The sequence below is a fragment of the Vibrio sp. 10N.222.55.C7 genome (assembly GCF_041473335.1).
Taxonomy (GTDB): Bacteria; Pseudomonadota; Gammaproteobacteria; order Enterobacterales; family Vibrionaceae; genus Vibrio; species Vibrio crassostreae_C.
The window spans coordinates 7,535-104,009 of record NZ_JBFRSC010000029.1 but is presented as its reverse complement, the minus strand read 5'-3'; the positions used below and the strand labels follow the sequence as shown (position 1 = coordinate 104,009).

Here is a 96,475-nt window from a genome sequence, read left to right as displayed (position 1 = left end):
CCGCGATGAACCTTTTTTTTATTTATTTTTTTGTTTCGCTAAATAAACTTGAGAACAGGTAAATATGTCCTTAATTATTAGAAGGGTCCGTTAGACAGGAGGGACGACATGTATCGTTATGTCAGTTCACCGCAAGCGTCGAAGTACATAGTGCCACCGCCTCAACATCGAGAGTTGTCGAGTGTGGATGTGCCTGAGTCTGAATTAGAGATGCGAGAAATATTGAATAATTGGTTTGCTGATGGTTTAGCGCCCATTATTGAAAGTGACGATGACTACATCTCTGCGAGCGATCACGTTCGATTTGAAAAGCTTAGCCGCACCGTTGGGATGTTGTTGAGAAACAAAGATTATTATTTTGCGGCTAAACGGATTTTATCAGTGTGGGAACAAGATTGTCTTGAAACCACTTATATCAATTATCTCATTTTGCGCAGTGAGCGAGTCACTTCTTTAAGGTAAGTTAATGGTGTGGCATTTGTCATTTTTCATTAGGCATTAGGCATTAGGCATTAGGCATTAGGGATTAGCGACTTAGGGTTCGTGTGCTTACGATCTTTTTATTTTTCTAACGAATCAGCAAACAAAAAGGGCAAGCTTGGAGGCTCACCCTAAAGGTCTTTGTTTTGGCTTAACGTTATTTTCAACTAATTCTCAACTGGGTTACGACTTACACCCAACCATCAAATTTGAGTCGTTTTTGAATTCTTTCGACCGCTTCTTTCTGCATTTGTCTAACACGTTCATTAGAAACATTCACATCCAACATTTGTCCGACCTCAGACAGCGTTTTCACCTTGTTATCAAAGAAACCAAAACGGTGGATGAGCACCTTTTGTAATTTTGGAGGAAGTGTATAGATGATTTGTTCTAGAGCTTGGGTAAAGGATTGATCCTCACAATCTTGTTGAGGGTCTGGGATATATTCACTTTCGCATTGATCAAGCACCATAGGCGCATGGCTAGTTCCAACCGTTGTCGTCACGTCAATAAACCCGCTTAACGCCACCAGTTGATCGACGCGTTCGGCCTTTACACCTGAACTGTCTGATAGCTCAGAAATTGAAACCTCTTTACTCATTTTTTTGCTTGCATCGAGCTTTTTTGAGGCGAGGCTGTTTATTTCTTTACACACGTGGGCTGGCAATCGAACGGTTCGACCCGTGTTCATGAGTGCGGCTTCAATGTTTTCGCGGATCCACCAAACAGCATAGGTTGAAAAACGATAGCCTGGTTCTGGATCGTATTTGTCGATGGCCTTAATCAAGCCAATGTTGCCTTCCTCGATCAGGTCGAGCAGGGTGAAATTATTGCCTTTACGTTTTAGGTAACTCTTTGCGATTTTCACAACAAGGCGCAGGTTTGATTCGATCATGACATCACGCGCTTTTTTATCACCCGCGCGATTCAATTTTGCGTAATACACCTCATCTTCACGCGACAGCAGATCAATGCCAACAATATCTTTCAGATAATGAGCATAAGGGTCTGCACTGGTAGAAAATGATTCGGTAATGGGTGTTTCATCCGTGAGCCCCTGAAACGCAGCAAAACTATCGTTGTTCATTTCCTTGTCCTTATCTAGCCGACTGAACGTTTTAGTTTTTTTATTATGCCACCAAGTGATTAACGCTTGGTTTCATTAGAGTGTAGATAACAATTTCTTCTTTACCAATAAATAAAATGCAATTTCGTATGTTTATGTCACAAAAAGATCTACAAATATTTAACTATTTTGCATCTCATCAAGTGTGTTGGTTTTTCGTTTAAAACATTAAGACGGATAGTTTATAAAGCATGTGTTATACATCGGTTTATCTAGATAAATGACGTGAATTTATAGGTGTGGGTTAGAACTATAATTGAGAGGAGAAATGATGAGAAAAATGTTAAGAGTCGAGGTTCAATGTTTCCAAGCACCTCAACTCTTTTAGCTGTGTCGGCTGTTAAGTATCGCCATGCACGTTTTAATTCTATCGACTAATAAGTGCTAAGAACCTCATCGATTTGCTGATTAATGATCTTCATTTCGCTGTAGATAACCGAAAGATCATCATCTTGCGGCGCAAGCTTATTGAGTGTGTTTTGTTCTACTCTTTCCAATGCAACTGTGGCCGTTTCTTCACCAAAGCTGGCTAAAATGCCTTTTAAGGTGTGCACGGTAAAATGAAGCTTGCCCCAATCTTGTTGTTGAACCAACTCTTCGATCTCTTGTAGCGAATTGCCATGGTCTTCTTGATATGTAGACAAAACGGCGTAAATGACGTCTCTGTCATTGTCTAAATAGGCGTTTAAAGCATCAAAGTCTAGCATGTGGACTCCTGTCGGCTGAATGTTGAAAATGGGCTAGGCGGCTTAGTGGAAAAACCATACCTTGATGAATCACTAATCCATTGATTCCATTTTGGAGGAAGTTCTAACTGTAAGATTTCTTCTAGATAGTCGTCGCTAAGTTTCTCATCTATATGAGCTTTATTGACGGCGTATATATAGTCAAGTTTGGCGGCAACTGAATATGGGTAACTGTGAATGTAGTCCTTTATTTCTTGGATCGAACCCAAATTTTCAATGTTTATACACGTTGAAGGGTCGACATTTTTGGACTCAAGTTGGTGATTTATGGCTTCTCCACGAGATTTGAGACATTCCACTGTTAAATGATAAAGAGAGTACTCACCAAAGTGGGCGAGCATGGGTAATAACTGAGTGAGCAAATAAGTCGGTTGGCTGTGGAAATTGTTCGCTAACAGTGTCGAAGCTCTAATCACTTTTTTGTGGGCAATCTGAGGGCTATTTTCGATGAGCAATATGCTGCTCTGAAATAGGGCAAGGCTGGCCAAAACTTGCTGCTGTTGTTTTACCGGAAGTTTCAGGTTTACCAACTCGGTGAATTGGTTGGCGTGCTCAAGCAAAATACGTTTGTACTTTAGTTGCGTCTCGCGCTGATACGTTGCTTTTAAGGAATTAAAGTGCGCACCAATGGAATGGATGACATCAATGTCAGCAGCTGAAATGTGGGTTGCATACATCTCACCTAACTTTATGATCATATGTGTGTTATCTGCGTTCTCAGCTAAGTCGATGGCCCTGATTGCACGATGGCTGATGCTGGGAGTCATCTCAAATGCACGAATCGCTAATTTAAGAGCAGGCAGCAGCATTTTATGTTTTTCATAGATACAGCTTAAGCAGTCAATCACGCTCAATGAGAGTGGCTGTGCTATTAGAAAATTGTGGAGCTTATCTATGGCTAAATTTGGCTTGCCTAAGCTGTCGAGAATCAGCGCCTCAGCCACCAATTTGGTTGGGTGCATGTTGGTTTTGGAGTTGTTAATGACGCTAGAGAGTAACTGCCATTTCTTACCTGCAATTAAATGTTCAATCAATGTCGCTTCGAACTGAACGCTAGTACCATTAGGGGAGATCGCCAAAGCTTGAGCTAATCTCTCTTGACTGGCAATGGGATACAAATCATTCAGTTGGGTGAGTTTCTTTGAAACGGACACGGCACTTTGGATCTTTTTACCCAACGTTTGAGTATTAATCGGTTTAGAAACGAAGTGGTGTGCTTCACCTGAAAGGGCGGTTAATACTGTTTCCTGACGCATATCCCCAGAGAGCAAGATTGTCGCCACAGTATGATCGATGAGGCGGTTTCGATACAGAATGCCCAACAGCTCAAAGCCAGTAAAAGACTGTTCTAAGTGGTAGTCAATGAGGAGTACATGAAAAGAGTGTGTCTCGACCGCTTTAATGGCTTTTCGATAGTCGGTCGCAATAAAAATACAGTCGCGCGAAACTCCCAAACTAGCCAGTTGCTGCTTAATAAGTATTGTTGCGCTTTTAGAGTCGTCGACGATCAAAATTCGAAGGTCTGTTGGTAAGGTCAAATCCATTTTCCTTAATACCAAATGTTATGTTTAATTTAGGTGTCAAGTTGCACATTGTCAAGGTGCCTATATCACATACAAACACTCAATAAACTATTGGTAATTAAAGAGTATTAGATAACATTTATGAAAGCCTTCAAACGCAGGTGACTTTTACCTGATTTTAGTGGGGTTATACGTGTTTAGAAATAAAAAAGAGGCAAGCCGATAAGCTCACCTCTCTGTTTTATTGTTCGATTTTTTATTCGAAATGTTGTTCTTTGCTTGAAGTTTTATTTACCGAAACTCTAGCGTTAATCACGCATGTTTAGAATCAATACTGCCGCTAGAGCCAAGAACGCCGTCATCATTAAGAACACATCGTTGTAAGCCATGATGGCTGCGTCACGTTGCATTGTGCCGAGCAAACTTGCTTGTGCTTGTTGCATCGCAGTTGCGGCATCACTTCCTGACTGAATGAAAAACGCTTGTTGTTGCTGAAGCGTCTGCCAACCAAGTTGACTCACTGAAGGTAGCGACTCCTTGATGTGTGCTAAGTGCTCACGGGTTTTGTTATCCAATAGCGTAGCGATAATCGCGATGCTGAAAGCGCCCCCTAAGTTCCGCATTACGTTGGTTAACGTTGATGCGTCTGGCGTGTCCATTTTGCTGATGTTCTTCATGGCAACCAAAGACAGCGGAACCATGATGAACGGACTACCAATAGCACGCAGAACCATAGATAAAATCAGCTTTTGCCCGCCAAAATCGATTGTCATGTGTGTATTTACGTAACAACTAAAACCGAACATCGCGAAGCCAAAGGTAACCAAGTACTTAGGCTTAATGATCTGTGTTAGCTTTGGCACAATTGGGAATATCAGAAGCTGTGGGAAACCCATCCACATTAGCACTTCACCAATTTCCATCGCGTTATATTGCTGAATTTGAGTGAGATACATCGGTAGAACATAGATAGAGCCGAGCAATGCCATTCCTAGAATCAAATAGGCGATACAAGACATCGCAAATTGCCCATCCCGCAATAGCCGCAGGTTAACCAATGGCTTCTTGTGTTGGAGTTCGTTTATCACGAAGTAAACCAAACTCACCGCCGACACGATACTCAAGCCAATAATAAAGCTCGAACTGAACCACTCTTCACGGTTACCTTCTTCTAACACCACTTCCAAACAACCTAGCCCTAATGCCATGGTGGCGATACCAAACCAATCGGCTTTTTTCAGCGTGCCAAGGTCGAGCTTTTCATCGTCCAAGCCATATCGGATCATGGTGATCACAAGCAAAGCTGGCGGAATATTGATGTAGAAAATATAGTGCCACGAGAAGTTCTCCGTCAGCCAGCCACCAAAGGTAGGGCCAATCGATGGAGCAAAGGTCGCGGTTACACCAAACAGTGCCATACCCACAGCACGCTTGTTGACCGGCAATAACTGAATCACCAGCGAGAAAGCAAGCGGGATTAGAGCACCACCACTGAAGCCTTGCATCGCGCGGAACACGATCATCGAGGTCATGTTCCAAGAGAACGAACACAACAAAGATGAAATGGTGAAAATGGCTGTCGTCCACGTGATATAACGGCGTTTACCGAGCGCTTTAGAAAGCCAACCACTGAGTGGGATAGCGATCATCTCTGCGACTAGGTAAGACGTAGAGATCCACGAGCTTTCATCCAAGGTGGCTGATAGCGCACCTTGAATATCTTTGAGAGACGAGTTGGTGATCTGAATATCCAAGATCGCCATAAACGCGCCAATCAAGCCGCCAAATAGGGCGATCCAATGGCGTCTCGAAACCTCGTCATCATCATTTGTTTGGGTGACAACACCAGCGTTACTCATGGTCTAGCCTCGTTTATCGATGGTCGCTACCACAGACAAACCAGGAAGCAGTCGACCTTTCAACTCTTGCTGATCTGGAATAGTAATTTTAACCGGTACACGTTGAACGATTTTAGTGAAGTTACCGGTCGCGTTTTCTGGTGGTAGGAGCGCAAATTTAGCGCCAGTCGCAGGGGAGAAACTGTCTACCACACCTTCAAGAGGCTGCCCCGGGAACGCATCCAGCTCTACTTCAACCGTCTGACCTTTGTGAATACCACTTAGCTGTGTCTCTTTGAAGTTGGCTTCAATCCACACTTGGTTGTTTGGTACCAAGCTCATCAGTGGTGCGCCTGCTTGAATCAGCAAGCCTTCACGTACGCTGCGCTTACCAATCACGCCATCTGCTGGCGCGTAAATTTTGGTGTAATCAAGGTTAAGCTGTGCTTGATCTCTCTGGGCTTGAGCTTCGGTCACGGATGCATTTGCTTGCTCAATCTCACTAGCGATAACGGTTAATTGGTCATTGGTTGCAACGAGGTTTGCTTTTGCTTCTTCTAAATCTGCCTGAGTTACTTTTTGTTGTGCAACCATGCTATCGACTTCATCTTGAGACGCGTAGTTACGCTTTAGTAAGCTACGAGAACGTACCACTTGTTGAATCGCGCGTTCGTATTCAGCTTGTGCAGAATCAACGCGGCTTTCTGCTTGATTGATCTTGCTACGTTGTAACGTTTGTTGTGCCACTAGATTTTTGACGTCTGATTGCACGACGCTTAAATGGGCGTTTGCTTGAGCGAGTGCTGACTGGTAATCACGGTCATCGATTTGAACCAGCAAATCACCTTCTTTAACCGATTGGTTATCACTCACATAAGACTTAACAATATAGCCAGAGACCTTAGGGCTAATATTCGTGATGTCGCCTTGTAGGTAGGCATTGTCGGTAGATTCAAAGTACTGGCCATAGCCGTACCAGTATCCAGCACCGGCTAAACCCAATGACAGCATGATCGCAGTAGCAATAAGCGGAGCTTTTTTACGTTTTTTTGTGCTTACTGTTTGCGAAGCGTTGTTGTTCTCTGTCATTTTTTCTTTCTCATTTTGTTTTTATTTAGATGTAACGAATTGTAAATAAATTCGATTGATTGATAAGATAGGAAAAAAGGAAAACACTGTTGCAAAAATCTAACTAATGGCGCTTTGGGAGAAGTACGATGGACTTAAATGCTGTGACTGTTTTTACACAAGTTGTTGATTGTGGGAGTTTCACGCACGCAGCTGAAGCATTGAACATGACCAAGTCGACCGTCAGCCGAAAGCTAGACGAGCTGGAACAGCATCTAGGTGTGAGGTTGATCACTCGTTCGACACGAAGTTTAGTCTTAACGCCAGAGGGTGAGCGCTTTTATCAGTCGAGCATGCAGATGCAAGAGGTCATGAACCAAGCTGAGCTAGAGGTTTCAGCCAATCAGGATTTGATCCGAGGGCAGTTGAATGTTGTGTTGCCTGTCGAATTGGGGCATCAAGTATTAGCCAAATACATCCACAGCTTCCTAAAAGAGCACCCAAACGTGACTTTGAACTTAGAACTGTCGAATCGAGAAGTCGACATCATTGCGGAGGGTATCGATCTTTACGCACAAATTGGTGAGCTAGTGGACTCGAGCTTGGTTTCTCGCTACCTCACAACATCAAAGCGTGTATTGGCAGCCAGCCCTGAGTATTTAGAGCAGTTCGATGACGTCTCTTCACCCGATGATCTTGAACCGCCATTCAGAATGATTGAGGTGGTGAACAAGGCCGCGCGTCTACCCAAGTGGCATTTACAATTAGAAGGCGGTGAGTCGATTTTGATCGATCTGCCGTGTCAGTTACGGGTGAATACCATCACGGCATGCCTAACAGCTTGTGTAGATGGGCTCGGCTTGGCGGTGCTTCCTGAATTCATTTGTCGGGAACACTTTAAGACAGGTAAGCTGATTCGTCTGTTACCTGAATATGAGATGCCAGAAGTTTCAGTAAGCCTAGTGTATGCAGACAGGCAGTTGATGCCGAAACGTAAAAAGGTCTTTATCGACTATCTACTGACTGCCTTTCAAAATAGGAAGCAAAAGTAACGGGGAAAACCTTAGCGGTTAAGTGCTTAGGCTTCCTATTATTCGTTATTGTCTAAACCGTATCGAAGCTAACTATGATCGGGCTGCCAGTCGACGACTTGCCCATTCGCCAATATAGCTTTGACCGATAGGGCAGCAATATCGACACCGTTGTAACGAAATGCCTTGTTAGAAAAGTTAGCAATGATCTTACTCCCGTCACTGAACAAGGTTTGTTGAACCTTGCCGCTATTGTCTAACCACAAGAAGTCGACTAATTGTTTATCCCATAGCTTCTCATGTATTGGCTCAAATCCATCTTGATAGTGCTTCAAAGCTTTAAGCCTTGGGCTTGAGCTCGATAACGCTTCATCTCGTGTTAAGTGAACCATGGCTGGCGTGTTGTAAAGCATGGCAGTCAAATCACGATGGGCTTTCACATTGGTGAATTTCAAGCTGTCTGAATGCCAGTGGTGGGTGTTAATCACTTCGTCATGAAATACGGTTTGGTATAGTGGAATTCGGTATTGAGGCTAAAACAGCAATGACTTGTAGGGGTCTTTGACCTTAGCGGACTTGAAGAAAAAGTCAGGTTTATGGTCTGGATACCAACGACCCAAGTAATAAGGTGACTTGCGGTTTTCTTTCATCTCTTTGTCTGACCAACCAAAGCCGACCGTTTCTAAGCCGTGTGCAAAAGCGATGCCTTTTGTCGTCAGGCTATTGCCATCTTCAGAACCAAGCACTAAATCTGGTTGTTCGCTTAACCACTGCATTCGGTTATTGAAGGCAGAAAGCGTATCCGACTCACTGCTATTATCGCTGTAGTCCTCACGCGCCATCGCAGTTGCATCAACATCTAGGAACAGGCTATTGAAGTGACCAAAGCGCATGATATCTGCGGCGCGCTGTTTTACATAATCCAAATGGCAATTCGGGTTCAAGTAAAAGCCGTTTCCACGAAATCCTTTTTTCAAACTCCCATCCGCTAGTTCAATCGCACAACTTTGACGCATCGGCTCTGGTAATTGAGCGGTTAGCCAGTTGTCATTGAGTTTCGCAGGAATGGCTGTGTTGTAGGAATCGTAGGTGCCGACCAGATATCCGGACTGTTTTGCCAGAGCCACGGCGTTAGGTTGATAGAATGCTGGCATCCAATTGTCGAATCCGAGCCACAGTTTGTTTAAGCCTGCCTTATTTAGGTTGGTGAGCATGTCTGAAGACAACGCTTGTCCCCAAGTCTCTGACGAGTTTAGGTACAGGGAAGCGTGCTTTAGCAACCAGTTCTTCTTATCCTGTGCTGCTTTATATTGCGCTTTAATCGTGTTGTTTTCGAGTGTCGGATTACCAACAGGATATAACACCAGCAATGACTGGCTAATAGAGTCCAACAATAGTTGTTTGTGGTACTGACTGAACCAATCTTTCCCCTTGGAGAGTGACGATAGCTCTCTTTTCGCTTCCGCAGAAACATTGAGTTTAGAGCCCTCTAGATACCATGTTTTCAATCCCCACCAGTCACTCACATCTTGGATGCTTAATGGGTCTTTGCCAAATAGGTAAACGTGGCTCGCGCCGATCAACTTAGTCACATCTGGATTGCGCTTTTGCTTTGCTACAAGCGTTTCAGACTGGTCATTATTGATGCGCTGCCTTCATATCAATTTTGGTTTTTGTATTTGAGGAAGCATTAGAGGATGCATCTGAAAAGAGCAGTTGATTGTTGGTTGCATTAACCATTTGATAGCTAATGAAATGATTGTTTTGCTGTACTGTCCAAAAAGGCATCTTCAAGTCTTGAGTAGTGTTACTTCCAGAATGGTTACCGACGAGATAACTTGCCCAAAGCTTGTTGTCAGTAGGCACGCGCATACCTTCACTAAACGGAAGAAATAGTGTCTGAGTTTGTTGTTCGGCAAGATCAAACCACGCCAATTCGATGGGTTTGTTTCGTTTCACCTGTATATTTGAAGGTAAGCTGAACTGAAAAGTGAGCTGGTCTTGATTAAGCTCTGCCTTAACGTTTATTCCACTGGGTACTAAGGTCCAAGTGGCGATTTTTGCTGAGTCAGCTTTATCGGAAAAGCCAATGACCAGATTGGTCGCTTTCTGTGGTTGGCTATCAACGGTGAGAGCAGCACTGTTAACGCTTAAGCCGTTCCAATCGACCTCTAAAGTATTCGATGAGGTAGCGACGGTATTGTTGTTACTGGTGAGCGTTATTTGGCTCGCTTGTGCGTTGGATGAAAACAGACAAGCTGTTGTTAAAGCCACAATGGCAAAATTAGAAAGATTGAGTGGGTGACGTACGCTGAGCATATTTAGATTCCGTAAAGGGTAACTACGGTTATTACACCTAAGTAGCGCTAGTGCTTTGTCACCTATATGTCTCTATTTTCTGTTTGGCTTTAGTGGTTTTCCATTAGAAAGGCACGGCGACGCGCTGCACATATTGGACTTCAATAGCGCCTTGGTATTCAAACATTTCAACCGAAGCACTCAAGTGCTTGGCTTTGGTTCCAAGTGGACTTTCTGTGGGAACGGGTGCTTGCGCTGTTTTGATTGGCACTTTGTAACCCAGCAGGTTGTAGTTTTCATCAAACCATTGCCAACTCACGTTAGCGTCGGGGCAGTTGTCGATCACCTTTGGAGGCGAGAGCACGATATGTGGTTCGCTGAGTTTACTTTCGAGCGTCAGCCATCGATTACTGTTATTTAAAGCGACAATAATAGGGTAGTGATTTGAACCTATCTTTAGTTGATAAACACCAGATTCGGGTTTGATGAACATTTCATTGGTTTCAATCTCTTGATACTCATTATTGGAAGCGAGTTGTCCATCGAGAAGGACTTTACCTTTAGGCGATACCAAAGAAAGAGTTTGAGTTTCTGAGCCTTTGCTGAGTTGCTCGGCAGAGACTTTGATTTGATAACCGTGCGACGACAGGCCATAGCGTCGAATGAAGCTGACTTGGATGTGGTGTTTTGGCTCAGCACTTTGTTTGAGTAAGGTTCCACATTGAGTCTGGCTCAGGATCTCTTGTTTGACTGGCAGCCAAAGCTCACTATCGAGTGATTTGTGATCGAGTGCGATTTGCAGCTCTTGCCACGCAACTTGAGGTTGGTCATCAAGTAGAGATTGATAGGTGTGCTGCAATGGCGTGTCGGTAAACCATGCCGCATGACTTGCGAGCGGCAATGTGTAGATCAGTGCGGTTAACGAAGTAACTTTCATTATGATTCCCCGGCCAAGCGGTAATCAACGCCACGATGTGTTTCTATATTCAATGTTGGCAGCTTCTGGCGTAAGCGCAGTATGTGATTATCAATAGTTCGGGTACTAGGAAAAGCCTGATATCCCCAAATCTTATTGAGTAATTCATCTCGGTGAAACACACGACTTTGGTTCTGAACAAACAGTACCAATAGCTGAAACTCTTTAGGTTTTAGTGTTACAGGGCTTTCATCCAGATAAGCGATCCGTTCCGACAAGTTGATTTGGATATTTGCGTAAGTTAAGAGGCTCACACCTAACGGACGTAGCTGGGTAATGACTCGAGCGAGTAACTCGTCGTTCGAAAATGGTTTAGTCACATAGTCTTTGGCACCCGCCATTAAACCTTCAACACGTTGTTGAACTTCTACTTTAGCGGTCAACACAATCACAGGCAGCGCTTTGAGGAGCAACCAGTTTGGAAGGTGTTGCAAGCTGTCCCCATCTTCAAGCTGTCGATCCAGTATCACAAGATCGGCTCGAAACCATTTCTTACTGGCATTCTCTGAATCCTTCGCCCAAAGGCATTGGTAACCATTGGATTCAAAGAAGCTGACGAGGCCTTGTCCAAGCAGTTGGTCGTCTTCAATCAGCAGTAGGGTGTTCATAAGCAATTTCCAAAATACATCGGGTTGGGTTACGAAGAATAATGAGGCGGCCATTCGCTTGCTTCATCAAGTGCTCGACAATAGTCAGGCCAATGCCCATGTTATCCAGTTCGTGCGTTTCACTTGGCGTGACACCAGACATGAGCCGTTGTATCGGTGAAGGGAAGTGCCCCTCGTCTTGTACCTCAATCGTCAGCTTGTCACCGAGTTCGACCTTTACCAAAACCTCACCTTTACCATGTTGTTTGGCATTCTTGATTAGATTATCCAAGCAGATGGTTAGCCAGTAATAGGGAAGGTTCAGTTCAACTTCACGCGCTTCACATTGATAAGAAATATTGTGCTTTTCACAGACATGATCGAGCCACTCTTCTAATGAAGCGTTTTGCTTCAACAAAGGCTCTGACTGATCCGAACTTAGGTACACTTTGCTGTTTTCGGTGAGCTGAGAAAGCCTTTGATAGTCAGATATTAAACGCCAAACCGCACTTTGAGTTTCATCAGAAAAGTCATCGTAGCGATTTCTAAACATTTCGACGGTTAAGCCTAGGCTAGTAATAGGCGTGCGCAGTTCATGAGTAAGAAGCTGTAAAACGAACTGCCTCTCTTTTCGTTGTTTTGTTCTTAGGTATAAGACTCTAGCGAGCCCGGAAAGCAACGTTAGCAGCAATGTAAAGATCAACGTTTTCATGATCAGATTGTCATTGCTAGGCTCGTTTAAGCACACGTTACTGTAACGAAAAGTACAGGTTTCACCTGCCAAAGATACCTCTTGTTGCTCTGCGATAGGTTGCCAAACATCTAAGGGAATAGCTTTCCAGCCTTGTTCGCCACTTAACCAAAGCACATCATCTTGTTGCCAAGCGCGGTATCCATTGAGCAGTGCTTCTCTGCCTTGTGCACTTAGGCTTTCTAGTTTGTTATATAAAGGGTGCAGAGGGTTGGTAAGACTCAAAAATGGGCGTATCTGCTCGGTCACATCTGGGTAAGCGGCTAAATAACGACCAGCAAAGCTGCCACCGGCAGGGTGACGTTTGGAGTGTGCTGCAAACCAAATCGAATCCAATGTTTGTTGCTGACACAGAGCGAGCTCGAACTCGATGGCTTCATGTAATGAAGGGTTACTGCTTTCAATCGCTTGGCAGTGATCTTGTATTGACGCTAACGCTGCGATGTCGTCCCAACTGAATTGGTTGAAATCAGGATAGCGGCTATTTTCATGGAGCAGAACTTTCGGATACTGAGCCAACTCTTGTTGAGATACTAAGAGTGGGGATGATTGCCAGCTCAGTTGATACAGAGTTTGCCACTTATCTTGCAAACTTTGGGCATTGACTAGGGTTGGGAGCCAAAAGATCAAGCAAAGAGCTAATGTAAACCTGCGCATCCAATCATTCTCGTTAAAAGTCGTGGGGCGAGTCTAAAGAGTTTTGGGCGCGATTTGTAACCTGAATGTCAACAAGTGTTCTTTTAACAACAAATTGTCGAGTGGGTCATGCTTTTAAATAATAAAGTACAAATACAGTAAGTATCATTTATTTGAAATAAAATAGATAATTGTGTACTTACTGTCATTATTAGGCGAAGTGAGGGGACTATACTGGGCTCATACCTAATAAGAGGAACCATCATGAAACTCATCATCAAATCAGTATTGGCAATCAGTATTTTGGCTACAGGCTCTGCTCATGCGTTCGAATTAACCAGCAACGATATTCAAGAAGGTCACCCAATGGCAAAGACTTTTGAATACTCTAGTTGGGGTTGTGACGGCGATAATCAATCACCACAATTGATGTGGAAAGATGCACCAGCAGGTACCAAAAGCTTTGCTATCACAGCTTATGATCCAGATGCACCGACTGAAAGTGGCTTCTGGCATTGGGTTGCGTTTGATATCCCTGCAACTGTGAACGAGCTACCTCGCGGTGTCGACATCTCTAAAGTCGGTGGCAAAGAAGGTCGCATTGATTACGGTACAGTTGGCTACGGTGGCGTTTGTCCTCCAGAAAAAGATGGTATGCACCGTTACCAGTTCACGGTTTGGGCATTACCAACGGACAAACTTAACCTCGACGAAAATACGCCGTCGGCTGTGGTTGGATTCACGTTGAACAGCATGGCTTTAGACAAAGCTAAACTGACCGCAACTTATACACGTTAATAGCTTATGTACGTTAAAGCTTATACACGTACATAATAAGTAAACAAGGGGATGAGATGAATCATCAATATCAAGTGACGATCTTTCGTGCAGAGCAGTTACAAAAACTGCGTAATGTGAGGATTCTATCCCCTAGTATCATTCAGATTATTACAGGCAGTAAGCGCCTGTTTTGGAAAGATTCAGCGGCAGAGCTCTCACATTCTGAGCTGTTGTTTTGTGAGGCATCAGCTTCACTAAGTTTTGAGAACATGCCCCACAAAGGGCGCTTCTTGTCGCGAGTGTTCAGCTTTCAATTCCAACCTTCTCAGGCGATGCTTGATTTAAGTGAGGAACGGTCGAATGATCTGGGACTGCCTACAGTAAAAGTGGATCGAAACTTACAAGACTCACTCAATGCTCTGTTCTCTTTTGATACACAGAGCATGAGCAAAGAGACTCAACAGTTTTGGTTGCAGGGCTTGTACCAGCAATTAGCTGAAAAAGGGGTGTTGCATCTATTGTTTGTCAGTGCCAACGTCTCGTTTAGCCAAAAGCTCAGCCATTACCTTTCACATTCACCAGATGAGAAACATCCATTAGAGTCGGTGGCGGAGCGTTTTGCGATGAGCCGAGCCACGTTGATTCGGAAGCTCAAACTGGAAGGCATGCAATATCGAGAGGTACTGGCTGAAGTTCGCTTGAGTCACGCGCTTTATCTGATGCAAAACGGACAGCAGAATGTGGCGATGTTGGCTCAGTCTTGCGGTTACCAATCGGAAGGGCGTTTTAGTCAGCGCTTTAAAGGCAAATTTGGTTTGTCGCCAAGTGAATACATCAAAACCGTCGTCAGCCATAGAGTCGCGACGCCATAGTCATTATGTTTGGCTTAAACGCTCACTTTCTTATCTCGTGCTGCCAATGCCGCGAAAATCGTGCACGCAAAGGCAACAGATGCGATCAACAGAATCGGCACACTCCAAGAATCTGTCTGAGCATGAAGCTTACCCACCAGCGTTGGACCAGTGGCTGCCAACGCATAACCGATTCCCTGAGCCATACCCGACAATGATGCGGCTTGGCTGCTATTCGATGTACGCAAGCCAACAAAAGAGAGCGCGATAATAAATGTCGAGCAGTTGGCTAATCCAAACAGTCCCACCCAAAAGATCGCAAACTCAGGCAAATACAGAAGACCAATCAATCCAACAAATACACTCGATGCACATAGAGTGATGAGCCATTGTTGATTGTCACTTTTGGCTAAGAACGGCAGTAACAGCAGCCCCGGAACCATAGTCGAAAATTGCAGAAATCCATAAATGTAGCCCGCGTCGATTTCGCTGTAGCCAAGATCGTTCAATATCTGTGGCAACCAGCCAGCCAAAGAGTAGAAGGTAAATGAGTTAAGCCCAAGCGCTAACGTTACTTGCCACGCTACGCCGCTTTTAATCATCTGTTTCATCGGCAGAGGTTTGTCTTGTTGCTTGTTATTGCTGGCCGAAGATGAGCGTTTTCTGATTTTAGGCAACCAGATCATCAAAGCTAATATTGGAAATACCAAGTTCATTAACAGCGCTAATTGCCAACCCGTGATCGTAAATAAGGTTAGATTTGAAAACGGCACCATCAAACTTGAGCCTAACGTCGACCCGATGCCCATCGTAAAGATGTACAGAGAAGTCACAGTAGCGATGCGTGTCGGGAAGCTAACTTTCACTACTACAGGCAACAACACATTACCAATCGCGATACCAAGCCCGATCATCACCGTGCCGATATACAAGGTTGGGGTTAACCCAGCAGAGCGCAGTGTAATACCCGTAGTGATCAGAACTAAGCCTAATAACAGGCTAGGCTCTAGACCAATTCGTTGGGATATCTTGGTGACTAATGGTGAGAATAAGGCAAAAGTTAACAGTGGCAAAGCTGTTAAGAAGCCTGCAGCCGATGACGTAAGGTTGAGGCCTTCCATAACCTGAGAAAGCACAGGAGCCAAGCTCGTAAAAGGCCCACGAAGGTTAAGTGCTAGGAATAGAATCCCTAACATCACGAAAATGCTATTACGAAGAGAGGCGCTCATAGGTTGTTCTACTGTTTGCTTATGAGAAGACAGGCTAGCCTACAGATCATTGAATGATTACACAAATACCGTTTAAATAGGTTTACTAATGATTGAACCTGCGCAGTACGCGCTTAGCCCGAAAAGTCACCCATGACTGTATTAAATATCGACAAGCTCATCTCGGACTTCCCACTGCTTCAACAATTGATTGCATTGGAAGACGTGGTTTGGTTTAACCCAAATGTGACGACTCTGGAGCGCGGTTTGCTTTATGTGGGATTAGGCGAACAAGATATTCACGATGCGAGCATGAGGCTACAAAGGTTTGCTCCTTATCTAGCCAAGGCGTTTCCTGAAACTCAAGCGATCAATGGCATCATCGAGTCTGAGCTTATTGACATTCCATCTATGAAATCAGTATTGGAAGCGCATTATCAGCAGTCTATAAAAGGGCGTTTGATGATGAAGAAAGACAGCCATTTGCCAATTTCAGGTTCAATCAAAGCTCGCGGTGGTATTTATGAAGTACTAACGCATGCCGAGAAGCTTGCGATTGAAGCCGGGTTACTGTGTGAGAGCGATGACTATAGTAAGTTGCTCGAACCTGAATTCCGTGACTTCTTTCAACAATACAGCATTGCGGTAGGTTCAACGGGTAACCTAGGTATGTCGATCGGTATCATGAGTGCAAAATTGGGTTTTACGGTCTCTGTTCACATGTCGGCAGACGCGAGATCTTGGAAGAAAAGCAAACTTCGTGAGCATGGCGTCTACGTTGTTGCAAATATGAGCTGCTAAAAAGATAAGTCATGATAGAAGAGTGTTGTTTATAGCTTGTACACACTCTTTCTCACCTCTAAATCCCACCTTAATTCAAACAATAACTTGCACAGATCGTTATCCAAAACACACATTTTATAAATTAAGCTTCTTAGATGTTCTAACTATCAGTTAGGTTGAGTGGCATTCAACTTGATAGGGATTGAGCAATGCAGACGGACAAAGTGATACAGACAAGACACATAAACACACCAGAAAAATTACTCCAGCGTTTAGATGCGATTGGGGAGTCTTTGGAAGCATCGGGTAAGGCTCATGCTTTGCTGGGATTGGGCTCAGTAGGTATTGAAACAGAACGACTTGATCAGTATTCAGATGTCGATTTTTTCGCAATAGTGCAAACAGGGCACAAGCAGTATTTCTTAGACAGTTTGCATTGGCTATCTGATATTCACTCAATCGACTACGCAGTGAGAAATACCGTCGATGGCTATAAAGTTCTGTACGCTGACGGAATCTTTTGTGAGTTTGCAGTGTTTGAACCCCACGAGTTAGCGCACATTCCGTTTGCTGAAGGGCGTATTGTTTGGCAGCAACATGAATTTGATACACAGTGTTGTGTTTCACCAATAAAAGGGGAGACAGACACTAATTCCCAAGATTGGATCATTGGTGAGGCTCTAACCAATCTTTATGTGGGTATGTCTCGTTATAACCGAGGCGAAAAGCTGTCGGGCAGTCGGTTCGTTCAATCTTACGCACTTGATCGTTTGATCGATCTTGTGGATCAAACTGAACATTCTGAGCCTGAATTTGTCGATGAGTTTATGTCGGATAGAAGGCTAGAAGCACGCTTCCCTAAGTTTGCCCAATTGCTACCAACCTTTACCCAAGGCTACGAGCGCACCGCTGAATCGGCACTTGCCCAACTAGCATTCCTCAACACCCACTTCGCAGTCAACCAAGCCATGTGTGACCGAATCTCTGAACTGTGTTCCAGTAAAGATTAAGCTTATAGCGTGTGAATCCCCAAGCCTAACTGACACCACCTTTCAGATGATAAGCGGCGGGCAACCTAATTGAGCTCTCGAATTATTATTCTTAAGCACTAAACCCGTACGCTTTTGTTTACTCTTCAAGACCGTGACTGTTCGTGTTTACTCCGCTTATCACTGGATGTAGTCAGCCAAATAAAATACAATCGAACAATGTTTTATTAATTCGTGCTTTATCATTATGATGAGAAACTTACTCATATTCATCGTTAGCCTGTTCTTCTTAACAGCCTGTTCTTCAACGAGTAATCATCAGCTAGACGACGAGACATTGAGCAACGAAGACGCTATGTCGAAAAGTATAGAGGGAGAGAGTAATCTCGAGACTTCAAAGGATACAAACGCTGAGACCAGCGTTGATTCTTCCCATGATTCAATCGTTAATCATCAACCACTCACTAACCTTGATTCAAATAAAGACACGATAGCTCACGCCAATGCAGAGCCAGAATCAGTGGGACCTTCTCAACTAGCAGCGACAGAAACAACGGAAAGCGATGCTAAGAGTGGCGGTGAAAAAGGCATCGGAAGCTATTTTATTCGTCATAATAAACCGACTAAGACGGTGATTAAATCACTAGAGGGCGTGACAGATGCATTGAACGTCATGACGTTTGGGATATTTGCCACCGGTAACGGTTAAATCGTTAACTTAGAACCACAACCTAATAGATAGAATGAAACGTGAAGGCGAGCCAGATGGTTCGCCTTTTTTGATCTTCTAAATCTGGCCACCGTTGTTCCTAAGAATCATGCTCACTTATCTGAGCGCTGAGTCAGGCGACGGTTAACGAAAATAGGAAATTATTAGTTCTGGAAGGGAGTCGCCGAATTTACCCTGTTTGACTTGTTATATGCATCAAGGGTTCTAATACTCATCCCAAAGTAAGCAATGAAATCTAATCTTACAAAGACAAGCCTTATATTCACTTATGAGCATAGTAAGATGTTTGCTGTTAAGTCGGTTTGGGTTTAGTTATCAATATTCTAGGGAAGAAAAATGAAGAATAAGAGTGTGTTTTTAAGTGCTGCATTGGTGATGTTGTCAGCTCATGCAAATGCATCAGACGCGAACCATGAGTCTGTATCAGATGGTGTTATCGCAGAACAAAGAGCAAAGCTTTCTGAAAATACCCAAGGACAAGGTTTTGGACCGCAAGCTCCACGAGATTTGGGTTCATTAGAAGGTAAAAATACTAGGCTGTTCTCGGATGCCCCTGATTCAACAGCGATGAACTTATGTAATATTCACTTCCATAAAAATGCTGAGCATAAAGGTGGAGAGTTTACTCAATACGCTGGTAACGGTGATGGTAAGGGATTCCAGAGTGGCTTTAAATACACAGGCAAGCTGAGTTCTGCTGAGCTGAAACCATTTGAGGGCAAGGTTTGTCCGAGCGAGCATGGTTCTTTGCATTCGGGTGACACCATTGAAGTTCACTATGTTTATTCAACGGCGCAAGTTGAACCGGGTGAAACACTGGGTGCTTGTTTTAACGATGCGATTACCAACCCGCAACTGCGTGTAGAAACCCAAGTTTACGTATTAGTGAATGACGACAAAGCACCCGACTTTGAAGCGCTCGCTAAACATTCAAAAGTGAACGGCTTACACCAAGCACCAAACATCCCACAAGATACGGGCTCAGCGATCCAATACGCAGGCTCTACAACGGGTCCTGGTTATAATGAGCAAGGTTCACCTTTCCAAGTAACATGGAGCGTTAGACCACAAGTCGCGAAAGTAAATATCGCGACAGTAGGTAGCTGGTGTGAAGGCAATGACTTTAACGAAGATCACGCCCACGGTGTGAGAAATTTGGTGGTTAACCCTGAGTTGTTATCACCCATTCGTAACGACTAAACGATTCTGGCGAACAAAATGATTAAGGCGAGCCAATAGGTTCGCCTTTTTTATGCCCTAACGAAAAGTACTTAGGTTTAGGTTTAATTAAGTCTGGTGGGTAAATTACGTGCGACACTTATTCAATACATGAGTTGTGTAAATCGTATTTAGTAAAAAACGTTCTTTACCAGAATCGAAGCTCCATGATACGTTCATGATCAATTATGTTGGGTTATAGAAAAGGACGGTCCAATGTCATTAGAAAGTGCGATTACATTCTTTATTGCCATGTTTGTATTTGGTATTACTCCGGGGCCTGGCGTCTTTGCCATTTTAGCTCGTGCTATGGTTCAAGGATGGCGAAAGTGCGTCACGCTTTCGTTAGGTATGATATGCAGTGATCTTATTTACCTTGCGCTTGCCTGTTTCGGTCTAGCAACGATTGCCGAGAATTGGTCGATTGCGTTTGAGGTGATTCGCTATGTTGGTGCAGCTTATTTGATTTACTTGGGCTACAAGATGTTTAAGAGCCTGCCTGAAGTGCAAGGCTCTGCGGAACTTGCGGCCAAACAGAGACAGAAATCTGAACTCGCGAGTTTCGCGCAAGGCTTTTTGATTTCAGCATCGAACCCTAAAGTGATTCTGTTTTATATTTCGTTCTTGCCGACTTTTATTGATCTGACTGTTCTGCGCTCACAAGATATCGTATTAGTTTCTGCTTTAGCATCTGTTGCTCTGATGTCAGGCTTAATGCTTATCGCTGTGGGCGCGGGCAGAATGGCAGGTTTGTTAAAAACGCCACGCGCACATAAAAGGTTAAACCAAAGTGCTGGTGGAATAATGATTGCTGCTGGCTCATATTTGGCGATCAATCGATAAATACGAATCTTTAAACAAAAAGGCGAACCGATGGGTTCGCCTTTTTAGTTGGATATAAATGCCATCGTTTAAACAGAGACTTGTTTGTTAGTCACAATGGTGCAATTATTTAACGAGTGATATTACTCAGATGCATGTCTTATGATGACTATCGAACAACAGCTTTCTCGGCTGGATCTAAACTTATTGGTGTCGTTAAGTGTTTTAATCAAAGAGAGGAACGTAACGCGAGCTGCCAATACCTTGTATCTGTCTCAGCCTGCGATGAGTCGTACCTTAAGTCGCTTGCGAGAGTTGTTTGATGACCCACTGTTCTATCGAGAGTCTAATGGCTTAGTGCCCACGCAAAAAGCGTTAGAACTGCAAGCACCTTTAGAAGAGTTGCTATTGGCGATGCGAAGCCTAGTAACGAAATCTGCGTTTGATCCTGCTGAGTGTGTTCAAACCTTTGTTGTTTCTGTACCGCCATTAATGAGTCGGATGCTTTCTGTGCCCCTTGCTGAACGGTTCATGCACGATGCTCCAAACGCCAGTCTTATCGAATATCCGATTGCAAAAACGCCTACTAGCCAGCTGTTATCACGAGATGTGGATTTTACGATTCACATCGAAGCCCCGAGCAATCCAATCGAATTTCCATGCGTGAGTCTTGGGCAGATCTATCCAGTATTTTACGTTTCTGAACATCACCCTTTAGCCAAAGCTGAAAATGTCACACTTGAGCAGTGCCTTGAATCTCGCTTTGTCGATCTCACGCTCGATATTCGCTCGAATTACGGACTGCAACACCCTGTAGACTCTTTTTTAGCTAAGAATGGAATGCAAAGAGACATTGCTTTTAAAAGCGGACAGCTTCTTACGTTAGTGGAAGTGATGCAGAGTTCGAATACAATTTTGGTTGCGACCCACAAATTGACGGAACTAGAGGGAATAGGCGACAAGATAGTGCCGATATTCTCTCTAGATAATGTTCCCGAGTTAATGTTCGAGCTGTTTTTGATTGAGCATAAAAGAACTGTTACTAGCCCAGCCCATCAATGGTTCAAGAACTTAGTCGTGTCGGTGATTGAAGACGTTGTTTGTGAAAGTTGAGCCCAACGTCTGTGTTAACCCCGCGGCCTAAGTTAAGTTCACCGCTTAGTTCAGATTCCAATTAAACCTAAAAGGTGTTCTTCGGGTTTTGGGTGAGTCATTGATGGCTTTTAACAGTGTTTTTGCTTCTGCTAGCGAAACTGAGAGGGAAGCTGAAACCGAGCCTTCAGTATTTTTTGCGTAGCCAAGCTTCAATAACTTCTTCCATATGTCGTTTGATTCAGAATCTAGAGGCAGTTGAAGCGTGCCTTTCGACAAGGTTGTTCGCCCCGTAATTTCATAGATAGTTTGCACCGCTTTGCTGTACTGCTTTTCTTCAACGTGTCGACAGAATTGAATATTCAACTTTTTGGTATTCAATTGCTGGCGTGCGACAAAATAACGCTTTAAATCAATAAAATGCTTTCCGATTAGGCGAGCAATCGCAGCGAGGAATATTCCCGCAATGACCAAGTAATACCAATATTGGCTTAGCCAATTCGATAAGGTTTGAACCCCGTCGTTCGATCCTAAAGTGTTGCTTAGTGAGTCTAATAACTTTGCGTCACCGACTTGAAGCGTTTGCTGCTCTACAGTCAACGATTGCAGCTGTTTGGTCTTGGTGTTCCACCATGTCATGGTCTGTTTTGGTAAGACGATTTTCCCTTGTTCTTGAAGAATTAACGTTACCTGTTGTTTGAGTGTCGCGGTATTGCTTTTATTCAGGCGATTAAACACGTTTTCTTTGACTGCTGGTTTGCGATACAACTCAACGCCAGATATGTCCGGGATGCTGATCTCCGGTAGCAACATCATGTGTGAGTTTGCCACGCTCAATGTATACGTTGCAGTGACAGCGTGGCCAACTTCGAATTCGTCGGTTAACGGACGATCAGTTGATATTGAAAGCTCAGCATTTGGGCTAACAATCAACGCGTCTGCATCAATGTTGCTTACGGGCATTTTGGATGTAAAGTTAATGGGTTGCGATTGAATCACGCCCTCAACAACTGTTTCGCTGGTCAGCTCTACACTAACGGGAATCTTCAATTCAGGGACGGTAAACTCGCCAGCTTGCATTGGGTATAAGTAGTAACGTGCTTTTTGTGTAAACCACTTAATGCCTTCAATTGTGCGTGCTGAACGAGCAACTTTCTGCTCATCTTTCTTTACGACTGTGTTGGGTATATCTAAGTAAGGTAATACCAACTCTTCTTGAAAGGGGCGGGTACTCAATACTTCAACGTCGAGTGCGACTTGCTGTTTCACTGCGACATCTTGAGCTTTAATTTCAACATTCAGCTTCAACTCACCGTCACTGACGAGCTGGTCTAGATTAATAGCATTGGCAGGCATTGAAATTAAAAGCATCATCGCTGATAAGACAGCAAACCAATATTTCAGAAGGTCGAATGCTCGGACTGTCGATTTAGTTTTGTTCATTGCTGTATTCCTGCTGAAATTTTTGTCTTAGAAACTTAGATGGATTTTGTCTGACCTGTTTTAGCCAGACTTGGTCAGAGATCACCAGCTCCTTCTGACTCCCTTCTTTTGGTTCGTCGTCGACCAATTTCCTATCATCAATGACTTTTTCTGAATCTTGTTTTGTCGGTGGTGTGTTCTTGATCTTCTCTATCGCCGCTTCCACAACGGCTAGGTTGTTGGTCGCTTGTTCTAAATACTTTTCGTTGTTCAATAGTTTGTTGTAAAGCGCCGTGGCTTTATCAAATTGGGCTGTATGAGCGTAGCTGTTCGCGACGATAAATTTAGCGAAATCAGTCAGCGCTGCCGATTTGCCACCTTGTTTACTTACTTGTGTGCTTAATTGGTCAATCGCGCCAAGGAAATCACCAGATAAATAACGACTGTAGGCTTTCCATGTTGGATCATCGAACAGAGCGGCACTTTGCGCGTAGTTGCCTTGTTTGAACTCGACATAAGCGTGTTGATCGTTGGATAGCCAAAAATCAAAAAATGAGTGCTTATCGGCTATTCCCCAAATCAGATTTCCTGCAATAAGCACAAGCAACAAGTGCATTGGCTTAAGTTTGGATAACCAAGCTAAACGACTGGATTGGTTCGGAGTCGAAGAGGTTGGCTTCGTTAGATTACCGAACTTATGATTCACTACCTGTTTATTATTTACCACTGTAGCGTCCACCCTTTTCTAAACCACATCAATTGAATTGGCAGCAACAAGAACAGCAACCAATAGCCCGCGTCTAACCAAGGTAGGGCGTTATCGCTGACCGCAAACAGGTTGTTTTGAATGCCTTGATAAACCGCTTCTACATCGCTAGCGTCGTGAGTGAATGAAACCATGTTTCCATGACCTGCTTGCGCCAGTTGTGACAGTGAAGCGAGTTGAGTTTCTGTTAAACCTGCCGTGCCATTTCCGCCACTTTGTGGGTTTTCGCCCATCGCCCAAACGATCACTTGGTGTTGCTGTTGTTCAAACGCTTTAGTGAATTCTTCTATCGCTTGGTCATTGGTCTTGTCAGTCAGTATCAAAACCGTTGATGGTGCTTTTGCTTGTGAGATTAGCTCGAGTGTTGGCTTTAACACTGAAGCCGGTTTGCTCTCGTTATCTGGCAACAAGCTTCCATCCAATACATCGAGGAAGTATCGCGTTAACTCTTTGTCTTTGGTGACAGGCATAGCGACATGCGCACTGCCGCCGTATATGACTAAACCAGTTTTTGCGTCGCCGCGCAGTTCAACAAGCTGATTGATCTTCTGTTTAGCACGCTCTAATCGTGACGGCTGAATATCGGTTTTATTCATTGAATCAGAGACATCCAAGGCGATCACCAGCTCGGAATTGTCTTCAAAAAATGGTGAAGGTTGTTGCTGCCACGTTGGACCCGCCATAATGAGCGTGGCGAGAACCGCAAACACCAAAAACAATCGATTAGGAGAAACCATACGCGCTCGATTTTGGTTGAGAGACAGATGTTCCACCATGTTTTTAGACATCACAGGCTGCCACTGTGCGACCAAATCGTCTTGTTGAACGAGTGCGCGATAAAACAACACGAACGGGACCAGTGCTAACAACCATAATGGGCGTATGAAATGAAACTGGGTGATATCGCCACCAAACAATGTATTGAAATCAGTCATTGGTTAGCTCCTCTCTACGGCGAATAACGCGTTTTATTTCTTTTTTACGACGCAGATTTGCACCAAATACGATTAAGGCGGCGAGTAGGTTGCTCACCAGACATACGCCAAATGCATAGTGGTGCAAGCTGTGTTTCGGACGATGAGATAAAAGTTCGAACTCTTGCTGTTCTAGTTCGTCGATCGTTGCGTAAGCTTGTTCGAGTTGCTTTCGGTCCATGGCATGAAACATCTGCCCGCCAGTTGCGGCTGATACCTTCTCTAAAGTGGGAAGATCCATCTTGTAGCGACCTTTGGTACTCGGGTCACCAATTGCAATGGTGTAAATCTTCACGCCATATTTGGCGGCGATTTCCGCGGCTTTGACAGGAGGCATTTTCGAGCTGGTGTCATCACCATCGGTAAGCAGAATCATCACTCTTTGACGGCTCTGCTCTTGTTCGAATACGGCAATTGATAAGCCAATCGCATCACCAAAAGCGGTTTGAAATCCGGCATAGCCAAGTTCAACGTCTTCGAGCAGCGATTGCCATACGTTAATATCCTCAGTAAATGGCGCTTGAACATAAGCAGAGTCGGCAAACAAGATTAACCCTAAGCGGTCATGTTCTCGCTGGGCCGCGAACTCACGCAATACCTGCTTTGCAATCGTTAAACGGTCGTGTTTGTTGCCCTGTTTATCGGCAAAATCCTCTTCTGACATCGAACCTGACAGATCAAGTGCGACCATAATTTCACGAGCGGATTTCTTTTGTTCTATTGGTTCGCCCACCCACATCGGTTTAGCAATCGCGACGACTAAAGCGAGATAGCTGATAATGACTAATAGCCATTGCACTTTGCGACGGCTCATCTTGACCGCGGTTTCAGAGGGCTCTTGTGAAGACACGGCAATCAGGCGATCAAAAAAGGGCACTTGAATCGCGCTTTTTGACTCTTTGTAAACTGGCAATAACCAATACACGGCAAACGGTAAACAAAGTAATGTAAACGCTATCGGGTATTCAAATTCAATCATGTGACACCTCGTGATGTTTTATCCAAAGTGCAACGTTCTCCATGATGGCGTTTCGTTTTTCTCCCGTTAATGTCGCTGCTGAAGAGTAGGCGAGCTGAGCAAGTACGCCTGAGAGTTCTGATGTAGAGAACTCGGTTGAAAATTGACGCTTGGTGCAATGGTCGTCTAACCATTTTTCCCAATCTGTACCGGTTATAGGTGCGACCTCTGCGCGAGGAAAGGCGTACAATGCGGTTCTTCGTAGCAGTTGTGGTAGCTTTTGAAATGATGAAAACTCACCAGATTGAGCCTCTAAAGAGAGCTGCTCGAGTTCTACTAAAGCAGCGCGTCGGTATGTGTTTGCTAGGTACTTTTGAATAACTAAATAGACACGATATAAAGCGAAACAAAACAGCAACAAGAGTAGCCAGTACCAGCCTGGAGCATTCGGTAGCCACGAGATACTTTCTGGCAAAGAAGGCTCAGACAAAGATGTCATTAATGGATTCACATTTTCTGGCTGTAAAGGCTCAAGCCCAGTGTTAGTCGTCATAGTCTGCATTCTCAGTTATTTAACTCGCGCCGAGTGCTTTTCTAAGCTGAACATCGGTTGGATCGACGGTGTTGAAAGGCAATACAGGGATTCGATATTTCTTCGCCACTGCCGTGAAATTATCAATGGCTTGAACCACGTCTTTGGCAAATGCATCGCGTAACTGTGCTTCTTGGCCTGATACGGATAATTGCAATTGCCCGTCACTGAGCACCATCTTATTAAGCGTGGCTAAATCATGCTCAAGAGGGTCGGTAACATGACACAACACCACATCGTTGTGCTGACAGAGCGCCTTGATTTGCTCTTCGCTACGCTCGTTATAGCCGTAGCCATCGGTAATCAAGATCACTAACCCATCATGCTTAACCAACCTCTGCGCTTGATGAAACAATTTAGCGAAGGAATTGGATTGGGTGTCTTGAGCCTTTCCCGCTTTGAGCTGCTGATTCTTACTCGCAATCTCATTGAGTATTTTGAGTACGTGATTTGCGCTGCGTTGCGGTGAAATAGGCAGAGCAGTGCTGTCGTTGTAAATAATGGCGCCCACACGATCGGTACTGTCTATGACTTTCCAGGCAATCAAAGCTGCGATTTCTGCAGCAACTACAGATTTCATTCGACCTGTACTGCCAAAGAACATGCTCGTGCGCTGATCGACCATGACATAAACGTTACGCTCGCGCTCTTCAGAGAATATTTTGACGTGTGGCTTGCCCGTTCTATTCGTCACTTTCCAATCCATGGTGCGAATATCGTCACCAATCTGATAGTGACGCATCTCTTCAAAGTTCAATCCTCGCCCACGTAGCTTCGAAACATGGCGACCTGTTAACGCACTGTTGATTGGCTGATTAGGTAGAAAGTCAAAGCCATGCGCCTTGTATTTCAACAATCGCAATGCCTTTAGATCGGTATAGATATCGGGATCAAGTGTTGGTTTCGTCTCCATGGTGACCTCTCGCGTTACGCTACTGCAACTTGAGACAAAATCTCATCGATGACTCTGTCTGAACTGACGCCTTCAGCCAATGCATCGTACGATAGAATCAGGCGGTGGCGCAGAACCCCATGAACCACGTTACGAACATCATCAGGGTCGACAAAGTCCTTACCGTTTAGCCATGCCATCGCTCGTGAACACTTGTCTAACGCGATGGTTGCACGCGGGCTTGAACCAACACCAATCCATTGTGAAAGGGGTGACTCTGGGTACAACTCTGGTTGTCTTGTTGCCACCACTATCGCGACAATGTATTTAAGAACCGCGTCGCTACAATGTATGTCGCGCAGTTGATCGCGAGCATCAAAAATACACTGCGGATCAATGGGGGCGGGCTTCTCAGTGCTTGGTTTTTCCTCACTGCGAACCATCTTAATGATCTGCTCTTCGGCATCCGCATCTGGATAATCGAGATTTATTTTCATGATAAATCTGTCCATTTGCGCTTCTGGCAGCGGATAAGTACCTTCTTGTTCAACCGGGTTTTGTGTCGCTAAAACCATGAATAGATCAGGAAGTTGGTAAGTCTTACCAGCTACAGTGATTTGACGCTCTTCCATTGCTTCCAACAATGCAGCTTGTACCTTTGCTGGGGAGCGGTTGATTTCATCGGCCAGTAATAGATTGTTGAAAACGGGGCCCGGTTGGAAGGTAAGCGTCGGTTTGCCGTCTACATCTTGATACACCTCTGTGCCTGTTACGTCCGAAGGCAACAAATCTGGAGTGAATTGAACACGACCAAGGTCAACTTGTAGGGCAGAAGCTAATGATTTGATAGAACGAGTCTTTGCTGTTCCGGGTAATCCTTCAAGCAGAACATTACCATTTGTAAGTAGTGCAACCAGTAATGTGTCAACCATATGTTGTTGGCCAATTACAGAGGATTCCATCTGCTGCTTTAGTTGGTTTATAGAGTCTAAAGTTGGGTTCATTTGCTTACCTATTGACTAATTAATCAAGTGAGATTCAGGTCACCAGATGGCGAAAAGATAAATATTGTTAGTTAAAGCAATTATTTAAATCACCTTTGCTAAGGGTAGTCGAAAATAATTTCGACATACGCGATCAACATATCTTTGTTAACGACTCACCTTGGAAATACTGAATTGCATGGTCTATAAATAGGCTACTGTATTGTTTGTATTTTAATCAAGAATAAAGGTTGATAAGTAACATTACTTCGCTGCATATCTCTTATACGGCGATGTCATTTGTGAATTTATGCTGCCTTGATAACATTGTTCACAAGTTGAGCGGTTAACGAACTAACTGTTCGAACAAAAACAAATGGACTATGTATTGATTTAGCGTTATCGATTTTATTAGAGGTCAACAATGAAAAAATTAGCATTAGTAGTTTTAGGTTTAAGCGCAGTTTCTCTTTCTTCTTACGCAGCTGAAGAAGTTTCAACTCTGACAGAGTTCTTCAATGCCGATGGTGAAGTGACTACCGTCGACAATTACGCGGTGTACGAAACGTCACGCCAATATTTGAAAAACCAAGAGCTTGTTGGCGTTAATAAATTCCTACACAAACGCGAGCTAACGCCAACTGATAAACAGCCTGTGGTTCGAATGAACCGAGACACATACTACTCAATGGCTGTGATTAACGTTTCGCAAGGCGCGACGATTACGCTACCTGAGATTCCTGAAGGTAAATACATGTCGATGGAGGTGATTACAGAAGACCACCGCATTCAGCCAATGCAATACGGTTCTGGTACGTTTGATCTTTCTACACACAGTGGTGACCACGTTTATGTCATCGTTCGTACCGATGCGACGTTCACCAAAGATGAAGTTCATAAAATCCAAGATCAGATGAGCATAGATGCAAAAGCAGATGGCGAATTCATGGCAATGCAAGTGGATGAGAAATCATTCGATGAGGTAGAGAAAAACCTTAAGATGGAAATGCCAAAACTACTGAAACGCGATGGTGCTCAGGCGACGTTTGGTATGTTTACCAGCCCTGAAGATGCTTCAAAAGAGATGTTTACCAAAGAGAAGTACGCGGTGGGTGCGGCTATCGGTTGGGGTGGCGCGCAGTTAGATGACAATATCTACGAAGTCTCTGGCAACTTCCCGGCAGACACTTGTCATCAAGCAACCTTTGATGATCCTAAGAACCAAGCGTTTTGGTCGGTAACGGTATACAACAAGCAAGGTTTCATGTTTGGTGAAGTGGCGAACGTAAGCTCAAACACGGCTGAGAAAAATGCAGACGGTACTTACACTGTAAGCTTTGGTTGTGGCGATGATGCGGTGAACAACATCAAAACAGAGAACGATTCTGGTGTGTTTAACTTGGCTTTCCGCCATTACATTCCAAGCCAAAAAGTACGCGATGGATTCCGAGTGCTTCCTTATGTGAAAGTGATTAATTAAAACGATATAACTTAAACGGAATAGCTTAAAACGATATCGTAAAAAATCGATTCAAGAAGCGCGTTATTGCCACCGGCAGTAACGCGCTTTTTTATTTATTCGATAGCAGTGTCTCTGGCCTATTGCTGTGTATTCACACGTGTTTGTCTAAGCGACTTCATTAGTTGTTGATCGGATTTCCCAGTGTAAACTCCGCGATATATACGCCATATGTTATGTAAGTGTGACTAACATACGCTTCTCATATAATTTAGCTAAAGTTATCGAGATTTTGACAGATAAAGGATTAGTGGGAGCTCTAACACGAGACAGAACGTGCGAGCTTTGGTTTCAGTTATTGAAACCTTCAGAGAATTTTTAACAAACTTGCGTCGAGACAACCTAAATGAAGAAAACAATCCTATTTGCCGTTTTTATTATGTTTGGCATTGCAGTCGCTGCGAGTATGGCGTCAACCTATTTCATTTCAAGCGAAAAAATCGATGAAATAATATTGAACAAATCTCAAGTTCAAGCTGAATTCTTGGCTGGAAATGCTGGGTATATCTTAGAGAATTCGGATAATCCAGTTAAAGATTTACAAAAGCTGGTGGGTGAGCTGAAACAGCGATCTGATGTCACTTATGCCATTGTTATTGATAGTAACGTAAGTGCTATTGCTCACAGCGATAAAAATAAACTTAATAAGGTTTACGAAGATAGCTATACAGTTAAAGGTGCAACCCAAGGCGTACAACAGTATTCAAAATGGTACGCTGATGTTCAAAAAGTATGGGTGTTTGACATCATGGCACCTATCTACGTCAACGGTGAGCTGTACGGCACCTTTGATATCGGCATTCCTATCACAGAGGTTAGCCAAGCAACGAACGGTATTATTAGCTACCAGCTCGCTTCAATGGTTTTCATTTTTGTTGTTTGTCTCGTTGTTCTATCACTTCTTCTTAGCAAACTGATGCAACCTCTCTTGGTATTGAAAAATACATTGCATGATATTTCTGAAGGCGATGGTGATCTATCAGTACGCTTGCCAATCAAAGGGAATGACGAAGTTGCTCAAATCTCATCGGCTTTCAATGTGTTCGTTGGCAAGGTGCACGAGATAATTACGCAAACAGTGAATACGGGTGTCGAATTAAATAAGACCGCTATTGGGCTTCGTGAACAGTCGCAGCAAGCATTGCAAAGAGGGCAAGAACAGAACGAACAAACCATGTTGGTCGTGACGTCTATGAATGAAATGATTGCCACGGTTAATGAAATTGCATCTAGCGCAGCTGGTGCTGCAAGTGCGGCAAACATGGCAGCGAGTGAAACTCAAGAAGGTCATAAGACGATTGAGAAGACCACGACTTCAATTTCGAACCTTGAAGCCGAAATGAATAGTGCTTCTGACATCATTGTGAGCCTTGCTGATAATACTCAGTCGATCGGTACTATTCTTGACGTTATTCGAGGTATCTCTGAGCAAACGAACTTACTGGCACTTAATGCTGCAATTGAAGCTGCCCGTGCTGGTGAAGCAGGTCGAGGCTTTGCGGTTGTTGCTGACGAAGTTCGTAACCTTGCGACAAAAACAGCACAGTCGACCGATGAAATTGACACTATGATCAACCAACTTCAAACCGAAGCTAAGAATGCTGTTAGCTCGATGAGTAATAGCAAGAACTTAATTGAAGAGGGTACGACTGAAACTGAAATGGCTCGCCAAGCTTTGGAAAAAATTTCCACGCAAGTTTTGGCTATTCTTGATATTAATACGCAAGTCGCAACGGCAACGGAGCAGCAGTCAGCGGTAGCGAATGAAATTAATATGAACATGGATACGGTTAATAGCTCAGTCAAAAACGGTTTGAGCGCAAGTGAGAAATTAGAGCAATCAAGCCAGCAGTTGGCAGAGTTGTCACAAGTTCTCGATCGTTATGTCGGTTCATTTAAAATCTAGGTTTCCCAACATACCTCTTTAAGAGATGTGTTGAGCCTCCAGTTATTTAATAGCGCTTATGTCATACATGAGCGCTATTTTTTTGCGAGATGCCGATTCAGATACTCCGATAGAGCGCAATAGAAATGAAGAATGTACCTGCGACGTTATGTTATATAGTGACAATTTAGCTCATTCGAAACACCGCGATCAAATAAGACAGCGACAACAAGGCGCTAATTTTTGTCCTCCCATGCGTAAGGTCAAAAAATCGACTAAACAACAGCTCTGACGCGACACATAAGGTGTTCCGCATCTCATCACGATGTATAGTTATTGATAGTTCATTCAGTAATTGTATCTGTAGTTGTCAGTTGATGTGGGTGTTATGAAGAAAAACGGATTTACTTTAATGGAATTAATCATTGTGATCGTGATACTTGGAGTATTGGCCGTTACAGCAGCCCCGAGGTTCCTCAATATTCAAGAGTCAGCAAGAGAAGCGGTACTTGAAGGTGTTGCTGGTGCGATGGAAGGCGTTATCACGCAGGTGACTTCTAAAGCTATTATTGTTGGGCTTGATCCTAGTGCGGAAAATCCAGATGACCAAGGTGACTATGTTATCGATTTCGGTATCGGTCGCGTTGAAGTAGATTGGGGGACGCTTTGCCCTGAAAGTGAAGGCGACAAAGGTGACAAACTTGATATGATTGATTTTCTGACGCTATCTGAAGATGACGATTTAACATCAGCTGTTGGAAATCGACACACTGTCGTTGGATACACTCATTCATTTAGTGAAGCTGACCTTAACAGCAATAACATAACTGATGATGCCTTACCTTCGGGTTGTTATGTTATCTATGATTCTTTTGGTCGAACGAATGGGAGCGAATGTCCTGAGGGCGGCTGTGAATGTACCGTCCGCGTTGTAAATGATGATTGTTAAACCAAGCACATCATCTGGTTTATAGAAATTCAATAAAAAAGCGCGTTATTGCCGAGTAGCAATAACGCGCTTTTTTCTACTAGCTTATTGGCCTATCTTAGTTTGCCAATGGAGCACTTGCTGGTGGCAAGTCACGTTTCTTAATCACGTGTCGTAAGCGAATTAACATCAGCGTCGCTGAAACGCTCAAGCCCGTTAGGATACCAATCCAAAAGCCTTCTTCACCCATTGCTGGAACAATGTGGTCTGTTAAGCCCAACACCATACCTAATGGTAGTGCTAAGCCCCAGTATGAAGCGATAGCTAAGATCATCGGGATCTTAGTGTCTTTATAGCCACGCAGTGCGCCGTTAGCAGACGTTTGCAATGCATCGCTGAATTGGTACATCGCCGTAAAGGTCAACAATACTGCTGCTGTTGCGCTAATTGCAGGGTCGGTGGTGTAAAGCCTAATGATCCACTCAGGGAACAGCAAGAACATCGCAACCGAAAGCAACGATATCAACGCCGCAACCAAGATACCGACTTTGCTGCGTTCAATTGCGCCTAGTTCGTCTTTCTCGCCTAGTGCATGTCCAACACGAATCGTAATGCCAAATGAGATACTCATAGGAATCACGTAAGTCAGGCTCGAAATATTCAGAGCAATTTGTGCCGCTGCCACGTTCTCTGCACCAATACGACCAATCATCAGTGCGATTACCGCAAAGATACTGCCACACACCGCGATGTTCATCCCGATAGGTAAACCTAATCTTAGAAGGTGAAGCATCTCTTTTGCTTTTGGCTTCGCATCTGTAAAACTAATAATAGTTTTGTAGTGGTGATGGCCTTTAATGTAGGAATACAGCATTCCCGACATCAACCAATACACCAAGCTTGTTGCCCAGCCACAACCCACAGCACCCATTTCAGGGAAGCCAAACTTACCGTAAATAAGCACGTAGTTGACCGGAATGTTCACCAACAAACCAACCACAGAAATGATCATTGGTACTTTGGTATTGTTCATCCCTTCACAGAAGCCGTTCAAAGTGTAGAACAGGGCAATACCCGGCACACCAAAGGCGAGGGCAAACGCATAGTCACTGCCGATAGGGATGATCTCAGCGGCTACACCAATCCACTCTAAGATCGGTTTCGCACTCACCAAATAGGCTATGAGTAATACGCTCGCAATTAATGCCAACCAAACCATCTGAAAAAATTCAACAGAGATACTTTGAAAGTCACGTGCGCCGCGGTGGTAAGCGACAACCGGCGTTAACGCCATAATCACGCCACGCAGTAGCAGTAACACTGGGATCCAAAGGCTAGTGCCGAGTGCAATAGCGGCAAGATCGGCAGGGCTTACTTGGCCAGCCATTGTCGTATCGACAAATCCCATCGCTTGGGTAGCTATTTGAGTCAAAATGATTGGAATCGAAAGATGCATAAGCGCACCCGATTCACGAGTAAAAGGACGAAGTTTCGTTAGCATGGAAGTTCACAACACCAATATAAATACACGAATGATGGCAGGATGGCCGGTGTGCATTTTAGGATGTGCCCCGTTGGGCGGGCGACAATATAAACACCTTACCGTATAGGGTCAAGCATTGGATTTATAGAGTTCAAGTTGCTCTGATATATACCGCCACGTCTTAGCTTCAAATCTAGTGCTGGATAACTCTCCTATTGCCACAATGCCAGCAGAAACACAAATAACCCAATTCCAAGCGTGACTTTTAAAAGTAAGCCAAGAGGGGCTCCACCTTTTGGCGCTTTATTGCAACATCCCATAATCGTTTCCTAGTTATATTGAGCTCGTGAGTTGACCTTAAACCTTCCCCTTACAGTAAGGTCAATAAGTTTATAAAACTTAACCAAATTAACCTTTCTTATCGTGTTGGATTCGTTAAGATAAATCCAAAGTCTGCGATTAGAAGTGTGAGGATAATGTGTTGATAGAAAAGTGGTTAGAGATCGATGGTGATCAGCTTTATTGCTTGTCGACTGATATCAAAGAGTCTCAGGAAACACTGGTGTTGATTCATGGGTTGGGTGAGTCGCATTTATGTTTTGCCGATGTGTTTGACTGGCTACCGAATTACAACTTAGTCATGTTCGACCTGTGTGGTTATGGCTATTCTCCTGCTTCGAATATATCCCACTCAACAGAAACTCAAGCAAATCGAATATTGAAAGCACTCGACTTATTGAGCATCCATGGTTGCTTTCTACTTGGGCACTCTTGGGGAGGCGATACATCGACGTTGATTTGTGAATACGACACGAGAGGCATCGTGCGTGGTTTCATTAATGCTGAAGGCGGACTGCACGAAGAAAGCATCATCCTATCCCAGATTATTGCAGATACATATTCTGAACTAAGCACTGACGAGTTTGCGAACTGGGTGAAAGGAGAAGGTTTCTCAAAACGTTTTCCCATGGCTTGGGGACACGGAGCAGGTGTTAAGTATCTTTCGTCAGTTAGAAGATGTGAGCCAGAGGTTCTTGGTCAAACCGCCAGTGAAATCTACGGACAACATGCGACTCAAGATATCCGTGGCGTGGTTGGCTGGGGACAAATTTTCGAAAACTTATCCATACCTAAAGTATATTTTTGGGGTGCTGACAGCCTAGAGGGTTGTGAGCGTGCGAAAGAGTTTATTAGTACGTTAGACAACGTTTCATTTGAGGGCGCAAACCACTGGGTGCAAAACGATCCGGCCAAGTTCTATGCGGAAGTAGATAAGTTTATTACTGGCGTTACAAATAGAACCAAAACTTAGATATTCAACAACGATAATAGAAAGTCTATATGTGGATTGTTGGTTAGCTGGCGCGATCTTTACCTCTCAGCTTGAAATGATTGATTCTCCAAAAACAAAAAAGCGAACCAAGTGGTTCGCTTTTGTTTATCTAAAATCTACAAAATTAGTCTTCGTAGTTGTCGATGCTTGGGCAAGAACAAATTAGGTTACGGTCGCCGTATACGTTGTCTACACGGTTAACTGTTGGCCAGTACTTCGAGTTCTTGGTTGCTTTCGATGGGAAGCAAGCCAGTTCACGAGAGTAAGGGCGATCCCATTCTGCGCCTGAAAGGTCAACTTGTGTATGCGGTGCGTTCACTAGAGGGTTGTTGTCTAGTGGCCATTCACCCGCTTTCACTGCTGCCATTTCGTGACGGATTGCGATCATCGCTTCACAGAAACGGTCTAGCTCTTCTAAATCTTCAGACTCAGTTGGCTCAACCATTAGTGTGCCAGCTACAGGGAAAGACATAGTCGGCGCATGGAAACCGAAGTCCATTAGACGCTTAGCAATATCTTCTTCGCTGATGCCTGTGTCTTCTTTAAGTGGACGAATATCGATAATACATTCGTGCGCTACGCGGCCGTTAGTGCCACGGTAAAGAACAGGGTAGTGAGGACGTAGTTTTTCCATCACGTAGTTCGCGTTCAGAATCGCTACTTTCGTTGCGTCTGTTAGGCCAGGTTCGCCCATCATAGCGATGTAAGCCCAAGAGATAGGTAGGATTGAAGCACTACCTAGATCTGCAGCTGAAACCGCGTAGTCTGAACCTTGTACACCGTTTTCGATGTGACCTGGTAGGAAAGGTGCTAGGTGCGATTTAACACCGATTGGACCCATACCCGGACCGCCGCCACCGTGTGGGATACAGAATGTTTTGTGTAGGTTCAAGTGGGATACGTCTGAACCAATGAAGCCAGGCGAAGTTAAACCTACTTGAGCGTTCATGTTCGCGCCGTCTAGGTAAACCTGACCGCCCGCTGCGTGTACTTGTTCACACACTTCTTTCACTTGCTCTTCGTATACGCCGTGCGTAGAAGGGTAAGTGATCATGATGCTTGATAGGTTGTCTTTGTGCTTCTCGATTTTCGCTGCTAGGTCTGTCATGTCGATGTTGCCATCTTCATCACACTTAACAACCACTACCTTCATTGAAACCATTGATGCTGTTGCAGGGTTAGTACCGTGCGCCGAGCTTGGAATCAGACAAACGTTACGGTGACCTTCACCGCGGCTTGCGTGGTAGCGTTGAATCGCGATTAGACCTGCGTATTCGCCAGATGCTCCAGAGTTAGGCTGTAGTGAGAAATCGTCGTAACCGGTGATTTCACATAGCTTCTCTTTAAGATCTTTTGCTAGTGCTGTGTAACCCGCCGCTTGCTCTAGAGGTGCGAATGGGTGAATTGAACCAAACTCAGGCCATGTTACTGGAATCATCTCAGCAGCAGCGTTCAGCTTCATCGTACAGCTGCCCAGTGGGATCATGCCGTGCGTTAGTGAGAAGTCTTTGTTCTCAAGCTGTTTTAGGTAACGCATCATTTGCGTTTCGCTGTGGTGCGTGTTGAACACTGGGTGAGTTAGGAACTCTGATTCACGACGACAGTTTTCTGGAATTGCCGCAAACTCGTTTGATGCAATGTCAGAAGATAGTGCTTGAACGTCTTCTTTAACGTCGAAGATTGCGAACAGTGCGTTCACGTCGTCGATCGTTGTTGTTTCATCTAAGCTGATACCGATTTTTCCAACAAGTCGACGAAGGTTGATGTCTGCTGCTTGCGCTTTCGCGTACAGTGCATCTGTCTTCTCTTCAGAGTTGATTGTGATGGTATCGAAGAAGCTGTTGTTCGTTAGCTCGTAACCCGCTTTAGTCAGGCCAGCCGCTAGGATAGCTGTCATGTGGTGTGTACGACGGGCAATAGTACGTAGGCCTTCTGCACCGTGGTAAACCGCGTAGAAAGACGCCATGTTTGCTAGAAGTGCTTGAGCTGTACAGATGTTCGATGTCGCTTTCTCGCGGCGGATGTGTTGCTCACGAGTTTGCATTGCCATACGTAGTGCTTGGTTACCGTGAGTATCGATTGAAACACCGATTACACGACCTGGCATTGTACGCTTATGCTTTTCACGAGTACCCATGAATGCAGCGTGTGGACCGCCGTAACCCATAGGAACACCGAAACGTTGCGCTGAACCGATAACTACGTCTGCGCCCATTTCGCCAGCTGGCTTAAGTAGAGCAGAAGCAAGTAGGTCAGTTGCAACCGTTACAAGAGTTTTGTTTGCTTGAGCTTTCGCTATGATGTCTGTTAGGTCACGAACTTCGCCCGTTGTACCAGGGTATTGAACTAATGCACCAAATACGTCTTGCTCTGGAAGTGTTTCAAGAGCGCCAACCATTACTTCAAAACCGATGTACTCAGCACGAGTTTTAACAACTTCTAGTGTTTGAGGGTGAACATCGTCAGCAACGAAGAATACTTTGCTCTTGCTTTTACCAGCACGCTTACACAGTGTCATTGCTTCGCCAGCCGCTGTCGCTTCGTCAAGAAGAGACGCGTTCGCGATTTCCATACCTGTAAGGTCCATTACCATTTGTTGGTAATTTAGTAGAGCTTCAAGACGACCTTGAGAGATCTCTGGTTGGTATGGTGTGTAAGCTGTGTACCAGCCTGGGTTCTCTAAAACGTTACGTAGAATAACGTTTGGAGTGAATGTGTTGTAGTAGCCTTGGCCAATGAAAGTACGTTTCACTTGGTTTAGGTTAGCGATCTCTTTAAGAGAGGCCAGCATGTCCATTTCGCTTAGTGGCGCAGCAAGTGTCATTGGTTTTTCAAGACGGATTTGTGCAGGAACCGTTTCGTCGATCAGTGCGTCTAGGCTAGTCGCGTTGATCGCTTCAAGCATTTTTTGCTGGTCTGCTTTATTTGGGCCGTTATGACGAGCAACAAACTCGTTTTGAGTACCCAGGTCTTTCAGTAATTGGCTTTGAAGTAATTCAGTCATGATATGTTCTACTTTCTCTCTGGAGCCGTGAGCTAGCCCCTAAAATTAAGCTGCTCAAAAGAGCAGCTTTATCGTAATGAGGTTACCTATTAGTCTTCTTCGATAGAGCTTAGGTATTCTTCCGCATCTTTAAGGTTGTCTAGTTCAGACGCATCAGACATCTTCACTTTAACAATCCAGCCACCTTCATAAGGTTCTTCGTTGATTAGCTCTGGGCTATCTTCTAATTCTTCGTTGATTTCTACGATTTCGCCAGAGATTGGTGCGTAGATATCAGAAGCAGCTTTCACTGACTCAACTAGAGAGAAGCTTTCGCCAGCTTCGATTTCGTCGTCAGTGTCAGGCAGGTCAACAAACACAACGTCACCTAGCATCTCTTGAGCGTGCTCAGAAATACCGATAGTTACAGTACCGTCACCGTTGTCTTTTACCCACTCGTGGCTGTCTGCAAACTTTAGTGTATTGTCCATTGCTTATTCTCCAAAAATTTATGAGGTTTTAATTTAAATCTTAAAAACGGTCTAACGGTAAAGAGGGAAGCGCTTGCAAAGCTCTTTAACTTGCTTGCGAACACGTTGCTCAACTTCAGCGTTGCCTTCAGGGCTTTCAACTAAGCCATCAAGTACATCGCCGATCCATTCACCGATAAGTTTGAATTCTTCAGTGCCAAAACCACGACTGGTTCCAGCTGGCGTACCTAAACGAATGCCAGAGGTAATCATAGGCTTCTCTGAATCGAATGGTATACCATTTTTGTTACATGTGATCCCTGCACGCTCTAATGCCTCTTCAGTTACGTTACCTTTCAAGCCCTTAGGACGAAGGTCAACCAGCATTAGGTGCGTGTCTGTTCCGCCAGTCACAATGTCACAACCGCGAGTTTGCAACACTTCAGCAAGAACTTTTGCGTTGTCGATCACTGAATCAATATAAGTATTAAATTCTGGGCCAAGTGCTTCGCCAAACGCCACTGCTTTAGCCGCGATAACGTGCATGAGTGGGCCGCCTTGTAGGCCAGGGAACACTGCAGAGTTGATCTTTTTGTTGATGTCTTCGTGGTTCGTCAGAATCATACCGCCGCGTGGGCCACGAAGTGTTTTGTGCGTTGTTGTTGTAACAACGTGTGCGTGTGGTAGTGGGCTAGGGTGAGCACCTGTCGCGATAAGACCCGCGATGTGTGCCATATCTACCATAAGGATAGCGCCAACTTCGTCAGCGATTTCGCGGAATTTAGCGAAGTCGATAACGCGTGGGATAGCACTACCACCTGCAATAATCATTTTAGGTTGGCATTCGATAGCGAGAGCGCGTACCGCTTCGTAATCGATTTCAAGAGTGTCGCGGTCTACGCCGTATTGAACTGCGTTGAACCATTTGCCTGAAAGCGCAGGGCGTGCACCGTGCGTAAGGTGACCACCAGCGTCAAGAGACATACCTAGGATAGTGTCGCCAGGTTGAAGTAGGGCAAGTTTAACTGCGCCGTTCGCTTGAGCACCTGAGTGAGGTTGTACGTTCGCGTATTCACACTTGAATAGCTGTTTAGCACGTTCAATCGCAATAGCTTCTACTGTATCTACGTGCTCACAACCACCGTAGTAACGACGACCTGGGTAGCCTTCTGCGTATTTGTTGGTAAGGCAAGTGCCTTGAGCTTGCATTACTGCTTTAGAAACGATGTTCTCAGAAGCAATAAGTTCGATTTGTTCGTTTTGACGAGTGTTCTCTGCTTGGATTCCAGCAAATACTGCGTCGTCAGTCGCAGATAGGTTCGTAGAGAAAAAACTGTCTAAGCTATGGTTTTGATAAGCGTTCATTGTCGAGACCTTTCATTAAGCTAATGGTGATTGTTTTTATAGTCCATTAGGTCTTACGTTGATTTCTGCATCGGTATCGTTTGCGTTATATAGGTGTATAAATAGTGCGTTGCTTCTTATTTATACGACCATAGCGTCAAAGCGATCGTTGTAGGGTCAATGCAGCACGAATTGGTTCCCAAAAATTTCGGGTAAAAAACAGCTCTTACAAATGTTAAATCTATCACTTGCTGCAAGCTGAAGTAGCATCTCTTCATCTAACAAGTCGATAACATAGCTCCGATAAAATCAATTTTCAACAAAAATTTCCAATAGGAAACAGATTTTCTCGTTTTGCTACAGGGAGCACGCTTTATTTCCCTGTGTGCTCTTTAATCAACAAAGCGCTTCATGCAACAATGAAATCAATAGACAGGAAGTAAGAAATGAATGAGGGACCTATGTCAGAAGACATTTATGATGAGTACCCATCTTTAACGTTGGCGAAAGAGACGTTAGATCAGAATATCGAACCACTTAGGCTCGGCCAGCGTATTAAAGATATCCGCAGCAAGCTGGGCATTACGTTAGAAGAGGCGAGCCAACGTACTGGTTTGGCGCGCTCTACGCTGAGTAAAATCGAGAACGAACAAATCTCACCGACGTTCCAAGCGATGCAGAAATTGGCTATGGGTTTGCAAATTGATATGCCGCAACTCTTTGAGCCACCAAGAAAAAAGGTTGCCACAGGACGTCGTGACTTAACTAAAGCAGGTCAGGGTAAACCTCACCCAACTCCGACTTACGAGCATGAACTGCTCGCGACAGAACTTTCGAATAAGAAGATGATGCCGTTCAAGAGCCGAGTGAGAGCACGCACCTTTGAAGAGTATAACGATTGGGTTCGCCACGATGGTGAGGAGTTCTTGATGGTGATCTCTGGTGATGTGATGTTCTACTCAGAATTCTATGAGCCGGTACCCATGAGCGAAGGTGACAGCATGTATTACGACGCCAACATGGGGCATATGTTGATTTCTACTAGTACAGAAGATGCACTGATTTTGTGGGTGACTGCAAAATAAGTTAACAAAGTTAGAATTTCTTATAGTGAATGCAAACGTTTGCTTTTGTTTCTAACGTTTGCCAAAAGACGCGATGTTGGTGTGAAAAGCATCAATATCGCGTTTTTGTATGCGACTGAAAGTTGTTTTTAAATTGTTAAATATCACATTTTGAGCTGTTTTAATCTTGTTAAGGGTGTAAAACTGACTCAGGCTTGTTTACTATAGTGAACACGGTTTACTCATGTTGATTGAAGTTTACTGAAGTGAATTCTTAGAAAGTGAGTCGTATAGCTTTTATACAGAAGCCTCTATTTATATCGCTAGTAATAAAAGCCTATATAGAAGACATCACTTTTTACTATCTACTGTTTCTAACGTTAACCCATATCGTTAGAGGCGACTCTAAATAGAGATATAAGCGGCAGATTCGATTTGGAAAGCCTGCAACGCTTCATGGAGAATAAAATGACTCAAGAACACGCTAATCAAGACCTACTAAAAACACCACTGCATGCACTTCACGTTGAAGAGGGTGCGAAAATGGTCCCTTTCGCTGGCTACGATATGCCAGTTCAGTACCCACTAGGTGTAAAGAAAGAGCACTTACACACTCGTGACGCTGCCGGTCTTTTTGATGTTTCTCACATGGGGCAACTTCGTCTACATGGTGCAAATGCAGCTGCTGTCTTAGAATCTTTGGTTCCTGTAGATATTATTGACCTTCCTTCTGGTAAGCAGCGTTACGCGTTCTTTACTAACGAGCAGGGCGGCATCATGGATGACCTGATGGTTGCGAACCTTGGCGATCACCTATTTGTTGTTGTGAACGCAGCTTGTAAGACACAAGATATCGACCACCTAACGGCTCACCTTCCTGCAGACGTAGAAATGGAAGTGATTGATGACCGCGCTCTACTAGCACTTCAAGGCCCTAAAGCGTCTGAAGTACTGGCTCGTTTCCAACCTAGCGTTGCAGAAATGCTGTTCATGGATGTTCAAAAAGTGGATATCGATGGTGTGGAATGTATCGTAAGCCGCAGTGGTTACACAGGCGAAGATGGCTACGAAATCTCTGTACCGAATGATCATGCTGAAGCACTAGCGCGTAAGCTAACTTCAGAAGCTGAAGTAGAGTGGATTGGCCTTGGTGCACGTGACTCACTTCGTCTTGAGTGTGGTTTGTGTCTATACGGTCACGACCTAGATACAACAACAACGCCAGTAGAAGCTAGCCTTCTATGGGGTATTCAAAAAGTGCGTCGTACTGACGGTGAGCGTGCTGGCGGTTTCCCAGGTGCAGACATTATCCTTGAGCAAATCGCGACTAAAGACGTTCAACGCAAGCGTGTTGGTCTTGTTGGTCAAACTAAAGCACCAGTACGTGAAGGCGCTGAATTGTTTGACGCTGAAGGTAACAAGGTTGGCGTAGTAACAAGCGGCACGGCGGGCCCTAACGCAGGCAAGCCTGTATCAATGGCTTACGTACGCACTGATCTAGCGACTATTGGCACTGAAGTATTCGCTGAAGTTCGTGGTAAAAAACTACCAATGACAGTAGAAAAAATGCCATTCGTACCTCAACGTTACTACCGTGGCTAATCTCGTTTAAGAGAAACCGCAATACATAACAAAAGCCTATTGTTTGATTCCCTGTATAGAGAAGTCCGACGGTGGGCTTTTTTGTTTTTGAAAGCGTATGTTTTTGGAGGCGTATTAGGTTTAAGGGCTACCATTAATAACGGTTGCTTAGAATGCGTCTATAAAATGAGAGATGTGGCCATATCGTTACAAATACTTACTATACTGTTGGTTGTGACGTGTTATGGTGGCGATTCATCATTTTTGTAAATAAGTAGTAGGGGTTACAAGGAGTTATCTATGAATGTTAACCATACAATGAGTCCGGTTCGTAAAGCCGTTTTAGGGCTTTTAGCGCCATTGATTTACACATCAAGTGTTATGGCAACGGAAAACACGCTCGAAAGTACTCCTGATGTGGGTGTAACACCTTATATTGTGAATGGCAGTGACGCCACAGTAGCTGAGTTTCCTTCGATGGCGAGCTTATTCATTGATCGTATTGATTATGACGGTGTTTACTCTACAGGCCCTTACTGTGGTGCGACTATCTTAGATAATTACCATGTATTGACAGCGGCGCACTGTATTTACGGTGATGAAAGTGTACAACTGTTTACCGTGGTTGTACCTCAATTGGAAGATACTTCTCTATTCCCTGACGGTAGCATCCAGAAAGTACGAGTATCTGACGTTTTCTATCGCAGTGACTATTCAGACCTTGAATCAAATCTTTTACCGAATGACATTGCTATCTTGAAGTTAGAGTCATCTCTTGGCTTGAGTTCATCTGCTGAAACTCAAATCCCTGTTTTTGAGACATATCGGGACATCAATAATAGCTTTGTCGCAGTCGGTCACGGTAATACAAAGTCAGGCGAGGACAGCACCACTCTGTTACAAAGAGTAGACCTTACATACGTTGATACGATAAATTGCAAGGCTGTATTTGGTCCTTTAGTCACTGAAAAGCAGATTTGTTTCAATGGTAATGGACCGGATAATGACCTCTATGGTGGAACATGCCAAGGTGATTCCGGTGGGCCTGTATTTTGGAAAAATGGCGCGACTTACGAGCAGGTTGGTATAACTAGTTTTGGGCCTAGAGTTTGTGGGGCCGATATCGGAGTAACATCAGTATTTACAGAGATATTTGATTATAAAGATTGGATTACGGATGTAACTAACGGTGTAATCGATAGCACAGAAACTGTCCAGTTTACCGCGACAGAGGCAAAACGAGTTGCTGCTGCTGGTACAAGCTCATCTGGTTCAGGCGGCAGTGGAGGCAGTGTGTCTTTTGGCTTGCTAGGCGCGTTGATGTTGCTCGGTCGGTTTAGAAGAGCGATGTCTCGTTAGATACCCACGTCTTCATCTTAGTTAAACAAACGGCCAGTCATTCAACTATGACTGGCCGTTTTTGTTTTTTTGTTTAAGCCGTTCAGAGGTTGGCGCTACTCGTTGATATTAATAGATTAGGCACAGAATTCAGTAGACGCTTTTCTACTGTATATTTCGACAATCACATCCATCTCTTTTACTGCTTCGTTGATACTTTGAATACCGCCTTGTGCGACACCTTTTTCATTTTGGTTCAGAGCAGAAAAGGCCTGCTTCAATTCTTTCTCTTCCAACATACTTCCGTGCAGCAGCACTTCTTTGTAAGTCAGTAGCCTATGCTGCACTGCAATAATTTCGGAGCGGGCATTGTCCGTTTCTAATGCCTGCTTAATGCAAGGAAATGCCGATTTATAACGATTCGCAATTTCCAATATGACGTCTTTCTTATTCGCAATTTGCAATTTTTCTAATTTCCCAACACTTGAATACTCAAGTTACCTAGCCTGTACGTTCACAACTGATATCAGTGTGAAGGTTTATGAAACGTAACGGTTTTTATCAAGCGAATAATATGCCTTTGATGGCTTATGTAAACCATCACAAGTCAATATGGTCTGCTTCTTGCTGAATTTAGGACATAACTGTCTTTTGAGGATGAGCTTATGTCACAAGAACCCATAATATTGGCGCTGATTGAGCGTAGGAAACAAGCCAACTTGTCTCAAGAAAAGTTAGCCTCGAGTGCAGGAATGAGTTTAAAAACCTATCAAAGGATTGAACGCGGCGAGGCTGACATCAAGATGTCTCAGTATCGTTCAATCACCAGAACCTTAAAAGTGACGGATTTGGATGTGGTGCTTGATATTGTTGGTGCATCACAAACGACGGCAGAAGATGTAGCAGCAGTCAGTCGCCTGCTGACCAGCGAAGAACGCATGCTCTTAATTAAATTGATTTTGTCGGTCAAAAAGAAGCAGTAATCCTTCTTTTAAATAAACAGCGTAACGGATCTATTAGTTAGTTAAATTGACAGAGCTTTCTAGGGGAATGTGTTCTCTGAGCGCATGAAGCCATCAGCTCACTCTTCCACGCAGCTGTTTAGTGGTGCTTCTTTGTTTCTTGCTTTCTAAACGTCTTTTCTGAGAGCCACGTGTTGGCTTAGTCGCTCGTCTCACTTTTTGAACTTTTGTTGCTTCCAAGATCAGTTCTTTCAAACGCACTAAAGCGTCATCTCGGTTTTGTTCCTGCGTTCTATACTGCTGTGCCTTAATGATAATCACGCCATCTTTAGTGATGCGGCTATCTTTGTGTGCGAGAAGCTTTTCTTTATAGAAGTCAGGTAGGGTGGAGTGCTTAATATCAAAACGTAAATGTATCGCGCTCGATACTTTGTTGACGTTCTGACCGCCGGCTCCTTGTGCTCTGATCGCTGTTAACTGGAGTTCCCAGTCTTGAATCGAAACAGAATTAGATATTTGTAACATAAACATCCATTTTGAACGGTAATATGGCGCCATGATACTGAATATTGGTTATGGTATCAGTAACTTTATTAAAGAGTGGTAGTAGTGATGAAAATAGATTTAACGGCATATGAAGGATTAATCTTTGATATGGACGGTACGTTGATCGATACAATGCCTGCACATGTAAAGGCGTGGCAGCAAACGGCTGAAGAGTTCGGCTTTCATTTTGAAGCGTCTTGGCTACATAGCTTAGGTGGAATGCCGAGCTACAAGATAGCCGGTGAGGTGAACAGCAAATACGGTTTATCGCTCGACCCACAGGCGGTTTCTACGTTTAAGATGGCGTCGTTTGCGGCTATTGAAGACAAAGGAGACGTTATCCCTTGTACTCACTCTCTCCTATTAGAGCATTTGGGTAATAAGAAAATTGCAGTCGGAACGGGCAGTCAACGTAAAAGTGCCGAACAGTTACTAGATAAGACAGACATCTTGAGTAAGCTCGATATCCTAGTCACAGCAACAGACGTCAAGAATCACAAACCAAATCCGGATACTTTCTTGGATGCCTGTTTTGGTATGGGTTTGCAGCCAAAGCAGTGTGTTGTGTTTGAAGATACCAACCTAGGTAAGCAGGCTGCTCATGCTGCGAACATGGATTGTATTCTGGTGGTAGAAGGGAACAAACTAGAGTTCTATCCAGCACCAAGCTGATTGAAAGGATTGGGTTGTTAAACCGCTAAACTGATAGCCTAGCGGAACAAGATTGATTTTCTGTTAGGCGATTTCGCTCATTTCGCTGTCTAGAAATAAGCAAACACTGTTTCGACCTGCGGCTTTGGCTTCATAGAGTGCTAAATCAGCGCACTTGTAGTTGAGAGCAGGGTCGTTGGTCAGATTGGTGATTCCGCCACTGACCGTCACCACGTTATCGAGCTCAATACTGACTGCGATTCTCAATCTGTTAAGTACATACTCAGCTTCTTCTGTTGTGGTATGAGGCAGAATAACGCCAAACTCTTCGCCACCAATACGAGCCACAAAATCACTTTCTCGGCACTCTCGTTGTAATACTTGAGCAACGGTTTGAATGACGCGATCTCCATAATCGTGACCAAATCTGTCGTTGATGCGTTTGAAGTGATCTATGTCCAAAATCGCTAAACAAGACTGTTCGCGAGTAGGGTAACGATTAACACGAGAGCACTCATCTCGCAGCTCAAGATCGAATTTACGGCGGTTCCAACACCCAGCTAAGGCATCTTTTTCACTCAGGTTTCTCAGTTTGTTTTCTAGCTCTTTGTGTTTACTTATATCCACAAATGAAGCGACATAAAACTGAATCACGTCTTTCGAGTCTTTAATGGTTTGGATTCGCAATATTTCCGTGATCAAAGACCCGTCTTTACGACGATTAACCACTTCGCCTTCCCACATGCCTTTCTCTTTGATGATGCTCCACATCTTGATGTAGAACTCTTCGTTGTAGCGACCAGAGGCAAACATGGACGGTTGGCGGCCTTTTACGTCTTCTAACTCGTAGCCACTCACACGGGTGAACTCTTGGTTTACTTTGATGATTCGGTTGTTTCTGTCGGTAATCACCAAGGCAGACATGCCATTCATTGCGGCCTTAGCAAGTTGGCTCTCGATACTGTTCTTCTTGTGGTTGCTGTTCCACAATACGAAGCCAGCGGAGATCATCGAAATCAAGAAAGACAAGGTGATTATCTGAACGACGATCGCTTGTTTTTCTTGTCGGTATTGACTGCTGAACTGCTGATTTTCAATGTGAAGAACCATGTAAATAGGGCTTTCAAACTGTTTGATTTTAGGGCTGATGTCGGAATGAAAATACCAGTTCTCACCATCGAAATAGCTCGAAGATGTCTTGTCTTGAATCGCAGTCCAAAGCTCAGGGTATAACTTTGCGTAAGTCTGCTCTGAACGTGATTCAATTACATGTCCGAAAGATTCCGTAGGATCCGGCCCCATGATTATGTGTCCGGTTTTGTTGAGAATAATAGGAACAGCAGAAGATGCACCAATTTGATAGTGAAGGCGCTTATAAATCTCAAGCATGTTCAGGTTTGCGATGAAGTAACCAATAATGCCGTTGTTTTCAGCGACTGGCGTCATAATGCGTAGCGCTGGAATCAAAGGGCGAACGATCTCTCCGTTTTCGACTTCAAGATCAATACCGCGAGAGCTAATCTCACCAATCTTTAATTGCTGTAGTACCTCATAGTAATCACGCGAAGACTTGTTCTGCAGTTCACTATCTGGAACCACGATTGCTTGATTGTCTTTATAATTAACGCGAAACACTTCGTTGCCAGCTAGATCGAGGTAACGAAGCTGGGAATAGTATTTTTGGCCACGAGCTAACATCACCCAAAGATCTTGCAGGGTTTCTTTATGGATAATAGAAGGTTCTCGAATCGCTCGGAGTAGTGTTTGAGAGTCGGCGATTGAAGGAACAGAGTTAGAGATTTGCTCAACAATAACAGCGAGTTCATGAAAGCTGTATTCGATTTGATTTTGGCTAGACTGCTTAATATTTAGAGTGTGCTGAGCATCAATTCTGTCAAGTTCAGAATTGATGTAGAGGGCAGGGACTAGTCCTAGGGCAAAGATGGTACATAGAAATTGGCTGACTAGTTTTTTTATACTTGTATTCATCACTGTCCTCAAAGAATCAGCGCAATACTATATATTTTATAGGGTTTTTAATGTGATCTTGACCGAGAAGTTAAGACAAGATTCGCATATAACTACGATTTAAGTGCAACTTTTTGCAGTTAAGCTTGATTGTTGAGCAATCACTTCGTTAGTAAATGATTGCTCAATATAGAACACTGCTCCGAAACCTAAGCCAAATTAATCGCGATTAATTGCCGCTTATCTAACTAAGGACAGCTAGCTTAGGCCTACGATATTTCCATTACTATCAATATCTAACGACATGAACGCCGGTTTGTCAGGCAAGCCTGGCATGGTCATCACATTGCCGCACAACGCGTAAATAAAACCAGCACCAGCACACAATTTTAGTTCTCTAACGGGCACGTCAAATTGGATTGGTGCACCTTTTACGTGTGCTTCTGTCGAGATCGATAATGGTGTTTTTGCTAAACAAACCGATAGGTCGTTATAGCCATGCAGTTTGAATTCAGCCAGTTGTTTTTTAGCCAGTGGAGATAGCGAAATACTTGCCGCGCCATAACCAACTTCAGCAACTGCCATCAGCTTTTCTTCTAGGCTTTGCTCTGAGTGATACAAAGGCTTAAATTCACTCTGTTTTTGGCAAGCTTTGACTACAGCGTGAGCCAGTTGAGTCGCGCCTTCGCCACCTTGACCAAATGCTTCGCTTACTTCAACGTTAACGCTTGAGTCGAAGTCGGTGATCATCTGTTTCAAAGCATCGAGCTCTTGAGCTGAGTCTTGTGGGAATCGGTTAATCGCAACAACTGTAGGCACTTGGTATTGCTTAACGTTGTTTATGTGCCATTTTAGGTTCTCAAAGCCTGCAATTAGCGCGTCTTGGTCATCATTAAAAATTGAATCTGGTAATGGAGTGCCGGGTCTCAAATCGTATAAACCAGAGTTGGCCTTTAATCCACGTAATGTTGCAACAACCACAGCGCAATCGGGCTTTTTGTTCGACGCTTTTGCTTTTATGTTGCACGCTTTTTCAAAGCCCATATCTGAGCCGAAACCACCTTCGGTCACGACAAAGTCACTCAGTTTTAACGCTATCTTATCGGCAATAATTGAAGAGTTACCATGTGCGATGTTCGCGAAAGGCCCGGCGTGAATTAGGGTAGGAACGCCTTCAAGGGTTTGCATCAATGTTGGTTCAATAGAATCCTTCATGGTTACGGTCATTGCGCCTGCAACGTTGAAGTCATCTGCGGTCAACGGCAAGCCTTGTTTGTTGTAGGCAAGTACCACTCGTCCGATGCGCTTTCTCAAATCTTGAAGGTCATTGGCTAGAGCAAGAATGGCCATTAGCTCTGAAGCAGCTGAGATATCAAATCCATCTTCTCGCTCAAAGCCGTTAATTGTTTTGTCTGCTTCGTTCTTGCCAACCGTGATCATGCGTAGTGCGCGATCATTGTGGTCAAGTACACGTCGCCAAACGATTCTGCTTGGGTCAATATCCAAGGCTTTTAAGCCAGAACGCGCTTCAAACGCCTCTAAGCCTTCCCGTTGTTCATGATACAAACGTGCATCAATGGCGGCAGAGGCGAGGTTGTGAGCGGCCGTAACAGCATGAATATCGCCCGTCAGGTGCAGGTTTAATTGTTCCATAGGGGCAACTTGAGAGTAACCACCACCCGCAGCGCCACCTTTTACACCAAATACCGGACCCATTGAAGGCTGGCGAATGCAGGCCATTGCAGATTGGTTAATCTCTGCGAGGCCTTGTGCTAATCCGATAGTAGTGACGGTTTTGCCTTCACCAAGAGGTGTCGGTGTGATCGCCGTGACTACGACTAATTTACCATCTTGTTGGTTGGCGAGGCGTTCAAGTGACGTGAGAGACACTTTAGATTTGAATTGCCCTAATGGCTGATGTTCGTTGTGGTGCAGGCCAGCTTGCTTGGCAACCTCACTGATGTTTTTAAGGGGAGTAGAGCGACAAATATCAATATCAGACAGCATATTTGATCCTTATATCAGAACCGAAAGGCGGTACGTAAACGTTTGCGTGGCGATAGTACTGTATAAATTTGCCAAGTAAAGGCAAACCACACGAATTATGTGCTGGAAGATAACAGATCTAAAGAGTCATTGCGCGAGATCAAATCTTAAACGAGCAAAATATTCGATATGATTAACTTCACCTGCCGTTATATTGGTGTTGAATACAAAAAGGGCTGCATATAGCAGCCCTTCAAGGAATGGGTAATCTCACTTGGCGTTAACCTTTAAGAGGTAACTGCCTAATATGGTCGATTAACGATCCCAGTATGTTTCTTCTAAGCTATCTTCGCGTTCAGGTAATGCACGAGAAAGGCGAGGAGAGTGCTGAGTCAACACTTCGTAGCTTACACGGTTTGCGTACTTACAAATTTGAGACAGTGAAGAGTAAGTTAGACAAGTGTGCTCGTGTTTCTCTGAGTTTGGTACATTCACGTGGTGGTAGCTATTTGCTGCCATGTCGTGAAGTAGTGCTGAAAGTGCACCATCGCCAGCGCCATTGGTATTCTTAATCTCAAGTGGGCCACCTAGGTAAGGGCCAATGTGAGAGTACACTTTTACTGGGTCTTTACAGTCTTGCTTACGCATCGCTCGGCTGAATTCGTATTTATTGAACTCAGGGATGTTACCCGGTAATAATGGCAGTGTGGTTTCGCGTTTCGCTGGTTCGTCAGTGTAACCTGCCATGTATAGACCAATAGGACCTGCAGTACATAGAACTAGGTCAACCCACTCAAGTGCCTTGTTAGCAGCCAATAGAGGATCTTTTTCACCCGTTAGCGCTTCACCTTCATCTTCGTTCATCGCGACGATGGTTACGTTTTCTTTCAGGTATTCTTGCCACCATTCAGCGTTGCCTTCGATCACATACTTAGTACCAAGTGTTAGTACAACAGGCACATTGTGCGCTTTCGCGTATTCAATCGCTTTTTGTACCGCTTTTGGCATCGGATCTTCAGGTTTGCCACGCATTAGGTATGACGACACAACCAATGCAGAAGCTTTCTCGAAGACCTTTTCAGGAATGCTTTCTGGAAGAAGTTGGTTCATGTGGCCTTCGTTGATTGCAAACGTACGTTCGCCATCTTCAGAAATCAGCGTGTAACAACGACCAATTGGACCATCAACAGTTTGAAGGTGGTTTAGATTCATACGAGAAGAAGTGCGGCAAAGGTAACGATAACCAAAAGAGCCAACTTCGATCTTCTTAGACATTACGCCAAGCAGGACAGATTTGCTGTCTGCAAGTACGGAATAGTTGTGCAGTGTGTTGCCAATAGTATCGCCAGGGTATTGATGCGTGATCAAACCGCGCTCTACTAACTCTTCATACAGCGCATCTGCTTTACTTTCTTCCAATACCAGTGAGTGACCTTTACTCAGCTCGTATTTTTCTAGGAACTCGTTGTCAACACGGGCTTCGATATCAACAATCGTTTGGCCAACACCCACAATCGTTGCGCGGTGAAGCTTAGGCGTTTGTTGAATTTGGTTGACCAACGGATCACGTGCGTGAGTTGGAAAGTAGTGCTTAGATTTACGCTGTCCAGGAAACTTCATATGAAAAATACAGTGAAAAAATTTTGCCGCATGATATCACATTTTGTTTCTGTTTCTTTCATTTTTATTACATTTTGAATCACCTGCACAATGTCTGTACAGGTGATTCAACTAACTATATGTTTGAAACTACTCGGCTGGCTGTACTAACGTCGCTGGATCAACGTAAGCCTCTGTACCCCATAGTGGAACAGTTGAAAGGCTGTGTTTGAAGCTACCTTCTGTTTCTTTGGTGGTGTAAGACAAGTAAAGCAGCGACTGATTCTCTGCATCGTAGATACGACGAACCTTCATTGTTTTAAAGAAGATACTTTTCGATTGCTTGAATACCACTTCGCCAGACTTACTCTTGTCTATTTGAGCAATCATTTCTGGTGTAATTTCACCTGTTTGACGACAAGATATAGAGCTATCACTTGGATCAGAAAGGCTAAGGTTTGCTTCGATTGATGCGATATGACAGGTAACACCCGCGATCTTATCGTCATCTAATGAAGACATCTTGATATCCTTCATTGTGAAGAAACCCAGTGAGACGTCGCCAACCTCGTTGTCCGAACAGCCAGCTAACATTGTCACGATACCTGCTGCTATTAAGGCTTTTTTCATAAGAAGTCCTTTTTATTTATATAGTTCTGTTTACTATAAGGATATTGAAAGCTTGGATACGAGTGTAGAGCTTTTCGCTAAGTTCTTAAAGGATGTTGTTGGATAATGAAAAATATGAAGCATTTAAAGTACTTGTTGGCCTTGGTCATGCTCTGTATGCTCTCTGCTTGTAGCTCGGCACCTCAGCCGACCGTATGTCTTCCAAATAACTGCGATATTTGGGGATACTAACCGTAGGTACTAAAAGAATGAATAACGAAATACCTGAAATTGCACACAAGAAAAACCAATGGCTATTTAGTCAGCTCGATATTGCTTACCCCGCAAAAGAGAGCCTCCTCGGCCGTGAACTTTATCAAAGCAAACTTCCATCCAAGACATACCAACTCCTAGCACAAGATCAAACTCCTTCCCAAATTGATGAACTGCATAAAGTCGATTTCCATAAATTGACCGTGCTATTTTCACTCAACCAAGCAAGCGTTTACCAAGATGAAATCGAAAGGGCACACATGCTTGAGTTCTTGAGCCAAATTATGCTTTCTGACGATCATGTATTATATATTGGTACTCAAAACGGTGAAGTTGTGGCGAGCGCTATCGTCACAGAAGCGGATGGTTCCCTATTGATCTCGGATGTCGTTGCTGAAAATGGTCAAAGTATCAACAACTTTGCTAAGCAGTTACACGATTTTTGGGCACAAGATCATGCTTCTTGCGATAAAGTATGGATCGAGAACTAAAGATTCTTTGACAAAGCGTTAATCTAAGTACAATACCCCGTCTTATTTAAAGGGTATTGTATGTACAAGCTATTGATATCAATCGCTGTATTATGTGTTAGCGCTTATTCTTCACTCAGTTTTGCTAACGACTGGGATATTAAACGCATCCTAGTTTTACACTCATACGAACCTTCTTATCAATGGACTGCTGACTTCCAAAAAGGGATAGACAGTGCGTTCAGCCAGTCTCAAACCGAAGTTAAACTCTCAATAGAGTATTTGGATTCAAAGCGTGTCCACAGCCCAGAGTATTACGACTCTCTCGCGAACTACTTACGTGCGAAGTATGCAGGTTATAAATTTGATGGCGTAATTGCGACGGACGATAACGCAGCCAATTTTCTTGAATCTCTGCCTAATTTGATTGATCGCTCCACACCTGTCGTTGCAGCCGGCATCAATGATTTCAGCACCGACATGTACGCGGTGTCTGACAGAGCAACTGTGCTTTACGAGAACGATCAGATAGACGTTAATATTAAGCTGATCTCCAAATTAAGACCTAATCTAAAGAATCTCTATTTTGTAAATGATTACAGTGTCACGTCTGAATTGATTCATAAAGAAATGAACAAAATGATGGCTGAATTTTCAAATATCAATCTCGTAGAAATTCGCGACTTGTCGCTGGAGCATACGAGCCAATTTTTGGAAGGGATCTCTGCGGACGATGCGGTATTGCTCAGTCATTACAACACCGAGTTAAAGCAAGGGGTTTACCACACTTACCAAGAGATTGCGGATACGTTGTCAAAAGCGAGTGCTGCTCCGGTGTTTGCTTTATGGCAGTTCTATATTTCGGGTGATGTACTCGGTGGTTACGTTAATCACTCACAAAGCATGGGTGAACAGGCCGTCGATGCGTTGGATAAATACCTTCCACTTGGTTTTACTACACCGTTAACTCCCGGAGACAACAAACGTTTTGTATTCAATTACCCTGCAATGAAGAGATACGGGATTAGTGGAAACGCGTTACCTGACGAAGCGGTTTTCATTAACGAGCCTTCATCCTTTATTCGCAAAAACTTCCAGTTGTTATTGGGGCTGTCGATGGTGATTGCGGGTTTGAGCCTGATCATCTTGATGCAATTTGTCACTCTGCGCCAAAAGAAAGAGTTGGCCAATAAGAACAAACGAATCTTAAAGCTTCAGAAACAGACCTTGAATATCCAAAAGGATATGATTCATGTTCTCGGAGAGGCAATTGAAACCCGCTCTGGCGAAACTGGTAATCACGTTAAGCGTGTAGCCAAGTTGTCTGCACTGCTTGCTAAGTATCGTGGCTTGAGCCATCGCGAGGTCGAGATGATTGAGATCATCAGCCCAATGCACGATGTGGGTAAGATTTCAGTCCCTGAATCAATCTTGGATAAACCTGGGAAATTAACCGACCAAGAGTGGGAGGTGATGAAGCTTCATACTACGGCTGGCTATAACTTACTAAAGAGCGGAGCGGGTGATATTACCAACCTCGCGGCAATCATTGCTAACGAACATCACGAGCGTTGGGATGGTGCTGGATACCCGAATGGAAAAGTGGGTGATGAAATACACCTGTTTGCTCGTATCACTGCCGTAGCCGATGTGTTTGATGCGCTGCTTAGTGCACGTTGCTACAAAGAACCGTGGCCGTTAGATATGGTGGTCGATTTGTTTGAGCGAGAGTGTGGCTACCAGTTTGATCCTCAGCTAACTAAATTGCTACTGAAACACTTATCCGAGTTTGTCGCTATCCGAGATTCGTACCCCGATACTGGAACTGTAGAATATGCGTCTTCACCTTCGCTTGAAGCTAAGGTCTTAGAAGAGTCGGTTGTTAGCTAATTGTCGCTCTATCTGAGTAGCCTATAAGCCATTTTTTTTATCGATTCACCACGATCCGGCTAGGAAGTAGTGATTTATATTTTCTCCTGAAATTGAGTAGCTTATGTAAACCTCGCAGTATTTGGTTTCGTAGAATCTGGGTTAATTTAATGAAAACTGTTGCTTATGCTGAGCGATAAAGTGATCAACTCCATATTTCGCGAAGAGAAATAAGCCTGTATCTGCAAACTGTTACCTCAATCATCTCGCGCATTGAAAGAACACTATAGGATAAAACTTGGATTCAATCTGAGTGAGATACCTATGCGGTTAGAACAGACTAAATGTGTGATTTTCGATTGTGACGGAACACTTATCGATAGTGAAAAGCTGTGCTGCCAAGCTTTGGTGAACGTTTTCACTGGCTTTGGAGCGGAGCTAAACGTCAACGACTGCTATGCGCACTTTCAAGGCGGGAAGCTAGCCGACATCTTAATGGATACACAAGAACGTCTTGGGTTATCTATCTCGATTGATACACTTGAGCCGTTATATCGCAATGAATTACAAGCACTGTTCCAGCGTCATTTAAAACCGATGGATGGCGCTATCGAACTTATTGAATTCCTCAAACAACAAGACATCGAGTTTTGTATTGCTTCCAATGCACCGAAATCTAGGGTTGAATCTTCATTGGCGATGACAGGCATGCTAGACGACTTCAAAGGCAAAGTGTTCTCAGCTTTTGATGCTAACAGCTGGAAGCCAGAGCCTGATCTAATCATGTACACGGCCATGAACATGGGCTTTCTGCCAAATGAGTGCATCTACGTGGATGATACGTTGAAAGGGATTGAGGCTGGTGTTCGCGCGGGTATCCAATCGTTTCGATTACGCCCGAGTATTGATGAAGCAATCGTAGATCCCGAAGCCGACTCAGCAGAACTCGCGGCTCAGGATATCTACAGTTTAGAAGAAATTTCAGTTTGGATTAATGGCAAGCACTGCTCAAATGGTGGTATATCGAATTCTGCAGCTTTGGTGGGGTAGAGCTTAGTTGAAGGCTGACTACCTTACTAAATTGTTTGGTGTGGAAACCGCAAGATGCACAAGTAAACTTTTCTCCACTTTCTGAAAGCAGATACTCGTCGTGTTGGCATAAAGGGCATGTAATGTCGTCGGTGTTTGGTGTTTCTGTTTTATTCATTATGTGTCACCTGCAGCAAGGGGGTAAGCGAAAAAAGACCCGTTCAATTAGATTACTCCTAAGCTCGAATATTAGACAGTTCTGACACTTCTTAATCTCTCCTTTGCGACTTGCTTCATGGTAATTGATAATGTCATCGTTATTGACCATGGTTTTTGTAATGTTATTAAACAAAAGCCAAAAAGAAAGGACCCATTACGAGTCCTCATTAGTTTGTTTTCAATTCACGCCGCTAGTTCACCAGTTGATCCTTAAGTTCGGTAGCGTGCCAATGTCTGAGATAGAGAAACCGACGCTTCTGTTAGCCTAGATACGCCATTTGAAGAATTCTGAGCCACGTCTTTAATCACATCGGATTGGCTTCGAATATCGTTAAGCTCTGCTGCAATCGTATTGGCAACGTTACTTTGCTCATCGGCTGATGTTGCGATTTGGATACTCATGTCCATTAGTGCTTGAGCTGAATCTGCAATCGAGTTTACGTCGTGACCAATGTTTGAAATCAACTGGCTACTGGTTTGCGCTTGGTCAACCGTCTGTTCGGTGATCTTCGCGATATTTTGGCTCTCTTGCTGTAAGCGTTCAATCATCGCTTGGATTTCTACAGTAGCCGACTGAGTGCGGCTTGCCAGTGTTCTTACTTCATCAGCAACAACAGCGAAACCTCGGCCTTGCTCGCCCGCACGAGCGGCTTCAATCGCGGCATTTAAAGCAAGTAAGTTAGTTTGCTCTGAAATAGCATTGATCGTCGTGATGACCTCGTTAATTTGGCTCGTATTCACATTCAAGCTAGTAACAGAAGATGAGGTTTGCTCAATCAAAGAAGAAAGGGTGGTGATTTCCGAGATTGCCTGTTGAACCTTCGCATGGCTATCGTTGATTTGCTGCGCGTCTTGTTCTGTTTGTTCAGTTGAGCGTGCAGAGATGTTAGAGACTTCATTTGCCGAAGCTGTCATCTGATCCATTGCTGTCGCTACAGAGTCTAGAGAGGCATTTTGGCTCATGATTTGTGTTTCGCTGCGCTTCATCTCAGTTTCGAAAGAAGCCGATGTTTCGCTTAGCGTTGCTGCACTGTGGTTTACGTTGTTGACTAACTCACTAAGCGTGTCCATTGAACGGTCAAGCGCACAACCAATCGTGCCGAACTCATCACGGCCAGGGTGGAAGCCAAGGCGTGATGTTAAGTCACCATCACCAATCTTTTGAGTCGTTGAATAAAGAACCCAAAGTGCGCCGCCTAGGAAAGTCGCTACCCAGTAACAGAAAAGACCAAAAGGCACACACCACAAGAAGCTCAGTAATAAAGTGTACAGTGCTTGCTGCTTTTGATTCTGTATATCGTTAGTTGAAACGGTAAGTGAGTAGTAGTTGCCATCTTGTGCGAGTGCTGTGGCAGTCACAGAACCATTATTTGAAATAGTGGTTTGTTGAGCGCGAGTTTGCTGGCTAACAGAGCGAACAGATGCCGGGGAATCTGATGCTGATAAAATGCCTTGCAGTTGATACTCGACCTGCTGTTTTGCAGTTACGTCAATGTGTTCCATTTTGTTGACGTAGTTCAGTCCAGCTAGGCTTGCCAGAGCGGCAAAAAAGATTAAGAAAATGACCCAAAACTTGTCGTTGATCGACATCTTAATAAACAGTTTGTCTATCGTTCGAAATTGTACTTCTTTCATAAAAACTCCACGGTAAATCCTTTACCGTGGACTCTAAATAACCGACCTCAATAAAAATGTGACTTAAATCGACTAATTGTGAAAATTAATGATAGTGATATGTCATTTATGAGATCTGAATCAAGTAAATTAGTTCTGTATAGGTTTATTAGCCTAAAGAAGGCAGTAACCCTACTGAAATAAGAACTTGAATCGCAATGATAAATACGCCAACGCTACCTGCTAAAAACAACGCTTTGCTACCGCCTAACACTTGGTAACTGGCTTCTGAAGATTGTGGTTTGACAGAGAAATCAGTGTAACGAACCTTGTAGACCATCACTGTTGGTAACAGAATCGCGAGCACTGAAAGTGCAATGGCTGCGTAGCCTAAAGCCATGATGAAGCCTTGTGGGTAAAATAAGGCAAACCCCAGTGGCGGTAAGAAGGTGATAGCAGCTGTCTTAACACGTTTTGCGTTACCTAGTTTCTTGCTCAGTGAGTCGCCCATGAATTCAAATAAGCCCAAGCTCACACCAATAAAAGATGTCAGCAGTGCAAGGTCTGCAAACACACCGACGATCACGCTTAGGTTGGATTGATGAACCGTTTGCGATAGCGAGACTAATAGCGCGCCCAAGCTTGTGTCAGACAACAACTGCTCTTGGCTAATCACGCCCAAAGTAACACTTTGCCAGAAAACGTAGATAACCAGAGGCAGTGCCGAGCCAATAATCATTACCTTACGTAAAGAACGAACGTCACCATCTAGGTATCGAACAATTGATGGGATGCTGCCGTGGAAACCAAAAGAGGTAAACACAACCGGAATAGCCGCAACAATCAGGCCTTGCTGTAAAGGCATGCTCATTAAGTATTGAGAGGTAATGTTTGGCGCTAGGAAGCTGAGTACCAAAACCATCGCGATAAGCTTTAAGCCAAACAAAACGCGGTTAACTTTATCAACACTGTGCGTACCAATCGTAACAACGCCGGCAACTAATAGGGTAAATAGAAGCGTGGTGATTTGAGCATTAAGTTCGATACCCGCGATATCCGAAATTCGTTGGTTAAATTGCGCACCGCCGCCAGCTATGTATGCCGCACACAGAGCGTAGAAAAGAAACATCACCGCGAAGCTCGCAATCCACTTTCCTTTTGTCCCCAAAATGGTATGAGCTAACGTGTGTAGGGTAGCGTCAGATTCTGCGAATTGGTGAAGCTCTACCATTAATAGCGCAGTAAAAGCCATTAACGCCCATAAACCCAGCATCAAGAAAAGTGAAGTTGAAAAGCCAATACCTGCAGAAGCAAGTGGAAGAGCGAGCATGCCAGCACCAATGGTTGTGCCTGCAATGATCAAAGTACTACCAAAAACCTTTGATTTATTCATTGTATATAATTCTTTACGTTAGGGTGTGTTTTCATTGTAATTCTTCTAGCTTAAGCGCATAAACCCAAAGAATATCTCGATTTTGAAGTATTCTGATTGAGTTTAATTCCAAATGCAATTCTTATTGTAATTAAAAACATCCACTGTAAATTAATATTTACACAAAGGGGCGTGTCAGCATTCAATTGAGCAAAGCAAACGTTTGACCATGATCGGTTTCAAAATTTATAGAGTAATTTGTTGTACTTGGTGTAAGGTGGCAGTACATATGTCGTTCGCGTATACCCCTTTAGCGCAAAAAAGCGTTAATGATCGCGAGTAGCTTTAAGCTATGAATATGGAATGGGTAGAGTAGAGTGCGTTCATCAAAGTGACATAATATAAGTCCAAGATGGTGCACTAGTTAATCGGACATCATGTCCACATCAAGGAATAGAGGGGGCACAATGAGTGACCAATCTTATAATGACGAAAGTCTAGAGTTGTTAGATGCTATGGAAATTGGCATTGATTTGTCTGACTATGAGCAGACAGTGAAACAGTTAGCAGAAGAGCTTTTCAAGTCTTCGAACTAAGCTTTTAAGATCTTTAATTCAGTTTCAACTGAAACGTTTTAAAGCTAAAAGTTTTCTTAGCTAAAGCTTCTCAAAGCAAACAATTCTAAACTGAGCAAATCGTATTCGCTCACACGTCATACCAAAACTATCCTCATTAAAGTTCGCGAAGATAAACGAGTACGTTTACCATGTTACTTAGTTCTCGATACTTTAATGAGGTTCAATGAACTTTCTCGCACACCTTCACATCGCCAAGCACTGTAACAGCAACTTAGCAGGTAACCTGTTAGGTGATTTTGTTAAAGGCGACCCTAATAAACACTATTCTGATTCCCTTTCTGACGGTATTAGGCTTCATCGATTTGTTGATAGCTATACTGATCGTCATGATGTATCTCGTTCTGCAAAATCACTTTTCTCAGACCAAACACGACGCTTTGCGCCTATCGCACTCGATGTATTTTGGGATCACTGCTTAGCCAATCATTGGGATCAGTTTTCACAGCAGACATTAGAGCGTTTTTGTTTAGATAGCCATGAGCAGATCTTTGAACATCAAGAGCCACACTGGCCTGAAAATTTCGTTATGGTTCATCAGAAAATGGCTGAGCATAGATGGTTAGAGAGCTATCAAGACATGTCATCTATAGAGGTGGTGTTGCAGCGAATGGCGTTGAGAAGGCCTAAGCTCGGTATGCTCGAGGCATGTTACGATGACCTCGAACGTCACTATGATACGTTGCAGTGTCACTTTAATGAGCTTTATCCCAACGTTTTAGAGGAAGCTAAGCAGTTTAATGCTCTTCAAATGAAGAAAAATCAAAAGGAAAGGTAAACAGCGTAATGCAGGTTTGCTACAATCCGCGCCTATTTAATCTTTGAGCATCATACTATGTCTGAATCTACAAAATCTTTTAACCAACTAGGATTATCTGAGCATCTTCTTGCCACGTTGTCTGAGCTTAATTTTACGGCTCCTACCAGTGTTCAAGAACAAGCAATTCCATTGGTATTAGAAGGCAAAGATGTACTGGCTGGTGCTCAAACGGGTACAGGTAAAACGGCTGCGTTTGGTTTACCGATTATTCAAAGATTAATCGAGACAAAAGACAACGTTATTCCGAACCCTAAGCTCGTTCGTGCGCTTGTATTAGTGCCAACTCGTGAATTGGCACAACAGGTTTTCGATAACTTAACTAGCTACGCAAAGGGCACCGACATTAAAGTCGTGGTGGCTTACGGCGGCGTTAGCATGAAGGTGCAAACTGATAACTTACGCGGTGGCGCAGATATTCTTGTCGCGACGCCTGGTCGTCTTATTGATCACATGTTCACTAGAAACATCATGTTGAGCCAAACGGAAGTACTGGTACTGGATGAAGCTGACCGTATGTTAGATATGGGCTTCATGCCTGACATCAAGCGTATTCTTTCTCGCATGAACGAAGTGCGTCAAACTCTGTTCTTCTCTGCAACGTTTGATAACAAAATCAAAGCGATTGCACACCGTATGATGCAGAAGCCAAGTGAAATCCAAGTTACGCCAAAAAACAGCACCGCTGAAACCGTAACACAGATGGTTTACCCGGTAGATAAGTCGCGTAAAAGTGAGCTATTAGCGTATTTGATTGGTTCAAAAAACTGGCAACAAGTGTTGGTGTTCACAAAGACTAAGCAGGGCACTGATGCTCTCGTTAAAGAGCTTAAGTTAGACGGCATTAAAGCGGCATCAATCAATGGCGATAAGAGCCAAGGTGCGCGTCAAAAAGCCCTAGACGATTTCAAGTCAGGCAAAGTTCGTGCGTTGATCGCAACCGACGTGGCAGCTCGTGGTATTGATATTCAGCAGCTAGAACAAGTTGTGAACTATGACATGCCATTTAAAGCAGAAGATTATGTTCACCGCATCGGACGTACTGGCCGTGCGGGTAACAGCGGCTTAGCGATCTCTTTGATGAGTCAGGATGAAGCTTACCTATTGGGTGACATTGAGCGATTACTTGATACGCGCTTGCCTCAAGAGTGGCTAGAGGGCTTTGAACCAAGCCTTGAAAAAGATCTAGCGCCCGATCGTGGTGGTCGCAGCAAGAGCCGTTCATCAGAAAAACGTAAGATGAAAGCGAAGCTTAAGATTCACCAAAACCGCGGTAAAGCACGTCGTTAACAAGCTGGACAAAGCTCCAGTTTAAAGATCTATACATATAAAAATGCGCCGTTACAGTGACTTCTGTAACGGCGCGTTTTTGTATCTTATAAGCTCATCATGGGTATGAACCCGATTAAGCTTTATGTTCCTGGTTACACTTCCATTCACATGGCACTTCATAAATCAGCTCTTCAATCGAGGTTGGGTTTAGAACCCACTCTTCATCAATATTGAACTTGCTGACCATCTGCGTGTTGAAAAGCTGCCAATGCTTAAGTAGAGCATCTTCAGGAGAGGTGACCATATCGCCTTCATTCCAAGTGCTTTCCATAAAGGGAGTGAGGCATACCGCTCCGTGCGCATACATGATCATTTGCCACTTAATCTCATAAATGTTGATCAAGTTCTCTGGATTCGCATCGTTATATTGTTCAGCTAACATGTTGATTTCTTTTTCGACATCGCCAACATTGTCGATAAAGTAATCGACCAAGTTGTCTTTTTGGCGAACAGAGTCAGTGATAAGTTGCATCGGTTTTCGTGAGTGAATCATGTTGCTAAAAAGGCGCATACTAAATAAATAGATAGTAATGTTTGGTGCGACGCCTTTTGGTAACTCTTCCACTATCTTAGCAATATAAGACTGAAAATAGGCGTGTAAACAATCGCTTATCGCATGCCAGATTTTTTCTTTGCTGCCAAAGTGGTGGCGAATAAGGCTATGCGATACACCTGCTTTCTCACTGATGTTACGAAGCGAAACGCTATCATAACCATGCTCACAGAACATATCCGCAGCAACACCCATGATCAAAAATCTCGTCTCTTCAGCGTCTTTTGCGCTTCTTCTGCCTTGTTTCTTTTCAGTCATCTTCATTTCACACATTTACCTGATTACCACATTCTACACTGTTTTTACTCAAATAAAAAATACTGCACAGGTGGAAAGTAAAGCTTGTGGATTACGGAATTTTGAATATACTGCCCACCTGTGTAATAAATCATAATAATTAAATGGAGAGACATCATGCAGTTCAATTTGTCTATCAATGCCATATCGAGCAAGCGCATGGGAGCTGTTATTGCAGCACTATTGCTCGCAGGCTCTCTAACTGGATGTGACAAAGTTCAGTCAGAGGAAAATGTGCAGGTAATCAAGCCAGTCAAGCTGTTCGAAATCCCACAACAGACTGATATTGATCTCGATAGCTTCATTGCAAAGGTTGATGCAACCGACCGTGCGGCACTTTCTTTCCAAGTGGGTGGAGATATAGAAACCTTCGATGTTCGTATGGGACAAGAAGTGAAGAAAGGTCAGGTGTTAGCCGTATTAGACGCGACGGATTACCGTATTGCCGTTGACGCAGCCCAAGCTAAATTTGATCTGGCGAACAGCCAATACAAACAAGCTTCTGAGTTGTATGCGAAAAAACTGGTCAGTACCGATTACTACGACCAAGCCGTAAACACCTTTACTGCCGCTGAAGTTGAGTTGGACCAAGCAAAAACAAACCTTGGCTACACTACCTTAGTTGCTCCATTCGATGGCGTGGTATCGATGGTGTTTGGAAAGCAATATCAATTGATCGCAGAAAAGCAGCCTGTACTGAATATTTTGAATCACAGTGAAATGGATGTGACGTTTTCAATTCCAGTATCAAAGCTTGAAGACCGTTCTATTCAAGACCTAACGAGCTCAAACATGTGGGTTGTGATGGACAGCCACCGCGGCATTCGTATCCCGACTCGCTTTAAAGAAATCTCAACGCAACCAGATGAAGATACCAACAGCTACCAAGCGGTTGTGTCTATCGAAAAGCCAGAAGGCATCAATCTACTTTCTGGTATGACAGCGCAAGTTGAAGTTCAGAAAAGTAAATCTGACTACGGCATTGGTATTGTGGATTCAGCTTGGTTAAACAAAGACGTAGGCCATGGTGAACTATGGCGTTATAACCCTGACTCTCAACTGATTTCTAAAGTACAAGTCCTTCTTGATGAGCAAGGCAAGGTTATCGACGGATTGTCGTCTGGTGACCTTATCGTTGAAGCGGGTGTGGATGTGTTATCAGACGGACAACAAGTAAAAGCTTGGCTTCGTGAGGGCGGTATTTAATGAACCTTTCAAAATTATCAGTTGTTGTCGCGTCGGTTCTGTTACTTCAAGCCTGTAACAATGAAGCTGTACACCGTGAACAACCACCTTTGTTGGTTTCTACCTTTGAAGTTGGCGCACCGCTTACTAATCAGTTCAGAAGTTTTAATGGACAGGTGATGCCAGCTGAATTGACTCCCTTGGCATTTAAGCTAGCAGGCGAGATTCAACAAGTATTAGTAGAAGCGGGCGACAATGTCGAAAAAGGGCAGTTATTAGCCACCTTAGATAACGCAACGTACGTACAAGATCTGACTGATGCTCAATCTCAATTCAAACTGGCAAGCAAACAGTTGGCCCGTGGAACGGAGATGTTTGGCAGCGAAATGTTATCGCAATCAGAACACGACCAACTGACGGCTAACTATAAGCTCGCATCGGCGAATTTGGCGGCGGCGAAACGCAAGCTGAGTTACACAGAACTTTTAGCGCCGTTCTCAGGAACAGTTTCAACTGTCGATAAGCAACGATTCGAAAATACGACGCCTGGAGAAACACTACTGAGTGTGTACCAGAACGACAAGGTGTATGTGCGAATTCAAGTATCAGATTCGATCTTGGCGTCAATTAGCCCAGACATGCGTTCAAATAGCTATCGTCCTGAGGCGACCTTTGGCGGTCACATAGGCCAATATCCACTGACGTATCTAGAACACACCAGTGAACTGCACCCACAATCCCGTACCTACGAATTTTGGATGCAGATGCAGCAGCCTGAAAGTGAAATCCTGCCAGGCACGAGCGTTACGGTCAATGTAGATATGGCGAAAGCGGGCCTGAGCGATGTTCAAGGCTACCAATTACCAATGACAACGCTAGAAGCGGGCTCTGAAGCGAATCAGTTCTATGTGTGGAAAATGGAAGACGGACAAGCATTCAAAAGCGAAGTAGAAGTCGACAAGATCAGTGGTCAAGGCGCACTCATCGCTCATGGTGTTGAGCAAGGTGAGCTACTCGTAAATTCGAATTTAAGAAAACTCCGTGACGGAATCCAATTGTCAGGAAAAGCAGAATGAACATCGCAGAATATTCAATAAAGAACAAAGTAATCAGCTGGCTGTTTCTAGTCATTTTGGCCATTGGCGGTGTGACGTCTTTTGGTAATCTATCCCGTTTAGAAGACCCAGCTTTTACCATTAAAGATGCAATGATTATTTCAACTTACCCTGGCGCTACGTCAATGGAAGTTGAAGAAGAGCTGACTTACCCACTAGAAAAAGAGATAAGACAGCTTCCGTACATCGACAAGATTACCTCGACATCATCGAACGGTATGTCCCAAATTATGGTCAGTATGAAGATGGACTACGGTCCAGACGAGCTGCCTCAGATCTGGGATGAAATGCGCCGTAAGATCAACGATCTACAACCAACACTGCCAAGTGGTGTAAATTCCGTTCAGATCATCGATGATTTTGGTGATGTGTTTGGTGTGATGATCATGCTGACCGGTGATGGTTACGATTACGTTGAGCTCAAACAGTACGCAGATTACCTAACGCGTGAAATCGAACTGGTCGACGGTGTCGGTAAAGTTAGCATTGCAGGTGACCAACAAGAACAACTGTTTGTTGAGATGTCACTGGAACGCTTAGCCGCATTGAACCTAGATATGTCGACGGTTACGTCACTGCTAGCACAGCAAAACAGTGTGGTATCGGCAGGCGAGGTGATGCTGAATGGTCAAAGCCTTACGATCAAGCCAAACGGCACCTTAAGCACGGTTGAAGAACTAGAAAACCTGATCATTCATGGTCGCGATACAGGTAACCTAATTCGTCTAAAAGACGTTGCTGAAGTGACTCGTGGTATTCAAGAAAAACCGGGTAATGTATTAACGTACAACGGTAAACCTGCAATCAACTTGGGTATTGCGTTCTCTTCTGGTGTAAACGTGGTTGAGATTGGTAAAGCACTGGATGCGGAACTGGATCGCCTAGAAAGCATTAAGCCAGCGGGTGTAGAACTGAATTACTTCTACAACCAAGCGCAAGAAGTAGACAAATCTGTGGCTGACTTCTTAATCAGCCTAGTTGAAGCGGTAGCCATCGTTATCATTGTATTGTTGTTCGCAATGGGCTTACGCAGTGGTTTGATCATCGGTTTGGTTCTTCTATTGACGGTATTCGGTACCTTCATCCTGATGGATTACAACGATGTTGAACTGCACCGCATCTCTCTGGGGGCACTGATCATCGCGCTGGGTATGCTGGTGGATAATGCGATTGTTGTCGTTGAAGGTATTTTGGTGGGCTTGAAGAAAGGCAAAACCAAGCTTCAAGCAGCGAAAGACATCGTCAAGCAAACACAATGGCCACTATTGGGCGCGACCATTATCGCTATCACAGCGTTTGCACCGATTGGTTTGTCGAAGGATGCGACAGGCGAATTCATGGGTTCACTGTTTTGGGTACTGTGTTTCTCACTGTTTTTGAGTTGGGTAACTGCACTAACACTAACGCCATTCCTTGCCGAGATGTTGCTTAAAGAAGAAGACAAGGTTGATGAGAACGAAGACCCATACAAAGGCATCCTGTTTGTGGTATTCGGTGCGTGTCTGAAAGTAGCACTTCGATTTAGATGGCTTACTGTAGTTAGTATGGTCGCTCTATTAGCAGTTTCTGTCGTCGGTTTTGGTATGGTGAAGCAGCAGTTCTTCCCGCCGTCAAATACCCCAATGTTTTACGTAGACATGTGGATGCCAGAAGGCACCGATGTTCGTGAAACGATCAAGCAGACAGAAAAAGTTGAAAGCTACATTCGCCAGCAAGACGACGTGGAGTTTGTAACGACAACGGTTGGGCAGGGCATGCAACGTTTCGCACTGACTTACCAACCAGAGAAAAGCTACGAAGCGTACGCCCAGTTACAAGTAAGAACCACTGACCGCGACACTATGTTTAAGGCTCTAGCGGCGCTAGACAAAGACTTAGCGAACGAATTTGAGCAACCAACGTTCCAGTTCAAGTTGATTGAGTTTGGCCCGTCACCAGCTTCAAAAATCGAGGCTCGTATTAGTGGTGCCGACCCACAAATCTTGCGCAGTATTGCGGTTGAAGTGGAAGACATCTTGTTAGCCGATCCAGGCTCTCGAAATGTTCGTCACGACTGGCGTGAACGTACCAAAGAGCTCGTGCCATTGTTTAACGAATCAAAGGCGCGTCGTCTTGGTATTTCAAAGACGGATCTGTCCGAGACGTTACAGATGGCGTTTGGTGGCTACAACATCGGTTTACTGCGTGATGGTACTCATATGTTGCCTATTGTTGCGCGTTTACCGGAAGAAGAGCGTTTTGATTTCGAATCGCTAAACAATGTGAAGATTTGGAGCCCATCACTACAAACTTACATCCCAGTTGAGCAAGTGATTGATGGCGTAGAGCTTCAATGGTCTGAGCCACTGATTCAGCGTCGCGACAGAAAACGTACGCTAACAGTATTGGCTGACCACGATGTTCTTGGTGATGAAACGCCAGCGAGTCTGTTTGCTCGTGTGAAACCAAAGGTAGAAGCATTAGATTTACCAGAAGGCTACAGCATTAGCTGGGGTGGTGAGTACGAAAGCTCTAAAGATGCGCAAGAATCTCTGTTTGGCTCACTGCCAATGGGTTACTTGCTGATGTTTATCATCACGATGCTTCTGTTTAACTCGGTTCGTAAGCCGCTTGTGATTTGGTTTACGGTTCCACTCTCTATCATTGGTGTTTCAATTGGTCTGTTAGGTACCAATATGCCATTCAGCTTCACAGCGTTCCTTGGCTTATTGAGTCTAAGCGGCATGATTTTGAAGAACGGCATTGTACTGCTTGACCAGATCAACAGTGAGCTATCAACAGGTAAAGACCCATACCTAGCGGTTGTAGACAGCGCGATCAGTCGTGTACGACCGGTATCTATGGCAGCACTGACGACTATCTTGGGGATGATTCCCTTGGTATTCGATGCATTTTTCGGCTCAATGGCGATTACCATCATGGCAGGCTTAGGCTTTGCTACCGTACTAACGCTAATAGTAGTACCAGTGATGTTCGCTATTCTATATAGAATCAAACCGTCCACTGCGGGTTATTAGGGATTGATATAAAACAGATTCTTTTAAGCCAGCCCAGTCAATTTTGACTGGGCTTTTTTATGGGTGTGACTTGGCGATACAAGATCGTGCTAAGAGACTATAGCGTCAGCGAGCGTTGCGTTAAGAAAGAGATAGGTATCAAAAAGCCGCTAACCAATGGTAAAGCGGCTTCCTGTAGAATAGAGAATAGAGGGCACTTCTAGATTGCGAGGCGAATATCCAACTCAATCGGCTTTGGCATAGCTAAGTGATAACCTTGATACATATCGAAGCCTAAATTTTGCATCGCTGCGAGTTGTTGTTGGGTTTCTATCCCTTCGATTACTGTCTTCGCACCGATTTGGGTAGCAAGCTTTAGGGCCAATTCCATTTCACATGTGTCGCCTTGTTCAAAGTCCAACATAACCGAGCGGTCTATCTTGATGATATGAGGGTTAATGTGACGAACGCGCTGTTCGGTTGATGCTTGTGTACCAAAATCATCGACAGCGATTTGAAAGCCATTATCCGCAAGAGAAAGAGCGGCATCTTTCAAACGCTCTTCACTTTCTGCGTTCAACTCTACCAACTCCATCACTATCTGTTCGCATGAAAGGTTAAGCTCGTGAAGGCGTTTAGCTAACAAGCTATCGCTGACCTTTTCTGCAGCAAACAACTCACCAACGTTTGGAAGAACGTTCAAAAATAGATGTAAATGACGGATTGTCGATTGTGCGAAGTTACGGATATGAATCGCTCGACTCAACCTCTCTACATTGATTTTGTCTGTGCTTGAGGTTTCGTCGGAATGGAAGAAGTGATCAGGACGAACAATATCACCTTTGTTATTTGAAATGCGCACCAAAGCCTCAACACCTATTTGAGTCATAGAAGAGTCGAATATAGGTTGATAGACGCTTCTAAGCGTCAGGTCTTGGTATTTCGCAATAAACTGCATATCAGCATCTACGGATATACAGCTAATAAATTCACTTCTGTCTGATAAAATCATAGTCGCTAGTAAAGAGGGCTTATTCAATGGCGGACGTACATGTCGCGGCTGTCACAATATTGACAGGTGTAAGTAAATTGTCAATTAATAAAAACTCATTTGTAGAGTCAATATTTAAATAAATATAATTAACGAAAAAACAGCATGATAATTGATATTAGTCATTAAAATTACTTATTATTCACCATTAATAATGACTATTGTGAATTTAATCTCTGAGTAATCTATCTCATATCAACACCAATCAATATAAGCTTTCAACGTCAATACACCAGGTGAAAGTAAGGATAAAGCCTCAGGTTATGGGGGAATGTCAAAGTTACATTATTAACAAACAACTCTGTTTGCATATAAATGATATCTACTTCTCAAAATATGAACGATGAGCTGATAAGTTATTATTTTATCGAAGATAAATTTTGATTGATTATTGGGTAGGGCTTGAGTTGGGTTTTATAAAATATTGGGATGGAGGTCTAACTATTTACTTTCAAGACTGATTAAAAAAGTTGACCCGTATTCTTACTGCCATTGAAGTACTGCGTAAAGTTGCAGGTATTTACGAACCAGTTGTTGATTTCCTGACCGCTTTAAAGGGTGTCCAAATTTAATGAAGCAAGGGCTGATTTTAAAATTATTATTTAAGTCAGTAGCGAATTGAGAATCACTCTCTCTTAGCGTGATACCTTGTTGGCTATATTCCGTGATCTCGTCTGGGAGTTCACCCATCCACCAATGCAATAATTCACCACTGTTTTTACTTCGGCTAATCCAATGGTCGGAGACAATGATCAAAACGTCATTGGGTTGAATGGAAAATCCATACTCTTGTTGCCAATTATGGATGTCCAACATTAACTTTCTACGACAGGTTTTCCCGGCGCTCACCATATGATGACTGATCATCCAAACGGTACCAATTTCGGAAGATATTCGGAAGTGTCGAGGCGTTTCGCCAGAAGAAAGCATTTCAAGTGGGCTGATGTTGCTTGCATGATTAAAGCTAACGAAGGTGTGCTCCATTCGGCGAGCAAATGCCTTTCCTATATGGTGCTCACTGATCCCTTGATTGTGCACCGTAGGGTAATGGCGTTCACAGAGCTTTAGGCAATCGTCTTGAAATTGATTAACGCTTTTAATCACTAGATCTAATAACAATGAAGTCCCTTATACACAGCTACTATCTTATTGATGGGCAATAGTACGGTAATTGCGGTTCCGTTACCTATCGTCAAAGTGCGAGTTCTTGATCTCTCTATCAAAATTAACCATTGCTGAGTGATTTTATGGATAGCACTGGCGCTCTACAGGTCTGTATTCTAAATTATGAGGAATTCTAGCTAGTTACCTCGACTATAGTCTAGTCAGCAAATCACAATTGATCTACTTACTCTTTATTTGGAAACATTCATGACCATTCAATTAGATTCGAAACAAAAGTCTGAGCTTACTAATACGCTCCAAAAGTACCTGCAAGATGAACTTGATGTGGAGCTTGGTCAGTTCGACACGGAATTCTTGGTCGATTTCATAAGTAAAAAGTTTGGGGCGGTTTACTACAACAAAGGGATAGAAGACGCTCAAAAAGTCATGGAACGTAAAATGTTAGATATCTCAGATGAGCTTTACGAGATCGAACAAATCGTTGAAATCTAACGTTTAGCCCAAACTTGTTCAAATAATTTGAATAACTCGTTTAATTTGAAATGATGTTACCAATGTAAAGCTTGGTAAATAATATGTTACACAAACTTGGTGTAGGGTACGCTTTTCGAAACTACACTACTCGTTAACATTCGGAAGAGATGCATGGACAACAACGTTAGAAATTACAACCCTTTAGCAAGAGCGATGCATTGGATTTCAGCTCTCGCGGTATTTGGCTTATTTGGTGTAGGCCTGTGGATGGTTGATCTTTCATACTACAGCGAGTGGTACAAAACAGCGCCAGACTATCACCGCTCGGTAGGCATTCTTTTGGCTGCCGTTACTGTTATCCGCTTGGTCTGGAAACTAGTTACCGCGTCACCTAAAGTGGAAGGTAAAAGCTATGAAGTTGCAGCAGCGAAGATCGCTCACGGCTTCATGTACATCAACTTAGCGGTTTTGTTTATTTCAGGTTATTTGATTTCGACATCAGATGGCCGCGGGATAGAGGTATTCAATTGGTTCACTGTACCAAGTATGGGTGAACTGTTTGCAAACCAATCTGATCTCGCAGGTACGGTTCACTACTATGCTGCATGGGTACTGATCATTATGGCATCAGTGCACGCCTTAGCGGCGATAAAACACCACGTTATCGACAAAGACGATACGCTACGAAAAATGATAGGAGCTTCAAAATGAAAAAGTCAATTATCGCTACAGGATTAGCATTTGCTATGGCAATGCCTTTCGCTGCGAACGCCGCTGATTACGTGATTGATACAAAAGGTGCGCATGCTTCAGTTAACTTTAAAGTTAGCCACCTAGGTTATAGCTTTATCCAAGGCCGTTTTAACACATTCTCAGGTGATTTCTCATTTGATGAAAGCAACGTTGAAGCATCAAAAGTAAACGTAACTATTGATACAACAAGCCTTGATTCAAACCACGCAGAGCGTGACAAGCACATCCGTAGCTCTGACTTCATTGATGCAGGTAAATTCTCTGACGCTACTTTCAACAGCACAAAAGTGGTTGATAAAGGCAACGGCAAACTTGAAGTAATGGGTGACCTTAAGCTTCACGGCGTAACTAAGCCAATCGTTATCGAAGCTGAATTCATCGGTGCTGGTCAAGACCCTTGGGGCGGTGAGCGTGCTGGTTTCGTGGGTACAACTCGTCTAGAACTTGCTGACTTCAACATTCCAGTAATGGGCGCTTCAAGCTATGTAGACATGGAACTACACGTTGAAGGCGTAAAAAAGTAATCTAGCTTTCTAGCTCTCTGACAGGTATCAACATTATTTAGAAATATCAAAAGTTTGGTCGATACTAAATAGGTCAGCAGTTAGAAATAGAGAAAGGCGCAAAGTTTTCACTTTGCGCCTTTTTTATTGAGATAAATGGCAACGCGTTTAGGTCTGTTTTGTGTCAAACCGTTTAGTACGTTAAAAGCCACCATTTGCCTCTAGCCAGTCAACGTTGCCATGACTGAGTTATCTAATTGAACTACTAATCCCTAATAGTTCAACTTACGATTAGTTAAGCTGTTTCTAGTTCAGCTTGAGGAACCACGTTTAGTCGGTCACCGTAGATTGGACGCAGTGCTTGCATCACTTCAATGCGAGTCAACACACCCACCATCACGCCATTTTCTAACACTGGAAGCATATGTGGTTGGCTTACTTTCATCGCTTTTGCACGCTCTTCTAGAGAAAGAGATGTCAAGCGAGTTGCGAAGCCCATGCTTGTCGTCGGGTACAGTTGCTCTTTGTCGATGCATAGGAACTCAGCAACGTCTACTAGCTTGTCGTTTGCATCGATTGCCACAACGTCACGGCTCATTAGGTCTACGACTTTTTGGCCTTTAGTTGGGATGTAATCTTGGCACCAAAGGTCAACCATTACGTCATGAACAGAGAAGATACCCACTAGACGGCCTTCAACATCACAAACAGGAGCGCTAACAAGTTGCGCGTCTAAAAGTGTATCAATCGCGACTGATGTTGGCATTTCAACGCTCAATGTAATTGGTTGAGTGTTCATGATTTGCTTGATAGTAGTTGCTGTGTTCATAGTAATTTCCTTAACTGACGTAATTTCTGTTGTTTGTGTAATAGCGGTAATTTTTGCTGCTTTAAGTTGTGGGCGACGGTAGATACTCCAGTTGGCTAAGCCGACCAATACTGAACCACCTACGATGTTGCCGATTGTCACTGGTATTAAGTTTGCTGTGACAAATTGCATGACGTTTAAGTCTGCGTACTGCGCTGGTGTTGCACCGATTTGCATCCAGAAGCTTTCCGGGGCGAATGTTTGAATCGTGATGCCTAGAGGAACCATGAACATATTCGCCACACAGTGTTCAAAGCCTGAGCTTACGAACATTGCAACGGGTAACACGGTCATCATTGCTTTGGTCATTGCGTTAGCAGAGCTGAACGTTAACCAAATCGCTAAACACACCAACAAGTTACAAAGCACACCCAAAGCAAACGCTTGAACTGGGGTGTGGTGTAGCTTGTGTTGAGCAATGTTTAAAGCGTTTAAGCCCCATTGCCCGCCATCCAGTTGATACAAGCCTGCTGCGCTTACCAAAGCCAATAGGAACATGGCACCGATAAAGTTGCCGACATACACCTTGCCCCAGATAGACAGCATCTTCGTGAAGGTGATTTGCTTGTTAGCCCATGAGATGCTTGATAACACTGAGCTGGTAAATAGCTCACCACCGCAAATCACAATCAAGATCAAACCCATACTGAAGGCAAGACCGCCGGCTAAGCGACTCAGTCCCCATCCAGCATCAGCGCTGCCCGTGGTTACCGTGATGTAGAATAAAAAAGCAAGCCCGATGAATGCGCCAGCCATGATTGCCAAACTCAATGTCATGCTGCTGGTTTTATTTGCTTTACTTAATGCAAACTTCTCTGCTTCCGCCATCATTTCTGTTGGTGAGAACAGTTGATGATTTTCAGAAGTGCTGGTTGCCATATCCCCCCCTTGAACAATCCGTCATGTGTAATTCCTAGTGTTAATGACCTGGTTAATCCGTAATGGTTAATCAGTAATGTTTTGCAGGGCTCGTTGTGTCCTGCCATTCCAGATTAGGGCGTTGAGGGGTAGAGGTAAAATTGATAATTTTTAGAAACCACATCAAATTTATTGATATAGATTTGGTTACGCGTAGAATGAAATTGATTGCTCATTGGCTTTATAAAAAACGAGCATCAGGACACAAATAATTAAAAGCATTAAGGATGAATTTTGCGTTATTCATTAAAGCAACTCGCGGTATTTGATGCAGTAGCAGACTCCGGGAGCGTTAGTCAGGCAGCAGACAAATTGGCGTTGACTCAGTCAGCAACAAGTATGTCTCTTGCACAGTTGGAAAAAATGCTCGGCAGGCCTTTGTTTGAAAGGCAGGGCAAGCAAATGGCCCTGACTCATTGGGGCATGTGGTTAAGACCAAAAGCGAAGCGTTTACTGCAAGATGCGCAGCAAATTGAGATGGGTTTTTACGAGCAGCATTTGTTGAGTGGCGAACTCAAATTAGGTGCTAGCCAAACTCCAGCGGAACACCTCGTTCCGGATCTCATCAGTATTATTGATAACGACTTTCCTGAGATGCGAATCTCGCTTGGCGTGCAAAGTACCGACGCAGTCATTGATGGTGTATTAGATTATCAATATGACTTGGGTGTTATCGAAGGTCGTTGTGATGACAACCGAGTTCACCAAGAAGTGTGGTGTACGGACCATTTAACGGTGGTTGCATCGGCTCATCACCCGTTTGCGAAGCGTGAACGAGTAAGCTTGGCGCAATTAGAACAAGCAAAATGGGTATTACGTGAACATGGTTCGGGTACTCGCAAAGTTTTTGATAGCTCTATTCACCATTTAATTGGTGATCTTGATGTTTGGCGAGAGTATGAACACGTTCCTGTTTTAAGAAGTTTGGTTGCAAACGGCCCATATTTAACGTGTTTACCTTATCTCGATGTCGAACAGTTTGTTGAGTCTGGTCAACTGGTCACATTAAATGTCCCTGAGCTTGAAATGGAAAGAACCTTGTCCTTTATTTGGCGTGCAGATATGTCTGAGAACCCACTCGCTGAGTGCATTAAGCGTGAAGGTAAACGCATGATGAAAGGTAAACGGTCGGTTCTGTAACCTAGATTTGATAAAATACTAATAACCAAATATGTTGAATAAGCGATGTCGGTCTCTATATGGTGATAAATGCACATTCGCATACATTATTAATGTGATCATGATCGGCTAAATCAGAACTCTCTTCACATAATATACTCACTCGATTTTAAGTGAGGCTAAATCCGGTTGTAGAAACCCTACAGTTAGGCTTTAGAAATAGTATGAGTACATTAGTCGCGATTTCATTAACAACAGGTATCTTGTCAGGTCTATGGGGGTGGATTGCTATCTCTTTCGGTCTGTTGTCATGGGCAGGTTTCTTAGGTTGCACCAGTTACTTTGCTTCGCCAACGGGCGGTGTAAAAGGGCTAGCAAGCAGCTTATTAACCAATATGACAGGTGTATTCTGGGCGATGGTGATTATCGAAAGCTCAACCTTCGCAGGTCTAGAGATTTTAGGCTATATGATTACCGCTATCGTTGCTTTCTTTATGTGTATTCAAGCGAAACAAGCGTGGCTAGGTTATATCCCCGGCACCTTTATTGGTTGTTGTGCGACGTTTGCTGCAGGTGGCGATTGGCAACTTGTAGTGCCGTCTTTGCTGCTTGGTGGTGTATTCGGATACTTGATGAAAGCAACGGGGCTATGGCTTCACGAGAAATCGACTCAATCTTCGGAAGTTGTTGAACAACACGCTAAACAGGCAAAGGCTTAATTCGTTAACCTAACCTTAGTTAGTCACTGTGAACTCTTGCAAGATAACCCCCAATTAATTTGTATATCGATTTATACAGGCACACCGTTTGGTGTGCCTTTTTTGGTTGAGGCGACTAGCTAAATATTTCATCAGTAGAGCAACTGATAGCATCTATAAAACAAATTATGTTTAGGTATTTCCATTCGCCATGGTGATCACGCGTTTTAATGTCCACCTTAATAAAAGCGGAATGCATTCTTGTCCTTGATTCTCGCAATGAGAAACAATGGCGAGTGCAAGGTCGGGTTTTGCATGTTTCTTCAATACCTTGGCAACCACTTTCTTTGGAGGGATAGGGTGATCGTATGGAATCTTAACCATGTCACGGAAAAAGCTCTCAAATCCATTCATATATAGGTAATGCTCGATATCTTTATCTGGCAGTTCCGTGAGTCGATGTCTTTCCTGATCATTACCAAGCTTCGATAGCACCGTTGCTGCGTATTTTTTACCCGCCGCATCGCCGTCAGTTACCACATGCCAATCGATGCCAAACTCTTGCGCGACCTTAATCAGTGCCTTAAGTCCTGATTGGGCGAACTCAATAATCTGCACACCTTCTGCTGCTAGGTTATAGCCACATTGGTTGGCAAGTTCATTGAACAACCAAACCTCGGTTTCACCTTCTACTAATAGCCAACAGCGAGCAAATAGTGCCCCAGAGCGGTGGAAGCGGATATGAAAACCAATTCGTCGAAGTTCATCCTTACTGAAATGGTTCATGTTGAGTTGATTGGCGATGGTTTTGTCTGACTGACGAACCAAGCGACGAATCGATTGAAGTGGGACCGCCGCAAGTAGGTCGCCACTGTTGGTGGTCAGGATTTTCTGCATGGGCAATTTCTGCATCAAGCTCCAAGCCCTTGCCAAGTGTGTTGGGTGCAATCGACCTTCTGGATCTTCAAGGATCAACAGAGGGCGCGCACATCGCCTTAAGTCGTTTGGCCCTTTAGCTTGTAGATAAGCGTTAAGTAACCCCATGAATAATAAGCGAGTTTGTTTGTTCTTGGTCTCTTCGACGAGTTGATGAATGCTCTGATCATTGGTACCCGCAGAATAAAGCAATCCGTCTCGCTGTTTTCTAGGGTTACGACGAGAAGTACTTTTGAAAGAAAAATAGTGCTCAATCAAACTTTGCATCGACTCTAGGCTACTGCGCATTTCACCTTTATTAACATGTCCGGGTATCGCCATAAGACGGCGGCAGGTGTTGTCTATTCGTTTTTCTATTCTTGCTTGTCGACCATTACCGTTATTGGCGCCGTTTCCATTTGTTGTGCCATTGCTCGTGTGATGGTTCCCGTTCCCGTTTGAATTTGCATTAGTTGCGTGAACATTAGTCGGCAGGTGAGCATTGTGGTTAAGGGACTTGCCGTTGAAAGGACGATCAAAGTGCCTTGCATCACGCAAACGGATAACGGGATGTAAGGTCATTAATTCTTGAGCAAGCTTTTCTGAGTGATGGAGTTTGAGCGGATTACCGTCCAAACCAAGAAATGCATAGTGTGTTGTTGTCTCATACTGTTCTAACGTCGCGCTGATGCGATAGTAGATGCGAAATACGCCAAATTCATCTTGAACCCAAATAGGTTTGAGTTTGCGATAACGACCTGCGTTAAGTTCGCTCTTATCGTTAGCTTTTAAAGCGAGAACAATTTGAAGATGTTGAGACTGCGGGTGTGAAACAGAGTAATCGACATGAAAATCGGTCATTTCAAAGTGATATGGCACACCGTCTGAGGGCAGAATGACGGAAAGGGCATCCAATAATGAAGACTTACCCCAAGTATTTTCACCAATAAGCGTGGTTAGCTCGTCAAACGCGAGTGACATGCGCTTGATACCTCGAAAGCCAGAAATCTCGATTCTTTCTAGTTGCATAGGCTTACTCCTAACGGAAGGCTCTGCTAATTATTTGAAAGCTAACAGATATCTTTAATCATAATCGAAAAATCCAAATCCGGTATGCTCACCTGTCACAAAACCCGTTGTTTATTAATACGGTGCAAAATGAGATTTTTGATCTATCTCGAGTATTTTTTTGCAGTGCAGTTTCATAAAATTCACGATTCTGTCATGATTCTCGACCTAGTATGAAGGGACAAAGAGAGAAGAAAATATGACTAAAAAGAATAAGCCGACAAAAATAGTGTTGGCACACATCAACGACACCCACTCATACTTTGAACCAACCTCGTTACAGCTATCACTTAAAATGAACAACCACATCATTGAACCTTATGTCAGTGCTGGTGGCTTTGCTCGAATTTCAACACGCTTCAAACAAATAGAACAAGATGCCCAGCGTCAGAAGGTTGGAACCTTGTTCTTGCACGCTGGTGACTGCTTCCAAGGCACGTTGTACTTTTCCTTATTCAAGGGAAAAGCCAATGCCGATTTGTTGAATGCCCTTAATATAGATGCCATGACGCTCGGTAATCACGAGTTAGACATGGGTAATGAGCCCGTTGCGATTTTCGCGAAAAGAATCAAATTCCCGCTGTTGGCCGGTAACTGGAATCTATCGAATGAGGATATCAATAAAACTCATACGCTAGCGGACAACGACATTGTTAAGCCTTATCGGCCTGAAACACGAAGTGCTTCTTTTATAACGAAAGAGTTTGATGGCGAGAAGGTCGCAATATTCGGCTTAAGCATCGACAAGATGGCAGGCATCGCTAACCCAGATATCGATACACCGTTTGAAAATGCTTTGGAAACAGCAAAAGCGACCATTGAGCAAATCCATCAAGCAGGTATCAACAAGATTGTGTTACTTAGCCATCTTGGTTACGAAGCTGATTTAGAGTTAGCAGCCAACGTAACAGGTATTGGTGTCATCGTTGGTGGTCATAGTCATCGCTTACAAGGTGATTTCTCTGATATCGGCTTAGTTAAAGATGATGAATACGGTGTGAAAATTGGCGATACCTATGTTGTGCAATCGGGTTTCCACGCCATGAGCTTAGGACACTGCGAAATCGAGTTCGATTCTCAAGGCAAAGTGACGCACTTCAATGGTAAAAACGAACTGTTATTAGGCCGTCGACTCTTTATAGACGCGAAACTGAGTGAAGTAGGGCAAGACGATGCCCACGATATGGCGTGTGAGTTTTTAAACAATCACCCTAATATTGCAGTGTGTAAGAAAGATCCTGAGCTGCAGAGCATTCTGACGGATAAATACCAGCCGCGAGTTCGAAAGCTTCAGCAACAAGTGATTGCTCATGCAGACACTAAACTTCGCCATGTACGTATTCCAGATGCTAAAGGCCCGAGTCAACTAGCCCCCTTGGTTGCTCAATCATTTCACCATCTAATGAACAAGAAAGGGCATCAGGTTGACTTTGCCATTCACAACGCCGGTGGTGTAAGAAATTCACTGAACAGCGGCGATGTCTCTGTTGCCGATATTGCCGGAAAACTACTACCGTTTGCCGTACCTATTGGTGTGTATGAAGTAAAAGGTGAAACGATCGCTGGCATGCTTGAAGGTGCAATCAATAACGCGATTGATAATGGTGTCGTGGGCACAGGTTCAGGTAGCTTTCCTTATACACATAATTTGAGGTTTTGTTACCACAAAGAAGCGCCTATAGGACACAGGATTCACCATCTAGAAATTCACTCTGATGATTCAGGTTGGCAAGCTGTTTCTCGCAACCGTATTTACCGGGGCGCGTCGTCAGCCTATACAATGAAAGGCAAAGAGGGCTATAACGCTGTGTTGGATATGATCGGTGATGGCACGGTCACCACTGACTCTATGGCAGACTGCTTCATCGAGTTTCTGCAAGACCACCCAGAGTCGCTTCAACTCAATGAACCGTTGAATTGCATGGAGTGTTTTAGATAACTAAAGCTGATACTGATATTTAACACTATTACTTTGGGTTATTTATAAAATTGGCATTGTTTATGCTTTATCTCTGCAGGTCGCCTTCTTGTGGAGATATGCATGGATAAGAAAGATTGGTTAGATGCGGTAGCGGTTGTCGGTTGGGTATCAGTTTGGTCAGCGTTAGTGTATTTAATACCTGCCGCAGGGCTGTAAATTGCTCTTTTTGCAACTTCATTACGCAGTGCAATAGTGTGTTTGACTTGCGAATTTATTCTTAGAATCAATTCGCGTGTCTATTTGACAAAGTGGCATCAATCAGAAAGGAGCGTTTGCTCCTTTTTTGCTTTTTCCGTGCAAATTTATATAGACGAAACACAACCAGAGGATTATTATCCACGCGTTTGGGGAGTAGTTAGCGCAAGTTTACATATCGTCATCTCGTTAGGCCAAGAGTCTATCCGGTATGTAAAAGTGAAATCCCATATTTCACTTCAACGAGACCAACGCAATCACAGTCAAGATCCGTAATGGAGCTTGATATGCTTTGTTTGCGGAAGGTCTTTGTACAGTTCTTCCGCCCGGAGGAATAATGAACTCAACTCAATCTCTATTATCTACAAATAGTGAATCCTTTTTTTCATCGCCAATCATGACGACTTATGCGGGCTTTTTCCTGCTAACGGTTATTCTCGTCTCTATTGATATCTATCAGACTCGTGGCGGTAACGTTACTATCAAGAAAGCGGCAATCTGGAGTGTTTTCTGGTTTGTACTTGCGTTTTTGTTTGCTGGCTCGATTTACCTATTTTGGGACATTTATGCGCCGAACAGTGACTACACAGCGCAAAAAGCAACCGTGTCATTCATTACGGGTTACTTGTTAGAAAAATCCCTTAGCGTAGACAACTTGTTTGTTTTTGCGATGATCTTTGCTCAATACCAAGTTCCTGAGCATCTAAGACCTCGTGCGCTTCTTTGGGGCGTAATTGGTGCATTGGTGCTTCGTGCAATTATGATCGCACTAGGCGCACAGCTATTGGCGGAATATCACTGGGTGCTTTACGTGTTCGCTGCGTTCTTGATTGGTACAGGTATTAAGCTGGCATTAGACAAGGGCGAAGAGGAGAGTGTGAATACTCTGCCTGAAAAGCTACTTCGTAAAGTGATGCCGGTAACAGAGGACTTCCATGGCCCTGCATTAATGGTTAAACAGGGTGCTAAATGGGCATTCACTCCAATGATGTTGGTCATCGGTGCGATCGCAGTCATGGACGTGATGTTTGCATTAGACTCTATCCCTGCGATCTTTGCGGTAACACAAGAACCGTTCTTGGTACTTGCGGCTAACGTGTTTGCGTTACTTGGTCTTCGCTCGTTGTATTTTGTACTGCAAGGTATGATGGACAAGTTCATCTATTTGAAACCCGCGCTTTCATTCATCATGGTGTTCATTGGTGTGAAAATGCTTCTGGTTGATAGCGAGTGGGCTATCCCAACTTACTGGTCATTGGCGGTATTGGTTTCTACGATGACGATTGCGGTTATAGCGTCGGTTTATGCGAAGAAGCCAGGCATTGAACAAGTAAATTAAAAACAAATATAACTTATCGAAAAGTCGATAATGAACACGTGGCTGATGAAGTAGAAAATTTATTTATGTAAATTCCCTGTGACATTGGCCACTGTTGTTTGCTGGGTATTTGTACTAAATGCATGATTTAAACACTATATTGAATTTGTACTCACATAATCTGCATATCTATTTTGTGGTATTGTTAATGGTTTGTTTTATTAGAAAAACTAATCCCAAAATCTAATTTTAGTCATTTTTTAACCTGCAAAAGATCACCTATTATTCTTGTCATCAGAACGAAACACATTAATAAATTTATAGAGAGGCAATCATGGCTCAAGCAGTACAAATGAATACTATCGCTGTTCCTAACTCTATGGATAAGAAAACCTACTCGGTTAACTTCAAAGGATTGATTGCACACATTTTCGATATTCTTTTCGTAGACAACTCTCCACGTAGTTACTACGCAAGCGACCTATCTGGTCACATGCAACGCGATATCGGTATTAACCGTTAATCTCAGCGTTAACATGTAAATATAGAATTTTAAGAAAACGCCAGCCTCTAAAGCTGGCGTTTTTGTATCTGAAATAAACTCAATCTCTTCGTAAACTAAGCACCTGAAAGAAAAACCTAGGCATAACGGTCTGTATTTGAGCGCCATTCAATTCGCTTTGTACAAGGATCTCGGTATGTCACACGCCAAACGCAATTCATCATTGATTAAACTTTGTTTATTTGCCTTACCGATCGGCTTCTATTCCTCAGTGTCGCTTGCACAAACCTGGAGTAATGAAGGCCAGCCCGCACAGGTTATCGAGCTCTTCACCTCTGAAGGTTGTTCAAGTTGTCCACCTGCTGATCAGTACCTCAGTACTTTTGAAGACCATCCAAAACTTTGGACACAAGTTATTCCGCTTGCCTATCACGTCGATTATTGGGATTACTTAGGTTGGGGCGACAAGTTCGCGAGTAAGGCGTTTAGTCAGAAGCAACGCTTGTACAAAGCTTATGGAGTAACAAGTGGGGTTTACACACCCGGCTTTGTTGTCGATGGAAAAGAGTGGCGCGGTTACTTTAACTGGTTAGACAGAACGTTGCCTTCGCTCAAACAACAAAATAACCCCAAGCTAACGGTCAACTATAAAGGCGATACGTTCAGCGTAAGTTACGAAGGCAAAGGGGATTATGTTGCTCATATAGCTTTGCTGGCGATGAACGAAGTCACCAGCGTTAAGGCGGGCGAGAACAGGGGTAAGAAACTCGAACATGATTTTGTTGTGGTTTACGATGGTTATCAGCGTGGTGAGTCTGAATGGCAATTTAATATCAATTTTGAGCCACTTGTCGCTACACCAGACGCAGTCGCTGTTTGGTTAACCGAGCCGAATTCGTATGCACCGGAACAAACGGTAGCAGGTTGGCTGAACTAACTGCAACCCACGACAATTGTGTAGCTGGAATACTCTTAGACGAAGTTGGTACGGCGAGTATCGAGGTTCTCACATCGATAACTTCGCTTCTGACGGATATTAATCAGTGAAATAGAAGCGAAAGGGCGATTTAGTTACGTAATACTGCTGAAATACGTTAATATAGCGCGCTATTATTTTAGCTTTGAGTTCCTGCAATTAATGACTAACACCACTACACCAACCAACTTCTCTGATCTTGGCTTAATCTCTCCTTTGATGGCTCGTTTATCTGAGCTTGAATACCAACAGCCAACGCCTATCCAAGCGCAAGTTATTCCAAGTGTGTTAGCAGGACGCGATTTAATTGCAGGCGCAAATACCGGTTCAGGTAAAACCGCAGCATTTGCACTTTCACTGTTACAAAAGATTCATGAAGATGCCCCTCTGGACCGTCGTTCAGGCAAAGGTAACTTTGTTTCTGGCCTTATCTTGGTTCCTACTCGTGAACTTGCTAAGCAAGTGGCTGACAGCGTTAAATCTTACGCTGTGCATTTCAATGGCGCGATTAAAACGGTTTGTGTGTTTGGTGGTGTATCGGTAAACACTCAAATGCAGGCGCTACGTGGCGGCACTGATATATTGGTGGCAACACCGGGTCGTCTGCTTGACCTTATTTCGAGCAACGCTATCAAACTAGATAAAGTGAAAACGTTAGTGCTTGATGAAGCTGACCGAATGCTAAGCCTAGGTTTTACCGAAGAACTTGATGCAATCTTGAAGCTCTTGCCGAGCAAAAAACAAACCTTGTTGTTCTCTGCAACTTTCCCAGAGCAAGTTAAAACGCTGACTCACGAACTTCTAAGCGATCCAATTGAAGTTCAACTTCAAAGTGCCAATGCGAGCACACTGGTTCAACGTGTATTCGAAGTAGAAAAAGGTCGCAAGACAGCGTTACTCGCACACCTAATTCAACAACATGAATGGCGCCAAGCTCTGATCTTCGTTAATGCGAAGAACAGCTGTGAGCACCTAGCAGACAAGCTTTACAAGCGCGGTATCATCGCAGAAGTATTCCACGGCGATAAAGGGCAAGGTTCACGTACTCGTATCCTAGAAGATTTCAAATCTGGCGAGATTGACGTTCTGATCGCGACAGACATCGCGGCACGTGGTCTGGATATTGAGAAGCTTCCAGTGGTAATCAACTTTGACTTACCGCGTAGCCCGTCAGACTACATGCACCGTATCGGCCGAAGTGGTCGTGCAGGTGAAGTTGGTCTTGCGTTATCTCTGATCGATCACGAAGATTACCACCACTTCAAAATCATCGAGAAGAAGAACAAGATTCGTCTTGAGCGTGAGCAAATTGAAGGCTTTGAAGTGGATGAAGAAGCGACAGCTGAACTGATCGCAGCACTAAAACCTGTTGCGCCACCGGCCGGTACTGGCAAGAAGAAAAAGAAGAAGAAAGCTCCAAAAAACCAAGATGTGTGGCTGAACAACAACTGATCTTGAGTCAGCAAGCCATATAAATCAGCAAGCCATATAAATCAATAAGTAATAGACATTCAAAAGGTGCTTAATTGCGCCTTTTTTGTGTCTGTAGGGCTGGGATTTGAGTCGTTAATAAACGACTGTTGCGGTGTTAAACAACCCGATAATCCGTTCGAAGGATAGCGTCCTCCATAAGAGATTCAGCGATTTAACGCTTTGCTTATAACCTGTTCGGGTTTTGAGCAATTGGGTAACCGCGTGAAGACCTCGATTAAACAATTAGTGCTGGCCACTTCATTTTTCCTGTTTACCCAACACTCTTCTGGTGCTGCTGAATTTGAGGTTAAAGGGGTTAATAAAACTCTCACCGAAAATGTAGAATTATATTTAGAACCTTTAGCCGATGTTCCTGCATCACAGCTATCGAAAACGAAGCTATCTAAACGTATTCAAGATGCACTCAACCCTTATGGTTATTATCACCCACAGCTCGATATCGACCTCAATGATTCTGATAACGTGATCATTAACATCGATTCTGGTCCTGTCATGCGCATCGCAGAATCGATAGTAAAAATAACAGGTGAAGCTAGCCTAGATGCGGAGTTCATCAATATACTCAATCAAAGCAAGTTAGGCTCAGGTTTAACTTTGTCTCACCAAGAATATGACCAAACTAAGCGTGCGATTTTCTCTTTAGCAAAGCGGAAAGGTTATTTTGACGGCAGGTTTATCGAGTCAAAGATTGAAGTTATTCCTAGCGAGAACATCGCGAATATACACTTGTATTTTGCAAGTGGTCCACGCTACAAGTTCGGTTCTATAAGTATTCCTGATGATGGGGTTGACCCTACCCGTATCGAGAAAATACCCACCTTTAAAAAAGGTGATGACTTTGACACCATCAAGTTAGGTGAACTGCAATCTGATTTGTCAGACACTCAATGGTTTCGAAGTGTCATCGTACATGGTGACTTTGACAAACTTGATGACAACCTAGAAGTTCCAATTGAAATCATTGCCGAGCCAAGTTCTCGAAATATCGTGCAGGTCGGTGGCGGCTATTCTACAGATCTCGGTTTACGCGCCTCTCTCAGTTGGTCAAAGCCTTGGTATAACCGGAGAGGCCACAGCTTTGAAACACAGACATATTTGTCTGAACAGGAGCAATCACTTCAGTTGGGGTACAAAATCCCCACAGAGAAAGTCACAACGGATTACTTTGGTATTCAGTTTGAATCGAAACGAATTGATCATCGAGACACCAATAGCTTTACAAACGATCTTAAGTTCGAACGTTACTGGCAATTAGACAGTGATTGGCAAAGCACCATTTATGTCAAATACTTGCACGAACAGTACCGTCAGGCGTCTGAGGAAGAGCAATCGCAATTGCTGTTACCTGGCATCAGTTTTTCTCAGGTTGATCGTAAAAATGATCAGTTGGAGCTCAATCATCGACACATCTATTCTGTCGAGTATTCTGACCCTAGTCTGTTCTCTGACTCAAGGCTGTTGCGGTTGGAAGGAAACAGTGTCCTTTCATGGGATATTAGTGACAGGCAGAAGCTCCATTTCCGCTCCAACGTAGGCATCAACATTGCCAAATCATTATCTGATGTGCCGTCGTCACTGCGGTATTTTGCTGGTGGCGATGGAAACCTGCGAGGTTATGGTTACGAATCTATCTCCCCTAGAGACGAGAATGGTGAACTAACGGGGGCACGTTATATGTTAACTGCTGGGCTCGAATATCAGCATCAAGTCTATCGTTCAATTTGGTTGGGCGCATTTCTTGATGTGGGTGATGCATTTGATCAACAAGCGGATTGGAAGCGTGGGACGGGCGTGAGTTTGATTTGGAACTCACAGTTAATGCCAGTTAAGCTCGATTTTGCTTACGGCTTAGATGCGCCTGAAGGCGACGAATTTCGTATTCATTTTTCCTTTGGTACTCAATTCTGATTTTTGTACGCTGTTTATGCACTCGCGAGGATGCGAACCATCTAATAGGATTCAAGTAAATCGAAAGAGCGTAATAACCTTTGTGCTTTAGCAAACACAAAGGTAAAAACAATGAAAAAGCTACGATTCGGTGTATTTGGTAATATGGGCCCTGAAGCAGATGCTCTGTTCCAAAATATCGTCGCCAAGAAAGAAATTGAACACGGCGCACTTAAAGACTAAGACCACATGGCCATGATAGTGGTGAAAAACTCAGATATCCCCGATCGATCTGAAGTGATTAACGAAGGCGGTACCGATCCTGTGCCTGAACTGATTGAGTCAGCGTGCATTTTAGAACATGCCAATGTTCAGTTTGGCGTAATGACCTGTAACACCGCTCATTACTTTAGACCTGAGGTTCAAAAGCACACCAACGTTTATATCGTCGACATGCTTCAAACCACCGTTGATCAGATCAAAGAAGACAATCCGGAAGCAATTGTTGGTATTCTGTGTACCAATGGTACTTACAACTCGGGAATCTATGACCGTTACTTAACTGACGCCAATCTGGTGTTTGTTAAGCCAGATGCCTTTGAGCAAGAGCATAACGTACATAGCGCTATCTATGGTGAAGTGACGGGTGAGATGACCGAGTGTGGTCAAGCGATTCGTAAAACAAACGGTATTAAAGCCGGTCAGTTTGACCATAATGCAGCGCTGCTTTCGATTGCTGTACAAAGTATCGTTGATAAAGGGGTAAATACCGTGATTTTAGGGTGTACTGAACTTCCTCTTGTTAGAAAACAGCTTGCAAGTGCATTTCCAACTATCAAACTTATTGACCCAATGGAAGCTGTGGCTGAGCGTGTTGTAGATATCTATCGACTAGCAGAACAGTATGTCGAACGTGACCATCTTGATTACGACATTAGTGATGTTGAATCTATTTACACAACGTTAGATATGGTTAACTACGTAGCTAAGAGAGCGATGACTCGTCGTTTATAAACTGAGGTCTGCTTGCCTGAAACATAAATAAACCGCGAATCACGCGGTTTTTATGTTTTGAAGATTGATGAATTACAAAGAATTGCAGACAAATAAGGGCTTTATGATTCTGACACACTCACGGGCATTAGTATTAAAGCTCAAACTCGCCGTTTATTTTGCGGAACAACCAATCCGGCAACTTATTCCATGAACTGTAATCAGGGTTCTTAGTCTGTTTTTGTTCCCCTGAAACCCAAGTAGTCTCACCTGATTGGGCACGTGACACCTCCCAGAACAATTCCTCTTTCTGACGCGTTAAGTAGTGTGTCACTTGCTTCGCAAACTCTTCATTGTCAATCAACACACCAAACTCAACGTTCAGAAAGTCTGATCTTGGGTCAAAGTTAGAAGAACCAATGTAGGTAAAACGGTCATCTAAAATTACTGTCTTGTTGTGGTAGTCGGTATCAACATGAAAGTAGTGATCATCATTGATAGCTTGGCTTTTGTACTCATAGATACTTACGCCTTTGTCGAGTAAAGTCTCACGGTGTTTTTCGTAATACGCTGGTACAAAGCCTGAATCATTGGAAGCCGATGAGTTGGTCAGTAAAGTGACTTCGGCTTGGTTCTCTCTGAGCGCATCGACAAACACAAACTGATTATCGCTTGGCACCATATAAGGCGTAGAAATTATAGCCTTAGTTGGCGTCGCTACTTTTTGCTTCATTAAGTGCTCTGTACGTTGACGAAAGTAAGGCTTGTTGTCATTGAGCTTCTCCAGTGAATCAAATACTGGCGTGACAGAGGCTGAAATGAACTTCGGTTGGTTTAAGCTCTTTATCTGCCTTTCGACTTCAGACGTGATCAATGCTTGATTCTTTTCACCTTTGTTCAACGCTTTGGTGAACGCTTGGTATTGCTCTTTCTCTTTGATTTTAATGCGTTCTTGAATTGGCACTACATGCTCACTGTTCCACAACGCTTGGTAGTTTCGGTCGAAAGCAGCAATCACGTCGCCTTTAAACAGCACATCCATATCAAAGAAGTTGGCACTTTCGCTGTAGCCAAAGTAGTCATCACCGATGTTGCGCCCACCGAGGATCATCGATTGGTGATCAACGTTAAAGTATTTCTCATGCAGTCGATTATCTAACTGTTTTTGATGAGTAGAGAAGTTGAGCGCACGACCAATCCAGCCAGCTTTACGTGACTCAAAAGGGTTGAACAGTCGAATCTCAATATTGGCGTGTGAGTCCAACTCCGCAAGCCATTTGTCATTGAATACCAACAAGTCATCCAGTGTGAGGCGCACGGCCACATCGCGGTCAGCGGCGTGTTTCAGCTCGTTTAACAGCATCAGCCCTAGAGTGTCGTTTTCCCAAGAGAAGTAAGTCATATCAATCGAGTGTTTTGCTTGGCGAACCAGATCAATGCGGCGCGCAAAGGCTTCAGGTGCACTAGGGATCAAATAGATTTGAGCTTGATGTTCTGTGCTTTGCCAGTTAGCTTCGAAGTCGGGTTCAACATCGGGGTAAGGTTGGGCGCAGCCAGTAACTAAGATCGACAAAAATAGCACTATCAGCGCGTGAATACGTGTGAAGTACATTGTGATGTTCCGTAAAAATAGGGTATAGGTGACAATGGCCAGACAACTGGCCATTGTGGGAGTGATTGGTGACTAAGCGTTAGTTCTGGTTAGGAACTTCGTAATCAGGCATGTATTTTAAGGTTAGCCCAAGATCATTTAAGCCTTGAAGTCTACCGTTAGGCATACTGCCATCTTCAGATTCGTTGAATAGAGCATCCCAATCGTCTTCAATGGTTATTTGACCATCACCATCGACGAACAGTACGTTATCTTGTTGCTGGCTGTACTCATAGTCTGTAAACAGATTGTCGCTGAACCATAGGCGAGACATGTCGTTCATCAGAGCTTGGTCTTTTGAACTTAGGCTCACTTCTGAACCGTCTAGTTTATACGGTTTGTTGAAAATAAACGGCAGTTCTGAACCACCACAAGCACCGGAGATACAAGCAAACGTTTTTAGCAGGTCACCGATATCTAAATCGCCATCTTCACCTTGAGTATTGTATGTCCAAACGTTGAAGCTAGGCTTGAACGCAAAATGGTACATTGAAACTGGCGCGTATACGTCTGCATTTTCAGTTGAACGAATCGCTTGGTTACGTGCTGGCGCTTGGAATAGCATGTCATTCATCAGCATTTTGAACTCAGTCATGTTCTGTGTTGCACCACCCAGTTCATTTTCCAACTCAGGCTTGTAGTCTGCAAGTTCCAGTAATTCGTTGTTCATGTCAGAGTTACCTAGGCCAAAAAATAGCTTGGTCACGGCTTCATATGCGGTGGATGGTAGTAAATTCAGCACATCACCGAGTTCAATCTGCGCTTGAACTTCTTCAGAAGACATTGCTGACACCATATCGATAATGCGTTGCTTATTGCCATCAAGTTGCAGCCATACCGCGAGTTCTAAACCTTGATTGTTTTCGCTTAGCGATTCAAAAGTACCGTTGTCTACATCTTCCTTTAATAGCTCCAAAATGGTTGGAATTAGGAATGTCAGACTAGGCAGCATAGCCATCGTATCCGCGTCTTTTTCATTGTTACCAATGACTGTCGGTACAGAAAAATCTTCTGATATCGGTTGGCTGGTCAGGTGTAAACCTTGATTTGTACCATTGCTGTCAATATATGGTGCAAATGGCAATAAATTCGACATTGGAGTATTGTTATCATCATTTATGACCCCTAACACACTGCCTTCAACCCAATTTAGTACCTTGTTTACAGGTGAAAGTAAGGTGTTACGTTGCGCATCGAGAATCTTGTCTAGTGTTAAATTTTGTTGCTGCTCGATAGAGTCATCTGCACATACAGTTACAGGTGCTAAATATGGCTGATCATCAGCGATAGATTCTAAAGTATCTTGAATATCCTCTGGCAATATGTTTAAAGCCAGTATAGCTTTTAAAGCGACTTTCAAGCCATTCAGCTCAGGCTTCGTATCGGTTGTCTCTAATGCCTCGCATACAGCAACACTACTATTTTGTGCTGTTGCATTGCTTTTATATTCAAAACCGTATGGGTTACTCTGCATAATAGCGCGTTCAAAGTACTTTACGTCACCATCAGCATTAACTATCGAATCGACTACGTTATCTTGTTGAAGTATGCCAACCGACATCGCTCCTGAACCTTGGCCCATCAAAGTGACGTTTTCAGTGCTACCACCAAACTTATCAATATTCTTGTTAACCCACTGCATCGCACGCTTTTGGTCACCAATACCAAAGTTACCGCCCATTTCATGGTCAACCCACATTGAACCCAGTAGACCTAGACGATAGTTAAATGTCACGTAAATAAACGGGTTACCCTCGTCGGCGCCTTGCGCTACAACCGTATCACCTTGGATGAGCGGCTCTGCACCAGAACCGTATTCAAAATCACCACCGTGGATGAATACATAAACCGGTAGATCAGCATCAGCATCTACGCCTACTGGACGCCAGATGTTAAGGTTCAAACAGTCTTCAGATTGTATCTGTGAAACGGTCTTTAATTGAGGACAAGCATCACCAAACGCAGTCGCATCAATGTCACCCTCAAGATCAACAATGTCACTGTGCTCAAAACGCTCTGCGTCGGCAAACTTAATGCCTTTAAAAGACTCAACAGAAGCCAGTTTGTCGTCTTCGGTATTAGATGTAATCACCAGCTCTTCTTTGGTCGCAGTAATCATCACATCGCCGATTTGAGTGGTAAAGGTTTCTGCAGGTGCAGGTACGAGAGGTTCAGGTTTATCTGGCTTTGGAACCGTTGGTTCAACGTCTGTGTCACAGCCAGCAAGAGCGGCCGCAATAGCGAGTGCGATGAGAGAACGATATGCAATAGTCATAAAAAATGTGTCCACAATAGAATTCGGTAAAATAACGAACCGCGCATCGATACCGTCAAACCTGTAGATCCATAAGGTGATGGCTCCGTCTTTGGAGCATTTGACGTTGTGTTTCTTCGTGTGTTATCTACTGGATAACCAACGTTGGCGCGTTTTCATTTGTATGATGTCGACCTAATACAACGTAGGTTCACATCAGAAATTTGGTTAGATTTAGTCTAAAAGCGATAGCCAAGGTTCAATGTCACAGCCGAACGAGTTTCACCTTTGTTGTACAACACGGTCATGTTGTAATGCTTGCCAATCTGTTTGTTGACTCCGGTTAAAAATGCCCACTGGTTAATGTCGACACCAACGTCGTAATCAAACTCAATATCGTCTGTCTTTACAGTACCTTGCATACGTGAATCTAAACCTTGGTATTCAGCACCAACGAAGAATTGAGCGCGATAATCAACTAATTGGTAGCCCAACATTGGCTGAATCGTGACAATGCCGTCACCCCAATCATCCATCCCTTTCAGACGGGTTTGTGAATAGGTACCCGTCACTGAGGCAAAGAACTCTTTGTAACCAACAGATAATGTTGTACCCGCACCGCGTAAGTCATATTCGAGATGGAGTGGTACATTTAAACGCCCACTGTTACACAGTGCTGATACGCCCTCGCACAGTTTGTCGCCTAGACCAGGTAATTTGTTATTGAGTTTATCTTGTAGATATTCTCCCGCAGCGCCGGTGTAAGAGGCATCAACATTCGCATCAACGTTTACCTTTCCTACATATCCGAATACATTCCAGAACGGCAGAATATTCACATCACCACGTATTGAAAGACTTTCTGCTTTAACCGTTGCAACGCTATCTTCAGGGTCGAATAGGTCATTCAAGCGCACACCGCTAATGACGTAATCGGTCATAGGAAGGTTCATGTCTTGATTGCGATAAGCAACTGAAACACCGAATGGTAATGGCAAATCGATACCTTGACGACGCACCATGTCACCCATTAAAGGGAATACTCGATCTAACTTAACACTCGCTTCTTGCATACGAGGATCTGAAACTTCTTTTAGACGCTCTTCATGCAGGACATTAACGCCGTTGTCGTCTTCATAAATTGCGACGGGTTCAGTTACAGCGCTCATGGTCATCGGTTTCGTTTTAGACGTACCCTCGATGTTAGTTGTCTTACGTTCAATAACGACTTTACCAGAGTCTAACGTTTGGAAATCAATCACTTGGTAATAGGTATCGACTTTTGACTTACCAAGATTAAATGGCTTGTCGTTGGTGATTACCATGCGTTTTGGTGTGCCGCCTACAAGTTCAATATCAACATTCAAGAAACGGAAATAGGCGATGTCTTGTGGTAAGCCGTATTTCGAATAGTTGAAGCTAATGGTCACGTCGCCGTTGTCTTTTTCATTGACTTTCACTGACGATGGATCGAAGCTTTCTGCATAATTTCTTAGTCGATACTCAGTGCGCGTAAACTCTTCAATTTCATCGATCAGTTTTTCGTTTTCATCCAGCTCTTGCGGGTTGTATTTGATGCGCAGGTCGATGTTGCCTTTGCTGTCTGTGTTTTTTATCAGATAGACGCTTGAGTCACGAACCTCATCGCCAATTTGTATGGTTCGATGTGCGTGTTCAACTAGGTGTTCGCCCTGTACGAGCGAACTGATTGCTAGCTTTGGTAAATCATGACTGATGCCATATTTGTCAAATAGTGCTCGACCTTTTTCCATAACTTCGCTGTAAGTCTTGGTTTCTGCCGCAGACGCAAAATTGGGGGTGGTAAGTAATAGGGCGCTCGCTAACACAGAAAGAGTATGGGTCTTACAGGCGCTGGTGCGTATTTCAAAAAAACTCATGACGGTTTCCACGCTGAGTGGCCTCAAACCTTCGAGACTCAAACAGTCGATGTAATACTGAACGTCGTGTTCAGTTGTTATGTATTTATCCGTTAGGATTGCTAGTGTGAATGTCGCGACTAAAAATGCATTGCGTCAATCAATGAGAGGATTTTAAGAGGAGGTGGCAGATCGCGTTAATCGCTTTTGATGGACGCTATCCTCACTTAGTAATAATTATCGTTAATTAATTGATTTATAATGATTTTCAATAGAAAAAAAAACGGCCTGTGAAGTAAAAATACTTGGCAGACCGTTTTGTTGTGAGTTGTTAAGCGCATTTAGTTCTAAGCAGTTACCCTCACTCTAAATAGATCAGTAAACAACTTCGCTATCATCAGAATAATCAAAATGTTTACGAGCATCAAAAGTGGCGTTTCAATTCCATAAACAGGTGTGAGGTTGAGCGCACCAGATGTGAGAACAACTAATAAGTTAATACCCAATATTCGGTGTACCATGAGCTTAGGTGTCGCGAACACTTTCCATATCACCATAATGTTAAGGAAGTAGAATAGTCCCAGCTCCCATAGTTCTGTCATTAATGGCATCACAAAGATGTATTGCAACAGAACCACCGACCCTGTACCCAACACACCATAAAAAGCGTCCTTAATAACGCTTGGTGGCATGGTCGGCACCATAGAAGAGAATACACCGGCTAACATAGGAAATATGAAACCACCTGGAACTGGAAGATAAATCCAAACCAACAGCGATGTGATAAACATCGACACGCCTTGCAGCACTTTGCGCCCATCTTCATTCAAATGTTCAACAAACGTGCGATGTGCATGATGCCAAGACACGTCTTTATGATCACCTGTGACATTGAGTTCACCCTCAACAAGAGATTGTTCTGGTGTTAATACATCGAACGTCTTCAAGTTGTGAGTAAGAACTGCCCATTGGATATCTAAGTCTGATTCGCTGTTACTTTGTTTGAGTAATGTATCTTGGATATGTGCCATTTCATCGATACGCAAGCGCCATGTTTGGATGTTCTCTTTAAGGTGGTAGCTTCCGGTCAGTGGCAGATCTAAAAGTTGATACAGCTTATCAATATTCGCGGTGTTGCTTTCAAGTGCGGCAATGTCGATGTTGTCTGTTTTTTCCATCGCATCTAACAACGCTTGTTTACTGGTTTCGAAACGTTGTACAAAGTTGAGTTCAGTATTCACAGGCCACACGATGCGATACACAATAGAGAACACAACAACACCTAATAGTGTTTCTTGAAGTCTAAGTACAGCAAAGTGAAAGGTGGTTTGGTTATCAAACCCGCCCATACAAGCAACAATCGAACACACGGTAAATCCTATTGAAAAGATGTAGCCGTATTTCTCGTCACTAGACATGAAAATACAAGTGCCTAAGAACACGGTAAGAAATGTTAGAAACAAAAATCGATCTTGTGAAAACATCGCAATGAGGAAAAAGGCATAACCGGTCCCTAACAAGGTTCCCATTAACCGGTTATGGCCTTTGTTTATTGAATGGGCGAAGCTCTCGTTCAATGCCATCACTGCGACGGCTACCGCAGCCCAATACGGTTTTTCCCAACCAAACCACAACGCTAGGCAGATTGCGATAACGATAGAGAGTGCGACTTTAATCGCGTCTTTAGTCGATGCAGTGAACATAAGAATCACCTAGCTATTTTTGATTATTTTGATCGAGGCAGTCATACCAACACGCAGTTGTACGTCTTCTGGTATTTTGTCTAACTTCACTTTGATAGGGATGCGTTGAGCTAGGCGTATCCATTGGAAGTTTGGATTCACGTTTGGCAATAAATCATTACCTGTGCTGCCGTCTTGCTTCGCGATACCAAAACCAATACTTTTGATATGTCCTTCTAGCTGAACATTGTTGTGCATCATTAAGGTCACATAAGCAGTGTCCTGAGCATCGACACCGACTAAATCAGTCTCTTTGAAATAACCTTCAATCCAGAAGCTATCTTCATCAATTAGCGCAACCACAGGTGAATTCGCGACAACTTGAGAGCCAACACGTAGGTTCAGATTGGTGATATAGCCGTTAGTAGGCGCATATACCTTGGTGTACTCAAGGTTGAGATGTGCTTCTTCTACGTTCGCTTTTGCCAGTTCGACATTTGCGGCGCTGGTTTCTACCGCGTTGTTCAAGTTGTTTAGTGTCAGAACGGGCACGGCACCGGGCGTTCTTTTCTCTAAATTCAACGCGCGTTGCTCTTCGTTTTTGGCTTTGGCGAGTAGGGCAAATGCTTGTTTTTGAGTCGCAAGTGCTTTTCTGTAGGTCGCCTTGTAAATACTCGGATCGATCTCAAAAAGAAGATCGCCTTTTTTTACCTTCGAGTTGTCTTCGACATGCACTTCAATGACTTGACCCGTGACTCGAGGTGTAATCGAGACGATATAAGCGCTGACTTGTCCGTCTCTGGTCCATGGGTTACTTGAGTACGACTGGTAATAGCTATAAACCACAGTTCCCGCAGCAGCCAATAATAAAAGTGTGATGAGATAACGTTTGATCACAGTAAGTGCCTCAAAAAATGGTAATAAAATGGCCGATAGCGCCAGTAAAAATCACGATCAAGCTCAGTTCTGCTATTGCAGGAAAGGCGACGTACTTATGAAGGCCAAACCGTGTCGCGATTGACCCTGTTAGCATTGTCAGTATGTAAGCCAGTGCGATAACCAATAACAGCGGTGGGAAGTAGACTTCATCCCACACAAGCTCATGCGGCATGGTATTCATGGTTCTGTTCTCTATTTGTTTGATGAATGCAACGATAACGGAGTTCGATTTATTGTGATAATCACTTATAGAGGATCGTACCCATCAAAATCCAACTTTATTCGGTGATTATGCCAACTGCCTCTTTGTTGAGAGCCGTAAGCCAGTAAAACAACGGTAGGTAGGTTGTCGTTCTTGAAGTGGAAACACTTAATTGAAATTGATTTCGAAAATCATCTACTTTTTCCGGTTTAAGATAAATCTATTTAAACCAATCACTTAAGGTGTAAATTGCACTTCAAAAACTATGCGAACAGTTAAAGTGATGATTTGATCCATCAAATGGGATTACATAATAAAACCTTTTGTTCTTAATATTCGGTTCGAAGCAACGAGATGCTTTATTTATTTTGAATAATCCAACAAATATCATTATTAAGTTATTCGTTAGATTATTTACTCCTTATATTTAGTAACAAGAGTAAATTTGTCATGGACATTATTTCTAATCTGTTTGACATGGCACCATTTGTCGCACTATTTATTACACTCTCATTGGGTTATATGGTTGGTAAAATTACTATCGGCCGATTTGTTTTAGGCGGTGTGGCCGGAACATTATTAATGGGCGTAATTATTGGGCAATTTGGTGTTCAGATTGATCCCGGCGTAAAAAGTATTTTCTTTGCGCTCTTTATTTATGCTGTGGGTTATCAAGGCGGCGCACAATTCTTTAAAGCGCTTAACTTTAGAACCATCAACATTCTGTTGTCTGCGGTTGTTATGACGGTTTCAGGCTTATTGTGTGTACTTGCCGCTGCGTGGTTGTTTGACTTAGATAGAGGTACTGCTGCGGGCCTAGCTGCCGGTGGTTTAACTCAGTCTGCGATCATTGGTACTGCAGGCGATGCGATCGCCCGTTTGGGTGG

General features: G+C 43.7%; 78 protein-coding genes and 3 pseudogenes. 41 read left to right on the top strand and 40 right to left on the bottom strand.

The genetic code is table 11. The features are described 5' to 3' along the window. The first annotated feature begins 108 nt into the window (after positions 1 to 108). Complete coding sequence (locus tag AB4482_RS11645) at positions 109 to 462, top strand: hypothetical protein (RefSeq protein ID WP_017060510.1); 354 nt, start codon at positions 109 to 111, stop codon at positions 460 to 462. A 208-nt stretch (positions 463 to 670) separates the two neighbouring features. Here AB4482_RS11645 and AB4482_RS11640 read toward each other — a convergent pair whose 3' ends face one another. The 5 genes from AB4482_RS11640 to AB4482_RS11620 form a co-directional block, all read right to left on the bottom strand. Beyond that, positions 671 to 1,567 (bottom strand): RNA polymerase sigma factor RpoD/SigA, encoded by an 897-nt coding sequence (locus AB4482_RS11640; RefSeq protein ID WP_017060509.1) that lies wholly within the window; start codon positions 1,565 to 1,567, stop codon positions 671 to 673. Positions 1,568 to 1,980: 413 nt separating this feature from the next. Beyond that, positions 1,981 to 2,313, bottom strand: a complete 333-nt coding sequence (locus tag AB4482_RS11635) for an Hpt domain-containing protein (protein ID WP_017060508.1) — start codon at positions 2,311 to 2,313, stop codon at positions 1,981 to 1,983. Next, a complete protein-coding gene (locus AB4482_RS11630; protein WP_017064673.1) occupies positions 2,307 to 3,896 on the bottom strand; it encodes a response regulator in 1,590 nt (529 codons plus the stop codon). The genes AB4482_RS11635 and AB4482_RS11630 overlap by 7 nt, the downstream gene beginning before the upstream one ends. A 287-nt stretch (positions 3,897 to 4,183) precedes the next feature. Further along, complete coding sequence (locus tag AB4482_RS11625) at positions 4,184 to 5,734, bottom strand: DHA2 family efflux MFS transporter permease subunit (RefSeq protein ID WP_372180976.1); 1,551 nt, start codon at positions 5,732 to 5,734, stop codon at positions 4,184 to 4,186. Between the two features lie 3 nt (positions 5,735 to 5,737). Next, on the bottom strand, positions 5,738 to 6,802 hold the full coding sequence (locus AB4482_RS11620; RefSeq protein WP_017072190.1) for an HlyD family secretion protein: 1,065 nt from the start codon (positions 6,800 to 6,802) through the stop codon (positions 5,738 to 5,740). A gap of 128 nt (positions 6,803 to 6,930) precedes the next feature. On the opposite strand from AB4482_RS11620, the gene AB4482_RS11615 reads away from it, so the two are divergent. Next, the gene (locus AB4482_RS11615; RefSeq protein ID WP_372180974.1) at positions 6,931 to 7,833 is read left to right on the top strand and encodes a LysR substrate-binding domain-containing protein; all 903 of its coding nucleotides are present in this window, start codon (positions 6,931 to 6,933) and stop codon (positions 7,831 to 7,833) included. 68 nt (positions 7,834 to 7,901) lie between these two features. Here the strand turns inward: AB4482_RS11615 and AB4482_RS11610 are convergent. The 4 genes and pseudogenes from AB4482_RS11610 to AB4482_RS11595 form a co-directional block, all read right to left on the bottom strand. Then, positions 7,902 to 10,131 (bottom strand): annotated as a pseudogene (locus tag AB4482_RS11610) (glycoside hydrolase). A 103-nt stretch (positions 10,132 to 10,234) separates the two neighbouring features. After that, positions 10,235 to 11,047 carry a DUF2861 family protein gene (locus AB4482_RS11605; protein ID WP_017060501.1) on the bottom strand — a complete coding sequence of 271 codons (813 nt, stop codon included), beginning with the start codon at positions 11,045 to 11,047 and terminating at the stop codon, positions 10,235 to 10,237. Then, a complete protein-coding gene (locus AB4482_RS11600) occupies positions 11,047 to 11,694 on the bottom strand; it encodes a response regulator transcription factor (protein ID WP_372059019.1) in 648 nt (215 codons plus the stop codon). The genes AB4482_RS11605 and AB4482_RS11600 overlap by 1 nt, the downstream gene beginning before the upstream one ends. Continuing rightward, positions 11,672 to 13,081: a DUF3404 domain-containing protein gene (locus AB4482_RS11595; RefSeq protein ID WP_372180972.1), complete on the bottom strand. Its 1,410-nt coding sequence runs from the start codon at positions 13,079 to 13,081 to the stop codon at positions 11,672 to 11,674. Before AB4482_RS11595 ends, AB4482_RS11600 begins: the two co-directional genes overlap by 23 nt. A gap of 243 nt (positions 13,082 to 13,324) precedes the next feature. On the opposite strand from AB4482_RS11595, the gene AB4482_RS11590 reads away from it, so the two are divergent. Then, positions 13,325 to 13,858: a YbhB/YbcL family Raf kinase inhibitor-like protein gene (locus AB4482_RS11590; protein ID WP_017060498.1), complete on the top strand. Its 534-nt coding sequence runs from the start codon at positions 13,325 to 13,327 to the stop codon at positions 13,856 to 13,858. Between the two features lie 56 nt (positions 13,859 to 13,914). Beyond that, a complete protein-coding gene (locus AB4482_RS11585; protein WP_102320430.1) occupies positions 13,915 to 14,712 on the top strand; it encodes a helix-turn-helix transcriptional regulator in 798 nt (265 codons plus the stop codon). Between the two features lie 14 nt (positions 14,713 to 14,726). Here the strand turns inward: AB4482_RS11585 and AB4482_RS11580 are convergent, their stop codons facing one another. Continuing rightward, entirely contained in the window at positions 14,727 to 15,920 is a 1,194-nt protein-coding gene (locus AB4482_RS11580) for a CynX/NimT family MFS transporter (protein ID WP_102320431.1), read from the bottom strand. A 132-nt stretch (positions 15,921 to 16,052) separates the two neighbouring features. On the opposite strand from AB4482_RS11580, the pseudogene AB4482_RS11575 reads away from it, so the two are divergent. The 6 genes and pseudogenes from AB4482_RS11575 to AB4482_RS11550 all read left to right on the top strand — a co-directional run. Next, positions 16,053 to 16,682 (top strand): annotated as a pseudogene (locus AB4482_RS11575) (D-serine ammonia-lyase); the annotation flags it as partial. A gap of 209 nt (positions 16,683 to 16,891) precedes the next feature. Continuing rightward, positions 16,892 to 17,692, top strand: coding sequence for a hypothetical protein (locus AB4482_RS11570; protein ID WP_372180971.1), 801 nt, complete (start codon positions 16,892 to 16,894; stop codon positions 17,690 to 17,692). A 226-nt stretch (positions 17,693 to 17,918) separates the two neighbouring features. After that, entirely contained in the window at positions 17,919 to 18,380 is a 462-nt protein-coding gene (locus AB4482_RS11565; RefSeq protein WP_372180969.1) for a hypothetical protein, read from the top strand. A 357-nt stretch (positions 18,381 to 18,737) separates the two neighbouring features. Next, a complete protein-coding gene (locus AB4482_RS11560) occupies positions 18,738 to 19,601 on the top strand; it encodes a delta-class carbonic anhydrase (protein WP_017072180.1) in 864 nt (287 codons plus the stop codon). A gap of 234 nt (positions 19,602 to 19,835) precedes the next feature. Continuing rightward, complete coding sequence (locus tag AB4482_RS11555) at positions 19,836 to 20,462, top strand: LysE family translocator (RefSeq protein ID WP_372180967.1); 627 nt, start codon at positions 19,836 to 19,838, stop codon at positions 20,460 to 20,462. 141 nt (positions 20,463 to 20,603) lie between these two features. Then, entirely contained in the window at positions 20,604 to 21,554 is a 951-nt protein-coding gene (locus AB4482_RS11550) for a LysR family transcriptional regulator (RefSeq protein WP_372180966.1), read from the top strand. 45 nt (positions 21,555 to 21,599) lie between these two features. Here the strand turns inward: AB4482_RS11550 and AB4482_RS11545 are convergent, their stop codons facing one another. Genes AB4482_RS11545 through AB4482_RS11515 form a run of 7 tightly spaced genes read right to left on the bottom strand, consistent with a single transcriptional unit; the run spans position 21,600 to position 28,141 of the window. After that, the gene (locus AB4482_RS11545) at positions 21,600 to 22,976 is read right to left on the bottom strand and encodes a BatD family protein (protein ID WP_371705849.1); all 1,377 of its coding nucleotides are present in this window, start codon (positions 22,974 to 22,976) and stop codon (positions 21,600 to 21,602) included. After that, complete coding sequence (locus AB4482_RS11540; protein ID WP_102453650.1) at positions 22,963 to 23,682, bottom strand: hypothetical protein; 720 nt, start codon at positions 23,680 to 23,682, stop codon at positions 22,963 to 22,965. Before AB4482_RS11540 ends, AB4482_RS11545 begins: the two co-directional genes overlap by 14 nt. Then, positions 23,676 to 24,656 carry a VWA domain-containing protein gene (locus AB4482_RS11535; protein ID WP_108099116.1) on the bottom strand — a complete coding sequence of 327 codons (981 nt, stop codon included), beginning with the start codon at positions 24,654 to 24,656 and terminating at the stop codon, positions 23,676 to 23,678. Before AB4482_RS11535 ends, AB4482_RS11540 begins: the two co-directional genes overlap by 7 nt. Continuing rightward, positions 24,649 to 25,674 (bottom strand): VWA domain-containing protein, encoded by a 1,026-nt coding sequence (locus AB4482_RS11530; RefSeq protein ID WP_108209564.1) that lies wholly within the window; start codon positions 25,672 to 25,674, stop codon positions 24,649 to 24,651. Before AB4482_RS11530 ends, AB4482_RS11535 begins: the two co-directional genes overlap by 8 nt. Continuing rightward, positions 25,667 to 26,206, bottom strand: coding sequence for a DUF4381 domain-containing protein (locus tag AB4482_RS11525; RefSeq protein ID WP_372180964.1), 540 nt, complete (start codon positions 26,204 to 26,206; stop codon positions 25,667 to 25,669). Before AB4482_RS11525 ends, AB4482_RS11530 begins: the two co-directional genes overlap by 8 nt. A 19-nt stretch (positions 26,207 to 26,225) precedes the next feature. Further along, a complete protein-coding gene (locus AB4482_RS11520; protein WP_050648640.1) occupies positions 26,226 to 27,158 on the bottom strand; it encodes a DUF58 domain-containing protein in 933 nt (310 codons plus the stop codon). A 14-nt stretch (positions 27,159 to 27,172) separates the two neighbouring features. Then, a complete protein-coding gene (locus tag AB4482_RS11515; protein ID WP_076645339.1) occupies positions 27,173 to 28,141 on the bottom strand; it encodes a MoxR family ATPase in 969 nt (322 codons plus the stop codon). A gap of 403 nt (positions 28,142 to 28,544) precedes the next feature. On the opposite strand from AB4482_RS11515, the gene AB4482_RS11510 reads away from it, so the two are divergent. The 3 genes from AB4482_RS11510 to AB4482_RS11500 all read left to right on the top strand — a co-directional run bounded on the left by AB4482_RS11510 (position 28,545) and on the right by AB4482_RS11500 (position 32,473). Next, positions 28,545 to 29,600: a DUF1254 domain-containing protein gene (locus tag AB4482_RS11510; protein WP_108086044.1), complete on the top strand. Its 1,056-nt coding sequence runs from the start codon at positions 28,545 to 28,547 to the stop codon at positions 29,598 to 29,600. A gap of 418 nt (positions 29,601 to 30,018) precedes the next feature. Further along, positions 30,019 to 31,545, top strand: a complete 1,527-nt coding sequence (locus AB4482_RS11505; RefSeq protein WP_229649685.1) for a methyl-accepting chemotaxis protein — start codon at positions 30,019 to 30,021, stop codon at positions 31,543 to 31,545. 367 nt (positions 31,546 to 31,912) lie between these two features. Beyond that, positions 31,913 to 32,473 (top strand): type II secretion system protein, encoded by a 561-nt coding sequence (locus AB4482_RS11500; RefSeq protein WP_108099267.1) that lies wholly within the window; start codon positions 31,913 to 31,915, stop codon positions 32,471 to 32,473. 97 nt (positions 32,474 to 32,570) lie between these two features. Here AB4482_RS11500 and AB4482_RS11495 read toward each other — a convergent pair whose 3' ends face one another. Further along, the gene (locus tag AB4482_RS11495; RefSeq protein ID WP_108122564.1) at positions 32,571 to 33,953 is read right to left on the bottom strand and encodes an MATE family efflux transporter; all 1,383 of its coding nucleotides are present in this window, start codon (positions 33,951 to 33,953) and stop codon (positions 32,571 to 32,573) included. A 460-nt stretch (positions 33,954 to 34,413) separates the two neighbouring features. On the opposite strand from AB4482_RS11495, the gene AB4482_RS11490 reads away from it, so the two are divergent. Next, a complete protein-coding gene (locus tag AB4482_RS11490) occupies positions 34,414 to 35,247 on the top strand; it encodes an alpha/beta fold hydrolase (RefSeq protein ID WP_017071757.1) in 834 nt (277 codons plus the stop codon). A gap of 145 nt (positions 35,248 to 35,392) precedes the next feature. On the opposite strand, the gene gcvP is transcribed toward AB4482_RS11490, so the two are convergent. The 3 genes from gcvP to AB4482_RS11475 all read right to left on the bottom strand — a co-directional run bounded on the left by gcvP (position 35,393) and on the right by AB4482_RS11475 (position 40,086). Further along, the gene (gene gcvP, locus AB4482_RS11485; RefSeq protein WP_372180962.1) at positions 35,393 to 38,272 is read right to left on the bottom strand and encodes an aminomethyl-transferring glycine dehydrogenase; all 2,880 of its coding nucleotides are present in this window, start codon (positions 38,270 to 38,272) and stop codon (positions 35,393 to 35,395) included. Between the two features lie 89 nt (positions 38,273 to 38,361). After that, on the bottom strand, positions 38,362 to 38,742 hold the full coding sequence (gene gcvH, locus AB4482_RS11480) for a glycine cleavage system protein GcvH (protein WP_017072176.1): 381 nt from the start codon (positions 38,740 to 38,742) through the stop codon (positions 38,362 to 38,364). 51 nt (positions 38,743 to 38,793) lie between these two features. Further along, a complete protein-coding gene (locus AB4482_RS11475) occupies positions 38,794 to 40,086 on the bottom strand; it encodes a serine hydroxymethyltransferase (RefSeq protein WP_017072175.1) in 1,293 nt (430 codons plus the stop codon). Positions 40,087 to 40,526: 440 nt separating this feature from the next. On the opposite strand from AB4482_RS11475, the gene AB4482_RS11470 reads away from it, so the two are divergent. The 3 genes from AB4482_RS11470 (at position 40,527) to AB4482_RS11460 (ending at position 44,069) form a co-directional block, all read left to right on the top strand. Then, complete coding sequence (locus tag AB4482_RS11470; protein WP_017059847.1) at positions 40,527 to 41,150, top strand: helix-turn-helix domain-containing protein; 624 nt, start codon at positions 40,527 to 40,529, stop codon at positions 41,148 to 41,150. Between the two features lie 447 nt (positions 41,151 to 41,597). Then, positions 41,598 to 42,731: a glycine cleavage system aminomethyltransferase GcvT gene (gene gcvT / locus AB4482_RS11465; RefSeq protein WP_102478979.1), complete on the top strand. Its 1,134-nt coding sequence runs from the start codon at positions 41,598 to 41,600 to the stop codon at positions 42,729 to 42,731. A 279-nt stretch (positions 42,732 to 43,010) separates the two neighbouring features. Continuing rightward, positions 43,011 to 44,069 (top strand): trypsin-like serine protease, encoded by a 1,059-nt coding sequence (locus tag AB4482_RS11460; protein ID WP_372180960.1) that lies wholly within the window; start codon positions 43,011 to 43,013, stop codon positions 44,067 to 44,069. Between the two features lie 116 nt (positions 44,070 to 44,185). Here AB4482_RS11460 and AB4482_RS11455 read toward each other — a convergent pair whose 3' ends face one another. Beyond that, positions 44,186 to 44,512: a hypothetical protein gene (locus AB4482_RS11455; RefSeq protein ID WP_372180958.1), complete on the bottom strand. Its 327-nt coding sequence runs from the start codon at positions 44,510 to 44,512 to the stop codon at positions 44,186 to 44,188. A gap of 201 nt (positions 44,513 to 44,713) precedes the next feature. On the opposite strand from AB4482_RS11455, the gene AB4482_RS11450 reads away from it, so the two are divergent. Then, complete coding sequence (locus tag AB4482_RS11450; protein WP_372180956.1) at positions 44,714 to 45,031, top strand: helix-turn-helix transcriptional regulator; 318 nt, start codon at positions 44,714 to 44,716, stop codon at positions 45,029 to 45,031. Positions 45,032 to 45,124: 93 nt separating this feature from the next. On the opposite strand, the gene arfB is transcribed toward AB4482_RS11450, so the two are convergent. Next, positions 45,125 to 45,535 carry an alternative ribosome rescue aminoacyl-tRNA hydrolase ArfB gene (gene arfB, locus AB4482_RS11445; RefSeq protein WP_017059842.1) on the bottom strand — a complete coding sequence of 137 codons (411 nt, stop codon included), beginning with the start codon at positions 45,533 to 45,535 and terminating at the stop codon, positions 45,125 to 45,127. Positions 45,536 to 45,622: 87 nt separating this feature from the next. Here arfB and AB4482_RS11440 point away from each other — a divergent pair, with 87 nt between their 5' ends. After that, entirely contained in the window at positions 45,623 to 46,228 is a 606-nt protein-coding gene (locus AB4482_RS11440; RefSeq protein WP_048608431.1) for a beta-phosphoglucomutase family hydrolase, read from the top strand. Between the two features lie 63 nt (positions 46,229 to 46,291). Here the strand turns inward: AB4482_RS11440 and AB4482_RS11435 are convergent, their stop codons facing one another. The 4 genes from AB4482_RS11435 to AB4482_RS11420 form a co-directional block, all read right to left on the bottom strand. Further along, positions 46,292 to 48,196: a diguanylate cyclase gene (locus AB4482_RS11435; RefSeq protein WP_372180954.1), complete on the bottom strand. Its 1,905-nt coding sequence runs from the start codon at positions 48,194 to 48,196 to the stop codon at positions 46,292 to 46,294. 237 nt (positions 48,197 to 48,433) lie between these two features. Then, positions 48,434 to 50,182: a formate--tetrahydrofolate ligase gene (locus AB4482_RS11430; protein WP_372180952.1), complete on the bottom strand. Its 1,749-nt coding sequence runs from the start codon at positions 50,180 to 50,182 to the stop codon at positions 48,434 to 48,436. A gap of 294 nt (positions 50,183 to 50,476) precedes the next feature. Further along, a complete protein-coding gene (locus AB4482_RS11425) occupies positions 50,477 to 51,781 on the bottom strand; it encodes an inosine/guanosine kinase (RefSeq protein WP_017069885.1) in 1,305 nt (434 codons plus the stop codon). A gap of 129 nt (positions 51,782 to 51,910) precedes the next feature. Continuing rightward, positions 51,911 to 52,390: a CreA family protein gene (locus AB4482_RS11420; protein WP_372180951.1), complete on the bottom strand. Its 480-nt coding sequence runs from the start codon at positions 52,388 to 52,390 to the stop codon at positions 51,911 to 51,913. A gap of 248 nt (positions 52,391 to 52,638) precedes the next feature. Here AB4482_RS11420 and AB4482_RS11415 point away from each other — a divergent pair, with 248 nt between their 5' ends. The 3 genes from AB4482_RS11415 (at position 52,639) to AB4482_RS11405 (ending at position 56,031) form a co-directional block, all read left to right on the top strand. After that, positions 52,639 to 53,133, top strand: a complete 495-nt coding sequence (locus AB4482_RS11415) for a hypothetical protein (RefSeq protein ID WP_017064644.1) — start codon at positions 52,639 to 52,641, stop codon at positions 53,131 to 53,133. Between the two features lie 60 nt (positions 53,134 to 53,193). Continuing rightward, positions 53,194 to 55,002, top strand: a complete 1,809-nt coding sequence (locus AB4482_RS11410) for an HD domain-containing phosphohydrolase (RefSeq protein WP_102333464.1) — start codon at positions 53,194 to 53,196, stop codon at positions 55,000 to 55,002. A gap of 303 nt (positions 55,003 to 55,305) precedes the next feature. Continuing rightward, complete coding sequence (locus AB4482_RS11405) at positions 55,306 to 56,031, top strand: HAD-IA family hydrolase (protein ID WP_017059834.1); 726 nt, start codon at positions 55,306 to 55,308, stop codon at positions 56,029 to 56,031. A gap of 408 nt (positions 56,032 to 56,439) precedes the next feature. Here the strand turns inward: AB4482_RS11405 and AB4482_RS11400 are convergent, their stop codons facing one another. Both AB4482_RS11400 and AB4482_RS11395 read right to left on the bottom strand, forming a co-directional pair. Further along, on the bottom strand, positions 56,440 to 57,864 hold the full coding sequence (locus AB4482_RS11400) for a methyl-accepting chemotaxis protein (protein ID WP_017064641.1): 1,425 nt from the start codon (positions 57,862 to 57,864) through the stop codon (positions 56,440 to 56,442). A 148-nt stretch (positions 57,865 to 58,012) separates the two neighbouring features. After that, complete coding sequence (locus tag AB4482_RS11395) at positions 58,013 to 59,236, bottom strand: aromatic amino acid transport family protein (protein WP_017059832.1); 1,224 nt, start codon at positions 59,234 to 59,236, stop codon at positions 58,013 to 58,015. A 446-nt stretch (positions 59,237 to 59,682) separates the two neighbouring features. Here AB4482_RS11395 and AB4482_RS11390 point away from each other — a divergent pair, with 446 nt between their 5' ends. From AB4482_RS11390 to AB4482_RS11380, 3 genes are all read left to right on the top strand, one after another. Then, a complete protein-coding gene (locus AB4482_RS11390) occupies positions 59,683 to 59,811 on the top strand; it encodes a hypothetical protein (protein ID WP_017059831.1) in 129 nt (42 codons plus the stop codon). A gap of 205 nt (positions 59,812 to 60,016) precedes the next feature. Continuing rightward, positions 60,017 to 60,628 (top strand): ACP phosphodiesterase, encoded by a 612-nt coding sequence (locus tag AB4482_RS11385; protein ID WP_017059830.1) that lies wholly within the window; start codon positions 60,017 to 60,019, stop codon positions 60,626 to 60,628. Positions 60,629 to 60,685: 57 nt separating this feature from the next. Then, on the top strand, positions 60,686 to 61,957 hold the full coding sequence (locus tag AB4482_RS11380) for a DEAD/DEAH box helicase (RefSeq protein WP_017059829.1): 1,272 nt from the start codon (positions 60,686 to 60,688) through the stop codon (positions 61,955 to 61,957). 115 nt (positions 61,958 to 62,072) lie between these two features. Here AB4482_RS11380 and AB4482_RS11375 read toward each other — a convergent pair whose 3' ends face one another. Beyond that, positions 62,073 to 62,816 carry a TetR/AcrR family transcriptional regulator gene (locus tag AB4482_RS11375; RefSeq protein WP_136974618.1) on the bottom strand — a complete coding sequence of 248 codons (744 nt, stop codon included), beginning with the start codon at positions 62,814 to 62,816 and terminating at the stop codon, positions 62,073 to 62,075. A 150-nt stretch (positions 62,817 to 62,966) separates the two neighbouring features. Between AB4482_RS11375 and AB4482_RS11370 the strand changes: the two genes are divergently transcribed. From AB4482_RS11370 to AB4482_RS11360, 3 genes are read left to right on the top strand one after another with little or no spacing between them, the layout of a single operon-like run. Beyond that, complete coding sequence (locus AB4482_RS11370; protein WP_017064636.1) at positions 62,967 to 64,055, top strand: efflux RND transporter periplasmic adaptor subunit; 1,089 nt, start codon at positions 62,967 to 62,969, stop codon at positions 64,053 to 64,055. Then, positions 64,055 to 65,110, top strand: coding sequence for an efflux RND transporter periplasmic adaptor subunit (locus AB4482_RS11365; protein WP_372180950.1), 1,056 nt, complete (start codon positions 64,055 to 64,057; stop codon positions 65,108 to 65,110). Before AB4482_RS11370 ends, AB4482_RS11365 begins: the two co-directional genes overlap by 1 nt. Next, positions 65,107 to 68,166 carry an efflux RND transporter permease subunit gene (locus tag AB4482_RS11360; RefSeq protein ID WP_372180948.1) on the top strand — a complete coding sequence of 1,020 codons (3,060 nt, stop codon included), beginning with the start codon at positions 65,107 to 65,109 and terminating at the stop codon, positions 68,164 to 68,166. The genes AB4482_RS11365 and AB4482_RS11360 overlap by 4 nt, the downstream gene beginning before the upstream one ends. 199 nt (positions 68,167 to 68,365) lie before the next feature. On the opposite strand, the gene AB4482_RS11355 is transcribed toward AB4482_RS11360, so the two are convergent. Further along, positions 68,366 to 69,103 (bottom strand): EAL domain-containing protein, encoded by a 738-nt coding sequence (locus AB4482_RS11355; RefSeq protein WP_372132455.1) that lies wholly within the window; start codon positions 69,101 to 69,103, stop codon positions 68,366 to 68,368. A 576-nt stretch (positions 69,104 to 69,679) separates the two neighbouring features. Further along, positions 69,680 to 70,315, bottom strand: coding sequence for a hypothetical protein (locus AB4482_RS11350; RefSeq protein ID WP_017069925.1), 636 nt, complete (start codon positions 70,313 to 70,315; stop codon positions 69,680 to 69,682). 252 nt (positions 70,316 to 70,567) lie between these two features. Between AB4482_RS11350 and AB4482_RS11345 the strand changes: the two genes are divergently transcribed. From AB4482_RS11345 to AB4482_RS11335, 3 genes are all read left to right on the top strand, one after another. Beyond that, positions 70,568 to 70,813, top strand: coding sequence for a DUF2164 domain-containing protein (locus tag AB4482_RS11345; protein ID WP_229647529.1), 246 nt, complete (start codon positions 70,568 to 70,570; stop codon positions 70,811 to 70,813). Between the two features lie 153 nt (positions 70,814 to 70,966). Continuing rightward, entirely contained in the window at positions 70,967 to 71,506 is a 540-nt protein-coding gene (locus AB4482_RS11340) for a cytochrome b (RefSeq protein WP_017067366.1), read from the top strand. Next, positions 71,503 to 72,072: a YceI family protein gene (locus tag AB4482_RS11335; RefSeq protein ID WP_017064630.1), complete on the top strand. Its 570-nt coding sequence runs from the start codon at positions 71,503 to 71,505 to the stop codon at positions 72,070 to 72,072. The genes AB4482_RS11340 and AB4482_RS11335 overlap by 4 nt, the downstream gene beginning before the upstream one ends. Positions 72,073 to 72,346: 274 nt before the next feature. Here the strand turns inward: AB4482_RS11335 and focA are convergent, their stop codons facing one another. After that, positions 72,347 to 73,798, bottom strand: coding sequence for a formate transporter FocA (gene focA / locus AB4482_RS11330; RefSeq protein ID WP_136978570.1), 1,452 nt, complete (start codon positions 73,796 to 73,798; stop codon positions 72,347 to 72,349). Positions 73,799 to 74,071: 273 nt separating this feature from the next. On the opposite strand from focA, the gene AB4482_RS11325 reads away from it, so the two are divergent. Next, entirely contained in the window at positions 74,072 to 74,977 is a 906-nt protein-coding gene (locus AB4482_RS11325) for a LysR substrate-binding domain-containing protein (protein WP_104216361.1), read from the top strand. A 203-nt stretch (positions 74,978 to 75,180) separates the two neighbouring features. Then, positions 75,181 to 75,675 carry a DUF1097 domain-containing protein gene (locus tag AB4482_RS11320; RefSeq protein WP_010429538.1) on the top strand — a complete coding sequence of 165 codons (495 nt, stop codon included), beginning with the start codon at positions 75,181 to 75,183 and terminating at the stop codon, positions 75,673 to 75,675. A 171-nt stretch (positions 75,676 to 75,846) separates the two neighbouring features. Here AB4482_RS11320 and AB4482_RS11315 read toward each other — a convergent pair whose 3' ends face one another. After that, the gene (locus tag AB4482_RS11315; RefSeq protein WP_017059816.1) at positions 75,847 to 77,598 is read right to left on the bottom strand and encodes an ATP-dependent endonuclease; all 1,752 of its coding nucleotides are present in this window, start codon (positions 77,596 to 77,598) and stop codon (positions 75,847 to 75,849) included. Positions 77,599 to 77,836: 238 nt separating this feature from the next. Here AB4482_RS11315 and AB4482_RS11310 point away from each other — a divergent pair, with 238 nt between their 5' ends. The 7 genes from AB4482_RS11310 (at position 77,837) to AB4482_RS11280 (ending at position 87,004) form a co-directional block, all read left to right on the top strand. Next, positions 77,837 to 79,576, top strand: coding sequence for a bifunctional UDP-sugar hydrolase/5'-nucleotidase (locus tag AB4482_RS11310; RefSeq protein WP_372132450.1), 1,740 nt, complete (start codon positions 77,837 to 77,839; stop codon positions 79,574 to 79,576). Positions 79,577 to 80,150: 574 nt separating this feature from the next. Continuing rightward, complete coding sequence (locus AB4482_RS11305; protein ID WP_017059813.1) at positions 80,151 to 81,152, top strand: TerC/Alx family metal homeostasis membrane protein; 1,002 nt, start codon at positions 80,151 to 80,153, stop codon at positions 81,150 to 81,152. 313 nt (positions 81,153 to 81,465) lie between these two features. Further along, positions 81,466 to 81,654: a hypothetical protein gene (locus tag AB4482_RS11300; protein WP_017059812.1), complete on the top strand. Its 189-nt coding sequence runs from the start codon at positions 81,466 to 81,468 to the stop codon at positions 81,652 to 81,654. Between the two features lie 175 nt (positions 81,655 to 81,829). Continuing rightward, on the top strand, positions 81,830 to 82,570 hold the full coding sequence (locus AB4482_RS11295; protein WP_017059811.1) for a DUF1223 domain-containing protein: 741 nt from the start codon (positions 81,830 to 81,832) through the stop codon (positions 82,568 to 82,570). A 201-nt stretch (positions 82,571 to 82,771) separates the two neighbouring features. After that, positions 82,772 to 84,061 (top strand): DEAD/DEAH box helicase, encoded by a 1,290-nt coding sequence (locus AB4482_RS11290; protein ID WP_372180945.1) that lies wholly within the window; start codon positions 82,772 to 82,774, stop codon positions 84,059 to 84,061. Positions 84,062 to 84,292: 231 nt separating this feature from the next. Beyond that, entirely contained in the window at positions 84,293 to 86,011 is a 1,719-nt protein-coding gene (locus AB4482_RS11285; RefSeq protein ID WP_372180979.1) for an autotransporter assembly complex family protein, read from the top strand. Positions 86,012 to 86,239: 228 nt separating this feature from the next. Further along, on the top strand, positions 86,240 to 87,004 hold the full coding sequence (locus AB4482_RS11280) for an aspartate/glutamate racemase family protein (RefSeq protein ID WP_372180943.1): 765 nt from the start codon (positions 86,240 to 86,242) through the stop codon (positions 87,002 to 87,004). A gap of 133 nt (positions 87,005 to 87,137) precedes the next feature. On the opposite strand, the gene AB4482_RS11275 is transcribed toward AB4482_RS11280, so the two are convergent. The 6 genes from AB4482_RS11275 to AB4482_RS11250 form a co-directional block, all read right to left on the bottom strand. After that, positions 87,138 to 88,595 (bottom strand): phospholipase D family protein, encoded by a 1,458-nt coding sequence (locus tag AB4482_RS11275; protein ID WP_372180942.1) that lies wholly within the window; start codon positions 88,593 to 88,595, stop codon positions 87,138 to 87,140. A gap of 79 nt (positions 88,596 to 88,674) precedes the next feature. Then, the gene (locus AB4482_RS11270; protein ID WP_372102679.1) at positions 88,675 to 90,909 is read right to left on the bottom strand and encodes a carboxylesterase family protein; all 2,235 of its coding nucleotides are present in this window, start codon (positions 90,907 to 90,909) and stop codon (positions 88,675 to 88,677) included. 218 nt (positions 90,910 to 91,127) lie between these two features. Continuing rightward, positions 91,128 to 92,786: a hypothetical protein gene (locus AB4482_RS11265; protein WP_372132445.1), complete on the bottom strand. Its 1,659-nt coding sequence runs from the start codon at positions 92,784 to 92,786 to the stop codon at positions 91,128 to 91,130. 326 nt (positions 92,787 to 93,112) lie between these two features. Further along, on the bottom strand, positions 93,113 to 94,468 hold the full coding sequence (locus AB4482_RS11260; protein WP_372130172.1) for an FUSC family protein: 1,356 nt from the start codon (positions 94,466 to 94,468) through the stop codon (positions 93,113 to 93,115). 9 nt (positions 94,469 to 94,477) lie between these two features. After that, a complete protein-coding gene (locus tag AB4482_RS11255) occupies positions 94,478 to 95,344 on the bottom strand; it encodes an HlyD family secretion protein (protein WP_017059803.1) in 867 nt (288 codons plus the stop codon). A 10-nt stretch (positions 95,345 to 95,354) separates the two neighbouring features. Further along, a complete protein-coding gene (locus AB4482_RS11250) occupies positions 95,355 to 95,567 on the bottom strand; it encodes a DUF1656 domain-containing protein (protein WP_017059802.1) in 213 nt (70 codons plus the stop codon). 471 nt (positions 95,568 to 96,038) lie between these two features. Between AB4482_RS11250 and AB4482_RS11245 the strand changes: the two are divergent. Continuing rightward, positions 96,039 to 96,475, top strand: a pseudogene (locus tag AB4482_RS11245) (aspartate-alanine antiporter); the annotation flags it as partial.

Bases quoted from the DNA above. Each gene is read 5' to 3' on its own strand.
- AB4482_RS11645 (WP_017060510.1), top strand. From the start codon at position 109: ATGTATCGTTATGTCAGTTCACCGCAAGCGTCGAAGTACATAGTGCCA.
- AB4482_RS11640 (WP_017060509.1), bottom strand. From the start codon at position 1,567: ATGAACAACGATAGTTTTGCTGCGTTTCAGGGGCTCACGGATGAAACA.
- AB4482_RS11635 (WP_017060508.1), bottom strand. From the start codon at position 2,313: ATGCTAGACTTTGATGCTTTAAACGCCTATTTAGACAATGACAGAGAC.
- AB4482_RS11630 (WP_017064673.1), bottom strand. From the start codon at position 3,896: ATGGATTTGACCTTACCAACAGACCTTCGAATTTTGATCGTCGACGAC.
- AB4482_RS11625 (WP_372180976.1), bottom strand. From the start codon at position 5,734: ATGAGTAACGCTGGTGTTGTCACCCAAACAAATGATGATGACGAGGTT.
- AB4482_RS11620 (WP_017072190.1), bottom strand. From the start codon at position 6,802: ATGACAGAGAACAACAACGCTTCGCAAACAGTAAGCACAAAAAAACGT.
- AB4482_RS11615 (WP_372180974.1), top strand. From the start codon at position 6,931: ATGGACTTAAATGCTGTGACTGTTTTTACACAAGTTGTTGATTGTGGG.
- AB4482_RS11605 (WP_017060501.1), bottom strand. From the start codon at position 11,047: ATGAAAGTTACTTCGTTAACCGCACTGATCTACACATTGCCGCTCGCA.
- AB4482_RS11600 (WP_372059019.1), bottom strand. From the start codon at position 11,694: ATGAACACCCTACTGCTGATTGAAGACGACCAACTGCTTGGACAAGGC.
- AB4482_RS11595 (WP_372180972.1), bottom strand. From the start codon at position 13,081: ATGCGCAGGTTTACATTAGCTCTTTGCTTGATCTTTTGGCTCCCAACC.
- AB4482_RS11590 (WP_017060498.1), top strand. From the start codon at position 13,325: ATGAAACTCATCATCAAATCAGTATTGGCAATCAGTATTTTGGCTACA.
- AB4482_RS11585 (WP_102320430.1), top strand. From the start codon at position 13,915: ATGAATCATCAATATCAAGTGACGATCTTTCGTGCAGAGCAGTTACAA.
- AB4482_RS11580 (WP_102320431.1), bottom strand. From the start codon at position 15,920: ATGAGCGCCTCTCTTCGTAATAGCATTTTCGTGATGTTAGGGATTCTA.
- AB4482_RS11570 (WP_372180971.1), top strand. From the start codon at position 16,892: ATGCAGACGGACAAAGTGATACAGACAAGACACATAAACACACCAGAA.
- AB4482_RS11565 (WP_372180969.1), top strand. From the start codon at position 17,919: ATGATGAGAAACTTACTCATATTCATCGTTAGCCTGTTCTTCTTAACA.
- AB4482_RS11560 (WP_017072180.1), top strand. From the start codon at position 18,738: ATGAAGAATAAGAGTGTGTTTTTAAGTGCTGCATTGGTGATGTTGTCA.
- AB4482_RS11555 (WP_372180967.1), top strand. From the start codon at position 19,836: ATGTCATTAGAAAGTGCGATTACATTCTTTATTGCCATGTTTGTATTT.
- AB4482_RS11550 (WP_372180966.1), top strand. From the start codon at position 20,604: ATGATGACTATCGAACAACAGCTTTCTCGGCTGGATCTAAACTTATTG.
- AB4482_RS11545 (WP_371705849.1), bottom strand. From the start codon at position 22,976: ATGAACAAAACTAAATCGACAGTCCGAGCATTCGACCTTCTGAAATAT.
- AB4482_RS11535 (WP_108099116.1), bottom strand. From the start codon at position 24,656: ATGACTGATTTCAATACATTGTTTGGTGGCGATATCACCCAGTTTCAT.
- AB4482_RS11530 (WP_108209564.1), bottom strand. From the start codon at position 25,674: ATGATTGAATTTGAATACCCGATAGCGTTTACATTACTTTGTTTACCG.
- AB4482_RS11525 (WP_372180964.1), bottom strand. From the start codon at position 26,206: ATGACGACTAACACTGGGCTTGAGCCTTTACAGCCAGAAAATGTGAAT.
- AB4482_RS11520 (WP_050648640.1), bottom strand. From the start codon at position 27,158: ATGGAGACGAAACCAACACTTGATCCCGATATCTATACCGATCTAAAG.
- AB4482_RS11515 (WP_076645339.1), bottom strand. From the start codon at position 28,141: ATGAACCCAACTTTAGACTCTATAAACCAACTAAAGCAGCAGATGGAA.
- AB4482_RS11510 (WP_108086044.1), top strand. From the start codon at position 28,545: ATGAAAAAATTAGCATTAGTAGTTTTAGGTTTAAGCGCAGTTTCTCTT.
- AB4482_RS11505 (WP_229649685.1), top strand. From the start codon at position 30,019: ATGTTTGGCATTGCAGTCGCTGCGAGTATGGCGTCAACCTATTTCATT.
- AB4482_RS11500 (WP_108099267.1), top strand. From the start codon at position 31,913: ATGAAGAAAAACGGATTTACTTTAATGGAATTAATCATTGTGATCGTG.
- AB4482_RS11495 (WP_108122564.1), bottom strand. From the start codon at position 33,953: ATGCTAACGAAACTTCGTCCTTTTACTCGTGAATCGGGTGCGCTTATG.
- gcvP (WP_372180962.1), bottom strand. From the start codon at position 38,272: ATGACTGAATTACTTCAAAGCCAATTACTGAAAGACCTGGGTACTCAA.
- gcvH (WP_017072176.1), bottom strand. From the start codon at position 38,742: ATGGACAATACACTAAAGTTTGCAGACAGCCACGAGTGGGTAAAAGAC.
- AB4482_RS11475 (WP_017072175.1), bottom strand. From the start codon at position 40,086: ATGAACGCTTATCAAAACCATAGCTTAGACAGTTTTTTCTCTACGAAC.
- AB4482_RS11470 (WP_017059847.1), top strand. From the start codon at position 40,527: ATGTCAGAAGACATTTATGATGAGTACCCATCTTTAACGTTGGCGAAA.
- gcvT (WP_102478979.1), top strand. From the start codon at position 41,598: ATGACTCAAGAACACGCTAATCAAGACCTACTAAAAACACCACTGCAT.
- AB4482_RS11460 (WP_372180960.1), top strand. From the start codon at position 43,011: ATGAATGTTAACCATACAATGAGTCCGGTTCGTAAAGCCGTTTTAGGG.
- AB4482_RS11450 (WP_372180956.1), top strand. From the start codon at position 44,714: ATGTCACAAGAACCCATAATATTGGCGCTGATTGAGCGTAGGAAACAA.
- arfB (WP_017059842.1), bottom strand. From the start codon at position 45,535: ATGTTACAAATATCTAATTCTGTTTCGATTCAAGACTGGGAACTCCAG.
- AB4482_RS11440 (WP_048608431.1), top strand. From the start codon at position 45,623: ATGAAAATAGATTTAACGGCATATGAAGGATTAATCTTTGATATGGAC.
- AB4482_RS11435 (WP_372180954.1), bottom strand. From the start codon at position 48,196: ATGAATACAAGTATAAAAAAACTAGTCAGCCAATTTCTATGTACCATC.
- AB4482_RS11430 (WP_372180952.1), bottom strand. From the start codon at position 50,182: ATGCTGTCTGATATTGATATTTGTCGCTCTACTCCCCTTAAAAACATC.
- AB4482_RS11425 (WP_017069885.1), bottom strand. From the start codon at position 51,781: ATGAAGTTTCCTGGACAGCGTAAATCTAAGCACTACTTTCCAACTCAC.
- AB4482_RS11420 (WP_372180951.1), bottom strand. From the start codon at position 52,390: ATGAAAAAAGCCTTAATAGCAGCAGGTATCGTGACAATGTTAGCTGGC.
- AB4482_RS11415 (WP_017064644.1), top strand. From the start codon at position 52,639: ATGAATAACGAAATACCTGAAATTGCACACAAGAAAAACCAATGGCTA.
- AB4482_RS11410 (WP_102333464.1), top strand. From the start codon at position 53,194: ATGTACAAGCTATTGATATCAATCGCTGTATTATGTGTTAGCGCTTAT.
- AB4482_RS11405 (WP_017059834.1), top strand. From the start codon at position 55,306: ATGCGGTTAGAACAGACTAAATGTGTGATTTTCGATTGTGACGGAACA.
- AB4482_RS11400 (WP_017064641.1), bottom strand. From the start codon at position 57,864: ATGAAAGAAGTACAATTTCGAACGATAGACAAACTGTTTATTAAGATG.
- AB4482_RS11395 (WP_017059832.1), bottom strand. From the start codon at position 59,236: ATGAATAAATCAAAGGTTTTTGGTAGTACTTTGATCATTGCAGGCACA.
- AB4482_RS11390 (WP_017059831.1), top strand. From the start codon at position 59,683: ATGAGTGACCAATCTTATAATGACGAAAGTCTAGAGTTGTTAGATGCT.
- AB4482_RS11385 (WP_017059830.1), top strand. From the start codon at position 60,017: ATGAACTTTCTCGCACACCTTCACATCGCCAAGCACTGTAACAGCAAC.
- AB4482_RS11380 (WP_017059829.1), top strand. From the start codon at position 60,686: ATGTCTGAATCTACAAAATCTTTTAACCAACTAGGATTATCTGAGCAT.
- AB4482_RS11375 (WP_136974618.1), bottom strand. From the start codon at position 62,816: ATGAAGATGACTGAAAAGAAACAAGGCAGAAGAAGCGCAAAAGACGCT.
- AB4482_RS11370 (WP_017064636.1), top strand. From the start codon at position 62,967: ATGCAGTTCAATTTGTCTATCAATGCCATATCGAGCAAGCGCATGGGA.
- AB4482_RS11365 (WP_372180950.1), top strand. From the start codon at position 64,055: ATGAACCTTTCAAAATTATCAGTTGTTGTCGCGTCGGTTCTGTTACTT.
- AB4482_RS11360 (WP_372180948.1), top strand. From the start codon at position 65,107: ATGAACATCGCAGAATATTCAATAAAGAACAAAGTAATCAGCTGGCTG.
- AB4482_RS11355 (WP_372132455.1), bottom strand. From the start codon at position 69,103: ATGCAGTTTATTGCGAAATACCAAGACCTGACGCTTAGAAGCGTCTAT.
- AB4482_RS11345 (WP_229647529.1), top strand. From the start codon at position 70,568: ATGACCATTCAATTAGATTCGAAACAAAAGTCTGAGCTTACTAATACG.
- AB4482_RS11340 (WP_017067366.1), top strand. From the start codon at position 70,967: ATGGACAACAACGTTAGAAATTACAACCCTTTAGCAAGAGCGATGCAT.
- AB4482_RS11335 (WP_017064630.1), top strand. From the start codon at position 71,503: ATGAAAAAGTCAATTATCGCTACAGGATTAGCATTTGCTATGGCAATG.
- focA (WP_136978570.1), bottom strand. From the start codon at position 73,798: ATGGCAACCAGCACTTCTGAAAATCATCAACTGTTCTCACCAACAGAA.
- AB4482_RS11320 (WP_010429538.1), top strand. From the start codon at position 75,181: ATGAGTACATTAGTCGCGATTTCATTAACAACAGGTATCTTGTCAGGT.
- AB4482_RS11315 (WP_017059816.1), bottom strand. From the start codon at position 77,598: ATGCAACTAGAAAGAATCGAGATTTCTGGCTTTCGAGGTATCAAGCGC.
- AB4482_RS11310 (WP_372132450.1), top strand. From the start codon at position 77,837: ATGACTAAAAAGAATAAGCCGACAAAAATAGTGTTGGCACACATCAAC.
- AB4482_RS11305 (WP_017059813.1), top strand. From the start codon at position 80,151: ATGAACTCAACTCAATCTCTATTATCTACAAATAGTGAATCCTTTTTT.
- AB4482_RS11300 (WP_017059812.1), top strand. From the start codon at position 81,466: ATGGCTCAAGCAGTACAAATGAATACTATCGCTGTTCCTAACTCTATG.
- AB4482_RS11295 (WP_017059811.1), top strand. From the start codon at position 81,830: ATGTCACACGCCAAACGCAATTCATCATTGATTAAACTTTGTTTATTT.
- AB4482_RS11290 (WP_372180945.1), top strand. From the start codon at position 82,772: ATGACTAACACCACTACACCAACCAACTTCTCTGATCTTGGCTTAATC.
- AB4482_RS11280 (WP_372180943.1), top strand. From the start codon at position 86,240: ATGGCCATGATAGTGGTGAAAAACTCAGATATCCCCGATCGATCTGAA.
- AB4482_RS11275 (WP_372180942.1), bottom strand. From the start codon at position 88,595: ATGTACTTCACACGTATTCACGCGCTGATAGTGCTATTTTTGTCGATC.
- AB4482_RS11270 (WP_372102679.1), bottom strand. From the start codon at position 90,909: ATGACTATTGCATATCGTTCTCTCATCGCACTCGCTATTGCGGCCGCT.
- AB4482_RS11265 (WP_372132445.1), bottom strand. From the start codon at position 92,786: ATGAGTTTTTTTGAAATACGCACCAGCGCCTGTAAGACCCATACTCTT.
- AB4482_RS11260 (WP_372130172.1), bottom strand. From the start codon at position 94,468: ATGTTCACTGCATCGACTAAAGACGCGATTAAAGTCGCACTCTCTATC.
- AB4482_RS11250 (WP_017059802.1), bottom strand. From the start codon at position 95,567: ATGAATACCATGCCGCATGAGCTTGTGTGGGATGAAGTCTACTTCCCA.